The 88,702-nt window shown below is 62.9% G+C and carries 88 protein-coding genes and 2 tRNA genes; 66 read left to right on the forward strand and 24 right to left on the reverse strand.

Features of this window, described 5'->3' with window-relative positions; genetic code table 11:
• The first annotated feature begins 47 nt into the window (after positions 1 to 47).
• The 4 genes from LC083_RS13490 (at position 48) to LC083_RS13505 (ending at position 5,225) form a co-directional block, all read left to right on the forward strand.
• Positions 48 to 386, forward strand: a complete 339-nt coding sequence (locus tag LC083_RS13490) for a PilZ domain-containing protein (protein WP_160607149.1) — start codon at positions 48 to 50, stop codon at positions 384 to 386.
• Positions 387 to 462: 76 nt separating this feature from the next.
• Entirely contained in the window at positions 463 to 1,776 is a 1,314-nt protein-coding gene (locus LC083_RS13495) for an MFS transporter (RefSeq protein ID WP_226700856.1), read from the forward strand.
• Positions 1,773 to 2,693 (forward strand): cysteine synthase A, encoded by a 921-nt coding sequence (gene cysK / locus LC083_RS13500; RefSeq protein ID WP_160607151.1) that lies wholly within the window; start codon positions 1,773 to 1,775, stop codon positions 2,691 to 2,693. The genes LC083_RS13495 and cysK overlap by 4 nt, the downstream gene beginning before the upstream one ends.
• A gap of 111 nt (positions 2,694 to 2,804) precedes the next feature.
• Positions 2,805 to 5,225, forward strand: coding sequence for a S9 family peptidase (locus LC083_RS13505; RefSeq protein ID WP_226700857.1), 2,421 nt, complete (start codon positions 2,805 to 2,807; stop codon positions 5,223 to 5,225).
• Positions 5,226 to 5,294: 69 nt separating this feature from the next.
• On the opposite strand, the gene LC083_RS13510 is transcribed toward LC083_RS13505, so the two are convergent.
• The 4 genes from LC083_RS13510 to LC083_RS13525 all read right to left on the reverse strand — a co-directional run bounded on the left by LC083_RS13510 (position 5,295) and on the right by LC083_RS13525 (position 9,112).
• Positions 5,295 to 7,100 (reverse strand): acyl-CoA dehydrogenase C-terminal domain-containing protein, encoded by a 1,806-nt coding sequence (locus LC083_RS13510; protein WP_226700858.1) that lies wholly within the window; start codon positions 7,098 to 7,100, stop codon positions 5,295 to 5,297.
• Positions 7,101 to 7,161: 61 nt separating this feature from the next.
• A complete protein-coding gene (locus tag LC083_RS13515; RefSeq protein ID WP_160607154.1) occupies positions 7,162 to 7,617 on the reverse strand; it encodes a MerR family transcriptional regulator in 456 nt (151 codons plus the stop codon).
• Positions 7,618 to 7,649: 32 nt separating this feature from the next.
• Positions 7,650 to 8,024: a phosphoribosyl-AMP cyclohydrolase gene (gene hisI / locus LC083_RS13520; protein ID WP_226700859.1), complete on the reverse strand. Its 375-nt coding sequence runs from the start codon at positions 8,022 to 8,024 to the stop codon at positions 7,650 to 7,652.
• Positions 8,025 to 8,371: 347 nt separating this feature from the next.
• Positions 8,372 to 9,112 (reverse strand): ComF family protein, encoded by a 741-nt coding sequence (locus LC083_RS13525; RefSeq protein ID WP_319003444.1) that lies wholly within the window; start codon positions 9,110 to 9,112, stop codon positions 8,372 to 8,374.
• Between the two features lie 131 nt (positions 9,113 to 9,243).
• Between LC083_RS13525 and LC083_RS13530 the strand changes: the two genes are divergently transcribed.
• Complete coding sequence (locus tag LC083_RS13530) at positions 9,244 to 9,957, forward strand: methyltransferase domain-containing protein (RefSeq protein ID WP_319003445.1); 714 nt, start codon at positions 9,244 to 9,246, stop codon at positions 9,955 to 9,957.
• Here the strand turns inward: LC083_RS13530 and ppdK are convergent.
• From ppdK to LC083_RS13545, 3 genes are read right to left on the reverse strand one after another with little or no spacing between them, the layout of a single operon-like run.
• Positions 9,954 to 12,632, reverse strand: coding sequence for a pyruvate, phosphate dikinase (gene ppdK, locus LC083_RS13535; protein WP_226700862.1), 2,679 nt, complete (start codon positions 12,630 to 12,632; stop codon positions 9,954 to 9,956). The two genes, LC083_RS13530 and ppdK, sit on opposite strands and share 4 nt — an antisense overlap.
• Before the next feature lie 57 nt (positions 12,633 to 12,689).
• The gene (gene glyS / locus LC083_RS13540) at positions 12,690 to 14,891 is read right to left on the reverse strand and encodes a glycine--tRNA ligase subunit beta (RefSeq protein ID WP_226700863.1); all 2,202 of its coding nucleotides are present in this window, start codon (positions 14,889 to 14,891) and stop codon (positions 12,690 to 12,692) included.
• Complete coding sequence (locus LC083_RS13545) at positions 14,888 to 15,787, reverse strand: glycine--tRNA ligase subunit alpha (RefSeq protein ID WP_226700864.1); 900 nt, start codon at positions 15,785 to 15,787, stop codon at positions 14,888 to 14,890. Before LC083_RS13545 ends, glyS begins: the two co-directional genes overlap by 4 nt.
• Positions 15,788 to 15,981: 194 nt before the next feature.
• Between LC083_RS13545 and LC083_RS13550 the strand changes: the two genes are divergently transcribed.
• The 11 genes from LC083_RS13550 (at position 15,982) to LC083_RS13600 (ending at position 23,330) form a co-directional block, all read left to right on the forward strand.
• The gene (locus tag LC083_RS13550; RefSeq protein ID WP_226700865.1) at positions 15,982 to 16,299 is read left to right on the forward strand and encodes a UrcA family protein; all 318 of its coding nucleotides are present in this window, start codon (positions 15,982 to 15,984) and stop codon (positions 16,297 to 16,299) included.
• A 75-nt stretch (positions 16,300 to 16,374) separates the two neighbouring features.
• A complete protein-coding gene (locus LC083_RS13555; protein WP_226700866.1) occupies positions 16,375 to 16,788 on the forward strand; it encodes a hypothetical protein in 414 nt (137 codons plus the stop codon).
• A gap of 16 nt (positions 16,789 to 16,804) precedes the next feature.
• The gene (locus tag LC083_RS13560) at positions 16,805 to 17,296 is read left to right on the forward strand and encodes a hypothetical protein (protein ID WP_226700867.1); all 492 of its coding nucleotides are present in this window, start codon (positions 16,805 to 16,807) and stop codon (positions 17,294 to 17,296) included.
• A complete protein-coding gene (locus tag LC083_RS13565; protein WP_226700868.1) occupies positions 17,293 to 17,490 on the forward strand; it encodes a helix-turn-helix transcriptional regulator in 198 nt (65 codons plus the stop codon). The genes LC083_RS13560 and LC083_RS13565 overlap by 4 nt, the downstream gene beginning before the upstream one ends.
• Positions 17,474 to 18,130 (forward strand): hypothetical protein, encoded by a 657-nt coding sequence (locus LC083_RS13570; protein ID WP_226700869.1) that lies wholly within the window; start codon positions 17,474 to 17,476, stop codon positions 18,128 to 18,130. Before LC083_RS13565 ends, LC083_RS13570 begins: the two co-directional genes overlap by 17 nt.
• Positions 18,131 to 18,171: 41 nt before the next feature.
• Entirely contained in the window at positions 18,172 to 19,089 is a 918-nt protein-coding gene (locus LC083_RS13575) for a TraB/GumN family protein (protein ID WP_226700870.1), read from the forward strand.
• Positions 19,086 to 19,970, forward strand: a complete 885-nt coding sequence (locus LC083_RS13580) for a TraB/GumN family protein (protein WP_226700871.1) — start codon at positions 19,086 to 19,088, stop codon at positions 19,968 to 19,970. The genes LC083_RS13575 and LC083_RS13580 overlap by 4 nt, the downstream gene beginning before the upstream one ends.
• 115 nt (positions 19,971 to 20,085) lie before the next feature.
• Entirely contained in the window at positions 20,086 to 20,769 is a 684-nt protein-coding gene (locus LC083_RS13585) for a 50S ribosomal protein L25/general stress protein Ctc (RefSeq protein ID WP_160607167.1), read from the forward strand.
• A gap of 110 nt (positions 20,770 to 20,879) precedes the next feature.
• Positions 20,880 to 21,875 (forward strand): SDR family oxidoreductase, encoded by a 996-nt coding sequence (locus LC083_RS13590; protein ID WP_226700872.1) that lies wholly within the window; start codon positions 20,880 to 20,882, stop codon positions 21,873 to 21,875.
• A gap of 45 nt (positions 21,876 to 21,920) precedes the next feature.
• Positions 21,921 to 22,496, forward strand: a complete 576-nt coding sequence (pth, locus tag LC083_RS13595; protein WP_226700873.1) for an aminoacyl-tRNA hydrolase — start codon at positions 21,921 to 21,923, stop codon at positions 22,494 to 22,496.
• 123 nt (positions 22,497 to 22,619) lie between these two features.
• Entirely contained in the window at positions 22,620 to 23,330 is a 711-nt protein-coding gene (locus tag LC083_RS13600; RefSeq protein WP_226700874.1) for a cistern family PEP-CTERM protein, read from the forward strand.
• A gap of 87 nt (positions 23,331 to 23,417) precedes the next feature.
• Here the strand turns inward: LC083_RS13600 and LC083_RS13605 are convergent, their stop codons facing one another.
• Positions 23,418 to 24,941 (reverse strand): tetratricopeptide repeat protein, encoded by a 1,524-nt coding sequence (locus LC083_RS13605; RefSeq protein WP_226700875.1) that lies wholly within the window; start codon positions 24,939 to 24,941, stop codon positions 23,418 to 23,420.
• Between the two features lie 100 nt (positions 24,942 to 25,041).
• On the opposite strand from LC083_RS13605, the gene ychF reads away from it, so the two are divergent.
• From ychF to LC083_RS13630, 5 genes are read left to right on the forward strand one after another with little or no spacing between them, the layout of a single operon-like run.
• On the forward strand, positions 25,042 to 26,142 hold the full coding sequence (gene ychF / locus LC083_RS13610) for a redox-regulated ATPase YchF (protein WP_226700876.1): 1,101 nt from the start codon (positions 25,042 to 25,044) through the stop codon (positions 26,140 to 26,142).
• A gap of 16 nt (positions 26,143 to 26,158) precedes the next feature.
• Complete coding sequence (locus LC083_RS13615) at positions 26,159 to 27,442, forward strand: ectonucleotide pyrophosphatase/phosphodiesterase (RefSeq protein WP_226700877.1); 1,284 nt, start codon at positions 26,159 to 26,161, stop codon at positions 27,440 to 27,442.
• Between the two features lie 49 nt (positions 27,443 to 27,491).
• Positions 27,492 to 28,292, forward strand: a complete 801-nt coding sequence (locus tag LC083_RS13620; protein WP_226700878.1) for a DUF1206 domain-containing protein — start codon at positions 27,492 to 27,494, stop codon at positions 28,290 to 28,292.
• Between the two features lie 36 nt (positions 28,293 to 28,328).
• Positions 28,329 to 29,069 carry a glutaredoxin gene (locus LC083_RS13625; RefSeq protein ID WP_226700879.1) on the forward strand — a complete coding sequence of 247 codons (741 nt, stop codon included), beginning with the start codon at positions 28,329 to 28,331 and terminating at the stop codon, positions 29,067 to 29,069.
• 16 nt (positions 29,070 to 29,085) lie between these two features.
• On the forward strand, positions 29,086 to 29,544 hold the full coding sequence (locus LC083_RS13630) for a MaoC family dehydratase (protein ID WP_226700880.1): 459 nt from the start codon (positions 29,086 to 29,088) through the stop codon (positions 29,542 to 29,544).
• Between the two features lies 1 nt (position 29,545).
• On the opposite strand, the gene LC083_RS13635 is transcribed toward LC083_RS13630, so the two are convergent.
• Positions 29,546 to 30,043 carry a hypothetical protein gene (locus LC083_RS13635; protein WP_226700881.1) on the reverse strand — a complete coding sequence of 166 codons (498 nt, stop codon included), beginning with the start codon at positions 30,041 to 30,043 and terminating at the stop codon, positions 29,546 to 29,548.
• Positions 30,043 to 31,845: a DNA mismatch repair endonuclease MutL gene (gene mutL / locus LC083_RS13640; RefSeq protein ID WP_226700882.1), complete on the reverse strand. Its 1,803-nt coding sequence runs from the start codon at positions 31,843 to 31,845 to the stop codon at positions 30,043 to 30,045. Before mutL ends, LC083_RS13635 begins: the two co-directional genes overlap by 1 nt.
• Before the next feature lie 195 nt (positions 31,846 to 32,040).
• On the opposite strand from mutL, the gene LC083_RS13645 reads away from it, so the two are divergent.
• From LC083_RS13645 to ribH, 8 genes are all read left to right on the forward strand, one after another.
• Positions 32,041 to 33,084, forward strand: coding sequence for a rod shape-determining protein (locus tag LC083_RS13645; RefSeq protein WP_160607178.1), 1,044 nt, complete (start codon positions 32,041 to 32,043; stop codon positions 33,082 to 33,084).
• A gap of 14 nt (positions 33,085 to 33,098) precedes the next feature.
• Positions 33,099 to 33,989 carry a rod shape-determining protein MreC gene (mreC, locus tag LC083_RS13650; RefSeq protein WP_226700883.1) on the forward strand — a complete coding sequence of 297 codons (891 nt, stop codon included), beginning with the start codon at positions 33,099 to 33,101 and terminating at the stop codon, positions 33,987 to 33,989.
• Positions 33,989 to 34,540, forward strand: a complete 552-nt coding sequence (locus LC083_RS13655) for a rod shape-determining protein MreD (RefSeq protein WP_226700884.1) — start codon at positions 33,989 to 33,991, stop codon at positions 34,538 to 34,540. Before mreC ends, LC083_RS13655 begins: the two co-directional genes overlap by 1 nt.
• Positions 34,540 to 36,681, forward strand: a complete 2,142-nt coding sequence (gene mrdA, locus LC083_RS13660) for a penicillin-binding protein 2 (RefSeq protein ID WP_226700885.1) — start codon at positions 34,540 to 34,542, stop codon at positions 36,679 to 36,681. The genes LC083_RS13655 and mrdA overlap by 1 nt, the downstream gene beginning before the upstream one ends.
• Positions 36,678 to 37,796 carry a rod shape-determining protein RodA gene (gene rodA / locus LC083_RS13665; protein WP_226700886.1) on the forward strand — a complete coding sequence of 373 codons (1,119 nt, stop codon included), beginning with the start codon at positions 36,678 to 36,680 and terminating at the stop codon, positions 37,794 to 37,796. Before mrdA ends, rodA begins: the two co-directional genes overlap by 4 nt.
• Before the next feature lie 107 nt (positions 37,797 to 37,903).
• Positions 37,904 to 37,979: transfer RNA gene (locus LC083_RS13670), tRNA-Lys, on the forward strand.
• Positions 37,980 to 38,084: 105 nt separating this feature from the next.
• Complete coding sequence (gene ribB / locus LC083_RS13675) at positions 38,085 to 39,323, forward strand: 3,4-dihydroxy-2-butanone-4-phosphate synthase (protein ID WP_226700887.1); 1,239 nt, start codon at positions 38,085 to 38,087, stop codon at positions 39,321 to 39,323.
• Positions 39,324 to 39,329: 6 nt separating this feature from the next.
• The gene (gene ribH / locus LC083_RS13680; RefSeq protein WP_226700888.1) at positions 39,330 to 39,752 is read left to right on the forward strand and encodes a 6,7-dimethyl-8-ribityllumazine synthase; all 423 of its coding nucleotides are present in this window, start codon (positions 39,330 to 39,332) and stop codon (positions 39,750 to 39,752) included.
• Here ribH and LC083_RS13685 read toward each other — a convergent pair.
• Together LC083_RS13685 and LC083_RS13690 are read right to left on the reverse strand one after the other, a co-directional pair.
• A complete protein-coding gene (locus tag LC083_RS13685; protein WP_226700889.1) occupies positions 39,749 to 40,840 on the reverse strand; it encodes a hypothetical protein in 1,092 nt (363 codons plus the stop codon). The two genes, ribH and LC083_RS13685, sit on opposite strands and share 4 nt — an antisense overlap.
• Positions 40,840 to 41,898: an aminoglycoside phosphotransferase family protein gene (locus LC083_RS13690; RefSeq protein ID WP_226700890.1), complete on the reverse strand. Its 1,059-nt coding sequence runs from the start codon at positions 41,896 to 41,898 to the stop codon at positions 40,840 to 40,842. Before LC083_RS13690 ends, LC083_RS13685 begins: the two co-directional genes overlap by 1 nt.
• 86 nt (positions 41,899 to 41,984) lie before the next feature.
• Here LC083_RS13690 and LC083_RS13695 point away from each other — a divergent pair, with 86 nt between their 5' ends.
• Positions 41,985 to 42,170: a hypothetical protein gene (locus tag LC083_RS13695; protein ID WP_226700891.1), complete on the forward strand. Its 186-nt coding sequence runs from the start codon at positions 41,985 to 41,987 to the stop codon at positions 42,168 to 42,170.
• Here LC083_RS13695 and eno read toward each other — a convergent pair.
• Positions 42,143 to 43,420, reverse strand: coding sequence for a phosphopyruvate hydratase (gene eno / locus LC083_RS13700; RefSeq protein WP_226700892.1), 1,278 nt, complete (start codon positions 43,418 to 43,420; stop codon positions 42,143 to 42,145). The two genes, LC083_RS13695 and eno, sit on opposite strands and share 28 nt — an antisense overlap.
• Positions 43,421 to 43,593: 173 nt before the next feature.
• On the opposite strand from eno, the gene LC083_RS13705 reads away from it, so the two are divergent.
• From LC083_RS13705 to LC083_RS13730, 6 genes are all read left to right on the forward strand, one after another.
• Entirely contained in the window at positions 43,594 to 44,235 is a 642-nt protein-coding gene (locus LC083_RS13705) for a hypothetical protein (RefSeq protein WP_226700893.1), read from the forward strand.
• Between the two features lie 21 nt (positions 44,236 to 44,256).
• Positions 44,257 to 44,688, forward strand: coding sequence for a phage holin family protein (locus LC083_RS13710; RefSeq protein WP_226700894.1), 432 nt, complete (start codon positions 44,257 to 44,259; stop codon positions 44,686 to 44,688).
• Positions 44,681 to 44,995, forward strand: a complete 315-nt coding sequence (locus tag LC083_RS13715; RefSeq protein WP_226700895.1) for a hypothetical protein — start codon at positions 44,681 to 44,683, stop codon at positions 44,993 to 44,995. Before LC083_RS13710 ends, LC083_RS13715 begins: the two co-directional genes overlap by 8 nt.
• A gap of 61 nt (positions 44,996 to 45,056) precedes the next feature.
• Complete coding sequence (locus LC083_RS13720; protein WP_226700896.1) at positions 45,057 to 45,566, forward strand: hypothetical protein; 510 nt, start codon at positions 45,057 to 45,059, stop codon at positions 45,564 to 45,566.
• Between the two features lie 109 nt (positions 45,567 to 45,675).
• The gene (locus LC083_RS13725; protein ID WP_160607191.1) at positions 45,676 to 45,906 is read left to right on the forward strand and encodes a DUF4170 domain-containing protein; all 231 of its coding nucleotides are present in this window, start codon (positions 45,676 to 45,678) and stop codon (positions 45,904 to 45,906) included.
• A gap of 8 nt (positions 45,907 to 45,914) precedes the next feature.
• A complete protein-coding gene (locus LC083_RS13730) occupies positions 45,915 to 46,391 on the forward strand; it encodes a GNAT family N-acetyltransferase (protein ID WP_226700897.1) in 477 nt (158 codons plus the stop codon).
• A 28-nt stretch (positions 46,392 to 46,419) separates the two neighbouring features.
• Here LC083_RS13730 and greA read toward each other — a convergent pair whose 3' ends face one another.
• The 3 genes from greA to carA form a co-directional block, all read right to left on the reverse strand.
• Positions 46,420 to 46,887, reverse strand: coding sequence for a transcription elongation factor GreA (gene greA, locus LC083_RS13735; RefSeq protein WP_160607193.1), 468 nt, complete (start codon positions 46,885 to 46,887; stop codon positions 46,420 to 46,422).
• A gap of 114 nt (positions 46,888 to 47,001) precedes the next feature.
• Complete coding sequence (carB, locus tag LC083_RS13740) at positions 47,002 to 50,325, reverse strand: carbamoyl-phosphate synthase large subunit (protein ID WP_226700898.1); 3,324 nt, start codon at positions 50,323 to 50,325, stop codon at positions 47,002 to 47,004.
• Positions 50,325 to 51,503 carry a glutamine-hydrolyzing carbamoyl-phosphate synthase small subunit gene (gene carA / locus LC083_RS13745; RefSeq protein WP_226700899.1) on the reverse strand — a complete coding sequence of 393 codons (1,179 nt, stop codon included), beginning with the start codon at positions 51,501 to 51,503 and terminating at the stop codon, positions 50,325 to 50,327. The genes carB and carA overlap by 1 nt, the downstream gene beginning before the upstream one ends.
• A 152-nt stretch (positions 51,504 to 51,655) precedes the next feature.
• On the opposite strand from carA, the gene LC083_RS13750 reads away from it, so the two are divergent.
• From LC083_RS13750 to LC083_RS13810, 13 genes are all read left to right on the forward strand, one after another.
• Positions 51,656 to 52,108, forward strand: a complete 453-nt coding sequence (locus LC083_RS13750) for a GatB/YqeY domain-containing protein (protein WP_226700900.1) — start codon at positions 51,656 to 51,658, stop codon at positions 52,106 to 52,108.
• Entirely contained in the window at positions 52,105 to 52,800 is a 696-nt protein-coding gene (locus LC083_RS13755) for a hypothetical protein (protein ID WP_226700901.1), read from the forward strand. The genes LC083_RS13750 and LC083_RS13755 overlap by 4 nt, the downstream gene beginning before the upstream one ends.
• 32 nt (positions 52,801 to 52,832) lie before the next feature.
• The gene (gene dnaG / locus LC083_RS13760; protein WP_226700902.1) at positions 52,833 to 54,734 is read left to right on the forward strand and encodes a DNA primase; all 1,902 of its coding nucleotides are present in this window, start codon (positions 52,833 to 52,835) and stop codon (positions 54,732 to 54,734) included.
• A 9-nt stretch (positions 54,735 to 54,743) separates the two neighbouring features.
• On the forward strand, positions 54,744 to 56,768 hold the full coding sequence (gene rpoD, locus LC083_RS13765) for an RNA polymerase sigma factor RpoD (RefSeq protein WP_226700903.1): 2,025 nt from the start codon (positions 54,744 to 54,746) through the stop codon (positions 56,766 to 56,768).
• 33 nt (positions 56,769 to 56,801) lie between these two features.
• Complete coding sequence (locus LC083_RS13770) at positions 56,802 to 57,467, forward strand: class I SAM-dependent methyltransferase (RefSeq protein WP_226700904.1); 666 nt, start codon at positions 56,802 to 56,804, stop codon at positions 57,465 to 57,467.
• A 318-nt stretch (positions 57,468 to 57,785) separates the two neighbouring features.
• The gene (locus LC083_RS13775; RefSeq protein ID WP_413469467.1) at positions 57,786 to 59,195 is read left to right on the forward strand and encodes a sensor histidine kinase; all 1,410 of its coding nucleotides are present in this window, start codon (positions 57,786 to 57,788) and stop codon (positions 59,193 to 59,195) included.
• Entirely contained in the window at positions 59,192 to 59,542 is a 351-nt protein-coding gene (locus LC083_RS13780) for a response regulator (RefSeq protein ID WP_226700906.1), read from the forward strand. The genes LC083_RS13775 and LC083_RS13780 overlap by 4 nt, the downstream gene beginning before the upstream one ends.
• A 74-nt stretch (positions 59,543 to 59,616) precedes the next feature.
• Positions 59,617 to 60,054, forward strand: coding sequence for a ribose 5-phosphate isomerase B (rpiB, locus tag LC083_RS13785; RefSeq protein ID WP_224830551.1), 438 nt, complete (start codon positions 59,617 to 59,619; stop codon positions 60,052 to 60,054).
• A 1-nt stretch (position 60,055) separates the two neighbouring features.
• Positions 60,056 to 61,369, forward strand: a complete 1,314-nt coding sequence (glyA, locus tag LC083_RS13790) for a serine hydroxymethyltransferase (RefSeq protein ID WP_319003446.1) — start codon at positions 60,056 to 60,058, stop codon at positions 61,367 to 61,369.
• Between the two features lie 11 nt (positions 61,370 to 61,380).
• On the forward strand, positions 61,381 to 61,605 hold the full coding sequence (locus LC083_RS13795) for a hypothetical protein (RefSeq protein ID WP_160607203.1): 225 nt from the start codon (positions 61,381 to 61,383) through the stop codon (positions 61,603 to 61,605).
• Positions 61,606 to 62,076, forward strand: a complete 471-nt coding sequence (gene nrdR, locus LC083_RS13800; protein WP_222553194.1) for a transcriptional regulator NrdR — start codon at positions 61,606 to 61,608, stop codon at positions 62,074 to 62,076. It begins immediately after the preceding gene.
• A complete protein-coding gene (locus tag LC083_RS13805) occupies positions 62,063 to 62,794 on the forward strand; it encodes an RNA methyltransferase (protein ID WP_226700907.1) in 732 nt (243 codons plus the stop codon). Before nrdR ends, LC083_RS13805 begins: the two co-directional genes overlap by 14 nt.
• Positions 62,795 to 62,861: 67 nt before the next feature.
• Complete coding sequence (locus LC083_RS13810; RefSeq protein WP_224830553.1) at positions 62,862 to 63,122, forward strand: hypothetical protein; 261 nt, start codon at positions 62,862 to 62,864, stop codon at positions 63,120 to 63,122.
• A 16-nt stretch (positions 63,123 to 63,138) separates the two neighbouring features.
• Here LC083_RS13810 and LC083_RS13815 read toward each other — a convergent pair whose 3' ends face one another.
• Positions 63,139 to 63,462, reverse strand: coding sequence for a chorismate mutase (locus tag LC083_RS13815; RefSeq protein ID WP_160607207.1), 324 nt, complete (start codon positions 63,460 to 63,462; stop codon positions 63,139 to 63,141).
• 91 nt (positions 63,463 to 63,553) lie between these two features.
• Here LC083_RS13815 and trpB point away from each other — a divergent pair, with 91 nt between their 5' ends.
• The 5 genes from trpB to LC083_RS13840 all read left to right on the forward strand — a co-directional run bounded on the left by trpB (position 63,554) and on the right by LC083_RS13840 (position 68,219).
• A complete protein-coding gene (trpB, locus tag LC083_RS13820) occupies positions 63,554 to 64,768 on the forward strand; it encodes a tryptophan synthase subunit beta (protein WP_224830554.1) in 1,215 nt (404 codons plus the stop codon).
• An 82-nt stretch (positions 64,769 to 64,850) separates the two neighbouring features.
• Positions 64,851 to 65,294: a hypothetical protein gene (locus tag LC083_RS13825; protein ID WP_226700908.1), complete on the forward strand. Its 444-nt coding sequence runs from the start codon at positions 64,851 to 64,853 to the stop codon at positions 65,292 to 65,294.
• Entirely contained in the window at positions 65,291 to 66,082 is a 792-nt protein-coding gene (gene trpA, locus LC083_RS13830) for a tryptophan synthase subunit alpha (RefSeq protein ID WP_226700909.1), read from the forward strand. Before LC083_RS13825 ends, trpA begins: the two co-directional genes overlap by 4 nt.
• Positions 66,079 to 66,930: an acetyl-CoA carboxylase, carboxyltransferase subunit beta gene (accD, locus tag LC083_RS13835; protein WP_226700910.1), complete on the forward strand. Its 852-nt coding sequence runs from the start codon at positions 66,079 to 66,081 to the stop codon at positions 66,928 to 66,930. Before trpA ends, accD begins: the two co-directional genes overlap by 4 nt.
• Positions 66,931 to 66,938: 8 nt before the next feature.
• A complete protein-coding gene (locus LC083_RS13840) occupies positions 66,939 to 68,219 on the forward strand; it encodes a bifunctional folylpolyglutamate synthase/dihydrofolate synthase (RefSeq protein ID WP_226700911.1) in 1,281 nt (426 codons plus the stop codon).
• Here the strand turns inward: LC083_RS13840 and LC083_RS13845 are convergent, their stop codons facing one another.
• A complete protein-coding gene (locus LC083_RS13845) occupies positions 68,220 to 69,959 on the reverse strand; it encodes an AmpG family muropeptide MFS transporter (protein WP_226700912.1) in 1,740 nt (579 codons plus the stop codon). It abuts the gene before it with no gap.
• Positions 69,960 to 70,030: 71 nt separating this feature from the next.
• Between LC083_RS13845 and LC083_RS13850 the strand changes: the two genes are divergently transcribed.
• Genes LC083_RS13850 through rsmD form a run of 3 tightly spaced genes read left to right on the forward strand, consistent with a single transcriptional unit; the run spans position 70,031 to position 72,519 of the window.
• The gene (locus LC083_RS13850) at positions 70,031 to 71,194 is read left to right on the forward strand and encodes an aromatic ring-hydroxylating oxygenase subunit alpha (RefSeq protein WP_226700913.1); all 1,164 of its coding nucleotides are present in this window, start codon (positions 70,031 to 70,033) and stop codon (positions 71,192 to 71,194) included.
• An 18-nt stretch (positions 71,195 to 71,212) separates the two neighbouring features.
• Positions 71,213 to 71,977: a pseudouridine synthase gene (locus LC083_RS13855; RefSeq protein WP_226700914.1), complete on the forward strand. Its 765-nt coding sequence runs from the start codon at positions 71,213 to 71,215 to the stop codon at positions 71,975 to 71,977.
• A complete protein-coding gene (gene rsmD / locus LC083_RS13860) occupies positions 71,974 to 72,519 on the forward strand; it encodes a 16S rRNA (guanine(966)-N(2))-methyltransferase RsmD (RefSeq protein ID WP_226700915.1) in 546 nt (181 codons plus the stop codon). The genes LC083_RS13855 and rsmD overlap by 4 nt, the downstream gene beginning before the upstream one ends.
• Before the next feature lie 92 nt (positions 72,520 to 72,611).
• On the opposite strand, the gene LC083_RS13865 is transcribed toward rsmD, so the two are convergent.
• Positions 72,612 to 73,211 (reverse strand): hypothetical protein, encoded by a 600-nt coding sequence (locus LC083_RS13865; protein ID WP_226700916.1) that lies wholly within the window; start codon positions 73,209 to 73,211, stop codon positions 72,612 to 72,614.
• A gap of 115 nt (positions 73,212 to 73,326) precedes the next feature.
• Between LC083_RS13865 and LC083_RS13870 the strand changes: the two genes are divergently transcribed.
• Positions 73,327 to 75,639 carry an ATP-dependent helicase gene (locus tag LC083_RS13870; RefSeq protein WP_413469466.1) on the forward strand — a complete coding sequence of 771 codons (2,313 nt, stop codon included), beginning with the start codon at positions 73,327 to 73,329 and terminating at the stop codon, positions 75,637 to 75,639.
• On the opposite strand, the gene LC083_RS13875 is transcribed toward LC083_RS13870, so the two are convergent.
• The 3 genes from LC083_RS13875 to LC083_RS13885 form a co-directional block, all read right to left on the reverse strand.
• Complete coding sequence (locus LC083_RS13875) at positions 75,636 to 76,463, reverse strand: sterol desaturase family protein (protein ID WP_226700917.1); 828 nt, start codon at positions 76,461 to 76,463, stop codon at positions 75,636 to 75,638. The two genes, LC083_RS13870 and LC083_RS13875, sit on opposite strands and share 4 nt — an antisense overlap.
• Before the next feature lie 43 nt (positions 76,464 to 76,506).
• Positions 76,507 to 77,877, reverse strand: a complete 1,371-nt coding sequence (locus LC083_RS13880) for a DEAD/DEAH box helicase (protein ID WP_226700918.1) — start codon at positions 77,875 to 77,877, stop codon at positions 76,507 to 76,509.
• Positions 77,878 to 77,987: 110 nt separating this feature from the next.
• Entirely contained in the window at positions 77,988 to 78,608 is a 621-nt protein-coding gene (locus LC083_RS13885) for a hypothetical protein (protein ID WP_226700919.1), read from the reverse strand.
• Positions 78,609 to 78,731: 123 nt separating this feature from the next.
• Between LC083_RS13885 and LC083_RS13890 the strand changes: the two genes are divergently transcribed.
• The 3 genes from LC083_RS13890 to LC083_RS13900 all read left to right on the forward strand — a co-directional run bounded on the left by LC083_RS13890 (position 78,732) and on the right by LC083_RS13900 (position 82,075).
• Positions 78,732 to 80,183: an FAD-binding oxidoreductase gene (locus LC083_RS13890; protein ID WP_226700920.1), complete on the forward strand. Its 1,452-nt coding sequence runs from the start codon at positions 78,732 to 78,734 to the stop codon at positions 80,181 to 80,183.
• A gap of 81 nt (positions 80,184 to 80,264) precedes the next feature.
• Positions 80,265 to 81,038, forward strand: coding sequence for a SapC family protein (locus LC083_RS13895; RefSeq protein ID WP_224830568.1), 774 nt, complete (start codon positions 80,265 to 80,267; stop codon positions 81,036 to 81,038).
• 65 nt (positions 81,039 to 81,103) lie between these two features.
• On the forward strand, positions 81,104 to 82,075 hold the full coding sequence (locus tag LC083_RS13900; RefSeq protein WP_226700921.1) for a M48 family metallopeptidase: 972 nt from the start codon (positions 81,104 to 81,106) through the stop codon (positions 82,073 to 82,075).
• Positions 82,076 to 82,085: 10 nt separating this feature from the next.
• Here LC083_RS13900 and LC083_RS13905 read toward each other — a convergent pair whose 3' ends face one another.
• Entirely contained in the window at positions 82,086 to 83,009 is a 924-nt protein-coding gene (locus LC083_RS13905) for an N-formylglutamate amidohydrolase (RefSeq protein ID WP_226700922.1), read from the reverse strand.
• A gap of 112 nt (positions 83,010 to 83,121) precedes the next feature.
• Here LC083_RS13905 and cpdR point away from each other — a divergent pair, with 112 nt between their 5' ends.
• From cpdR to LC083_RS14100, 5 genes are all read left to right on the forward strand, one after another.
• Positions 83,122 to 83,514: a cell cycle two-component system response regulator CpdR gene (gene cpdR, locus LC083_RS13910; protein ID WP_226700923.1), complete on the forward strand. Its 393-nt coding sequence runs from the start codon at positions 83,122 to 83,124 to the stop codon at positions 83,512 to 83,514.
• Between the two features lie 84 nt (positions 83,515 to 83,598).
• Positions 83,599 to 83,673: transfer RNA gene (locus tag LC083_RS13915), tRNA-Val, on the forward strand.
• A gap of 202 nt (positions 83,674 to 83,875) precedes the next feature.
• Positions 83,876 to 84,928 (forward strand): GDP-mannose 4,6-dehydratase, encoded by a 1,053-nt coding sequence (gene gmd / locus LC083_RS13920; RefSeq protein WP_226700924.1) that lies wholly within the window; start codon positions 83,876 to 83,878, stop codon positions 84,926 to 84,928.
• Between the two features lie 5 nt (positions 84,929 to 84,933).
• Entirely contained in the window at positions 84,934 to 85,878 is a 945-nt protein-coding gene (locus tag LC083_RS13925) for a GDP-L-fucose synthase family protein (RefSeq protein WP_226700925.1), read from the forward strand.
• 158 nt (positions 85,879 to 86,036) lie between these two features.
• On the forward strand, positions 86,037 to 86,687 hold the full coding sequence (locus tag LC083_RS14100) for a sugar transferase (protein ID WP_226700926.1): 651 nt from the start codon (positions 86,037 to 86,039) through the stop codon (positions 86,685 to 86,687).
• A 1,290-nt stretch (positions 86,688 to 87,977) separates the two neighbouring features.
• Here LC083_RS14100 and LC083_RS13935 read toward each other — a convergent pair.
• Positions 87,978 to 88,196, reverse strand: a complete 219-nt coding sequence (locus LC083_RS13935) for a hypothetical protein (RefSeq protein WP_226700927.1) — start codon at positions 88,194 to 88,196, stop codon at positions 87,978 to 87,980.
• Between the last annotated feature and the right edge of the window lie 506 nt (positions 88,197 to 88,702).

Raw genomic sequence — 88,702 nt, forward strand, 5'->3', positions numbered from 1 at the left:
GGCAAGTTGCAGGGATAAGGTTTGTCAAAAGCAAGGGATCGTCTCGCATGAGTGCCGGAGCACAACTCAGCGTCACCGACCAGCGCCGCCTGGCGCGCCACCCGGTCGACCACCCGGTTATCGCCGAACACCACAGCCGTGGCGACATGCGCATGCATATCGCGAATATTTCGGCCAACGGGTTCATGATCGACGATGCGCAGGACGTTGCGCGCGGCGACCGCGTCGTGGTTCGTCTGCCCGTCATCGGCCGCATAGAAGCCTATTGCATCTGGAGCCGCGACAATCGCGCCGGCTTCCAGTTCGAACGCATCATCCGCGTCGACGACTTCCTGTCGCTGATCGACACGCTGCAGCCGAACCCGCGCCTGCGCCGCCTGCGCTAAGGCGGTCAACATTCATTTCTGAACGCGCAAGCAGGCGTCTCTTCACAAGCGAAGGGGCGCCTGCCATGCGTTGGGCGTGAGAGAGACCGACACGCCCCCTTCCCCCGACAGATCGCCGCTCCGCATCGCGAATTTCCGCGCCTACTGGATTTCGCGCCTGTCGATGACGCTGGCCCAGTATGCGATGATGCTGATCATCGGGTGGCAGACCTACAATATCGCGCGCGATGGCGGGATGGGCGTGGCAGAGGCTTCTGGCCAGCTGGCGTTGATCGGCCTGCTCCAGTTCGTCCCCCTGTTTCTGCTGACCCCGTTTTCGGGGTGGGCAGCGGACCATTTCGACCGGCGCAACCTCGCCCGCCTGACCGTAGCGCTGCAATTCGTGTGTGCGGTACTGCTCGCTTGGCTGACAGCGAGCGATACGCTTTCGCTCGCCTGGATATTCGCTGTCGCGGTGCTGCTCGGGATAGCGCGAGCCTTCTCCGGACCTGCGCTTTCTGCCCTTGCTCCCAACCTCGTGCCCAAGGCCATCCTTCCCAATGCCATCGCCCTGTCGAGCATTTCCTGGCAGGTCGGGATGATCGTGGGGCCCGCACTGGGTGGTTATTTTTACGCTATCGAGCCCTTCTCTCCCTATGCGGCAGCAGGGGTCCTGTTCCTCGTCTCCATGATCGCGCTGTCGCTCATCGGGAAGGTTCCGCAGCCCCCGCGCGAGGCGAACAAGCGGCCTATCCACCAGATGGTCGAAGGCCTGCGTTACGTGGTGCGCAACAAGATGGTGCTCGGCGCCATTACGCTGGACCTCTTCGCAGTATTCCTGGCCGGAGCGACGGCGCTCTTCCCGGTGTACGCCCGCGATATCCTCGAGGTCGGCGAAACCGGCCTCGCCCAGCTTGCCATGGCGCCTGCCGTGGGTGCGGCGCTGACCGCGCTGTGGTTCTCTTTCCGGCCGCTGCAGAACAATGTCGGGCCCAAGATGCTGTGGGCCGTCGCCATCTTCGGTGCAGCGACGATCGTTTTCGGCCTGTCCACGTCCATGCCGCTCAGCCTTGCCATGCTGTTCATCGTGGGCGCGGCGGACATGTTCAGCGTCTATATCCGGCAGTCGCTTATCCAGCTCCATACGCCTGACGACAAGCGCGGCCGCGTCTCGTCGGTCAGCCTGCTGACGATCAGCGCCTCGAATGAGTTCGGCGATTTTTTCTCGGGCAGCCTCGCCTACGCCATCGGGCCAGTTGCGGCTGTGGTCGGTGGCGGCGGCGGTGCGATCCTCACGGTCGCGCTGTGGTCGAAAATTTTCCCAGTCCTGCGAACGACGCGGACCTTTGACCCGCCCGAGGAATTGCAGGAAGATACCCCCACCGGAAAGCTGCAGGAGCAGACCCCATGAAAGCCCAGTCCGTCCTCGAAACCATCGGCGGCACGCCCCACATCCGCCTCGCGCGCCTGTTCCCCGACCACGAGGTCTGGGTGAAGAACGAACGCGCCAATCCCGGCGGTTCGATCAAGGATCGCATCGGCCTTGCCATGATCGAGGATGCCGAGAAATCCGGCCGGCTCAAGCCGGGCGGCACTATTATCGAGCCGACCAGCGGAAACACCGGTATCGGCCTTGCCATCGCGGCAGCGGTGAAGGGCTACACCCTCGTGCTGGTCATGCCTGAGAGCATGAGCATCGAGCGTCGCCGCCTGATGCTCGCCTACGGCGCTAAGTTCGACCTCACGCCCAAGGAAGGCGGCATGAAGGGCGCGATTGCCCGCGCACAGGAGCTGGTCGAGCAGACCGAAGGTGCCTGGATGCCGAGCCAGTTCGACAACCCTTCCAATTTCGAAGTCCACAAGCGCACGACCGCGAAGGAAATCCTCGCCGACTTCGCGGATACGCCGGTCGATGTGATGATTACCGGCGTCGGCACCGGCGGGCACCTGACCGGCTGCGCCGAGGTGCTCAAGGAAAGCTGGCCCGCAATGAAGGCCTTTGCCGTCGAACCGACGCTTTCGCCCGTCATTAACGGCGGTCAGCCCGGACCTCACCCGATCCAGGGCATCGGCGCTGGTTTTATTCCCGAAAACCTGCACACCCAGTCAATCGACGGTGCCATCCAGGTCGACCCGGAAGACGCCAAGGAATGGGCGCGTCGATGCGCCGTGACCGAAGGCCTGCTGGTCGGCATTTCGAGCGGCGCAACGCTCGCCGCCATCGCGCAGAAGCTCCCCGATCTTCCTGCTGGCAGCCGCGTGCTCGGCTTCAATTACGACACGGGCGAGCGGTACCTGTCGGTGCCCGATTTCCTCCCGACCGAGTGACCTGAGCCAGGGGCGCTTTTCGACGAAAGGCGCCCCCGTCCCTGCCAATTGCATTGGCGTTTCGAGACAAGGCTTTAGGCTGGTTCCGCCAAATTTTTTTGGGGGACTGAAATGTATCGCTTTTCCAGCCTGGTCGCGATTGCGATCGCAACCGCTGCCACGCCGCTCGCCGCGCAATCGACTTATGACACCCCGCCGCCGGCCATCGCCGATATCGTGACGAGGGCGCCCTCGCCCTCGGTCTCCATCTCGCCTGACGGTTCGACCATGCTGCTGATGGAGCGCGAAGCCCTTCCCCCGGTTTCGGAAATCGCCAAGCCGATGGAGCGCCTCGCCGGCCTCAGGCTCGATGTCTCGATCAACGACGTGCACAATCCGCGCAATGTCGTTGGCCTCTCCATCCAGGACATTGCCACAGGTGAGACACGCAAGGTAGCCCTGCCGCCCGAAGCGGACATTTCGGAGGTGGGCTGGTCCAAGGACGGCGACAAGGTCGTCTTCAGCAATACCTATGCGGACGGCATGTCGCTACACGTGATGGACGTGAAGAGCGCCAAGGTCTCCACGCTGCTCGATCGCGGTCTCAATGCCATTTTCGCAGAGCCGCGCTTCCTTGCCGATGGCCGGGTACTCGCACTGACCATTCCCGAAAAGCGTGGGCCCATGCCCGTGGAATCGCTCACGCCCAGCGGCCCTGCAATCCAGGATGCGGCGGGCGGCGAGGAAGCGCAGACCCGCACCTACCAGGACATGCTCGAAAATCCCTATGACGAGGCGCTGTTCGAATGGCTGACCACCAGCCAGCCCGTCATCATCGACCCGGCTACCGGTAAATCGAAGAAATTGCTCGAACCGAAAATCTACCTCGGCGCGGCCCCCTCGCCCGATGGCAAGTACCTGATGGCGACGTGGATCGAGAAGCCCTTCTCCTACCAGGTTCCCTACAGCAGTTTCCCGATGAAGACCGCCATCTACACGATGGATGGCAAGTTGGTCAGCATGATCCGCGAACGTCCGCTAATCGACAATTTGCCCGTGCAGGGCGTGGAAACCGGTCGCCGCTCGATCGGCTGGCATCCCAATGAAGATGCACTGGTGATCTGGGCGGAAGCGCTCGACGGCGGCGACCCGCGGGTCAAGACCGACGAACGCGACGCGGTCTTCGCACTCGGCGCACCCTTCACCGGAGAAGGCCGCCGCATCGCAACGATGGAAGACCGTTACGTCGGCAGCCTCGGCCTCGAGGACACCGACGACATGATCCTCGTCGAGTACGACCGCGACACGCGCGAAGTGCGCCAGACGCTGGTCGATGTAACCGGAACGGCCGAACCGCGCGTCCTCAACCTGCGCAATGTGCAGGATGCCTACAACGACCCGGGCAGCCCGCTGACCAAGCGCAACGATGCAGGTTACGGTGTAGCCATCGTCGACAATGGCGCGCTGCTCTTGTCGGGTCAGGGTGCCAGCCCCGACGGCAATCGCCCCTTCCTGCGTCGCTGGGATCTTGCCACTCTCGAAACCGCGGAACTTTGGCGCAATTCGGGCGAAAGCTACGAAAGCGTGCTCGATGTGATCGCTGACGATGGCAGCCGCTTCATCACCTATTACGAAAGCCCATCAAATCCCGGCAACATTCGCCTCCACAGCGGAGGTGAAGCGCGCTTCCTGACGGATTTCCCCGATCCGCACCCCGAACTGAGCGGCGTGGAACGCAAGCTCATCACCTACAAGCGCGACGACGGCGTGGACCTGACCGCGACGCTGTATCTCCCGCCGAACTATAAGGAAGGCGACAAGCTGCCGGTGGTCGTCTGGGCCTATCCGCAGGAATTCAACGATGCCTCCACCGCAGGCCAGGTGCGCGATTCCAATTATCGCTTCACGCGCGTCGGCAGCTATTCGCACCTGTTCTTCCTCATGCAGGGCTATGCCATCATGGACCGCGCGGCGATGCCGGTCGTGGGTAGCGACCCGGAGACTGTCAACGACACTTTCATCGAACAGATCGTCGCCTCGGCCCAGGCTGCCGTGGACGAAACGGTCCGGCTCGGCTTCGGTGACGGCTACCGTGTCGGCGTAGGCGGCCACAGCTACGGCGCGTTCATGACCGCGCACCTGCTGGCCCAGAGCGACATCTTCCGCGCAGGCATTGCCCGGTCGGGTGCCTACAACCGCACGCTCACCCCGTTCGGCTTCCAGTCGGAACGCCGCGTGTTCTGGGATGCGCAGGAAACCTATTACAAACTGTCGCCCTTCATGGCGGCGAACAAGATCAACGAGCCGATGCTGCTGATCCACGGCGAGAAGGACAACAATTCCGGTACCTTCCCGGAACAGTCGGAACGCATGTTCGCTGCGATCAAGGGCACGGGCGGCACTGCTCGCCTCGTCATGCTGCCGCATGAAAGCCACGGCTATCGCGGGCGAGAAAATATCCTCCACACGCTGGCCGAAATGATCGGTTGGTTCGACCGCTATGTGAAGAATGCCAAGCTCGGATCGGACAGCGCCGACGCGGCAGCCGAGTAAGCCGGAAGGGCAAGAAGAAAGGGCGCCTCCCTCGCGGGGGGCGCCCTTAGCCTTTGATGTGAGGCCCGATCAGGCGGCGGTGGCGAATGCCTCTTCGCCCAGTGCCATCAGGCTGTCCGAGCCCGCTTCCAGCTTGCGGCGCAGTGCGCCGGCATCCGGCAGGCAGCGGTCCATGTAATAGCGCGCGGTGGCCAGCTTCTGTTCGTAGAATGCCTTGTCGTCACCGGCAGTGCCGAGCTTGGCGTGAGCCACCTTGGACATCTTCAGCCACATCAGGCCCAGCGTCACGATGCCCATGATGTGCATGTAGTGATGGGCACCCGCACCGAGGTGGTTCGGGTTCTGCATCGCATTCTGCATGAACCACATAGTCGCGGCCTGCTGCTGGCCGAGGGCCTTTTCCAGCTGCTCGGCCATGTCCTTGAGCTCGTCGATTTCCTTCGCCGCGGCGATTTCCTCGCCGACATGCTTGAAGAAGGCCTGGACCGCGGCGCCGCCCTTCTGGGCCAGCTTGCGGCCGCACAGGTCCATCGCCTGCACGCCGTTGGTGCCTTCGTATATCTGGGCGATGCGGGCATCACGCACGAACTGGCTCATGCCCCATTCCTCGATGTAGCCGTGGCCGCCGAAGACCTGCTGCATGTTGGTGGCGACTTCATAGCCCTTGTCGGTGCCATACCCCTTGATGACCGGGGTCATCAGGCCGAGCAGGAGATCGGCCTGCTCGCGCTCTTCCTCGGTCTGCGCCTTGTGGGTCAGGTCGACCAGCAGGCCGCCCCACAGGGCGAGCGCGCGCATGCCCTCGGTGAAGGCCTTTGCATCCATGAGCATCCGGCGAACGTCGGGGTGGACGAAGATCGGGTCGGCCTGCGCCTCGGGCTCTGCCGGACCGGTCAGGGCACGGCCCTGGCGGCGGTCGAGCGCGTAGGCCACAGCGTTCTGGTAGGCGACTTCGGCCTGGCTGAGGCCCTGGATGCCGACGCCGAGGCGCGCGGCATTCATCATGATGAACATGGCAGCGAGGCCCTTGTTCTCTTCGCCGACCATCCAGCCCGTCGCGCCGTCATAGTTGAGCACGCAGGTCGAGTTGCCGTGGATGCCCATCTTGTGTTCGATCGAGCCGCACATCACGCCGTTGCGCTCGCCCGGCGTGCCGTCTTCGTTCACGATGAACTTCGGCACCACGAAGAGCGAGATGCCCTTGGTGCTGTCCGGGGCGCCCGGCGTCTTGGCCAGCACGAGGTGGATGATGTTTTCGGACATGTCGTGTTCGCCGGCCGAGATGAAGATCTTCGTGCCAGTGATCGAATAGGAACCGTCACCGTTCGGAACGGCCTTGGTACGGATCATGCCAAGGTCGGTGCCGCAGTGCGGCTCGGTAAGGTTCATCGTGCCGGTCCACTCGCCCGAGACCATCTTGGGCAGGTACATCGCCTTCTGCTCTTCGGACCCCTTGGCGACCAACGCGGAAATCGCACCGTTGGTGAGGCCCGGATACATTCCGAAGGCCTGGTTGGCGCTGGAGATGAATTCTTCCATCACGAAGCCGAGGACATGGGGCATGCCCTGGCCGCCGAATTCCTCCGAATGCGCCAGCGTGCCCCAGCCCGCTTCACGGAACTGGTCGAAAGCCTCCTTGAACCCCGGAGGCGTCGTGACCGAACCGTCGTCGTTACGCACGCAGCCATGCTCGTCACCGATGCGATTGAGCGGCGCGAGGACTTCCGCACAGAATTTGCCGCCTTCGTTGATCACGGCATCGGTGACATCGTCGGTCGCCATTTCGAAGCCCGGAAGGTTTCCGTAGCTGGCGAGGTCGAGCACTTCGTTAATGATGAAGCGCGTGTCGCGGGTGGGTGCGGTGTAAACGGGCATGTTGGGTCCTTGGAGAGAGGTTATCTTTAGCTTTGGCTTCTCGCCGGGGAGGAAAGCGAATTCAGTCCAGCTGTTCTTCGACAAGGGTGATGAACTCGGTCAGTTCCTTGATCGAGCTGTCGATGTCGGCTCGCTGCGCCTTGAGTTTCGCGACGTGCTTGCGACACTTTTCAAGCGTCACACGGCGCTGCTCGGCGCGCCCGTCGTCAAGGTCGTAAAGGTCGATCATCTCGCGGATTTCGGTGAGCGAGAAGCCCACGTTCTTCGCCCGCATGATCCAGGCCAGGCGCGCGCGGTCGCGCTTCGAGTAGATGCGGGTAAGACCGACGCGCGAGGGGGCGATCAGCCCTTCGTCTTCGTAGAAGCGCAGGGCTCGGGCAGTACACTCGAACTCGCTGGTGAGATCCGAAATCGAGAACTGTTCCCGCTCGAGCTTGTCCGGACGCTCCAGATGGGCGCCGGCATGGCGACGGTCGGTTTCGTCATTCGACGGCGTGTTTTGAAGCGGTTGGGCCATGAGGTCTCTCTACCGCAACGTTTACGTAAGCGTCAAGTCTTGACGGGTTGGAGAACACCGTCTTCCAGCCTGCGATAGAAACAGCTGGTCGCACCCGTGTGGCACGTCGGACCGGCAGGCTCACACATCAGCACCAGCGCGTCCTGGTCGCAGTCGACGAGAATTTCGCGCACCTTGAGCACGTTCCCCGAGCTCTCGCCCTTCTGCCAAAGCTTTCCGCGAGAACGCGAATGGAAGTGGGCAAGGCCAGTACTCCGCGTTGCCGCCATCGCCTCCTCGTCCATGAAGGCGACCATCAGGATTTCGTGATTCGCAGCGTTCACCACCACCGCGCTGAGCAGGCCGTTGGCATCGAACCTGGGCATGAATGCCTGCCCCGTTTCGCGCTCGATCGTGTCTTCAGCCATGTTTCGTGTTCCGTTTTGTAAAAATACGACAGCTTGTTGCAGGATAACCACAAGCGGGTTTCAAAATCGACAATCCCGGCAGATCGCTATTCAATGATCGACCTGTTTGAGGAATGTTCTCTCCTGCAGGCAATGTGAGGCCTGTCAACCGGATCGTGGGCTTTCGCAGAATGCTCGGGTTTTGGGGGTCCCGGATTCGCGGCCGCGCGGGGGTATTGGCGCGGCGCATCCGGTAACGATGAGGGATAGGACCCGATGCATGCTGGGGGGCTGCATCTTGGCCGCAAGGCCGGTCCGGTGTATTTCGTCACGTGGCGCCCGGGATCGCAAGGTCCCGGGCGTTTCGTTTAGGCAGCATGGTCAAGCGCTTCGTCGAGCACCCGCGAAAAACAGGCGATGACGACCGACCGCGCGCCGGCTTTCTTCAGCACCTTCACGCAGGTTGAAGACGTCGCACCACTGGTGAGAACATCGTCGACCAGAAGCACATCGCGTCCTCGCACCTGACGCTCGCCCTTTCCCGACAGTGTAATCGCACCCGATAGAACCTTTTCGCGCTCCCTGCGCCCCTTCCCGCCGAGGCTCTCGGTAGCCTTGCGCCGCTCCAGCGAATCCAAAGAAAGGGTACCGCAACCCAGCTTCTCCAGCTCGCGAGCCAACAGGGCGGCCTGGTTGAAACCGCGCCGCCACAACCGCCACCGGTGTAGCGGCACCGGTACGATAAGCCTCTCGGGCGAACCGGGAGGGACCCGGGCCGCAATGAGCCGGGCCAGCATCGGCGCCATGGCGATCCGTCCGCCATGCTTGAAAGCGAGCACCAGCTTGCGGGAGGTATCCGTGTAGAGCGTTCCGGCGGCGATGCCGTCATGCAAAGGCGGCTTCACCATACATGGCAGGCACACCCCGCCTTCCGACACTCCAGACGCACCGAATGGCCGCTGGCAGGTCGCGCAGGAAGGATCGGTCGGAATGGCAAGGTCTTCCCAGCAGGAGACGCATAGCCCGCCTTGCTCGCCGACTCCCTCGCCGCAGGCCGGGCAGCGCGGCGGGTAGACCAGATCGACGATCGGCGCGGCACCTTCGCGCAATATCTTCCTGAAATGTCGCGCTTTCCCCATTCTTGCCGAGATGACGCGCTTGCATCGCGCTGGCAAGGGCGGCAGGGGCCTGCGCAATGGAAACACGGTCGCCTCCCCGCATTTTCTCGCGTCCTCGTCGCATGGCCGGACTGCGCCGCGCGCTGGTGCGCCAGTCGCAGCGCGATGCGGCACGCTACATCATGGACGACATGGTGGAAGACGTGCTCGAACGGCTCGAATTCATGCGCCTGTCGCCGGCACGCGTCCTCGTCATCGGCGACTGGACGGGGACGCTGGCACTGTCCCTGCGCGGGAATGGTGCGAGGGTCGAAGAGACCGATGTGCGGACGCTGGACGAGGAAGCGCCTCTTTCCTCCGGCCCTTATGATCTCATCGTCAGCCTCGCCTCGCTCGAACGGGTGAACGACCTGCCTGGAGCACTTCTGCACCTGCGCGCCGCGCTGGCAAAAGACGGCATCCTGATCGCCAGCCTGATCGGGGCCGGGTCGCTTCCAAACCTGCGCCGTGCCATGATTGCGGCAGAGCCCGATCGGGCGGCACCGCGTATGCATCCGCTGGTCGACAATGCCGCTGCATCTGCTCTGATGCAGCGGGCGCTGTTCCGGCGGCAAGTGGTCGACAGCCGGACGCTGGAGGTGGCCTTCTCCTCGCTCGACCGCCTCGTTTCCGACCTTCGTGATCAGAGCCTCACCTCCAGCCTTGCGACGCAGGCCCCGCCGCTGTCGCGCACAGCACTCGAGCGGGCCCGGACTGCCTTTCTCGAAGGAGCTGGCAAGCAGGGCCGCGTTACCGAGGCCTTCGAAATCCTGACCCTGACGGGCTGGAAGGACTAGGCCGACGCCCTGCGCAAGCTGGCCTGTGCCGCCGCGAGCCGGGCAATCGGCACGCGGTAGGGCGAGGCGCTGACGTAATCGAGGCCGGTCTCTTCGCAGAAGGCGATGCTGGCCGGGTCCCCCCCATGTTCGCCGCAGATGCCGAGCTTCAGGTCCTGACGCGTCGCCCTGCCCCGTTCGGCTGCCAGTTCGACCAGCTGCCCGACCCCGTCAACATCGAGGCTGACGAAGGGATCGCGGGCGAAGATGCCCTTGTCCACATAGGTCGTGAGGAACCGGCCCGCATCGTCGCGGCTGACACCGAGCGTCGTCTGGGTCAGGTCGTTCGTGCCGAAGCTGAAGAACTCGCCCACTTCCGCGATCTCGCCCGCCATCAGCGCGGCGCGGGGCAGTTCGATCATCGTGCCGACGAGATAGTCGACCGCGCAGCCCGAAGCCTCGAACACCGATTTCGCTGCGCGATCGACGACATCCTTAAGCAGTTCCAGTTCGCGCTTGGTGGCGACCAACGGGATCATGATCTCCGGCACCGGAGCCTCGCCGCTGGCCTTGGCGACTTCGCACGCGGCTTCGAAGATGGCGCGAGCCTGCATTTCGTAGATTTCAGGATAGGTGATCCCGAGGCGGCAGCCGCGATGGCCGAGCATGGGGTTGAATTCGTGCAGTTCGCCTGCGCGGCGGCGGAGTTGATCGACGCTCTTGCCGGTGGCCTTTGCCAGTTCCTCGAACTCGGCATCGCCATGCGGCAGGAATTCGTGCAGCGGCGGGTCGAGCAGGCGGATGGTGCACGGCAGGCCGGCCATGACCTCGAAAATCTTGACGAAGTCGGCGCGCTGTTCGGGCAGCAACTGGTCGAGCGCAGCGCGGCGGCCAGCCTCGTTCTCCGCCAGGATCATCTGGCGCACGAGGCTGATGCGATCTGCGTCGAAGAACATGTGCTCTGTCCGGCACAGGCCGATGCCTTCCGCACCGAACTGGCGCGCCATTCGGCATTCGGTCTCGGTTTCCGCATTGGTGCGCACGCGCATCCGGCGGTGCCGGTCGGCCCATTCCATCAGCACGCCGAAGTCGCCGGCCAGTTCCGGTTCGATCGTCGCGACCTCGCCCGCCATGACCTGGCCGTTGGCGCCGTCGATGGTGATCGTGTCACCTTCCTTCAGTTCGCGGTTACCGATGGTGAGCGTGCGGCCTTCGCGGGCAATGGCGACCTGCGATGCGCCGGAAACGCACGGACGCCCCATGCCGCGCGCAACCACTGCCGCGTGACTGGTCATGCCGCCGCGGGCGGTCAGGATGCCGGTCGCGGCGTGCATGCCGTGGATATCTTCCGGGCTGGTTTCGACGCGCACGAGGATCACCTTCTCGCCGCGATTGGCCCAGACTTCCGCCGTGTCGGCATCGAGCACGATCTTGCCGCTTGCCGCGCCGGGTGATGCAGGCAGGCCCGTGGTCAGCACGTCGCGCGGCGCGTTAGGATCGAGCGTCGGGTGCAGCAGCTGGTCGAGCGCCATGGGATCGACCCGCAGGATCGCGGTCTTCTCGTCGATCAGCCCTTCGCCCACCATGTCGACCGCCAGCTTGAGCGCGGCCTTGGCGGTGCGCTTGCCGTTGCGGGTCTGGAGCAGCCAGAGCTTGCCCTGCTGCACGGTGAACTCGATGTCCTGCATGTCGCGATAGTGGCGCTCCAGCAGGTCGAACAGACGGGCGAGCTCGGCATAGGCTTCGGGCATCGCCTCTTCCATGCTCAGCGGCTTTGCACCGGCGGCCTCGCGCGCGGCCTTGGTGAGGTATTGCGGCGTGCGGATACCGGCGACCACGTCCTCGCCCTGCGCATTGACCAGCCATTCTCCGTAATAGGCACGTTCGCCGGTCGAGGGATCGCGCGTGAAGGCAACGCCGGTGGCGCTGGTATCGCCCATGTTGCCGAACACCATCGCCTGCACGTTCACGGCGGTGCCCATGTCGTGCGGGATGTCGTTGAGGCGGCGGTAGACCTTGGCGCGTTCGCTGTCCCAGCTGTCGAACACGGCACGGATCGCGCCCCAGAGCTGCTCTGTCGGGTCCTGCGGGAACGGGACGTCATGCTCCTCGTCCACGATACGCATGTACTCGGCGACCAGCGACTTCCAGTCGTCGGCGGTCATCTCCGTATCGGCGTAATAGCCTGCGTCTTCCTTGGCGATTTCGAGCGCTTCCTCGAACAGGCCGTGGTCGAGGCCGAGCACCACGTCGGAGTACATCTGCACGAAGCGGCGATAGCTGTCCCAGGCGAAGCGTTCATCGCCCGAGGCGGAGGCAAGCCCCTTCACCGTCTCGTCGTTGAGGCCAAGGTTGAGGACGGTGTCCATCATGCCCGGCATCGACACGGCCGCACCCGAACGGACCGACACCAGCAGCGGGTCCGACGCATCGCCGAAGCCCTTGCCGACCGTGCGTTCGATGTGGGCGAGCGCTTCTGCCACGTCGGCGCGCAGCTTGGCGGAGAAGTCGCCGCCTTCGGCGAGGTACTTCAGGCATTCCTCGGTCGCGATGGTGAAGCCCGGCGGGACCGGCAGGCCGATGCTGGCCATCTCGGCAAGGTTCGCGCCCTTGCCGCCGGTGACGGTCTTGTCCTTCTGCCTTGCATTCGTATGCGGTGCATTGCCGCCGAAGGTGAAGACCGTGTCGTTACTCATCAAGGCAGTTCCTACAGCTTGGAACACATGGAACACAGTCCATGCAGATAAACCGGATCAGCCTTCGATCCGGCTGAAGTCAGCGACTTTGTGCACTGCAGCACGGAAGGCTGCAAGCAGGTCGAGACGATGTGCCCGCTTGTTTTCTTCATCCGCGTTTACCGTCACTTCGTCGAAGAAGCGGTCGATCGGTGCGCGAAGGCTGGCGAGAGCCGCCATTGCGCCGGAGAAGTCCTCCGCCTCGATCGCCTGCGCTGCCGCCGGTTCAGAAGTCGCCAATGCATCCATCAGCGCCTTTTCGGCAGGCTCGGGATCGTAGGAAAGCTCTTTCGCGTGGCGCTCGGCCATTTTGGCTTCGACTACGGCGCGCATATCGGGATCGTCGACCAGCGCCAGCGGGTCTTCCTCGCCGGTGCGGGCGATTTCGCCCTCGATCCCGTGCCAGTCTTCCTTCTTGAGGATATTGGCCGCGCGCTTGTAGCCGGCGAGCAGGTTCGCGCCGTCCTCGGTCTCCATAAAGGACTGGAGCGCCTTCACGCGTGCAAGCAGGCGGACGAGATCGTCTTCGCCGCCTAGCGCAAAGACCGCGTCGATGAGGTCGTGGCGGACCCCTGCCTCACGCTGCTGGACCTTCAGGCGGTCCGCGAAGAAGTCGAGCAGATCGCCCTGCGCAACGCCGAACCGAAGCCCGTTGTCCTGAAGGATGCGGATGACACCGAGGGCCGCACGGCGAAGCGCGAAGGGGTCCTTCGATCCCGTCGGCTTCTCGTCGATGGAGAAGAAACTGCGCAGCGTATCGAGCTTGTCCGCCAGGCTCACCGCCACCGTTGCCGGCGCAGTAGGCACATCATCGCCCTGCCCAACCGGCTTGTAGTGGTCGCGGATCGCGTCGGCGACGGCATCGGGCAGGCCTTCGGCGCGGGCGTAGTAGCCGCCCATCAGGCCCTGCAGTTCTGGAAACTCGCCGACCATTTCGGTGACGAGGTCGGCCTTGGCGAGGCGCGCGGCCTGTTCGGCCATGTCCGCATCGGCGCCCTTGACCACGCCTTCCTCGACCAGCCAGCGCGCCAGCTTAGCTACGCGCTCGACTTTGTCGGCCACGGTGCCCAGCTTCTCGTGGAAGGTGATGCGCTTGAGGCCCTCGGCGTGCTGTGCGAGCGTCTTCTTGCGATCGACATCCCAGAAGAAGCGTGCGTCGGACAGGCGCGCGGCGAGGACCTTGCGGTTGCCGTCGACCACGCGCGCGCCCCCGTCGGCCGCCTCGATATTGGCGGTGCAGATGAAGGCGTTGGCGAGATTGCCTGCGTCGTCCTCGCACACGAAATACTTCTGGTTCACGCGCGCGGTGAGCTGGATCGTCTCGGGCGGGACTTCGAGGAAGTCTTCCTCGAACCGGCCTAGCAGCGGGACCGGCCATTCGGTCAGGCCGGCGTTCTCGATGACGAGTCCTTCATCCTCGACCAGCTTGAGGCCTGCACTCTTCGCGGCGGCCATTGCGCCAATCCTGATTTCTTCCTCGCGAAGCCTGTGGTCGACAATCACATGAGCATCAAAGAGCTTACGCTGATAGTCGTCGGGATTACCGATTTCGATCATGCCGTTACTGTTCAAAGCAGTCGGGTTCTTGTCTTTGAAAAACTCGACCGGCAGCCCGGAATTGCGCGACTTGGGATCAGATTTCCTAATACCATGGAAGCGATGGCCCGCAGTTTCACGACCGCTCTTGACGCCATGCACCTCGCATTCGATCACGTCGTCACCCAGCAGCGCGACGATGCCCGAGAGCGGGCGAACCCAGCGAAGGCTTTCGGTGCTCATCGAAGCAGCGCCCCAGCGCATCGACTTGGGCCAGCTGAATTCGCGGATGATCGCGGGAATCGCTTCGGCGAGGAGGTCCTTGGTCGCCTTGCCCGGCTTCTCGATGACCGCAAAATAGGTGCTGCGTCCCTTCACGTCGCGCAGTTCCAGCTGGTCGCGGGTCACGCCGTTCTTGCGGCAGAAGCCTTCGATCGCCTGGTCGGGTGCGCCTTCGGGCGGGCCCTTGGCTTCCTCGCTCACTGCTTCGGTTGCTTCAGGCAGACCGCGCGCGATAAGCGCGAGACGACGCGGGGTCGACCAGACGGTGATATCGCCGACCCTGACGCCGGCGGCTTCCATTTCGCGCCGGAACAGCTTTTCGAGTTCGTCGCGCGCACCCGCCTGCATGCGGGCAGGGATTTCTTCGCTGCGCAGTTCGAGGAGGAAGTCGGAGCCACTCATTTCGACCACTCCGGATATTTCTCGGCCCACACGGGCGCTTCCTTTTCCATGTGCGCTTCGCAGGCCCCGCGCGCGAGATCGCGGACGCGGCCCATGTAGCTGGCGCGTTCCTGCACGCTGATCACGCCGCGCGCCTGCAGCAGGTTGAAGATGTGGCTGGCCTCCACAGCCTGCTCGTATGCCGCGATGGGGACGTTGTGCGCGAGCGCGTTCTTGCACTCGGTCTCGGCCTTGTTGAACAGGTCGAACAGCGCATCCGTTTCGGCGACCTCGAAGTTCCACTTCGACATCTGCTTCTCGTTTTCGAGGAAGACGTCGCCATAGGTCACGCCCTGCCCGTTGAAGTCGAGATCGTACACGTTGTCGACGCCCTGAATATACATCGCAAGGCGTTCGAGACCGTAGGTTAGCTCGCCCGCGACCGGCTTGCAGTCGAAGCCGCCCATCTGCTGGAAATAGGTGAACTGGGTCACTTCCATCCCGTCGCACCAGACTTCCCAGCCAAGGCCCCACGCGCCCAGCGTCGGGCTTTCCCAGTCGTCTTCCACGAAGCGGATATCGTGCTTGAGCGGATCGATGCCGATCACCTCGAGGCTCTTCAAGTAAAGGTCCTGGATGTCCGGCGGGCTCGGCTTCAGGATCACCTGGTACTGGTAATAGTGCTGCAACCGGTTCGGGTTCTCGCCATAGCGGCCGTCGGTCGGACGGCGGCAGGGCTGCACGAACGCCGCATTCCACGGCTCGGGCCCCAGCGCACGAAGCGTGGTCGCCGTGTGGAAGGTCCCTGCCCCCATGCGCATGTCATAGGGCTGGAGGATGAGACAGCCGTGCGCGCTCCAGAAATCGTGGAGCGCGAGGATCATGTCCTGGAAGGATTTGCGCGGATTACGGTCCATGGCGCGGCGCAATGGAGGAAGCGCGAAAAAGGGTCAATGGCCGCCTGCAAAACACGCGCTGAAGACAGGTAATCACGACATCATGTCAGGTAGTGTTGACATTGTCAGCGAATCAGGACATATAGTCAACACAACCTGACACAAAGGAAGGTTGACCTAACCACTGGACCCAACATCCAAGCTGGAGACCTGACATGAGAAAGAGCCTCGTTATCGCCGCCGCCCTGTTCACCATTCCCTCGGCCGCCATGGCCCAGGACGCACCGTCTGCGACCGTGAACATCACCGACCTCGATCTTTCCACCAAGGCCGGCCAGGACAAGCTCGACAAGCGCATGGACCAGGCGATCCGCCGCATGTGCCGCGTCGACGGCTACGATGCCGAACTCCGCCGCCAGGAAACCGCCTGCCGCCTCGCCGCCAAGGCCGATGCCGCGCCCAAGGTAGCCTACGTCATCGAGGCCGCCCGCAGCCAGCGTTTCGCCGCCATCGAACTCGATGTGCAGGGCTGACCCGCTTTCGCCGGGGCGTCACGCGACAACGGCGCCCCGGCGGATCATCGATTTACTCAACAGGGACTGACAGACATGACCGCCAAACCGCTGACGAAACGCGAAAAATCGGTTCGTCGACACAATATCGCGACCCTGCTCGCATTGACGGCCTTCATCGCGCTGCTCGTACGATCGACGGAACTCGTGACCCTGCCAGAAACGGTGAACTTCGTGGCCATCATGACCCTGTTCTTCGCCGTCATCACCATGTTCATGACGCGCAATGCCGACGAGTACGTGGCAGCCATATGGCGGGCCGGCACCAGCACCGCTTTCGTGTTTACTGCTGCCGTCCTCATCTTCCTGCCCTTCACCGAGGGGTTCATCGACGGACTGATGGGCTACGAGAACGGGCAGGATATCGACGCCAGCGACGCCAGCGAAATGGTGATCATCGCGTCCTTCTTCGTCGCCAATGCGTGGGCCCGCCTGCGCGGAACCTATTGAGCAGGGGAGGATGATCGTGCCCGACAATACCAGCTCGCAGAAGGCAGACTCGCCGCTGAGGTTCCGCCTCTACTTCCGGCTGATGGACCTCTGCCTCATCGCAAGTGTCCTGCTGCTGCTCCCTCTGATACCCGGCGCAACCCCGGCACCCGGGCCCGGCGGTGAATATCCGACATGGTTCCTGCTGTATGGCAACATCCTGATATTCATCGGCTTCTTTCTCACACCGGTGCTTATCCTGGCCCGGTTCATGCGGGACGAATATGCCGAACAGCTGTTTCGCCGCACGACCGATGTGCTCGTCTATCTTGCCGTCGCACTGCCGACCCTTCTCTTCTGGGCTGCAGCGCTCGTGTTCATCATTTCGAGAACCGAGCAGGCTCCCTACCCGTTCAGCCTGTTCATGGTTGAAGTGACCTGGTGGTCCGCTACAGCACAGGTGTACAAGATCTTCTGCATCGCCTTCGTGGTGATTTTCCAATTCCTTCGCTGGAGGGATTCGCGATGAACAACCGCCTCAAGGTGCTTCGCGCGATGAACGACTGGAGCCAGGCCGAACTGGCCGCCCAGCTCGACGTCTCGCGCCAGGCCGTAAACGCCATCGAGACAGGCAAGCACGATCCTTCCCTGCCCCTCGCCTTTCGCATTTCTCGCCTTTTCAACCTTCCAATCGAGGAGATCTTCGATGACGGACACGAATGATATCGACATGCCCGCCACCGGCGGTTTTCTCTCCAAGATCGGCCGTGTGCTGGTTCTGATCCTGCTGGGGATCGCCGCGATCTTCGCGCTTGGCTTCGTAGTGGGTGTCTCGGGAGCCGCCATCGAGCATGGCCATCTCAGCCTGAAGGCAGCGGGGCTACTTGCCGGCGGTCTGGCGGCCTGCGCCCTGTGTGCATACCTCGTCTACCGCCTGCGCCCGGACATGCGCTTCGGCGAACCCATGTCGCCCAAGACCAAGCGCGCGAACTGGGCGCTGATCGCCTCGGGCGTGCTGGGCGGCGTGATCGGGCTCGTCCTAGCCTTGACCGAGCTGCAGACCGGGGAAGGCCGCGTGTTCAGCAATGGACCGATTCCGCTAGGCCCGGCCCTGTTCGTGGTCGGCGCCTATGTCCTCCTGCTCCCGCTGCTCGCCTACCATTGGTTTCGCAATGCCGACGAGTTCGAGCGAGGAGCTTCGGGCAAAGGTGCAGTAGCCGCGATCTACGCTTACGGCTTCATTGCGCCGACCTGGTGGATCCTTACCCGCGCAGGGCTGCTCCCGCCGCAGGATCCGATGATCGTCTACCTGATCGTTATTTCCGTCTGGGGCGTGGTCTGGCAAATCCGCCGGGCAGACTGAGCCGGAATGCAGCAACACCGATTCGCCAAGGAATTACAACGATGAAACTTCGCACTGCCGCCCTTGCTGCCTCTTCGGCCCTGGCGCTCCTCGCCCTTCCGGCTTGCGCCACGACCGAGGTCGAGCCTGCAACCGCCACGGCTGCAAAGGCCGAACCCAATGGTCCGGCCATGTGGAAAGTCGCCGACGAAGATACGACGATCTATCTCTTCGGCACCGTCCATGCCCTGCCCGACGATGTGAACTGGCTGCGCCCGGACATCGCCAGTGCGCTGAACGACTCCGACACGCTTGTGACCGAGATCACTGCCGGCGAGATGGAGGATCCGTCCAGCCAGATGGCCATCGCCGCCAAGGCCATGTTGCCGCAGGACCAGTCCCTGCGCGATACCCTCAGCGACGAAGACCGCGCCGTTTACGAGGCCGCTCTGGTCAAGCTCGGCCTGCCGCCCGGTGCTTTCGACCGGTTCGAACCGTGGTTTGCTGGCATGACGCTGGCAGTGCTTCCGCTCATGCAGCAGGGCTACAACCCTGAAAGCGGTGTGGAGAAGGTCATCGACACCGAGGCAGGACCGGATCGCACCCGCGCCGCGCTGGAGACGCTGCAGAGCCAGATCGATATTTTCGATACACTGCCCGCCGATGCGCAGGTCGAATTCCTGATGTCGTCCGCGCGCGATCCCATGGCCATCGTCAACATGATGGACCAGATGGTCGCGGAGTGGATGGAAGGCGATGCCGACGATCTGGCGAAGATCATGAACATGGGCCTGTCCGACCCCGCGCTCGCCGATGCCCTGCTCTACAAGCGCAACGAACGCTGGGCGCAGTGGATCGACGAGCGGCTCGACAAGCCCGGCGCGGTCTTCATCGCCGTGGGCGCGGGTCACCTTGCCGGCCAGAAGAGCGTCCAGGATTACCTGTCCGCGCGCGGCATCGAGGTCAGCCGGGTAAGGTGAAAACCAGGCATTTCGTCCTGCCGCTCATGGTCCTGCTGGCCGCGTGCCGGCAGGAGCCGCAGGACGTTGCCGAAGCCGGCGAAGCCTATCCGGCCCTGTGGGAAATAACCGACGAGACCGGCGCGCTGGAAGGCTGGCTGTTCGGCACGGTCCATGCCCTGCCCGAAGAGCTCGACTGGCGATCGGACCGGTTCGACCGGATCGAAGACGATGCGGACCTCCTGGTCGTGGAGGTATCGGGCCTCGACGACCGGTCCGCCCTGGAGGCACAGTTCCAGGCCCTGGCAACCGACCGCCGCCCTTTGCCACCCGTCACAGATCGGCTGGGTCCGGTCGAGCGCGAGCGGCTGCGCCGCCTGCTCAAGCGCAACGACATGGCTGCAAACGCGCTCGACGGGCTGGAAACCTGGGCAGCGGCGCTTGCGCTGGCGCAGTTCGGGCGCATCCATCCTGCCGAATACGGGGCCGACAAGGTCCTGTTGGGCGATTTCGCGAGCCGCGAGATCTTCGAGCTCGAAGGCGCCGGACCGCAGCTGGCCATCTTCGACCGCCTGCCCGAGGAAGACCAGCGCGACTTGCTGGTTTCGGTCCTCGAGGAAGTCGACCGTGCCCCATCCGAGCGTCCCGACCTTGCGCTGATCTGGTCGAGGGGCGACCTGGACAGGCTGGAGGAGATCACCGGCGAAGGCATGCTCGCCGATCCGGAATTGCGGGATGCCCTGCTGGTCGAACGTAACCGGACCTGGGCCGCCCAGATCGAGAACCTTCTCACCGCAGCGCCCAAGCCCCTGATCGCCGTTGGCGCCGGCCACCTGCTCGGCCCCGACGGGGTACCCGCCCTGCTCGAGGCGCGCGGATACAGGGTGCGCCGCATCCAGTAACCCTTCGCGCTTGCTTTTGCCCGCGATCCCGCTATAGGCGCGCCCTTCGGCGTCATGGTCATCCCTGGAGGCGTGGCGGACCGAATTACTCAAACGCATTCGAAAGGTAAGCGACATGAGCGATGCTCTGACCCTTCCGGCCGAGGCGCGCGAACGGGCTGGCAAGGGAGCCTCCCGTCAACTGCGCCGCGAAGGCCGGGTCCCCGCCGTAATCTACGGCGGCAAGGAAGAACCCACCCTGATCCACGTCGAGGCCAAGGAACTGGTGCGCCAGCTCAACACCGGCCACTTCATGAACTCGATCGTCGAGATCGAACTGGGCGGCAAGAAGCTGAAGACCCTTCCCAAGGACGTGTCGCTTCACCCGGTCAATGACCGTCCCGAGCACGTCGACTTCCTCCGCCTGACCAAGGGCGCGAAGGTCGAAGTCAACGTTCCGGTTGTTTTCGCCAACGAAGAGAAGAGCCCCGGCCTGAAGAAGGGCGGCGTGCTGAACATCGTCCGTCACGAGCTGGACCTGATCTGCGACGCGGACAAGATCCCGAGCGAAATCGAAATCGACGTCACCGGCAAGGATGTCGGCGATTCGATCCACATCAGCGAAGTCACCCTGCCGGCCGGCGCCGAAAGCGCCATCACCGACCGCGACTTCACCATTGCGACGCTGGTCGCTCCCTCGGCGCTCAAGCGTAGCGAAAGCGAAGGCGAAGAAGCCGCCGCTGCCGACGTTCCGGCCACCGAGCAGGATGCCGGCGACGACGCAGGCGAAGAGGAAGAAGCAGCAGAAGGCGGCGAATAAGCCCTTCTCACGCTTTTCCAGCGAAACACGAAGCGCCGGCCTCGCAAGAGGTCGGCGTTTTCGATTCCGGCATCATGCGCTATCGACCTCCTGCCAGAGAGGAGACGCACATGCCTGCCATCGACCGCCGCACCCTGCTCGCCGGAGCCGCCGCCACGGGCGCACTCGCTGCCGCTGCTACCAAGGCAAAAGGCGAGACAGTCCCCAGCCCGCCCGACCTGTCGGGCAAGGCCATCCTCATTACCGGCTGTTCGAGCGGCTTCGGCAAGCTCAGCGCCATCCATTTCGCCGAACTCGGTGCAAAGGTGTTTGCCACCATGCGCAACCTGCCCCGCCCCGAAGGCGCGGAGCTGGAAAAGCTGGCGGCCGACAAGAACCTCGACCTGCACGTCCTCGAACTCGACGTGCTCGACGATGCCATGGTGCGCGATGCCGTCGCGAAAGCGGAAGAAATCGCCGGCGGCGCGATGGACGTTCTCGTGAACAATGCAGGGGTGGGTATCACCGGCCCGGTCGAAGTGCAGGACATGGAAGCGACCATGCTGGCCTTCGATACCAATGTTTTCGGCTACCACCGCCTGACCCGCGCCGTGCTGCCCGGCATGCGGGCGAAGAAGAGCGGCCATATCTTTGCCATTTCCAGCCAGCTGGGCCGCGTCATGGTGCCGTTCTCGGGCCATTACTCCGCCACCAAGTTCGCGGTCGAGGCGATGTACGAGCAGCTCGCCTACGAGCTCGTCCCGCACAATATCGAGGTGACGGTGATCGAGCCTGGAGGTTACCCGACGAAGGTCTGGGTCAACCGCAACGTCTATTCGGGCGAACTGAAGGCACGCGCGGATGAGCGTCACACCTCCGGTTATCCGCAAGTGGTCGCGCGAATGGGCGAGGAAGACGGCTCGGGCCGCAGTGCCGAACCGATGGACATCCCGCATGCCATGGCCCGCATCCTCGCCATGCCCCCCGGCACCCGCCCGGTCCGGATGCCGGTCAGCGGTGGCAGCATCCCGCAGGCGGCCATCAACGAGGTTTGCGCGAAAACGCAGGTCGAATGGCTGGGTGGCTCGCCGGTGCTCGGCCCACTAGTGCGCGCGGTCCACGACTGACGCGACACCTTGCCCTTGGCGACGCAGGCTTTATGGCCTGCCGCCATGCAGATCTGGACAGGCCTCGGAAATCCCGGACCGCAATATGCGATGCACCGGCACAATGTCGGTTTCATGGCATGTGACGTCATTGCCGACATGCACGGCTTCGGGCCGGTGCAGAAGAAGTTCTCCGGCTGGGTGCAGGAAGGCCGCATCGGCAGCGATAAAGTGCTTCTGCTGAAGCCCGCGACCTTCATGAACGAGAGCGGCCGCGCCGTTGGCGAGGCGCTGCGCTTCTACAAGCTGGGCGTCGAGGATCTGACCGTCTTCCATGACGAGCTCGACCTTGCGCCGTTCAAGATCAAGGTCCGGCGCGGCGGCGGATTGGCGGGCCACAACGGCCTGCGCTCGATCAACCAGCATCTCGGCCCCGAATTCCGCCGCGTGCGGATCGGCATCGGGCATCCCGGCAGCAAGGAACGGGTGACCGGCCACGTGCTCGGCAATTACGCCAAGGCGGAAATGGACGACCTGGCCGACATGCTGGGCGCAATCTCGGCAGAGGCGGAATGGCTCGCCCGCGGGGACGATGCCCGCTTCATGAGCGAGATCGCCCTGCGGCAGCAGGACCGGGAATAAGGCTCGCGGTAAATCCTGTGCCTAGTTGAGACAGTTTGGATTCCGGCATTCGCTTGGGCGTCGAAACGTGTAATGGCGAACGAACTTGGATAAATGGCTATTCACCTTTTAGGGGCAGGTAACATGAATATGCGTCACGCTTTCGTTTCGGTCGCCGCGGGCCTCGGCCTGCTTGCAGCCACTCCGGCTGCTGCCGAACCGATCCTGCTCGATGACAGCAATGTCGGCGACAGCTACACGATCGACTTCGACGGCTTTGTCGACGGCAACGTTACGGTCGACGGCCTCGGCGCGAAGCTGACGCTCACGCTCAGCTCGATTGTCGGCAACGTCTACAACTTCGCATATTCGCTGACCAACACGACCGATTCGGGCGTCACCTCGCGCGTTTCGGGCTTCGCCTTCGACACCGACCCGGCGATCTCCAGCGCTTCGAGCACCGGCACGTACGATAATGCCATCGTCGGCGGCACCTATCCGAACCAGGTCGGTTCGGTCGACGTCTGCTTCCAGGGCAGCAATTCGAAGTCCTGCTCGGGCGGCGGCAGCGGCGGCGTCTTCAACGGCGACACCGGCACCGGCACGCTTTCGCTGAATTTCGGCAGCGCGCTCAGCAGCCTGACCCTCGACGACTTCTTCGTGCGTTACCAGTCGATCACCGGCGCCGGCGATATCGGTTCGGCCTCGGGCCGCCAGATCACCAGCACCAGCTCGGGCAGCGATGTTCCCGAACCGAACATGATGATCCTCTTCGGCCTTGCTGCGCTGATGATCTTCGCTGGTACCCGTCGTCGCCGCTCGGCGCGTCCGATGGAAGAACCGGCTTACGCCTGATCAGATTTACCCTTCAGGGGGGCTGGGCGGCGCGCAATCAATCGATTGTGCGCCGCTTTTCTGTCTGACGCCCTCAGGCGCCTTTCCTCAGGATTTCTTGGCCCGCGCGAGGCGATTGGCAATCGCGGCATTGTCAGGATCGAGCTTCGCAGCCTTTTCCAGCATGGCGACACCGCGATCGCGCGAACCGTTCTGCACCAGCAGCCAGCCCGCCGTATCGAGGATCGAGGCATTCTGCGGGTCGAGTTCGACTGCCTGCAGGGCCAGCTTGAGCGCTTCGTCCTTCTTGCCCAACTGCGCTTTCGTAAAAGCCAGGTTGTTCAGCACCAGCGCGTTCTTCGATGCGCCCTTGGCCATGATCGCCTCATAGCTGCGCTCGGCACTTTCCCATTGGCGGTTACGTAGAGCGCGGTCGGCCTTGGCAAGTTCGCCGCCAACCCATTCGGGTGTCACCTCGCGCGAGCGTTTCTGGAATTCCGTTGCCTTGCTGCTGCCCGCCGCCTTTGCAGCCTTTGCCGCCACCGCCAGCTCTTCCGGCTGCGCATCAGGGCGCATCGCCAGCAGTTCGATCGTGTCGAGCGCACCTTGCGCGTCCCCGACTGCAAGCTGGGTCCGCGCGATAAGCGCCCGAAGATCGCGGGCACCCGGATTGGCGCGGAGCATGGGCTGAAGCAGGGTGAGGGCCTGCGCCCCGTTGCCGAGTTCCAGCAAGGCTTCGCCATAGACGAGCCGCATCTGGGGAATGTCGCGCATATCGGCTTCGTAAGCCTGCAGGATGTCGCGCACCTGTTTCCATTCTCCGTCCCGCGCGGCCAGCTTGGCGCGCAGCAGCGCGATATCGCGGTTCTCAGGCGCTTCCTCGAAGAGGCCTGAGACGAGCGGGCGGGCGTCGTCATATTTCTCCATGACCACCAGCAGGTCGGCCTTGCCGAGACGCGCCTCGAAATTGGCCGGGTGCTCTTTCAGTGCCGCATCGTAATATGCGAGCGAAGCGGGCAGGCGGTCACGAACGCGCGCGACCAGCGCCTGCGCCAACCGCGCCTCGATCGAGGCAGCGTCCACGTCGGCGGCACGATCAGCCAGCATGCGCGCACGTTCGATATCGCCGCGGGCGAGCTCGAAACGGGCTGAAGAGGCCAGCAGGCGCGGATCAGCGGGATCGCGACCTTCGCCCACGGCAAACGCCTTGGCTGCATCGTCGACCTTGCCTTCCGCCAGCAGGGCGAGCGCGCGCACGCGGTCCGCACCGGCGGTCTCGATACCCTCCACGGCAGCTGCCGCTTCGGCGTAGCGTCCGCGCAGCACTTCTGCCTCGCCCATCAGGGTGGCGAATTCGGGCGCGCCCATCTCGCCTGCAGGAAGCCGCTCCAGCGTTGCAGCCGCGCCCTCCCCGTCACCCAGCGCGATCTGCGTGCGCGCCAGCAGGGCCCGCATTTCCAGATTGCCGGGTTTTTCGCGCAGGCCAGCGATCAGCGCCACGCGCGCGGCGCGGAAATCATGCTCTGCAAACGCCTCCTGGCCCCGTGCGAAACTCGATTCGGGGTCGGGCGAACAGGCCGCCAGCGAAAGGGCGAGCGCGACGCCCGCGAGAAGTGAAGTCTTCCTGATCATGCCCCATGCCTACCAGACAAGGTTAAAGCGTTCGTGAAGCTGGCAATGATTGCCCTGCCCGTCTAAGGGCCACGGCATATCACTATTTCCGGAGTTTTCGATGGGTTTCCGTTGCGGGATCGTCGGCCTGCCCAATGTCGGCAAGTCCACCCTTTTCAATGCACTGACCGAAACGCAGGCCGCACAGGCCGCGAACTATCCTTTCTGCACGATCGAGCCGAACGTGGGCCAGGTCGCCGTGCCGGACGAACGGCTCGACAAGATTGCGGCGATTGCGGGTTCGGCGAAGATCATTCCGACCCAACTCGCTTTCGTCGACATCGCCGGCCTGGTGAAGGGCGCGAGCAAGGGCGAAGGTCTTGGCAACCAGTTCCTCGGCAACATTCGCGAGGTGGACGCGATCGTTCACGTCCTTCGCTGCTTCGAGGATGACGACATCCAGCACGTCGCCAACAAGGTCGACCCCATTGCCGATGCCGAAGTGGTCGAGACGGAACTCATGCTTTCCGACCTCGAGAGCCTCGAAAAGCGCGTACCCAATGCGGAAAAGCGCGCCACGGCCGGTGACAAGGAAGCCAAGCTCATCGTCAGCGTGCTGGGACAGGCACTCGCCCTGCTGCGGGACGGCAAGCCCGCGCGACTGACCGAACCGAAGGATATCGAGGAAGCGCGCGTGCTCGAGCAGGCGCAACTGCTGACCGCAAAGCCGGTCCTTTATGTCTGCAATGTCGCTGAAGAAGACGCTGCGACCGGCAATGCCCTGTCCGAACTCGTCTTCGAGAAAGCCAAGGCCGAAGGCGCGGAAGCTGTGGTGGTTTCCGCCGCCATCGAAAGCGAGCTGGTCGCGATGCCGGCTGAAGACCGCGCCGAATACCTTGCCGAACTCGGCCTCGAGGAAAGCGGCCTCAGCCGCGTGATCCGCGCAGGTTACAAGCTGCTTGGCCTCAAGACCTTCTTCACCGCAGGCCCCAAGGAAGCGCGCGCCTGGACCTTCCCCGATGGCGCCAAGGCCCCGCAGGCTGCAGGCGAGATCCACACCGACTTCGAACGCGGCTTCATCCGCGCCGAAACCATCGCCTATGAAGACTACGTCGCGCTCGGCGGTGAAAACGGCGCCAAGGAAGCGGGCAAGCTGCGCCAGGAAGGCAAGGAATACCTCGTCAAGGACGGCGATGTGATGCTGTTCAAGTTCAACGTCTGACGAACAGGATTGCGGGATGAATAACGGGTTCGCGAAACTTTTCGCCCTTGGCGCAGCAGGCGTTCTTTCCGCCTGCGCATCCGTTGCAGGCGGCGTGCAGAGCACGCCTGCCGCGCAGGCAGAGGTTCGCGAGCCGGTTACCATCCTCGTCTCCATTGACGGGTTCCGGCCCGATTATCTCGACCGCGGTCTGACACCGACCCTGTCTGCGCTAGCGGCGGGTGGCGTGAAGGCCTCCATGCGGCCGTCCTTCCCGAGCAAGACGTTCCCCAACCACTGGACGACCGTCACCGGCTTCGTCCCCGATCGCAACGGCATCGTCGCCAATGGCTTCACCGACCCGAGCCGGGCGGACGAGAAGTTCACCATGGCAACGACCGATCCGTTCTACTGGAACGGGCGTGAGCCGGTCTGGGTGACTGCCGAAAACGCCGGCATCCGCACGGCCGCCATGTTCTGGCCCGGCTCTGCCGTGGCGTGGGGCGGCACGCCGATCCCCGGCGGATACGGCCGGATCGAGGGCGGCGTTCGCCCGCAGGACTGGACGGCGTTCGACCAGAACGTCTCACCGACGCAGCGCGTGAACACGATCATCGACTGGTTGCGCCGACCTTCTGATATCCGCCCTGACCTGCTGTTCCTCTATTTCGACGAGGTGGACACGGCAGGCCATGCCGGCGGGCCCGATGGCGAAATCGTCAACGAGGCCATTGCCAATGTCGACGAGGACATCACCGCGCTTGTCGCCGGCCTGCGCTCGCTGGGGCAGAGTGCCAATCTCGTCATCGTGTCCGATCACGGCATGGCGGAAACGCGAAACAGCCGCACGGTCGAACTCGATCCGCTGATCGCGCGCGAGCATTACATCCTCGTCGAGACCGGCCCTTATGCCACCTTCAATGCCATCCCGGGCAAGGAAGCCGTGCTGGAAAACGCCTTGCTCAGGGACCACGAGCACATGGAGTGCTGGCGCAAGGGCGACATTCCTGCGCGCCTGCAATACGGCACCTCTGAGCGTATTCCCGCCTATCTCTGCCTTGCCGAAACCGGCTGGCAGATCTTCCCCGAACGCCGTGATGGCGAGCGGATCGGCGGCAATCACGGCTATGACAATCATGCGCCGGAAATGGCCGCCCTGTTCATCGCCAACGGCCCGGCATTCCGGCAGGGAATGACCCTCCCCACATTCCAGAACGTGTCGGTAAACCCGCTCCTTCGCGCCCTTCTCGGCCTGCCGCAGGATAGCGCAATGGATGGCGACCTGGCGCCGGTCGCCCCGGCTCTGAAGGCTGCCGACTAGGAACGCTTGCGCCCTGCTACCGTTAGGCCATGCAAACAGGAGCAAGTGCATGGTCGACAAGTCCGAGAAGTTCAGCTGGCTGGTGCGCGTAGGCTTTTTCAGCCGCGCGATCCTCTATTTCGTTCTCGGACTTATCGCGCTCACCAGCGCCGGGAAAATTGCGGAGGGGACTAATGGCATCTTCCGCGCCATCCAGGAATTTCCCGCCGGGACGCTGGTGCTCTGGGTCATGGTCGTCGGCCTGATCGCCTATGCGGCCTTCCGGTTCTGCTCGCTCCTCTTCGATATCGAGAACAACGGGTCCGACGCCAAGGGATGGGGCAAGCGCATCGGCCATGCCGGTAGCGGCGTGGCCCACCTCGCCCTTGCCTATTCCGCGTTCAAGTTCGCCACCAGCGGGACCGGCGGCTCGGGCGACGGCGCACAGGAAGCAGCGTCCGGCGTCCTCTCCTTCGAGTTCGGTGGTATGGTGCTCGGCCTGCTGGGCGTGGCCTTGCTCGTCGCCGCGGCCCACCAGGCAAAGAAGGGCTGGACCGGCGATTTCATGCACCGCATCGCAGGCGGCGCACCCAGCTATACGCGCCAGATCGGTGCGGCAGGCTTCTTGGCCCGCGCAGTGGTTTACGTCGTCATCGGCTGGTCGCTGATCAAGGCGGGTTTCACCTCCGCCGGAACCGAGCAGATCAAGACCCTCGGCGACGCGGTCGCGAGCCTGGCTGGGCAGGGATTCATCTTCAGCCTGACGGCGCTCGGCCTCATGCTTTTCGGCCTCTTCAGCCTCATTCTTGCGCGCTACCGGATCATCCCCGAAGTCGATGCAAGCAGCGGCCTGCCGAAATTCAGGGCGTGACTTGAATTATACCCCCCTGGGGTATATCTGGCGGCCATGAGCAAGAAGGCCGAACTCTATCGCATGGTGATGGACAAGCATGTCTGTCCCTATGGTATCAAGTCCAAGTGGCTGCTGGAGAAGCAGGGGTATGAGGTGGTCGATCACCACCTCACCACCCGCAAGGAAACCGATGCGTTCAAGGCGAAGCACGGGGTAGCGACCACGCCCCAGACCTTCATCGATGGCAAGCGCATCGGCGGCTACACCGACCTTCGCGCCCATTTCGGCAAGCCGCTGCCGGAAGCCGGAACGACAAGTTACATTCCGGTCCTCGCAGTGTTTGCGGCAGCAGGCGCCCTCGCCCTGGCAGTGAGCCAGTTCATCTATTCAACCCCCTTCACCGTCCGCGCGGCCGAATGGTTCGTTGCCTTCGCCATGGTAATTCTCGCCATGCTGAAGCTGCAGGACGTGGAGAAGTTCTCTTCCATGTTCTTGGGCTACGACCTGCTAGCGCGACGGTGGGTGCCATATTCCTACGCCTACCCGTTCCTCGAATTCGGTGCCGGCGCATTGATGGCGGCCCATGCGCTCAACTGGCTGTCGATCCCTGTCGCCCTGACCATCGGTACGATCGGGGCCGTGAGCGTTTTCCACGCGGTCTACATCCAGAAACGGGACATCAAATGCGCATGCGTGGGCGGCAGCAGCAACGTCCCGCTGGGCTTCGTTTCGCTGACGGAAAACCTCGCCATGATCTTCATGGCGCTTTGGATGTTGCTTCGCCCCGTCGTCTGATCCAGAGCTCGCGGCGATGAAGTATTACGAAGACATCGCAGTCGGAGATGCCCGCAGCTTTGGGCATTACGTGGTCACGCGCGAAGAGGTGATGGAGTTTGCTGGGAAGTACGATCCCCAGCCCTTCCACCTTGATGACGATGCGGCAGCCGCCACCCATTTCGGGCGGCTTTCGGCCAGTGGCTGGCACACCTGCAGCATGACCATGGCGATGATGGTCGAGAACATGAAATCCGAACGTTCGGCCGGTCTGGGCTCACCGGGCGTCGACCAGCTACGCTGGAAGAAACCGGTCTACCCGGGCGACACGCTACGCTGCGAGACCGAGGTCATCGAGAAGCGCCGCAGCGCCTCGCGGCCGGAAATGGGCATCTTCAAGAGCCACATCCGGACCTACAACCAACATGACGAACTCGTGCTGGAAATGGTCTCGAACGGCCTGATTGCCACCCGCGAACCGGGCGGCTCCGACTAGGTCAGGCGCCGCACTGGGTTGTGCCGTTCTCGGTGAAGACCGGTCGGCCCTGCGCATCGCGGATGGTCAGCGTCGAGGGGTAATCGATCGTTTCGTCTCCCGACTGCTTGCCCGCTTCCTCGTCCAGTTCGAGCGAGATGGAGTGCGTCAGTCCGTCGTATTTGGCGTGGGCGAGATAAGGCAGTTCCTTACTGCCAGCGTCCGATGCCAGACGGACGATTTCACCGTCCCGCTTGAAATAGGCTTCGTCCGCCTGCGCGATAACCAGCGCAATACCGCCTTTGTCGAGCGAACGCGGGAGGAAATTGCACCCCGCCCCGAACAGGTCGGCCTTTTCGACGTCGGCGAAGGTAATCGGCTCCGGCACGAGGATTTCGGGCGGGGGTTCCTGGTTGGCCTTCACTTCGGCCACGGCCTTCTTGTCGGCCTCGGCCTTCTCTCGCGGCGAAGGTCCGCAGGCGGCCAGCAGGGCCACCAATCCAAGGGCAATCCAGCGCATCAATGTCTCCCGAAAAGCTTTTCGACGTCTTCCATCGAGAGCTTAACCCACGTGGGCCGCCCATGGTTGCATTGGCCCGAGCGCGGCGTGCGCTCCATTTCGCGCAGAAGCGCATTCATCTCGTCCACGCGGAGGGTGCGTCCGGCCCTGACCGAGCCGTGGCAGGCCATGGTGGCGAGCACGAGGTCGAGCTTTTCGCCGAGTAACAGCGCCTCGCCATTGAGGGCCAGATCATCGTCGATGTCGCGCAGCAGCTTTTCCGGATCGGTCCGCGCAATCGCGTGCGGAAGGCTGCGCACCAGCATGGCCGAGGGGCCGAAGCGTTCGATCACCAGCCCGTGCTGGGCCAGCGTGTCCGCCGCTTCCTCGAGCCGGTCGCAGGAGGTTTCTTCCATCTCGACCACTTCAGGGATGAGCAGCGCCTGGCTGCGTTTGACCGCCTCTTCCGCCCCCGCCGCTTTCAATCGTTCGAGGACAAGGCGTTCGTGCGCCGCGTGCTGGTCGACGAGCACCAGTCCGTCCTTGGCCTCTGCCACGATATAGGTGTTGGCGACCTGCCCGCGCGCGATGCCGAGCGGATACTCGCGCGCTTCCGCAGCAACCGGTGCGGCCTCTTCCGCACGCCCGAGCGGAGCAGCCATCGCGTCTCCATCCGCCGCGCGCCAAGCCGTAGTGGGTTCCGACACGCGCTGCTGCGGAGCGGACCAGTCGCGACCTTCGAAGATCGACCGTAGTACAGGCGAAGGCTCCGGCTGGACTGGCTCGGCCTGCCAGCGCGCCATGGCGCCGGCATCGGGTGTCTGCGCACTGCGCTTGTCTCCCGTGGCTAGCGCCTGCCGCAGCCCGGAAACGATGAACCCGCGAACACCCTGCGCATCGCGGAAACGGACCTCGGTCTTGGCCGGGTGCACGTTCACGTCGACCTCTTCCGGCGGCATGTCGAGAAACAGCGCCAGCACCGCATGGCGATCGCGCGCCAGCATGTCGGCATAGGCACCGCGCACCGCGCCGGTCAGCAGGCGATCCTTCACCGGGCGGCCATTCACGAACAGATACTGGTGATCGGCAATGCCGCGATTGTAGGTCGGCAGGCCCGCGATACCGGTCAGGCGCATCGTGCCGCGTTCCAGATCGATCGCAACGCCATTGTCCTTGAGTTCACGCGCCACGACCTGCGCAACGCGGTTGGCCAGCCCTTCCCCGCCTCGCAGGCCGAGAATGCGCCGCTCACCGTGATCGAGCGTGATCGCCACATCGGGACGGGCCATGGCGAGCCGCTTCACCACGTCGAGGCACGCGGCATATTCGCTTCGCGGCGTGCGCAGGAATTTCCGGCGGGCGGGGATTTTCGCAAACAGGTTTTCGACCCTGACGCGGGTGCCAGGCGGCAGGGCAGCCGGTCCTTCTGCGACCAGTTCACCGTGATCGACCACGCGTTTCCAGCCTTGTTCGGCGCCCTGCGGCCGGCTCTCGAGCGTGAAGCGCGCGACGCTGGCGATGCTCGGCAAGGCCTCTCCCCTGAACCCCAGGGTCGACACCTGCTCGATCGCCTCGTCCGGCAATTTCGATGTGGCATGACGTTCGAGGGCTAGCGCCATTTCATCTGGCGTCATTCCGCACCCGTCGTCCGTCACTTCGAGGCTGGTGAGGCCGCCCTCCACCAGCTTGACCGCGATGCGCGTCGCGCCCGCATCGATGGCGTTTTCGACCAGTTCCTTGAGCGCGGAAGACGGCCGCTCCACCACCTCGCCGGCGGCGATGCGGTTGACCAGATTGTCGGGCAGGCGGCGGATAGTCGGCATGGAAAACCGACTCTAACGACGAATCGCCGGAAATCCGAGACGGCACGTGTGGGTAATCCCCGTCCGGACCACTGAAATTTTTGGCATTCGCCGCATAATCTCGCTAAGGAGCGCGCACCATTTCCCCCCGGAACAGGTGCGAGCGGCTTCGACCGCCCCTCGCCTCGTCAAATTCTAATGGAAAATCGCGTCAAAATGGGCTTCTGGAACAACATCTTCAAATTCGGCGTGCAGAACATGGCGATCGACCTCGGGACCGCCAATACGCTGGTCTATGTCCAGGATCAGGGCATCGTCCTGAACGAGCCGAGCGTGGTCGCACTCGAGACGATCAACGGCATGAAGCGCGTGAAGGCCGTTGGCGACGATGCGAAGATGATGATGGGCAAGACGCCCGACTCCATCGAGGCCATCCGCCCGCTGCGTGACGGCGTGATCGCCGACCTCGACGTGGCCGAGGAAATGATCAAGCACTTCATCCGCAAGGTGAACGGCCGCAAGAGCCTGATGCGCTATCCGGAAATCACCATCTGCGTTCCCTCGGGTTCGACCTCGGTCGAACGCCGCGCGATCCGTGACGCGGCATCGAACGCCGGTGCCTCGCAGGTCTATCTGATCCTCGAACCCATGGCTGCCGCAATCGGCGCCGACATGCCCGTGACCGAGCCGGTCGGCAGCATGGTCGTCGACATTGGCGGCGGCACCACCGAAGTCGCCGTCCTGTCGCTCCGCGGCCTGGCGTACACCACCTCGGTCCGCACCGGCGGCGACAAGATGGACGAAGCCATCGTCAGCTACGTGCGACGACACCACAATCTGCTGATTGGTGACGCAACGGCCGAACGCATCAAGAAGGACTACGGCATCGCCCGCGCTCCGGAAGACGGCATCGGCGAACAGATCACCATCAAGGGCCGCGACCTCGTCAACGGCGTGCCGAAGGAAATCACGATCAACCAGGGCCACATCGCCGAAGCCCTGAGCGAACCGATCGGCGCCATCGTCGAAGGCGTTCGTATCGCGCTGGAAAACACCGCGCCCGAACTCGCTGCCGACATCGTCGACCAGGGTATCGTGCTGACCGGTGGCGGCGCGCTGATCCAGGGCCTCGACGAATATCTTCGCGACGAAACCGGCCTGCCGGTGACCATCGCCGAAGATCCGCTCTCCTGCGTCGCAATCGGCACGGGCCGCGCCATGGAAGACCCGATCTACCGCGGCGTGCTGATGACCGCTTGAGGAAGGCTTAGGATATGGCGCCGGGCGGGACACGGCGCTCGGGCTATTCGCGGCGGGCGCAATACAATCTTTTTACCGGCTACATCATCGCCGGGGTCGGCGCGCTTATTGGTGCGGTGCTGCTTGCGCTGTCGTTCTTCCAGCCCACTTTCTTCGGCGGCCCACGCAGTGCGGCACAGGACGCCGCCACTCCTGCAACGGAAACAGTTGCCACGGTCCGCACCGGCAGCAAGTCGCTGTGGGATTCGGTCCGCGGCTATTACCGTGCAGGCTCCAAGAACGCGGAACTCAAGCGCGAAATGGAGCTTGCCCGCATCCGGCTGAAGGAGGCCGAGGCGGTCCGGCAGGAAAACAAGCGTCTCAAGGGGCTGCTCGACCTGCAGGACCAAGAGCGCAAGCCCGTTGCCGTGGCACGTCTTATCGGCTCGACATCTGCCAGCACGCGACGCTTCGCCTATCTCGGTGCCGGCGAGCGTGACGGTGTGCGCGTCGGCATGCCTGTCCGGTCCCCGCGCGGCGTCGTCGGACGCATCCTCGAAACCGGGCGCGATTCCTCGCGTGTCCTGCTGCTGACCGACAGCGAAAGCGTTCTGCCCGTGCGCCGTGCCGGCGATGAAGTCGTCGCCTTCGCGGAAGGCCGCGGCGACAGCCTGCTGCGGATCAAGCTCATCAACCTCGGCATCAATCCCCTGAAGCCGGGCGACATGTTCGTGACCTCCGGCGCGGGCGGCTACTATCCGCCCGGCATTGCCGTGGCGATCGTGACCGAACTGACCGACGATGGCGGCCTTGCCCGCATCGTGTCGGATCCCGCGGCGACCGACTTCGTCGCCATCGAACCGATCTTCGAACCGGACGGCGCACAGGGTGCGACCACTCCCATCGAAGAGGAGCTCGGCGACTGATGGAGCGGATGGAACCGCGCGCCCGCAGCGACGCCTACGGCAGCCGCATCAACCGTTCGCATTCGCCGCTGGTCGCCAACATAGTACCCTGGTTGTCGATCCTGCTGGGATCGCTGCTGCCGGTGTTCCCGATTGCCGCGGCGCTGCCGATGGTTCCGCCATTGGGCTTCCTCATGCTACTCGGCTGGCGACTGGTGAGGCCGGGGCTCCTCCCCGTCTGGGCCGGTTTTCCGCTGGGCTTGTTCGACGACCTGTTCAGCGGCCAGCCCTTCGGGTTCGCGATCCTGTTCTGGTCGGCCACGCTGCTCGCGATCGAGTTCGTCGAGATGCGCCTGCCGTGGCGTGCATTCTGGCAGGACTGGTTCACGGCAGGTATACTGGTCGCCGCCTATATCCTGGGTGGGTGGATGCTTTCGGGCGCCACGCCGACCCTGCCGTCTTTCGTTGCCCTGGTGCCGCAGCTCGTGTTCTCGATCCTCGTCTTCCCGATCATCGCCCGCTTCATCGCCCGGCTCGACCGCCTGCGGTTGCGGCGCTGGAAGCGCGTCTGATGGGCCTGTTTTCGAAACGACGCGGGATTTCAGGACGTCCGAAAGACCTCGTCAGCCAGACCACGCTCGACAATGCCTTTGACCGGCGCACCTTTGTCGTCGCTGCCGGAATGGGCGGGCTCGGCACGATCCTTGCCGGCCGTATGGCCTATATCGCCATTGCCGAGAACGAGCGCTGGGTGCTGGAATCGGAAAGCAACAGGGTCAACTTGTCGCTCATCCCGCCGCGGCGCGGCTGGATCCTCGATCGCAACGGCGCGCCGCTCGCATCCAACCGTGCCGACTTCCGCGTGGACGTCATCCCCGACCGGATGAAGGATGCGCAGAAGACCATCGATGCGCTGGCCGATATCCTCGACCTCGAAGCGACCACCGTCGCCGACATCACCAAGCGGATCGACGATGCGCGCGGCTTCCAGCCCGTGGAGGTCGCAACCGGGCTCGATTACGACCAGTTCGCTGCGATCAGCGTGCGCCTGCCGGACCTGCCGGGCGTGGTCCCGCAGCGCGGTTTCTCCCGTTTCTATCCGACCGGCCCGAGCGTCGGGCATCTCATCGGCTATGTTGGCCCCGCCTCTGCCGAGGAATACGAAGAGAACCCCGACCCCATCCTGATCACGCCCGGCTACAAGATCGGCAAGGACGGGCTGGAAAAGCAGTTCGAACAGGAATTGCGCGGACAGCCCGGCGCCCGCCGCGTCGAAGTGACCGCATCGGGCCGCATCGTGCGTGACCTGGAAACCCGCGAGGACGTACAGGGAGATCCCATTCGCCTGACGATCGACGGTCCGTTGCAGGACTATGCCGCGCGCCGGATCGGCCTTGAAAGCGGCTCTGTCGTCGTAATGGATTGCGAGACTGGCGACCTGCTTTGCATGGCCTCCATGCCCAGCTTCGATCCGAACAGTTTTTCCGCCGGTATCGGCCGCGTCGAATATTCGATGCTGCGCGATGATGAACGCGTGCCGCTGCGCAACAAGGTATTGAAGGGACTCTATCCGCCCGGATCGACCGTCAAGCCGATGGTCTCGATGGCGTTCCTCAAGGAAGGCCTCGACCCGGACGAGACCGTGTTCTGCGGCGGCGGCCTCAGGGTCGGCAACCGCGTGTTCCGCTGCTGGAAACGCGGCGGCCACGGCACGGTCAACATGGCCAAGGGCATCTACCAGTCCTGCGACGTCTATTATTACCACTTCGCCCAGCGCATCGGCATGGACCCGATCGCCGCGATGGCGAAGCGGTGCGGCATGGGCCAGCAATTCGAGCTACCCGTAACCAGCCAGTTCTATGGCACGGTGCCGGACCCGGCTTGGAAAATGCAGAAATACGGGCGCGAATGGGCAGCCTTCGATACCGTGAACGCGACCATCGGCCAGGGGTACATGCTGTCGAACCCGCTGCAGCTGGCAGTGATGAGCGCGCGCCTTGCGACGGGTCGCCATGTCGAGCCAAGGCTCGTTTCGACCACGCCGGTAAAGGGTTTCGAGCAGGTCGATTTCCCTGAAGAGCATGTGAAATACGTACGTCAGGCGATGAGCGACGTGGTCAACGGCCCCGGCACTGCGGGGCGAGGTCGCCTGCCCTTCGACGACATCCTGATGGCCGGCAAGACCGGGACTGCGCAAGTCGTCGGCCTCAACCTGTCGGACGGCAAGAGCGGCCCGTGGAAGTACCGTGACCACGGCCTTTTTATTTTCTTCGCCCCCTTCGACAAGCCGAAGTACGCCGGCGCTGTCGTGATCGAGCACGGCGGCGGCTCGGGTGCCGCCTACCCGATCGCACGCGACGTGATGACCTTCCTGTTCGATCCAGCGAAGGGCATGGACGCCCTTCGCGCGCTCGAAAGCCAGTGGGGCGGCACAGCGCAGCAGCGTCTTGATGCGAAATACCGCGCCTATGCGATGGCAGCGGGCGAGGCAGTCGAGCCGGTCCCCGCCCGCGACGAGGAAATCTTCGACAAGGTCGAGGCCGAGGCCCGCGTCGCCGCACGTCAGCCCGAAACGATCGCCAACGAATCTGTCCAGCCCCGTGTCGACACGTCCGAAAGCGAACGGAGCCCGCCTCCCAGCGCGGTGCCCTCCCCGGTGCCCAGTCCCACGGCGTCACCAGCGGCTGCGCCCGCAACTGGCCCGACACAATGACGAGTATCGTCCCCGCCCCCGTCGCGCGGCAGCCGTGGATGATGCTGTTCCCGCTGGTCGGCCTCATCGCATTCGGCGCACTGGTGCTGACCTCGGCAGCAGCGGGCGATTTTTCGCGCTACGCGGAATCACACCTCATCCGCTTTGCCATCTTCCTGACCATGGCGATCGTGATCTCGCGGTTCTCCAAGGACCTCGTCACCTTCTTCGCCTACCCCGGCTATATCGTGATCCTGCTGCTACTGATGGCGGTAGAGATCATGGGTACACTCGGTGGGGGAAGCCAGCGATGGCTCGAAGTCGGACCGATCCGCATCCAGCCCTCGGAACTCATGAAACCGGCTGTCGTCGTGGCACTCGCCCGCTTCTACGACACGCTTCCGGTGGGCATGGTGCCGACGTGGCGCGCGTTGATACCGGCAGGCGCGCTTATCATTTTCCCCATGGCCTTCGTGCTCCTGCAGCCCGACCTCGGTACGTCACTTGCGATCGGATTTGGCGGTGGACTCGTGATGTTTTTCGCAGGGCTGCCACTGCGCTGGTTCCTGATGGCGGGGGCTGCGGGCCTGGCCGCCATCCCGTTCGCGTTCTTCTTCGCGCTGAAGCCCTACCAGCAGGACCGCGTCACGACCTTCCTCGATCCGGAAAGCGACCCGCTGGGCGAAGGGTACCAGATCACCCAGTCAAAGATCGCCATCGGTTCCGGGGGCCTCACCGGAAAGGGCTTCAACGAAGGTTCGCAGAGCCACCTCAATTACCTGCCGGAACCGCATACCGATTTCGTATTCGCGACCATGGCCGAAGAATGGGGGCTCATGGGCGGGCTTTTCGTCATGGGTTGCTTTGCGCTCATCCTGGGCTGGGGCTTCAAGGTGGCGCGGGAAAGTACGGACAGGTTGGGCAAATTGCTCGCAGCCGGCATGACCGCCACAATCTTCTTCTTCGTCGCCATCAATCTCATGATGGTTATGGGCTTTGCGCCGGTGGTCGGTATTCCGCTGCCTTTCGTGAGCCATGGCGGCAGTTCGATGATGACCAACATGATCTGCATCGGAGTGCTGATGATGGTCAATCGGTGGAACCGGAACGCCCCTCGCCGCGGCCTTTTGTCGTGAGTGCGTTTTAGCCCTTTCAATCCGCGAAGCACCCGCTATATGAGCGCCTCCCCCGAGTCGGGGACCACCCGCACCACCGGGTCGGAACGCGGCAAGATCGCGAGAGTGGACGCATAGCTCAGTTGGTAGAGCAGCTGACTCTTAATCAGCGGGTCCTAGGTTCGAGCCCTAGTGCGTCCACCATTTCCTCACAATTTGAAAGCGTTACCCCTTCCTGGGGGCATCCTGTCATGTCGTGATGTGACATCGTGCTTGGCTATCACATTTTGATGTGATACCTGGCCGCCTATGAACACAATCGAAAAAGTTCGCACGCTCGTCTCGCAAGGCCTCATGACCCGCGCCGGGCTTGCCCGCGCTGCCGGGCTCCATGCCAACACCTTGCGCGATTGCGCTGAGGACAGCTGGAACCCCACTGCCGACACGCTCAGCAAGCTCGAAGCGTTCCTCGAAGCGAATGACGAAACGCCGGTGATTGTCGGGGCCGAAGAGATCATCGACGAGGCCCGCAACGGCCGGATGTTCATCCTGGTCGACGACGAGGACCGCGAAAACGAAGGCGACCTCATCATTCCCGCCCAGATGGCGACCCCCAACGCCATCAACTTCATGGCCACCCACGGCCGGGGCCTGATCTGCCTCGCACTCGACCGCAAGCGGGTCGATGCGCTTGGCCTCCAGCCCATGAGCCGCGACAATCGCGAGAGCATGCAAACGGCCTTCACCACCTCGATCGAGGCCAAGGAAGGCGTCACCACCGGCATCAGCGCCGCCGACCGTTCGCGCACGGTCTCCGTCGCCATCGACAGCACCAAGGGGCCCGAGGACATCGTCACCCCGGGCCATGTCTTCCCCCTCGCCGCGCGCGACGGCGGCGTGCTGGTGCGCGCCGGCCATACCGAGGCTGCAGTCGATATCTCGCGCCTTGCCGGCCTCAATCCTTCGGGCGTCATCTGCGAGATCATGAACGAGGACGGGACCATGTCGCGCCTCGATGACCTCGTCGTTTTCGCGCGCAAGCACGACATGAAGATCGGCACCATCCGCGACCTGATCGAATACCGCATGCGTCACGATCACCTGGTCGAGCGGATTACCGAAGACAGCTTCGAATCCGACTACGGCGGCACCTGGCGGATGATGACCTACCGCAACAAGGTCGACGGCAGCGAAAGCTACGTCCTCCAGAAGGGCGAGGTGAAGGAAGGCCAGCCCACCCTCACCCGCGTCCACCCGATCTCCATCTTCGACGATGTGCTGGGCAAGCCCGGCCCCCGCAAGCGCACCCTCCAGCGCGCGATGCAGGCGGTGGGTGAACACGGTTCGGGCGTGATCGTCATCATCACCGGCCGCCCGGCCACCGGCTATGGCGAGAGCGAGGCCCAGCGTAACGTCGGCATCGGTTCGCAGATCCTTGCCGACCTGGGTGTCGAGGACATGATCCTGCTCAGCAATTCACAGCCCAATGTCGTCGCGATCGAAGGCTACGGCCTCAACATCGTCGATCACCTTCCCATTCCGGAGTAACCACGCATGGCAAACTTCCTCATCGTCGAAGCGCGCTTCTACGACCACTTGAACGACATGCTGGTTGCCGGCGCCCGCGCCGCACTGGAAGCCGAAGGCCATAGCGTCGATGTACTGACCGTGCCCGGCGCGCTCGAAGTGCCCGGTGCGATTGCCATGGCAGCAGAACGCGGCCGCTACGACGGCTTCGTTGCCATCGGCGTCGTCATTCGCGGCGAAACCTATCACTTCGAGATCGTCGCCGGCGAAAGCGCGCGCGGCATCATGGCGCTGACCATGGACGGCATCGCCATCGGCAATGGCATCCTGACTGTCGAGAATGAGGAACAGGCCATCGTCCGCGCCGATCCGAAGCAGAAGGACAAGGGCGGCGAAGCGGCCAAGGCTGCGCTAGCCCTGCTCGACCTCCAGTCCCGCTTCGGGGCCTAGTCCGCCCCGTCGAGAAAACTGCTGAGCCCCAGGGGCGCGAAAGGCCCCAGGATAAGCTGTTCGAAGACACCGATCCCTTCACGCCCGTCGCTGCCGGTCACGCGCACCGGTATCTGGACGTGGAGGTTTTCCGGCGAAAGCGGATCGAGGGCAGCAAGGTCGATGTCCTCCCGCTCCACACGCAGCGGCCCGTGGTGCATACCGTGTCCCCATACCGGATGGGTGTAGCCGAGGCCGCGCATCTGGAACCGGCCCAGCGGTTCGAAGCTCACCTGCTCCGGCGCGCCCTTCAGCGCGAGCGACAGGGTCCCGCCCGATGGCCAACGCGTGCCCGCCGTCAGGCGCGTGCGCATGCTGCCGTGTCCTTCCGCGATATCCTGCGCATCTGCCCCGTCTGGCGCCCAGGCAGCGCGCGTGTTCCAGGCGTCGCCCATCTCGTCGTTGTTGACGTGGAAGAACAGGCTGCCGTCACCGAAGTTGACCGGCGTCCATTGCCAGAAGAACCCCGACAGGTCGTGCCCGGGGATGGCCTGTGGGTCACGCTGGCCAACTGGACGGATGCCCCAGCTGCGGTCGCGCGTTCCGGCGGTTCCTTCCGCAATCGCGTGGCGTTCTCCATCGAGGGATATCCAGCCCCGGCAGTGACCGTTCTGGGTCATGCGCGTGTAATCCATGAAAGCACGCGGGCCGAGGCGGCGGATGAAACGCGGCTCCTCGATCGGGAAGGCGCGACCGGTGAAAGTGAATTCTGCGGAGATTCCGTCGGTTTCCTCGACCGTGACCTTCAACGCGTGGAGCGGCTCGACCACCTCGATCGAAATGGGGCCGCAGCGCAGCGCCATGCGTTCCATCTGCATCTCGGCACTGGCATGGATGCAGTACTGCACGTCGCCGCGGATGAAGCTGAAATGGGCATCCACGATATCGAGGTGCGGATAGATGCCGAAGGCGCAGGCGAAGAAGCCGCTGCCGTCGGGCGCATAGCCGTTGAAGAAATAGCGGTCGTAGAAATTCCGGTCGGTGCCGGAATAGGCGATCGGTTCCGGTGTCTGGTGGACCGGAAACTCGTCCCCGCGTGAAAGGACCATCAGTGTGCCTCCTTCATAGCGCCGATACTGTCATGCTTCAGGGCCAGCGCACAGGCCCCGCGGGCCATCGACAGGAAATTTGCGTCGCCGCGCTCGGTCCGTTCGACGAAAGCGGCGCTGAAAACAGCGGTCGACAGGCCGTGCAGAATGCCTCTGCGGTAATCGCCGTGGATACCTGCACGGGTAAGCGACACCCCGCGCCTCTCCATTTCCGCCAGATAGAGATCGAGCAGTTCGTCCTCATGGGCGAGCCCGAGAGGACCGATACCGCAGCCCAGGAAATAGCCGATGTCCGTCATGGCCATGCCGGGTGCTACGGTTTGCCAGTCGAGAATGGCTACGGGTTCAGCCCCACCGCGGATATCGAAAAGCATGTTATCGAGGCGGAAGTCACCGTGGATCAGGCACTGGTGCCGATGCTCCTGGTGTATTTGCGAGCCGTAAACCTCGGCGAACTCCTCGCACACGGTCATGAACTCGGGCTCCAGGGTGTCCTTGTACCTCTCGCGGAAGATGGCTTGTGCATGCGGGTACATCAAAGCCACGCGCTCGGCGACGGCGGGCGAAGGGACGATCCATTCGGCCTCGATTATCGAAGCCTTGCCCCAACTGGGCGCGTGGATTGCTGCGGCCTGGCGAATTGCCGCGCGTGCATCGTCAAGCGTGCAACCGGCGATCTGGTCTCCTTGCCGCGCAGGACCGAGATCCTCGAAAATCAGGCAGAACCGGTGGCCTTCCTCGCAGGTGGCGGCAAAGTGGACTTGCGGCACGCGGACATCGAGCTGGGGTGCGACATCGCGGTAGAACAGCACTTCCTTGCGATAGAGCCCGAACATCGCGGCGGTTTCGCGGCTGGTGGCATCGGCTGCGGGGAACTTGCCCGCCAGTGTCGCAGGGGTCGACGCACCAACCTCGGGCCCTTGCAGCGTGAAGCGAACGCTGTCGCCTACCTGTCCAGTGCCGATGGGCTTCCACGAGACACCGGTTATCTCCGAACCGAGCATCGCGGACAGCCATGGCGCCGTCACTTCATCCGGATGGACCGGGAATTCTCCCATGCAATTCCTTCCTCTCCCCTAGGTAGAGAAGGCTAGCCACCGGAAAAGAACATGGCAATCGAAGCGCGTTATCGGTTGCGGACAGAATGAGCCGCGCCGATCGCCAAGACGAAATTGCCGACGTTATCGCGAAGCTGGAAGATTGCCTGGTGCGGCTCGACGCGCTCGGCTGCCAGCAGGCAGCGAGGCGCGTCGATCACGCGATAGAGGACTTGCGCAGCGCCAGCGCGCCGCGCCGGTCCGGTCAGCCGAAGCAGCCGCGCCCTGCGTAGACTGCGCTGTCGCCCAGTTCTTCCTCGATACGGATGAGCTGGTTGTACTTGGCAAGCCGGTCCGAACGCGCGAGCGAGCCGGTCTTGATCTGCCCGCAATTGGTCGCAACGGCGAGATCGGCGATGGTCGCGTCTTCGGTCTCGCCCGAACGGTGCGACATGACCGCGGTGTAGCCGGCACGGTTCGCAATGCTCACGGCATCGAGCGTTTCGGTCAGCGTGCCGATCTGGTTGACCTTCACCAGCAGCGAATTGGCAAGGCCCTGCTCGATGCCGTCGACAAGGCGGCGGGGGTTGGTGACGAAGAGATCGTCGCCAACCAGCTGGACCTTGTCGCCGATCAGGTCGGTCAGCGCCTTCCAGCCCGCGAAGTCGTCTTCGCCCATGCCGTCCTCGATCGAGCGGATCGGGTAGTCAGCACACAGCTTGGCGAGATAGGCGGCCATTTCGTCACCCGAAAGCGACAGGTTCTCGCCCGAGATCAGGTATTTGCCGTCCTTGAAGAATTCGGTCGAGGCACAGTCCAGCGCCAGCACGACATCGTCACCGGGCGTGAAACCGGCCTGCTCGATCGAACCCATGATGAAGTCGAGCGCATCGCGCGTGCTGGCAAGATCGGGCGCGAAACCGCCCTCGTCGCCGACTGCCGTGGCGAGACCCTTCTGCGACAGGTTCTTTTTCAGCGTGTGGAAGATCTCGGCACCCCAGCGCACAGCCTCGGCAAGGCTGTCGGCGCCCACCGGCATGACCATGAATTCCTGGATGTCGATCGGGTTGTCGGCATGCTCGCCGCCGTTGATGATGTTCATCATCGGCACCGGCAGGACATGGGCCGAAACACCGCCGATATAAGAATAAAGCGGCAGGCCGCGGGCATTGGCCGCCGCCTTGGCAACTGCCATGCTCGTGCCGAGGATTGCGTTTGCGCCAAGGCGGCCCTTGTTCGCCGTATCGTCGAGCGCGATCATGGCAAGGTCGATGTCGCGCTGGTCCTCGGCATCGAAGTTGCCGATCAGCAGGTCGCGGATTTCGCCATTGGTCGCATCGACCGCCTTCAGCACGCCCTTGCCGAGATAGCGGGACTTGTCGCCGTCGCGCAGTTCGACCGCCTCGTGCGCACCGGTCGAGGCACCCGACGGCACTGCGGCGCGGCCGAAGCTGCCGTCTTCGAGGAGCACGTCGACTTCGACAGTCGGATTGCCACGGCTGTCGAGAATTTCGCGGGCGTGGATGTCGATGATCGCGGTCATTTGGAACGAACTCCTCGGCAGGGTGTTGTAATAGCGTAGGACACCACTAGATTGGGTCTGCGGGCAGCGCTCTATGCGCCGGAACATGTCGGTGCAAGCCGCGTTGCAAAAAGGAAAGCCGGGTCATGCCTGATACCCGGGATGAATAGGTATTTGACGGGAAGGACAGGCTGATGGCCGCAGACAAGAAGACGACCGGTTCGAAGAAACGAACCACCACCGCACAGCAGAAATCAACCACCCGGAAGAAGCCCGTGAAAACGGTAGCCAAGAAGGGTGCAGCAAAGGAGAAGGCGCCCGTGACCAACACCGCCACCGATAACAACGACACCACCTCCGGTACCGCGCACCGCGCCGAAGCGAAGAGCCGGTTCAACGCCGCTCTCGAAGAAGCCAAGGCCGGTGCCGCCGCACTTCGCGCCGAAGGCAAGGAACGCGCCGCCGCCTACCGCGGCCAGGCCAAGGGCAAGGGCGAAGACTGGGTCGCCGAAGCCAAGACCTACGGCACCGAAGCCCGCGTCAAGGGCAAGGAACTCGCCACCGAAGGCAAGGTGAAGACCAGCGAGGGCCTGCGTGCCCTCAGCCGCACGATTAGCGACAATGCCTACCAGGTCGATGAGAAGCTTGGCTCGAAGTACGGCGAGTACGCCCGCACCGCGTCCAAGTCGCTCGACGACTACGCCGGCAAGCTCGACGACAAGAGCGTCGACGACCTCGTCGAGGACGGCCGCCAATTCGTCCGCAAGAGCCCGGGACTGGCCATCGGTATTGCAGCCGCTGCCGGTTTCATGCTTTCTCGCCTCTTCCGTCGCTGATCAGTGACAAGAGGGGGCTCGATGCTGGAAGAACAAGAGCGCGATGAAGCGCCGTACAACGGGCCGGTCGACCTGCCCGACAGTTACGAGCCTGATGAGGACGACCAGGAACCGCACGGTCCGTCGCTGACGGACGACATCATGGCCCTGCTCGAAGACGGCAGGACCTATGCCGAGGCCGAAATGGCCTACCAGAAGAGCCGTGCGGGCTTTGCCGCAAACCGTTTCAAGGGCGCCATTGCTTTCGGGCTTGGCGCCTTTGGCGTCTTGCACCTCGCACTGATTGCCATGACGGTAGGTCTCGTTATCGCGCTGGTACCGCTGGTCGGGCCGTGGATTGCCACCGCTATCGTGACCGCCGCGCTGATCGGACTCGGGCTGTTGTTCCTCAGCCTGCTGAAGACCCGCCTTGATGAAATCCGCGATGCATTTTCGGACAATGGCGATGAGTGATCGCAAGACCCGGATGTTGGCCGACCGCCACCTGCGCGATTCCGCGCGCGCGCTCGTTGAAGCCGATATCGAGAACCTGAAGGTCGGCTTCAACCAGAAGTCGCTGGGAGAACGCGCCTTCGACCGCGTTCGTGAAGGGGCGATCGACGTCTACGAAGAAGCGGTCGATGTCGCTGAAAACAACAAGGGCGCCCTCGCCGCCCTGCTCGCTGCCGTCATCGTGTGGTTCGCGCGCAACCCGCTGCTGTCCTTGCTCGGGCTTGGCGAGGAAGAAGAGGACGAAGAGTCCCTCGAAGACGACGAATAGACGGAACGGCCCCGCAGGCTGAACCGTTGGTTCGATGCACACCAGATTTCGGAGAAACCCCATGGCAGACAAGGCCACCAACAACGTCACCCCCATCAGCGCCGACAGCCAGCTCAGCGATGCCGAAAAGCGCGAACAGCTTCGCGCCCGCATCGCTGCAGGTGAACGTCGCAACAGCGAGCGTTCGTTCGCCGACCAGGCGAAGGATGTTGCGGACAGCGCAGTCGACTTCGCGAAGAAGCACCCGATAGCTACCGTGGCAGGTGCCGTCGCCGTCGGCCTCGCCATTGGCGCTATGACGCGCCGCGGTCGCGCGCTCGGTCGCCGCGGCGGCTCGCTGGCAGCCTACGCCGCCGAAGCTGCGATCGCATATGGCCTCTCGATGATCGAAGGTGCTGGCGACAAGTTCGAGGATTATTCCGACGCTGCCGGAACGCAGGCCCGGCGGTTGAAACGCGATGCCGGTTATCGCCTCGACACCATCGGCGATGCCATCGCCTCGGGCAGCCGCAAGGTAAGCCGCAAGTCCTCGCGTACGGCGCGTGACCTGAAGGCACGCATCAGCCGCTAACTCATACGTAATAGCTAGGCTCTAGAGCGGCGCGACGGGTTTGCCTGTCGCGCCGCTTTCGCTATGGGCAGGGCAAATCTCCTCCCCAATTCGGAAAAAAGAACGAACCATGGAAGAAAAAGAGAGCAAGCAGACGCTCTATCTGGTGATGGGCGGCCGCGTGACCGACCCGCGCAGCATGACCTTTGCCGACCCCGAAAGCATCCACGTCGCCGGCGTCTATTCCAGCTACGACGATGCCGAAAGCGCCTGGCGCGGCAATGCCCAGCGCACGGTCGACGATGCGGAAATGAAATACGTCATTGTCCACCTGCACAAGCTGCTCGATCCCGAAGCCTGATACCGGCCTTGGCCTACTCCATCCGCCCCTATCAGGATTCCGATGCCGAGGGGCTGGCGGACGTTTGCCGGGCGGCGATCCGCGGGATCGGGCCGGAAGCCTATTCGAACGACCAGGTAGAAGCGTGGCTTGCCCGTCACCCGGGCGCCGCGCTCTACCGCGAACGGGTCGCCAATGGCGCGACCATCTTCGTTGCTGCCGGAGAGGACGACGAGCCGGTCGCTTATGCCCTGCTCGAGCCGGACGGCCATCTCGACCACCTCTACAACCACCCCGCGCACACGCGCAAAGGTCTGGCACTGAACCTGCTGGCGACTGCCTCGCTCTATGCGCGGCACCACGGGATCAAACGGCTGTACACCGAGGCGAGCGACCTCGCCCGCCCCTCGTTCGAGGAAGCCGGTTACGTCGCCACCGAAAAGCGCGAGTTCGAGATCGACGGCGTGCCGATCCACAACTGGGCGATGGAAAAGACCGTCGATTGACGTTCGGGCCTATGGCCCGGCGCTGCAATCAGATGAATTCGATCTTTTCGACGAGGTAGAACTTGTCGCCCGAAGGGACGGTCACTTCGACTTCGTCATCGACCTGCTTGCCGATCAGCGCGCGTGCGATCGGCGAGGTGTAGGAAATCCGCCCCTTCGAAGCGTCCGCTTCGGTCTGGCCGACGATCTGGTACTTCACCGGCTTGTCGTTTTCGTCGAGCAGCGTGACTGTCGCACCGAAGACGACCTTGTCGCCCGAAAGCGTGGTCGGATCGATGATCTGCGCACGGCTGATCTTGTCTTCCAGATCGCCGATCATGGCCTCTACCTGGCCCTGGCGTTCCTTGGCGGCGTGGTATTCGGCGTTTTCCGAAAGGTCGCCATGCGCACGCGCTTCCTCGATCGCATCGACGATCTTCGGACGCTCCGCCCGCAGCACCTTCAGGTCGGCAGTGAGCTTTTCATAGCCCTCGGCCAGCATCGGCACCTTGTCCATCGAACCCCAATTCCTTCCTGCTCGCGCAATCTCCCGGGACAATTCGAGCCCGGTCCGCAAGGTTAGCGGAGCCTCGGTCGCTCGGATGTGTGGGAGATACGCCGTGTGTTCTGGTCAGCTATAATAGTCTTGCAATGAACGCACTTCAAGCTGCTCGGTAGAAACCTCGGCAATCGCGCGTGCGGCGGCAAGGCTGGCGGCCGCGGTGGTATAGTACGGCAGCTTCTTTTCCAGCGCGGCCACACGGATCGACTGGCTGTCGAGCAGCGACTGCCACCCCTCGGTCGTATTGAAGATCAGGTGCACATCGCCGTCGATAATGGCATCGACGATGTGGGGGCGGCCTTCAGCAACCTTGTTGACCAGCTCGACCGCCAAGCCCTTGCCCGACAGGAAGCGCTGCGTGCCGCCGGTGGCGATGACGCGGAAGCCCTTCGCCAGCAGCGTTTCGACTGCAGGCAGTATGACCTCCTTGTCGCTGTCCTTGACCGAGACGAACAGCGTACCACCCTGCGGCAGCTTCATGCCCGCGCCCAACTGGGACTTGAGGAAAGCGGCGGGAAAATCGCGGTCGATACCCATGACTTCGCCGGTGCTCTTCATTTCGGGCGAAAGCACAGGGTCGGACCCCGGGAAACGGCTAAACGGGAACACGGCTTCCTTCACCGCCATGTGGTTCGGCTTCAGGTTGAACGGCTCGAAATGCGACAGCTTCTCGCCCGCCATAACGCGCGCGGCGACCTTGGCGACGGGACGACCGATCGCCTTCGCCACGAAAGGCACGGTGCGACTGGCGCGCGGGTTGACCTCGATCAGGTAGACCTCGCCATCCTTCACCGCGAACTGCACGTTCATCAGGCCGCGCACGTCGAGCGCACGGGCAAGCTCGGTCGCCTGGCGTTCCATCTCGTCGATGATGTCCTGCGGCAGGCTGTAGGGCGGCAGGGTACAGGCGCTGTCGCCCGAGTGGACGCCGGCTTCCTCGATGTGCTGCATGACACCGGCGATGCGGACTTCCTCGCCATCGGAAATCACGTCGACGTCGCACTCGACCGCATCGCGCAGGTACTGGTCGACCAGCACCGGGCTGTCGCCCGACACGTTCACCGCGGTGTTGATGTAGTCGTCGAGCTGCGCGAGGCTGTCGACGATCTCCATCGCACGCCCGCCCAGCACGTAGCTGGGGCGCAGCAGCACCGGATAGCCGATCCGCGCGGCGACGGCGGCCGCTTCGTCACGGCTCTTGGCGATGCCGTTTTCCGGCTGCATGAGGTCGAGCTTGTTGACCAGCTTGGCAAAGCGTTCACGGTCTTCGGCAAGGTCGATCGCATCGGGCGAAGTGCCGAGGATCGGAATGCCTTCACGCTCCAGCGCGGCGGCAAGCTTGAGCGGGGTCTGCCCGCCGAACTGCACGATGACGCCGACAAGGTCGCCCTTCGACATCTCGACGCGCAGGATTTCCAGCACGTCCTCTTCGGTCAGCGGCTCGAAATAGAGACGGTCCGAAGTGTCGTAGTCGGTCGAAACCGTCTCCGGGTTGCAGTTGACCATGATGGTCTCATAGCCGGCCTCGGCCAGCGCGAAGCAGGCGTGGACACAGCAATAGTCGAACTCGATGCCCTGCCCGATGCGGTTCGGGCCGCCGCCGAGAATGACGATCTTCTTGCGGTCGGACGGATCGGCCTCGTCCTCGGGCTCGCCGAAGCTGGGCGCTTCGTAGGTCGAGTACATGTAGGGCGTGATCGCCTCGAACTCGGCAGCGCAGCTGTCGATGCGCTTGAAGACCGGATAAACGCCCAGCTTGTGGCGCAGCTTGCGCACTTCCTGTTCGCTGGTCGCACCGGCCATGGCGCGCAGCGCGTCGTGCAGCAGGCCCGAACGCTTGGCCTGCGTTTCGGCAAGACCGCCGGCCACACCGACCGAACGGACCGCCAGCGTGGCGAGGCGCTTGTCGGAAAAGCCCATGGCTTTCAGGCGGCGCATTTCGGCGGCATCGCGCGGCAGGCCGTTGTGGCCAAGCATCTTTTCTTCGTAGATGATGGCTTCGATCTGGCGCAGGAACCACGGGTCGAAACCGGTGACCTGGGCGACTTCCTCGACCGTGAAATCCTCGCGGAAAGCCTGCGCGATCTTGAGGATGCGGTCAGGCGTACGCTGGCTGAGCGCCGCGGTGATCGTCTCGCGGCTGACGCCTTCGAGTTCCTGTACGCGGTTGAACCCGTCGAGGCCCGTTTCGAGGCCGCGCAAAGCCTTCTGCATGCTTTCCTGGAAGCATCGGCCGATGGCCATGACCTCGCCCACCGACTTCATCGCGGTGGACAGCTCGTTCTTCGAACCCTTGAACTTCTCGAAGGCGAAGCGCGGGATCTTGGTCACGACATAGTCGATCGTCGGCTCGAAACTGGCAGGCGTTGCACCCGTGATCTCGTTCTGGATCTCGTCGAGCGTGTAACCCACGGCCAGCTTCGCCGCGACGCGCGCAATCGGAAAGCCGGTGGCCTTCGATGCAAGTGCCGACGAACGCGAGACGCGCGGGTTCATCTCGATCACGATCAGGCGGCCATCCTTCGGATTGACTGCGAACTGTACGTTCGAACCACCTGTTTCTACACCGATTTCGCGCAGCACCTCGATGCTGGCGGTGCGCATGATCTGGTATTCCTTGTCGGTCAGCGTCAGCGCCGGCGCGACAGTAATGGAATCGCCCGTGTGGACGCCCATCGGATCGACATTCTCGATCGAGCAGATGATGATCGCGTTGTCCTTGCGATCGCGCACCACCTCCATCTCGAATTCCTTCCAGCCGAGGAGCGATTCCTCGATCAGGACTTCGGTTGTGGGCGATGCGTCGAGACCTTCGCGCACGATGCGCTCGAACTCGGCCTTGTTGTAGGCGATACCGCCGCCCGTGCCGCCAAGCGTGAAGCTGGGACGGATGATCGCGGGCAAGCCGGTGCGCTCCAGCACCGCATAGGCCTGGTCCACCGTGTTCGCGACGCCGCTGCGCGCGCTTTCGAGGCCGATCTTGTCCATCGCCTCGCGGAAACGCTGGCGGTTCTCGGCCTTGTCGATGGCATCGGCATTGGCGCCGATCATCTGGACGCCGAACTTCTCGAGCACGCCCATGTTCGCAAGGTCGAGCGCGCAGTTAAGCGCCGTCTGCCCGCCCATCGTCGGCAGCACCGCGTCGGGACGTTCCTTCTCGATGATCTTGGCGACGATTTCCGGCGTGATCGGCTCGACATAGGTGGCGTCGGCCATTTCCGGGTCGGTCATGATCGTGGCGGGATTGGAGTTCACCAGGATGACCCGGTAGCCCTCTTCCTTCAGCGCCTTGATCGCCTGCGTGCCGGAATAATCGAACTCGCACGCCTGGCCGATGATGATCGGACCGGCGCCAATGACGAGGATCGAGGAGATGTCGGTTCTTTTGGGCATTACGCGAGCATTCCCACGAATTTTTCAAAGAGGTAGAAACTGTCCTGCGGGCCGGGGCTTGCCTCGGGGTGGTATTGCACACCGAAAGCCTTCTTGCCCTTGATCGAAATCCCGCAATTGGTGCCGTCGAACAGCGAGACGTGCGTCTGCTCCACCGTGTCGGGCAGCGTATCGGCATCGACCGCGAAGCCGTGGTTCATGCTGGTGATCTCGACGAGGCCTTCGCTCGCTCCCCACTCGCTGCCGACACGCTGGACGGGGTGGTTGGCGCCGCGGTGGCCCTGGAACATCTTGGCGGTCTTCGCGCCGGCGGCGAGGCCGAGCATCTGGTGGCCGAGGCAGATGCCGAACAGCGGGATGTCCGCATCCAGCAGCCCCTTGATCACGGGCACGGCATACTGGCCGGTCGCCGCCGGATCGCCCGGACCGTTGGACAGGAACACGCCATCGGGCTTCAGCGAGAGAACCTGCTCCAGCGTGGTGCGCGCAGGGACCACAGTCACCTTGGCGCCGGCCTTAACGAGGTTGCGGAAGATATTGTCCTTCGCGCCATAGTCGATCGCCACGACATGGGGCTTGTCTGCCCTACCCTCGGTATAACCGAAGCCGAGCTGCCAGTGGCCGCCGCGCCAGTCTTCCTGTTCGGCGCGCGTCACGGCGGGCACGAGGTCCAGCCCTTCGAGGCCCGACCATTCGGCCGCCTGCTGCTTCAGCGCTTTCATGTCGAACTGGCCGCGCGGATTGTGCGCGATGACCGCATTGGGAGCGCCCAGCAGGCGGATACGGCGGGTCAGCGCGCGGGTGTCGACACCCGACAGGCCGATCTTGCCGTGTTCGCGCATCCAGTCGACGAATTCGCTTTGCGCGCGGAAATTCGAATGCGGGGTCACTTCCTGCCGCACGATGCAGCCGACCGCGCCGAGCCCGCGGCTCTCGTGATCTTCCTCGTTCGCGCCGACATTGCCGATATGCGGGAAGGTGAAGGTGACGAACTGGCTGTCGTAGGAGGGATCGGTCATCACCTCCTGGTAGCCGGTCATTGCGGTGTTGAAGCAGACTTCGCCCACCGCAGAACCGGTGGAACCGAAGCCTTTGCCCCAGATGCAGGTACCGTCCGCGAGGACGAGGACTCCCGTCGCGCCTTTGGGTTGCGCGTGCGAGAATGCGGACAGGGCCATTGGGCTCTCCGAGTCAGGGGTTTCCGGCGATGTGTGCTAAGTCCCAGCCGCTAGGGACGTGAGCGAGTCCCGTCAAGCACAAGACTTGGCTTTGTGGCAGCTTGCCTTACATGGGGCCCGAACCATCCACACATTTAGAGCGAAGAGGCCTCATGCTCCGCGAGAAGATCCAGTCCGAAACCGTCACCGCCATGAAGGCCAAGGACAAGGACCGCACCGCCGCGCTGCGCCTGATCGCGGCGAAGATCAAGGATCGCGACATCGAACTGCGCACTTCGGACAAGAAGCCGGAAGACGATGACCTCGTCACCGACGTGCTGATGAAGATGGCCAAGCAGCGCCGCGAATCGATCGAAATGTACGAAAGCGGCGGCCGGCAGGAACTGGCCGACAAGGAAAAGGCCGAACTGGCCGTGATCGAGGAATTCCTGCCGAAGCAGCTGAGCGAGGACGAAACCCGCGCCGCGATCGCGCAGATCAAGGCCGACCTCGGTGCCGACGGCATGAAAGACATGGGCCGCGTGATGGGGGAACTGAAGGCCCGCCACGGCGCGACGCTCGACATGACCAAGGCCAGCGGCCTGGTGAAGGAAGCGCTTTCGTGAAGCGCCTTCTGCTCCTCGCCGCGCCTTTCGCGCTGGCGGCCTGCGGGACGAGCGAACCGGAACCCGCCCCCTCCCCCACGCCGACGCCTGCGCAGCCGCGCACGCTGGTTGGCGCCGATCTCGATCTCTCGTTGCTCGGCGCGAAGATCGTCGGGCCACAGGGTCCGGAGGTCGAAACGGTCCTGAGTGCCGGAAACCGCCAGATCGGCACGATGGTCAGCTTCGTCGCCTGCCCCGAAGGCACGACGGAATGCATTCCGGGCAAGATGCCGGAAGGGACCGTCTACACCTACGTCCACAGCGTGACGCTGGCCGAAGCGACTGCTGACGAGCCGGAAGCCGCCCCCAGCGAAGGTCCGGAAGTCGTCGAAAGCCCGCCGACCCTGTTCCGCACCACGGCCAAGGCCCACGGCTTCAACGCGGCGGTCGGCTATGCCAAGGCGCAGGCTCAGGCGACGCTCGGCAGCGAGGATGCCATCTCGATCACCAGCGACGACGGCCAGCTGATCTGGCGCGTGGTCGACGGCAGTGGCTGGAAGCCCGGCACGACGCTCACCTTTTGGTGGCAGTCGACGCTGGCGCCCGACGGTCCTGCCGATGCCTACCTGCTGGAAGTGGAAGGCAACCAGGCGGTCGCGCGCGGCCCCTTCCCGGCCGAGAAAAAAGCGGCAAGCGCCAAGCCCGCCAACTAGCGGTCCGCCCCCTCACGCGATAGGGAGAGGCCATGGCCCTCTCACCCCAATGGCTGGACGAATTGCGCATGCGGACTACCCTGTCCGCAGTAATCGGTCGCACCATCCGGCTGACCAAGGCGGGGCGCGAGTTCAAGGCCTGTTGCCCGTTCCACAACGAGAAGACGCCGAGCTTCTACGTCAATGACGAGAAGGGCTTCTACCATTGCTTCGGCTGCGAGGCGCATGGCGATGCCATCCGCTGGCTGACCGACCAGCGCGGCATGCCGTTCATGGATGCGGTGAAGGAACTGGCGGCAGAGGCAGGCATGGAAGTGCCCGCCCCTGACCCGCAGGCCGCCCGCCGCGCGGAAAAGCGCGCCAGCCTCCATGACGTGACCGCTGCTGCGCAGGAATGGTTCGAAGGCAATTTGAGGGGCGCGGACGGTGCGCGTGCACGCTCCTACCTCTCGCGTCGTGGTTTCTCGGACGCAACGGTGCGCGAATTCGGCTTCGGCTACGCGCCGGAAGATCGTCAGGCGCTGAAATCCGCCCTGTCGCGCTTCGAAGAACCGATGCTGATCGAGGCCGGAATGCGCATCACGGTCGAGGACAAGGAACCTTACGACAGGTTCCGCGGCCGCCTGATGCTCCCCATCCACGATGCGCGCGGGCGCGTAATCGCATTCGGCGGACGCATCCTCGATGGCGACAGCAATCCCAACGCACCGAAATACTTGAACTCGCCCGACACCCCGCTCTTCGACAAAGGGCGCACGCTCTACAATCTCCACCGCGCCGCGCCTGCCGCGCGGCAATCGGGCCGGATAATCGTCGTCGAAGGATACATGGACGCGATCGCGCTTGCCAATGCCGGCATCCGCGAAGCCGTGGCTCCGCTCGGGACCGCGCTGACCGAGAACCAAATCGAACTGCTCTGGCGACAGGTCGAACGTCCCATTCTGTGCTTCGACGGCGACAATGCCGGGCAGCGGGCTGCCATGCGCGCCATCGAACGGGCACTCCCGATGCTGCGCCCCGGCCACTCGCTGTCCATCGTGCGCCTGCCCGCAGGCATGGATCCCGACGACCTCATCCGGGAAAGCGGCGTCGGTGCGATCGAGGAGCTACTGGCCCGACCTGCCAGCCTGCTCGACACGCTGTGGGAGTTCGAGAAAGCCGCCGCCCCGCTTACCTCGCCCGAAGAAAAGGCCGGACTGAAGGCGCGGCTGATGCACAATGTCGAGGCGATCCAGCACCCCGACATCAGGGCGCTCTACAAGCGAGAGTTGACCCAGCGGTTTTCCGATTTCGCCTTCCCGCCGCGCCCCCAGCGCGAGTTCAAGCCGCGCGGCGAATGGAAGAAGGGCGGGTTTCCGGCCGTTTCTCCCCAGCTTTCACGCGAGGCGGAACAGCGCCTCAAGCGGGCCATCGAAGGCGGCTCGCGCGACCGGCTGGCTAGTGCCGTCATCCACGGCCTGCTGCGCCATCCCGGCGAAATTGCGCGGCATGAAGCTGCCCTTGCCCGCGTTGCCCAGAGTGACCGAAATGTCGGACCGGCGATAGATTCGCTGCTAGCTGCTGCCGAAACGCTTGATTCGCGGGCCGGATCGCCCATATCGCTACCAGACGGCCTACCTGCCCCACCGGAAACCCGATTATTCGCCTTTCTCGATGAAGGCACCGACCCAGGTGATGCGCGCGAGGACTTGGCCGAAGCCGTGTCACTGCTGGTCGAAAGGCCGGCACTCGAAGCCGCGCTCGCTGCTGCGACCGCACGATTCGAGAGCGATCCCGAAGGGGCTTTCGCCGAGCAGCAGCGCCTGCTGAAGCGAAAGCTGGAATTCGAGGCGCGACTCGGGCAAATGGCAAGCCGCAAGGCCGCTTCGGCGGTTACGAAAGATTCAGAAGCCGCGCAGGATACCGGGCCTGCAAGCGGCGATAGTACGGACTGATTGCTCTTTATGGCCACCAAGACCAAGTCGGGCGACAAGGATGACGCTCCGCTGATCGATCTCAACGAAGCTTCGGTGAAGAAGCTGCTCTCGAAAGCGAAGAAGAAGGGTTACGTCACTTACGACGAGCTCAACGACGCGCTGCCGCAGGGCGAGATGAGTTCCGACCAGATCGAGGACATCCAGTCGGCCCTGTCCGAAATGGGCGTGCAGATCGTCGAGAACGACGAAGATGCCGAACAGGACGACGAGGTCGAGGAAATCGCACCCGCCCCGTCTTCCGGCGAAGAGAAGGAAGCGGCCAAGAAGCCGGCCGGCCCCAAGAAGCTGGCTGCAGGCGAACGTACCGACGACCCGGTGCGCATGTACCTGCGCGAAATGGGCGCGGTGGAGCTCCTCAGCCGCGAAGGCGAAATCGCGATTGCCAAGCGCATCGAGGCCGGCCGCGACATGATGATCATGGGCCTGTGCCAGAGCCCGATCACCTTCCACGCCATTATCCAGTGGTCCGAAGCCCTCAACAACGAGGAAATGCAGCTTCGCGAGATTCTCGATCTCGATGCGATGCTGTCTAAGGAACCGCCGGCCGACAAGCTCAATGACGACGCCGAAGACGATGATGACGACGGCGAAATCTCGGAAGAAACCGCAGGCCCGACCATCCGCGACGACGACGAGGATGACGACGAGGACGAAAGCGGCGACGAGGACGACGAGGACGGCGAAGGTTCGTCCAAGCGCCGCGACGACGACGACGAGGAAGACAACACCATGTCCCTCGCCCAGATGGAAGCCGCGCTGAAGCCGGATGCCATCGAGCGTTTCGCACGTATCACCGACCTCTTCGGCAAGTTCGAAAAGCTGCAAGCCGAACGCGTCGAGGTCATGGGCCGCGGCGAGAACTTCCCGCCCGCCAAGGAAAAGAAGTACGAAGCGCTGTCGGAACAGCTCACCGCCGAGGTGGAAAGCGTCCAGTTCCACGCGACCAAGATCGAATTCCTGGTCGACAACCTCTATGCCTTCAACCGTCGCCTGACCGCCCTTGGCGGCCAGATGCTGCGCCTTGCGGAACGCCACAAGGTCAAGCGGTCGGACTTCCTCGATGCCTATATCGGCAACGAGCTCGACGACACGTGGATGGAAGAGAAGGTCAAAAAGGACAAGAAGTGGGCCGCCTTCGCCGAGAAGGAAGCCGACGCGATCGACCGCATCCGCGCCGAAATCACCGACATCGCCAGCCAGACCGGCATGGCGCTGCCCGAATTCCGCCGCATCGTGAACATGGTCCAGAAGGGCGAGCGCGAAGCGCGTATCGCCAAGAAGGAAATGGTCGAGGCGAACCTGCGCCTCGTGATCTCGATTGCAAAGAAGTACACCAACCGCGGCCTGCAGTTCCTCGACCTGATCCAGGAAGGAAACATCGGCCTGATGAAGGCGGTCGACAAGTTCGAATACCGCCGCGGTTACAAGTTCAGCACCTACGCCACCTGGTGGATCAGGCAGGCGATCACCCGCTCGATCGCCGACCAGGCACGCACGATCCGTATCCCGGTCCACATGATCGAGACGATCAACAAGCTGGTCCGCTGTTCGCGCCAGTTCCTGCACGATCAGGGCCGCGAACCGACCCCGGAAGAGATGGCGGAAAAGCTTTCCATGCCGCTCGAGAAGGTGCGCAAGGTGATGAAGATCGCCAAGGAACCGATCAGCCTCGAAACGCCGATCGGCGACGAGGAAGATTCGCACCTCGGCGATTTCATTGAGGACAAGAACGCGATCATCCCGGTCGATGCGGCGATCCAGGCGAACCTCAAGGAAACGGTTACCCGCGTTCTTGCCAGCCTCACCCCGCGCGAGGAACGCGTGCTGCGCATGCGCTTCGGCATCGGCATGAACACCGATCACACGCTCGAAGAAGTCGGCCAGCAGTTCTCGGTGACGCGCGAACGCATCCGCCAGATCGAGGCCAAGGCGCTGCGCAAGCTCAAGCACCCGAGCCGCAGTCGCAAAATGCGCAGCTTCCTCGACCAGTAGCGCACAGGGAATTCTGAGCCGCTCGATCGAACGATGGACAGTCTCGAAACAGCGGGTCCCTACTCCTACGCCGATTACGACGAGGCCCCCGACCCGAGCCATCGACCGATGTATCTCGCATCGGTGCTCGAACTGCTGCGCGAACTGCCGGCAGGGTCGCGTTTGCTGGATGCGGGCTGCGGCGGCGGCGATTTTGCGGTCGGGCTCCACGAGGCGGGCTACGAAGTGCTGGGCAGTGACGGCTCGCAAAGCGCCATTCGCGCAGCAAGAGCACGCGGGTTCGGAAGGTTCGAACAGGCGTCGCTCTATGACAATTTGCTCGAACCCTTCGGCAATCCCGATATCGCGGCGATCGTTTCGGTCGAGGTCATCGAACATCTTTACAGCCCGCTCACCTTCGTACGGCGCGCGCATGAAGCCCTGCCGGATGGCGGCCTGTTCATCGTCACCACGCCCTATTGGGGCTGGCTGAAGAATATCGCGCTAGCCGTCACGAACCGCATGGACCGCTCGCTCACCGCATTGTGGGAGGGGGGCCATATTAAGCATTTCTCGCGCGCCACACTGAGCCAGCTGATGGAAGAGAACGGCTTCGAGACGATCGCGTTCAAGGGTGCAGGTGAAACAGCGCGGCAGCGGCACATCCCCTATTTGTGGAGCGGCATGATGATGGCTTTTCGCAAGTCTGCCCGCACGTGATCGGCACGCCGTTGTAGCTGACACGCCCGATAGAAAGACAGGCGAGCTGACGCTTGTCACCAAGCAGATCGTGGAAGAGGAGCCCGTTTTTTCGGGGACGGGGAACCTCGAATCGCCTGTCATAGCCATTACCAGTCGGGGCTATCTCACTGATAAGCCCCGACTGTCGGCACCCCCGGGTCAATCACTCGAAAACATTCGCGTTTTTGCGGGAACCACGCGCTTCCATGACGATTGCGTGCGGTAAGAGGTCGATACGCCGGACGCACGATCCGGAACGCCTTCGGGGGTAAGCGCATACCGCAACACGTATCAGAAATCGACTTCCGGGAGCTCCTCGCTAGCTCGCCCAACCCCTATGTCCTGTTGAACCGCGACCTCGAAATCGCCTGGATGAATGACGCCTACCTGCGCGTCACCATGCGGGATCGGGATTCGATCGAGGGTCGCAACATTTTTGAAGCATTCCCGAGCGAGGGCGAAAGCTACCGCCAGTTGGCGGAATCCCTCGATCGGGTGCTCCGGACAGGGGAACCGGACGAAATCGCGCATATCCGCTACGACATCGCCAATCCCGACGGCACTTTCGACACGCATTTCTGGAGCGCGACCCACACGCCGCTAAAAGGTGACGACGGACAAGTCCGGTACATTCTCCAGCATACGGTCAACATTACCGAACTAGAAACACTGCGCCGGACCATCGACGAGGCCGGCGTCGTCGAGCGGGCAAAGAAGGTAGAGGAACGCTACCGAACCGCGTCGGAAGAGCTGGAACGCGCGCGGATGCTACTGGAACAGGCCCCGGGATTTGTCGCGGTCCTGTCTGGCCCCGAACATAATTTCGTGCTCGCAAATGCCGCATACCGGCGCCTTCTCGGCGGCCGCAGGCTAATCGGGCGTACGATCGCAGAAGCCCTGCCCGAAGTCGTGGAACAGGGCTTCCTGCGCATCCTCGACGAGGTGCGGGCCACCGGAAAACCCTATTTCGGCAATCGCGAACTGGTGACCCTCGTCGACCCGGAAACGGGCAAGGCGGAGGAATCCCACCTCGAGTTTATCTTCCAGCCCATCAGCGAGAAATCGGGCGATGTCACCGGCATCCTGATCCAGGGATACGACGTCAGCGAAGAGGTGGAGGCGGAAGAGCGCCAGAAACTGCTCATCAACGAACTCAACCACCGGGTGAAGAACACGCTCGCCATCGTGCAAGGCCTCGCCCAGCAGTCGTTCAAGACCGACCGGATGGATCATGGCCTTGATGTATTCGCCGCGCGACTTGCCGCGCTCGCCAGCGCGCACAATCTGCTCACCGAATACAACTGGAAAAAGGCTGACGTCGAAAAGATCGTCCGCCGTTCTCTCGAAGCAACCGCAGGAACCCAGTCGGAACGGTACTCGCTGACTGGCCCCAAGGTCACGCTCGACCCGCAATCCGCTGTCGCCCTCGCCATGGTGGTCCACGAACTGGCCACCAATGCCCTCAAATACGGGGCCTTGTCGGACGACAAGGGCTGCATCGCAATCACCTGGGACCGCCGGTTCGAGGAAGACGGATCACGTTTGATCTTCGATTGGCGCGAAAGCGGCGGGCCTGCCATCGAAGCGCCGACCCATCGCGGCTTCGGGTCCCGGCTCATTTCCCGCGCCTTCGGCAATCGCGGCGACTGTGCCGACCTCACTTACCACGAAGACGGCATGCATTGCCGCCTGGAGACGAAACTGTGAAACTCGACGGTGCCCGGCTTTTGATACTGGAAGACGAACCGATCATCGCTTTCGGCCTCGAGGACATGCTGGTGGACGAAGGCGCGCATGTTTCTCTCGCCACGGCACTCGACGAAGCACACGATCACTTGGCCGGAGGTACGTTCGATTGCGCGATCCTCGACGTGAACGTGCGCGGGCAAAAGAGCTACGATTTCGCAGAGGCGCTGAGGGGCCGTGGCATCCGCTTCATTTTCGCCACCGGCTACGGCGAAAGCGCCCATCCGGACGAATTCATGGACGTGCCGACGATCACCAAACCCTATTCGATCGAGCAGATCAGGGACACGCTGGCACGCCTCGGCTGACAAGAGGCAGGATCAGCCGTGGATGACGACACAAGACGGTGGATTGCCATTCCGTAAGTGCGTATGGCCGCCCCATGCGTATCGCCATTGCTTCCGACCATGCCGCTATCGACCTGAAGGCCGAACTGCGCGACTGGCTCATCGAACAGGGCCACGAGGTTGCAGATCTCGGTCCTGAGACCACCGACAGCGTCGATTACCCCGATTTCGGCTACCGCCTCGCAGGCGTGGTAGCAGACGGCACCGCTGAACGCGGCGTGGCGCTGTGCGGATCGGGCATCGGCATCTCGATCTCGGTCAACCGCAATCCCGCCGTTCGCTGTGCCCTCGTCTCGGAACCGCTTTCGGCAAGCCTGGCGCGCGAGCACAACGACGCCAATTGCATCGCCATGGGCGCGCGTCTGACCGGCAGCGACATGGCCAAGGCGTGCCTTACCGCTTTCCTCGAAACCGACTTCGCAGGCGGCCGCCACCAGCGCCGCGTCGACAAGCTCTCCAACCCGGAATTCTGACATGGCTACCCAGGCAAAAGATACCTCGCGCGACCCGATGGACCGTTTCTGGCACGACACGCTGGCCGAAGCCGATCCGGAAATCCACGAGGCTATCCGCAAGGAACTCAAGCGGCAGCAGGACAAGATCGAGCTGATCGCGTCCGAGAACATCGCGTCCTCCGCAGTGCTGGAAGCAACCGGTTCGGTCTTCACCAACAAGTATGCCGAAGGCTATCCGGGTAAGCGCTATTACGGCGGCTGCGACTATGCCGATGTCGTGGAAACGCTGGCAATTGAACGGGCCAAGCAATTGTTCGGATGCGGTTTTGCCAATGTGCAGCCCAACTCAGGCAGCCAGATGAACCAGGCCGTGTTCCTCGCTCTGCTGCAGCCGGGCGATACGTTCATGGGGCTCGACCTCAATTCCGGCGGCCACCTTACGCACGGCTCGCCCGTCAACATGAGCGGGAAGTGGTTCAACCCGGTCAGCTACGGCGTTCGCAAGGACGACGAACTGATCGACATGGACGAGGTCATGGCCACGGCGAAGGAGCACAAGCCCAAGCTGATCATCGCTGGCGGCACCGCCTATTCTCGCGTCTGGGACTGGGCCGCCTTCCGCAAGGTCGCTGACGAGGTCGGCGCCTACCTCATGGTCGACATGAGCCACATCTCTGGCCTGGTGGCCGGCGGAGCCCATCCCTCGCCCTTCCCGCACGCACATGTCGTGACCACGACGACCCACAAGTCGCTGCGCGGTCCGCGCTCGGGCGTGATCCTGTGGGACGACGAGGAACTGACCAAGCCGATCAACATGGCGGTCTTCCCCGGCATGCAGGGCGGCCCGCTGATGCATGTCGTCGCGGCCAAGGCGGTTGCATTCGGCGAAGCGCTCCGCCCCGACTTCAAGGATTACGCGCACCGCGTGGTCGAAAACGCCCGCGCGCTGGCCAAGAGCATCGAGGCGAATGGCCTGCGCGTCGTGTCCGGCGGCACGGACAACCATTCCATGCTGGTCGACCTCACCGCAAAGGACGTGACGGGCAAGGCGGCCGAAGCCGGGCTCGACCGGGCATGGCTGACCTGCAACAAGAACGGCATCCCCTACGACACGCGCAGCCCCTTCGTGACCAGCGGCATCCGCCTCGGCACACCGGCGGGCACGACGCGCGGCTTCGGGCCCGCCGAATTCGAGCAGGTAGGCAAGCTCATCTGCGAAGTGGTAGAAGGCCTCTCCCGCAATGGCCCTGAAGGTGACGGCCAGGTGGAAGAGCAGGTTCGCGGCAAGGTCGCCGAACTCTGCGCCGCCTTCCCTGTCTATCCGGGCCGCTAAGGAGACACCCGATGGAAGACCGCGAACCCGGACACCAGGATCACGACCTCATTCCCGATGCGACGGAAGAGGTGAAGAGCATGGCCAAGCAGGGTCTCGACCATCCGTCGACCAAGCCGGTCCTCGTCGGTGCGGCCATCGGGGCGGTGGCCGGTGGGATCCTTCCCGTGGTGACTTGGCCCATCGGCCTCGTGGCCGGAGCCGGCATAGCTCTCTACAAACGACTAAGGCCCTAAATGCGCTGTCCTTTTTGTGCCAATGACGACAGCCAAGTAAAGGATAGTCGTCCGACCGAGGATTCAACCTCGATCCGCCGCCGCCGCCAGTGCTCGAGCTGCGGCGCGCGCTTCACGACGTTCGAACGCGTCCAGCTGCGCGAAGTCACGGTGGTGAAATCCGGCGACCGGCGCGAAGCCTTCGACCGCAGCAAGCTGGAACAGTCCATCTCCCTAGCCTGCCGCAAACGCGATGTTTCGGCGGACCGTATCGACCGGCTCGTGTCGGGCATCCAGCGCCAGGTCGAAACCGCTGGCGAAGCCGAGGTAGCATCGCAGCGCATCGGCGAAATGGTGATGGACGGCCTGCGCCAGCTCGACAGCGTCGCCTATATACGGTTCGCCTCGGTCTATCGCGATTTCAGCGAAGCCCGCGATTTCGAGGAGTTCGCCAGTACCGTGCAGGAAGCCGCCGCCAATGAGCGAAGCTGACCAGCGCAAACCGGTAATCGTCCTCGTCCGGCCCCAACTGGGCGAGAATATCGGCAAGGCGGTCCGCGCCATGCTCAATTTCGGGCTGGTGGAACTGCGCCTCGTGGAACCGCGCGACGGCTGGCCCAACCCCTCGGCAGGCCCGGCCGCAGCAGGCGCCGACGTGGTGCTCGACAAGGCGGAAGTGTTCGCTTCGACAGCCGAAGCCGTGGCCGATTGCGCGCACGTCTATGCGACGACCGTTCGCAAGCGCGGCGTGACCAAGCCCGTCTACACGCCCGAAGAGGCCGCCCGCGAAATGGCCGGAGCGGTGGGGCGCAGCGCGATCCTGTTCGGCCCTGAACGGTCAGGCCTCGAAACCGAGGACGTGGCCCTTGCCCGCGCCATCCTGACTGTCCCGATCAATCCCGACTTCGGCTCGCTCAACCTCGCGCAGGCCGTGATCCTGTGCGCCTACGAGTGGTCGAAACACGAAAGCCTCGTGCAGCCGACGCAGGAAGACCTCCTGCCCCCTGCGCCGCAGGACGAACTCGAAGGACTGATCGGCCATCTCGAAGGTATGCTGGAGCCCAAGGGCTACTTTCTTCCCGCCACACGCGCCGACGCCACGCGGCGCACGCTTCGCGGCGTACTTACCAAGCCGGGCTGGAACCATCTCGAGGTGCGGACCCTGCGCGGCGTTTTGTCGAGCCTGGAACGTCGTTCAAAGAAAGACTGATCGTTTTCGGGAAAATGGGCGCCATCGCTGACACCGCTCGAATCCCCTGTATTTTAAGGACTTCCCCATGCGTATCGCCCTGACTGCACTTTCCGTCCTCGCGCTTTCGGCTCCGCTGGCCGCGCAGGATCACTCGCACCACGGCGACCACGCGACGACCGAAGCCAAGCAGGAAGCTGCAAAGGCCGAGAAGAAGAAGCAGAAGAAGATCTGCAAGAACGTCGGCAACATGGGCACGCGCTTCTCGGAAAAGGTCTGCCTGACCGAAGCCGAATGGGAAGCCGAACGCCGCGCGACGCAGGACGGCATCCGCGACGCCAAGCGCTGAGGAGGCGGCCTGCGCCTCAGCTGCGCAGGCGGTCCCACTCCTCGAGTTCGTAGGCGATCGAGGTTTCGACCAGCTCTTCCCAGATCTGCGCGATCTTTCCGGCGGGAAGGTCGCGCTTTTCCGCATCGAGACGGGCATTGGCGATCACTTCCGCCTTGCGCGCCTCGTCCCGCACGACATTGCGGTCCTGCTTGATGCGCGCAGCTGCACGCATGTAGCCGAACCGCCGGTCGAGCAGGGCCATCAGTTCGCGGTCCGTGCTGTCCACTCCTGCGCGCACTTCGCGCATGTCGGTGCAGTCTTCGGGCAGCGTGATTTCAACGGGCTTGGTCGTGTCCATGGGGGCGGCGCATGGCGAAGCCAGACGCGCTTGTCGAGGGCAAACCAAACCCTCTCTCGACATAGCCCTTTTGCATCGTCATGGAGACCGCATGGTTAGCCAGGCAAATACCTTTCGCAACATGCCGGACGAGCGCGGCCATTTCGGCGATTACGGTGGCCGTTATGTCGCCGAAACGCTGATGCCGCTCGTCCTCGATCTCGAACGCGAATACCGGGCGGCGCAGGCCGATCCGGAATTCCAGCGCCAATTCGACGATCTGCTCGAACATTACGTGGGCCGCCCCTCCCCGCTCTATTTCGCAGAGCGGCTGACAGAGGCGCTCGGCGGCGCGCAGGTCTGGTTCAAGCGAGACGAGCTGAACCACACGGGCGCGCACAAGATCAACAATTGCATCGGGCAGATCCTGCTCGCGATCCGCATGGGCAAGACGCGCATCATCGCGGAAACCGGCGCCGGCCAGCACGGCGTGGCAACCGCCACGGTTTGCGCGCGCTTCGGCCTGCCCTGCGTGGTCTACATGGGCGCAGAAGACGTGCGGCGGCAGTCGCCCAACGTCTTCCGCATGAAGCTGCTCGGCGCAGAAGTCGTGCCCGTCACCAGTGGCCGGGGCACGCTGAAGGATGCGATGAACGAAGGGCTGCGCGACTGGGTCGCGAACGTCCACGACACTTTCTACATCATCGGCACCGCAGCCGGCCCGCACCCCTATCCCGAGCTTGTCCGCGACTTCCAGAGCGTGATCGGCAAGGAAGCGCGCGCGCAGATGCTGGACCGCATCGGCCGCCTTCCCGACCTGCTGGTGGCAGCGATCGGCGGCGGGTCCAACGCGCTCGGCCTGTTCCACCCCTTCCTCGACGATCCGGACGTGAAGATGCTGGGCGTGGAAGCGGCAGGTTACGGCCTCGACGGCGACCAGCACGCGGCCAGCCTCCTCGGCGGCTTTCCCGGCGTGCTTCACGGCAACAAGACCTATCTGCTGCAGGACGACGACGGCCAAATCACTGAGGGCCACTCGATCAGCGCAGGCCTCGATTATCCGGGCATCGGGCCGGAACACGCCTGGCTCAAGGACATGGGCCGCGTGGAATACACCGCCATCACCGATGAAGAGGCGCTCGACGCGTTCCAGCTGCTCTGCCGCACGGAAGGCATCATTCCGGCGCTCGAACCTAGCCACGCCATCGCGGCGGTCGCCAAGCGCGCCAAGGAAATGCCGAAGGACAGCGTGATCCTCGCCAATTTGTGCGGACGCGGAGACAAGGACATCTTCACCGTCGCCGAGAGGCTTGGAGTGGAAATGTGATTGGACAGCTTCGGAAATGAATCCTTGGGGAAGACGGGCTTCCGAGACAGCACTAATTCTGCTGGTGGCCTATGGCGTCTTCGTGCTGATCCACGATGTTGCGACTCCTCCATTGGGTGGTCTCAGTGATCAGGAATTAGCTCAAATCGAGGATAGCAATTTCTGGAGTAATCTTATCGCCATAGCGCTCTTCAGCGCACCCGCTGTTTTCTGGCATATCACAGATTTTTGGCCTCACTCGCGTGCGCGACCCATGATTGTGTCTATCGTTCTTTCTTACAGAACGTTTGTTGGTGTTCTGATCCTCGGTCTAGTCGGTACCGCAGTCGTATTCTCCGGCTGGACTGAAAATTTCTACTGCCGCGATGCTGGGCCAAGCGCTGACGGGAAGTATTTCACTCTTTGCCATCCGCCACTTGCCTATGGGATTGAATTGCTCACCTTCTTGCCGATCCTCACGCTTGTCGGACTGGCAGTGGTTAAGGCTATTGTCGCAGTTTTCGATAAATTCATGAGTAAAAAATGACCCGCCTCTCCAACGCCTTCAACAAGCCCAACCCCGCCCTCGTCTGCTTCATCACTGCAGGCGATGGCGATACAGCGGCCAATCTCGACGCGCTGGTCGAGGGCGGCGCGGACGTAATCGAGCTCGGCATGCCATTCACCGATCCGATGGCGGACGGGCCGGCCATCCAGGCGGCGAACATCCGCTCGCTCAACGCGGGGACGACCACGGCCGACGTGCTGCGGATCGCGCGCAAGTTCCGCGACCGGCACCCCGAGGTTCCGCTCGTGCTCATGGGCTATGCCAACCCGATGATCCGGCGCGGTTCGGACTGGTTCGCCAAGGCGGCCAAGGATGCGGGTATCGACGGCGTGATCTGTGTCGACATCCCGCCCGAAGAAGACGATGCGCTGGGACCGTTCCTTCGCGATGCGGGCATCTCCCCCATCCGCCTCGCCACGCCGACCACCGATGCGAAGCGCCTGCCTCAGGTCCTCGAAGGGTCGTCGGGCTTCCTTTACTACGTGGCCGTGGCCGGCATCACCGGCATGCAGCAAGCAGCAATCGAATCGATCGAAGCCAATGTGAGCCGCATCAAGCGATCCACCGACATCCCCGTGGCTGTCGGTTTCGGCGTCCGCACACCCGAACAGGCGGGTGACATCGCGCGTGTGGCAGACGGTGTGGTCGTGGGTTCCGCTTTGGTCGAACTCGTCGCGGAACACGAGGCGCAGGCACCGGCAAAGCTGCGCGAACTCACCGCAGGGCTTGCCAAGGCGGTCCATTCGGCGGCAAGGGCCAGCGCATGAACTGGTTCACCCGCGTCCGCAATTCGCTCACCTCGCTGTCTAAGCGCAGCACCGACAAGGATCTCTGGGTCAAATGCCCGAGCTGCCAGCAGATGGTGTTCGCTCAGGAATACCAGGAAAACGCCTTCGTCTGCCCCCGCTGCGACCACCACGGCCGCATCGGCGCTGACGAGCGGCTGGCACAGATCCTCGACGAAGGATTCGAGGTGCTTCCGATCCCCGACGTGAAGGAAGACCCGCTCAAGTTCCGCGATACGTCGAAGTATACAGACCGCCTCAAGAAGGCCCGCGCGAAGAGCCCGCACAAGGATGCCTTCCTTGTCGGTTCGGGCGCGATCGAGGGCAAGCCCGCGGTCGTCGGCGTGCAGGACTTCGGCTTCATGGGCGGATCGATGGGCATGGCCGTCGGCACTGCCTTCTGCCAGGGCGCCGAACGCGCGCTGACCCGTCATTGCCCCTACATCGTGGTGACCGCCGCAGGCGGTGCGCGCATGCAGGAAGGCATTCTCAGCCTGATGCAGATGCCCAAGGCGACCGTGATGACCCGCCGCCTCAAGGAAGCGGGCCTGCCCTATATCGTCGTGCTGACCGACCCGACCACGGGCGGTGTGACGGCAAGCTACGCCATGCTCGGCGACGTGCACCTGGCGGAACCGGGCGCGCTGATCGGCTTTGCGGGCCAACGCGTGATCCAGGACACCATCCGCGAGCAATTGCCCGACGGTTTCCAGCGCGCCGAGTACCTGCACAAGCACGGCATGGTCGACATGGTGGTTCACCGCCACGACCTGCGCGATACGCTGGCGACGCTGATCGACTACCTCGCCCCTTCGGCTGAGGCAGCCTGACCCCTTCGATGCGGGATTTCGCCCGCTCCGAAAGCCCGGCGGTGCAGGCCCAGCTCGACCGGCTGGGGCGGTTGAGCGTGCCCGACGGGCGCCTCGGCCTCGACACGATCCGCGCGCTGCTGGACCGCCTCGGCAATCCGCACCGCCGGTTGCCGCCGGTTTTCCACGTCGCCGGGACCAACGGCAAGGGTTCGACCTGCGCCTTCCTGCGCGCCATGCTGGAAGCGGAGGGCTATAAGGTCCACGTCACCACCAGCCCGCATCTGGTGCGCTACAACGAGCGCATCCGCGTGGCGGGCGAACTGATCTCCGACGAGCGGCTCGCGGATCTACTGGCCGAGGTGCTGGATGCGGGCGAAGACCTCAGCCCCAGCTTTTTCGAAGTCACCATCGCCGCAGCCTTCCTGGAATTCGCGCGGGTTCCGGCGGATGCCTGCGTGGTCGAAGTCGGCCTAGGCGGACGCTTCGATGCGACCAATGTGCTCGAACCGGAGGTGCTCGCCGCTTGCGGCATCGCAGCGCTGGGCATCGACCACGAACGCTTCCTGCTCGCACCGGAGGACGGCGTTCCGACCGTGCCTATCGCGCGTATCGCCTTCGAGAAGGCCGGGATTGCCAAACCTGGCGTTCCGCTGGTCACGCTGGATGACAGTCACGTCGCGGCAGCCGAGCAGGCAATCAGGGATGTGGCAGAAGGCGTCGGAGCCCCGCTCCACATGGTCCGTTCCTTCGGCAATGGCAGCATTGGCAGTGATGCATCCGGCTATCCCGAACCCGGCCTTGGCGGCGCGCATCAGGAACGGAACGCAGCCCTCGCCAATGGCATGTTGCGCGCGCAAACGAGGCTGGCGATCGGCGAAGAGGCGATCAGAACCGGCATCGAGACGGCCAGATGGCCCGCACGGATGCAGCGCCTGGGTACAGGCCCGCTGACCGCGCTTGTAGCGGGTCGAAAGGTCTGGCTGGATGGAGGCCACAACCCCAGCGCCGGACTTGCTATTGCGGATGCCTTCTCCGGCCCGCTCCATCTCGTTTTGGGTATGCTGGACAACAAGGACCCGCGCTCGCTGCTAGATGCCCTGGGCGACCGGATCCGCTCGCTTGCGGTGGTCCCGATCCCGGGGCACGCGGCGCACGGGGTGGAGGCCTTCGGCAATGATGCGAAGAGGGCCGACGATGTGGTGGAGGCGCTCTCCGCCCTGCCGGCAGACGGCCATCCCGTGCTCATTGCAGGCTCGCTCTACCTCGCTGGCGAGGTCCTGCGCCTCAATGACGAATTGCCCGACTGATCACTCGGCCGGCAAGCGCTCCCCCGCTTCCGGCGCCACGATGCCCGCAGCCGCCTTGCCGCGGCTCTCGCGGTACCATTCGAAGCACACCAGCACGGCTGCCGCGAGGCCTATCCACGTCGTGAGGATAAAGACGTCGTAATAGCCCTGGTTCTCGATCATCTCGCCCAGCGCGCCGCGGCCAAGCGTGCCCACCAGCAGCGTCAGCGAGGACAGCAGCGCATATTGCACCGCGCTGAACTGCTTCGACACGATCGAGGATAGCCAGGCGATATAGGCCGCACCGGCGATCCCGATGGCGAGGTTCTCAAACCCGATGGTGATGGTCAGCTTGGCAAGCTCCGCATCGCCGATCTCGGGTATCTGCATGATCATGTAGGTGAAGCCGATGGCATCGCTGAAGGCCTGCATGTTCGCACCGCCCACCGCCATGTCGGCGTAAAGCAGGTTGGTCAGCGCGGCGAGGACACCGCCGATCAGCAGGGTCGCCATGCGCCCGATTGTCGTCAGCATGAAGCCGCCCAGTGCAAGGCCGAGGATGATCGCGCCAACGCCGAAGAACTTCGAGGCGAAGGCCACGTCGTCATTCGTGTACTCGAGTTCGCCGAGATAGAACGGATAGGCGAAGGTGCCCCAGATCGCGTCGCAGATGCGATAGGTGAGCACCACGGCGAGGATCAGCACAAGCGACCAGCCCATCCGGCCCACGAACTCCACCAAAGGCAGCACCAGCGCGCGATAGAGATGGTCCATCGCATAGCCGCCGCCCGCCGCAGGTTCCTCGTCTTCGGTCAGCAAATGCCTGCCCCGCCGCTTCTGCGATGCCAGCCAGCCGGCAATGAGCGCAGGAAGGATAATCGTCGCAACGATGATCCACGGGCCGTAAGTCAGCGTGAATTCCGTGGGGTTCGGCCGGTCTTCCGGCGCGAAGGTCATCGACATGATCATGAAGGCCAGCACCGCGCCGATGGCGACCGCCCAGAGCAGTCCGACGAGTGCCAGCGCCCGGCCACGCACGGCTGGCGATAGTTCGCCGGCCTTGCGCAGCGCGCGAACCTGCAACTCGCTTTCGGAAACGACGTCTTCCGCTTCCTCGGCGGCGTTCGGGGCCCACAGGCCGACAAACCCGACTGCCAGCAGGATTGCGCCCATCATCATATAGGTTTCGGGCCAGCCGATACGCGCGGCGATGATCAGGCCGAAAGCCCCGCCGACGAGCGAGGAAAGCCGGTAGCCCATCTGGTAGACGGTGGATAGAATATCGATCGTCGCTTCCTCGTCAGCCACGTCGATACGCCAGGCATTGATCGCAATGTCCTGCGTAGCGCTGGCGAATGCGCCGATACCGGCAAGGAGGCTGAACCAGCCGAGTTGGGTCTTGGGTTCGAGCAGCGCCATGGTGACGAGGATCGTCCCCAGAAGCACTTGTGCCGGTACGATCCATTGCTTGCGCCGGCCAAGCCTGCGCAGGACGGGAATATTGACCTTGTCGATCAGCGGCGACCAGAGGAACTGGAAGGCATAGGCAAGCCCGATGAGCGAGAAGACGCCCATCGTCTCGAGGTCCACCTCGGCTTCCGTAAGCCAGGCGAACAAGGTGCCCAGGAACAGGGCAAAGGGCAGGCCGCTGGCAAAGCCGAACAGCACCATGAAACCCGTTTTCCTGTTCGAGAGCGCCAGCCCCAAGGCACGCCAGGCGGAAATCTTCTTTTTCTTCGCGTCCGCGACCGCTTCGGCCATTCCCTAGCGTCCTTCCTAAATGCGCTATTTTTTGCGACACTAGCGCCCGGAGAGAGAAAGGAACAGAACAGATGGGCGTTCCGACCACAGTGGCGACAGGTCGTCGACCGACCGAGGGAATGCTGCGACTGGCGCAGGATATCGCGAACGATGTGAAGCGCGATACGATCGGCCAGACCACGGTTCCGGCGCACGTCTATACCGACCCCGATTACTGGCACCGCGAGAAGGCCGCGATCTTCGATCGCTTGCCGCAAATCATCTGCCCCAGCGCGCTCGTCCCCGATGCCGGGATGGCAGTGCCGCATGATGCGACTGGTCGCCCGCTGCTGGTCACGCGCGATGCGCAAGGGACCGCCCATGTCTTCCTCAACGTCTGCCGGCACCGCGGGACGCGGCTGGTCGAAGGCAGTGAGGTGCAATGCACGAAGAAGCTCGTCTGCCCATATCACGCCTGGACCTACAGCGTGGACGGCCGCCTCCTCGCCCTGCCCCGCCCCGACACCTTCCCCGATCTCGACAAAGGCTCGATGGGGCTGGTCGAGCTCCCCTCGCTGGAAACCGGCGGCCTGATCTGGTTCTGCCCCAAGGAGGAAACCGCTGACTTCACTTTCGCCCGCAAGCTGGGCGAGGATTTCGATGCACTCGGCATGGGCGAACATGTCCTATTCCGCCGCAAGACCCACGAGGTGAAGGGCAATTGGAAGCTCATCATGGATGCCTTCCTCGAAAGCTATCATGTCACCCGCCTGCACGCGCAAACCATCGGTCCGTTCTTCAAGGACGGCGTGACATCGGGCGACATGGTTGGCCCCCACACCCGCAGCGCTGTCGGGCGGCTGGAGGAGATGGACGGGGTCGACCTCACCGACATGGCCCAGCTTCGCCGGGTGGTGACTTTCGCCTACCAGATGCTGCCGGGCGCGCTCATCATTCCCAGCCCCGACTACATCAATCTCATGGTGATGATGCCGCAGTCGCACGAGCTTACGCTGGTCGAAGACTTCATGCTGATCCCCGAACATCCCAGCACCGACAAGGCGCGCGACCATTGGGAACGCAGCTGGGCGCTGCTCGATGGCGGCGTATTCGCTAGCGAGGATTTCCGTGCCGCCGAACTCGGCCAGCAGGGCCTTGCGACCGGCGTGGTGCCCGAATTGACCCTCGGCACGATGGAAGGCGGCATCCGTCGCTACCACGAGACCGTCGAGGAAGCCTTGCGCGCCGCCAACTGAGCGCCTAACCGCGCGGCTATGTCCGACAACCGACTTCCTGAAGATGGCGACCGCATCGCCAAGCTGCTCGCGCGTGCGGGTGTGGCCAGCCGCCGCGAGGTGGAGCGCATGATTGCCGAGGGGCGCGTGGCGCTCGATGGCAAGGTGCTCGACACGCCGGCAGTGAAGCTCGGCTCGCTCCGCGGTGTGACCGTCGACGGCAAGCCGGTCGAACAGGCAGAGGAAACGCGCCTCTTCGCCTTCCACAAGCCGTCCGGCCTGATCACGGCGGAACGCGACCCCAAGGGGCGCCCGACGATTTACGCCGCCCTGCGCAACGCGCTGCCCCGCAATGCCGGGCGCGTGATGCCGGTCGGCCGCCTCGACTTCAACACCGAGGGGCTCCTGCTGCTCACCAATGACGGCGAGCTTAAGCGGGCGATGGAACTGCCGTCTTCGGGCGTTCCGCGCACCTATCGCGCCCGGGCCTTCGGCGACGTCACGCAGGCGATGCTGGACGAGCTGATCGAAGGCGTGGAGATCGACGGCGTGCGCTACGGCCGGATCGAGGCAGACCTGGAGCGCGGCTCTGGCAAGAACCGCTGGATCGAAATGACGCTGACAGAAGGCAAGAACCGCGAAGTTCGCCGCGTGCTCGAACACCTTGGCCTCAAGGTGAACCGCCTCCTGCGCATTTCGTACGGCCCGTTCGAACTGGCGGACCTGCCGCGCGGCCAGGCCGTGGAAATCCGGCCAGCCGACGTGGAACGTTTCGCCCGCCAGCTCGGCAAGGGTGGCAAATGAGAGTCATCGCTGGCGAATGGCGCGGCCGCAAGCTGGTGGCGCCCAAGGGCGATCTCACCCGCCCGACCGCGGACCGCACCCGCGAAACGTTTTTCAACATGCTCGCCAGCAGGCTCGGAACCTTTGAGGGCCTGTCGGTGCTCGATCTGTTCGCCGGATCGGGCGCGCTCGGTATCGAGGCACTTTCGCGCGGTGCCGCCCATTGCCTGTTCGTCGAGCAGGAAGCCGAGGCGGTGAAGGCTATCCGCACGAATATCGAGGCGCTTGGCGCGCGCAGCCGTACCACCGTCCAGCAAGGCTCGGTGATGAGCCTCGCCCCCGCCAAGGCGGCGCATGATCTCATCCTGCTCGACCCGCCTTACGACACGGGTGCAGGCCAGGTCGCGCTTGACCGGATGCTGCGGCTGGGATGGATCGGTCCGGCAAGCTGGATCGCCCTCGAAACGCACAAGAGCGAGGATATCGAGATCCGCACGCTCGCCATCGAGGCGGAACGCGTCGTGGGCAAGGCCAAGCTTACCCTCCTGCGTCTGGAAGCCTGAACCGCGCAAAAGAAAAGGACGGAACCGCATGTGCGGCCCCGCCCCTTCCAAGCGTCTCCGCCGGATAACCGGCAGGAGCATCTCAATTGGCGTCAGCTTTCCGGACGCGTCGCCGGAAGCGGCTCGTCGATCTCGCTGGCCGGGCGGCCCGGCCAGTATTCGAGCGGGCGGCTCACACCCGGGCCGCGCTTGCCGGCCTCCCAGGCATTGATGCAGTTGTCCTGCGCCTTGTCGGCACAGATGGGCAATTCGCCATCGGGAGCCCGATCGCTTGCCGGCGTGGTCTGGATAACCTCGGTGCGCACGAAACGCGGACCGGTGGTCGCAGCCGAAGCAGAAGTGCGCGCGGCGACAGCAGTGTCGCTCGCGTTGCTCATCTGCGCGGCAACGGCAGTCCATGCCTGTGCGCGCTGTTCCGGGGTCATCTCGTAAATGCGTACCCGCTGGCTATCGTTGAGCACCCACCAGCCGGCGTTCTGCTCAGGCGTAAGCGTCCAGTAGTATTCCTGCACGCCATAGGGCCATGCGTCGTAGGCGACGCGGCGGACTTCGGGCCAACCATCGTACATCACCTGCTGCGCATCGGTCATGACATAGACATTGCCTTCGGCATCGACTGCGACGTCCTGGGCGATCGAAGGCGAAGCGGCCAGCGCAAGCGCGGCGGCTCCGGCGAAAATCAGCTTATTCAAAGCACTTCTCCTGTTTTCTCATTGCACAGACTACGCGAAACAGGCCGCGAATGTTCCGAAAGGCGGCTTTGCAGGCTTGTGTTGCCGCTCTTCGTTCCCTAGCTGTTCCATGACCATGCCGGATTTGCCTGCCCTTCCCAAAACCGAAGAAAACGGCGGAATTCCGCCCTATGCAGCGATGCTGAATGCGCCGCAGCGCGAAGGCGTGCTGACAACGGAAGGCCCCGTGCTGATGCTGGCGGGCGCAGGTACGGGCAAGACCGCGGCGCTTACCGCAAGATTGGCCCATCTAATCGCAACGCGGCGCGCTTGGCCCAGCGAAATCCTCTGCGTCACCTTCACCAACAAGGCGGCGCGCGAAATGCGCGATCGTGTCGGGCGGCATATCGGTGACGCGGTGGAAGGAATGCCGTGGCTCGGCACGTTCCATTCGATCGGTGCCAAGATGCTTCGCCGCCACGCGGAACTGGTGGGGCTCGAAAGCAATTACACCATCCTCGACACGGACGACCAGCTGCGCCTCCTCAAGCAGTTGATCCAGGAACAGGAACTGGACGAAAAGCGCTGGCCCGCCCGTCAGCTGGCCGGCCTGATCGACCGGTGGAAGAACCGCGGCCTCAACCCCGGCGATCTCGATGCGGTCGAGAATGAAGCCTACGCGAATGGCCGCGGGGCGCAGTTCTACAAGCTTTATCAGGAACGGCTGAAGGCACTGAACGCCTGCGATTTCGGCGATTTGCTGCTGCACATGCTCAACATCTACCGCCAGCACCGCGACGTGCTGGCGCAGTACCAGCAGCGGTTCAAATACATCCTCGTGGACGAGTACCAGGACACCAACCAGGTCCAGTACCTGTGGCTGCGTCTGCTGGCACAGGAACGCAAGAATATCTGCGTTGTCGGGGACGACGATCAGTCGATCTATTCCTGGCGCGGTGCCGAGGTGGCCAACATCCTGCGCTTCGAGAAGGATTTTCCGGGCGCTGCCGTGGTCAAGCTGGAGCAGAATTACCGCTCGACCCCGCAAATCCTTGCCGCCGCATCGGGCCTGATCGACGCCAACAGCGAAAGGCTGGGCAAGACGCTCTGGACCGAGCTTCCTGCGGGCGAGAAAGTGCGCGTGGTCGGCGTATGGGATGGCCCGGAAGAAGCACGCCGTGTCGGCGAAGCGATCGAACGGCTGGAGGCTGAGGGCGCACCGCTGGACGAGGTCGCCATCCTCGTGCGCGCTCAGTACCAGACCCGCGAATTCGAAGACCGCTTTATCCAGATCGGCCTCAACTACCGGATCGTCGGCGGTTTCCGGTTCTACGAGCGCGCGGAAATCCGCGACATGCTCGCCTACCTGCGCGTCATTGCCCAGCCGGCCGACGATCTCGCGTTCGAGCGTATCTATAACCAGCCCAAGCGCGGCCTTGGCGCCAAGACACTGGAATCGATGAGACGGCATGCGCGGCGGATACAGGCTCCGCTGGCGGCAGCCTCACTCGACCTTGCCGATAGCGACGAGCTGCCGCCACGGGCGCGCAACACTCTCGTCGGCCTCCTCGGGCAATTCGTACACTGGCGTGAAGAAGCCGAGCGGGTAACGCCGTCTGAACTCCTGCGCCGCGTCGTGACCGAAAGCGGTTACGAGGAAATGCTCCAGAAGGATCGCAGCGCCGAAAGTGCCGGCAGGCTCGAAAACCTGACGGAACTCGCCCGCGCGATGGAAGACTACGAGACGCTGACCGATTTCCTCGAACACGTCGGGCTGGTGATGGACAATGACCGGGCAGACGATGGCGAGAAGGTCACCATCATGACCATGCACGCGGCCAAGGGGCTCGAATTCGACCATGTCTTCCTGCCTGGGTGGGAAGAAGGCGTGTTCCCCAGCCAGCGGGCCATCGACGAAGGCGGTCTCGCCAGTCTCGAGGAAGAACGCCGCCTCGCCTATGTCGCGATCACCCGCGCGAAGCGGCGCTGCACGATTTATCACGCGGCCAACCGGCGCATTTACGGCCAGTGGACCAGTTCCATACCAAGCAGGTTCATCGAGGAACTGCCGCAGGAGCACATCGAAAGCGAAACCACAATGAGCGGCGGCGCCTCGCTCTGGCGAGCGAACTGGTCGGAGCATGAGGATCCCTTCGCCCATGTATCCACCAGCCGACCCGAACGCTCTACCGCGCGGGGTCCCGGATGGCAGCGGGCGATCTCCACGGGATATGACACCGCGCCCAAGCGGCTCGCCGAACCGGGACGGAGCGCGGCCAGTTTCGCCGCCAAGCCGCGCACGGATATCGCGATCGGTGCGCGCGTGTTCCACGACAAGTTCGGCTATGGCTTCGTGACCGACCAGGAAGGCAACAAGCTGACGATCGAGTTCGAGAAAGCAGGCGAAAAGCGCGTCCTCGACAGCTTCGTGAAGCCGGTTTCCGATTAGGCGGCGGCTTCGGTTTCCTCTGCCGCTGGGTCCTTGCGGCGCGTCCAGTAACGCTTTTCGAACGGGCGTAGCAATTCGCCACCCAGGTTCCGCGTACCTTCCGCAATGCCGGTCTCACAATTGAGGTAGGGCGTCGGGTCGCAATAGGATCCGAACATCTTGTCCCAGAGCGCCAACGTGTTGCCGTAATTGGTGCCCATCAGCTCCTCATCACGGATGTGATGCAGGCGATGGGCTGCCGGCGACAGCAGAACCTTGCCGAAGATGCCCAGCGTCCATGGCACATCGCAATGTACGAAGAAGCCCCAGAACGCGATGACGAGACCTGCAAGACCGATCGACCATTCCGGAAGACCGAGGAGCAGCAGGAGCGAGATGTCGACGCATACGCTCAGCAGCTTGCTCAGCGGGTGTTTGCGCTGGACGGACAACCACGACAGCGCCGTATCGGCATGGTGCGTCGCATGAATGCGCCAGAGCAGCGGCGAATGCTCGAAACGGTGGCGCCAATAGACGACGAAATCATACAGCAGGAAGGCGGCCAGGACCGTAAGCGGGGCCGGAAGGGATTCCCAGAAAGGCGCAAAAGTTTCGCCCATTCCCAGTGCTTCGCGGATTGCGCCGCTCGGGAGGGCGAGCAGCGGTGCAAGCAGGACCATATTGATCAGCGCGAGACTGAGGTTGGTCGTGAATTCCTTGCGCGTGCGAACCATGGCATCGAGCAGGCCAATTCGCTTAACAGCAATCGCCAGAGTGCCGAAGAAAAACCCCGCCAGAAGCAGGATATTCAGCGTCGATCGCAAGGGTTCGTAAAAGATTTCCATCACGCCATCCCTGCTACAAGATTGTAGTTAGAGAGACGTTAAGTCAACCGGCAGAAACCTCGAGGAAGCCGGGGACCGGGCCGTTCCATTCGCCGGGCTTGCCACGCTCATCTTCTCGCGCATCGTCACGACGCGGCTTGCGGGCCTTGGCGGGCTTGTCCTCCGCCTTGCGCTCGGGCTTGGGGCGCGCAGGACGTTCCGACCGTTCCGACCGTTCCGGACGATCCTCACGCGCCTTGCGCTCTTCGCGGCGCGGCCGGTCTTCCTCTTTCGAAGGCTCGACCAGTTCGACGCGGACGTCCTTCTTCCCGAAAACGGGGATTTCCTTGCCCGTCAGCTTCTCGACATTGGCAATCGCTTCACCGTCCTCTTCGGCAACGAAAGTGAAGGCGCGCCCCTTTGCCCCTGCACGGCCCGTTCGGCCGATGCGGTGGACATAGTCGTCAGGGTGCCAGGGCGTGTCGAAGTTGAAGACGTGGCTCACGCCCTTGATGTCAAGGCCGCGCGCGGCAACGTCGCTGGCGACGAGGATATTCACCTCGCCCTTCTTGAAGCGGTCCAATTCCTTCAGGCGGCTGGACTGGTCCATGTCGCCATGGATCTCGCTGCTGGCAAAGCCATGGCTCTGCAGGCTTTTGTTGAGCTCGCGCACCGTGGTCTTGCGGTTGGCGAAAATGATCGCGGTTTCGACATGGTCGTGGCGCAGCAGCCAGCGCAGGGTTTCGCGCTTCTGGCGGGACTTCACCGGCACCTTGAAGGCGGTGATGTCCTTGTTGGTGGTTGCCGCACGGCTGACTTCGATGCGCTTCGGGGACTTGAGGAATTTCTTCGCCAGCTTCTCGATCGGCGGCGGCATCGTTGCCGAGAACAGCATCGTCTGGCGGTTTTCCGGCAGCTTGTCGCAAATGAACTCGATGTCGGGGATGAAGCCCATGTCGAGCATGCGGTCGGCTTCGTCGATGACGAGCAGTTCGCAGCCGTTGAGCAGGATCTTGCCGCGCTCGAACAGGTCCATCAGGCGGCCGGGGGTCGCGATGAGGACATCGACGCCCTCGTTCAGTGCCTTGACCTGGTCACCCATCTGAACGCCGCCGATCAGCAGCGCGAGCTTCAGGTCATGGTTCTTGCCGTATTTCTCGAAATTCTCGGCGACCTGCGCCGCCAGCTCGCGCGTCGGCGCAAGGATCAGCGAACGCGGCATCAGCGCGCGGCGGCGGCCGCTTGCCATGATGTCGATCATGGGCAGCACGAAGCTGGCGGTCTTGCCGGTTCCCGTCTGCGCGATACCGATGATGTCCTTCATCATCAGCACGGGCGGAATGGCCTGCGCCTGGATCGGCGTCGGCTCGGTATAGCCTGCGTCGGCTACCGCAGCGAGCAGGTCGGGTGAAAGGCCGAGATCGGCAAAGTTCATGCGCTTGTGAATGCCCCAGTGATTTGGATAGGCAAAAGGGGCCGCCAAAGGCAGCCTCTCTCGGCCGCGCCCTTCGCCGTTTTAGGTCTTCCAGTCAAGGAAAACCCCGATCAATCGTCGGTCTGGATGACCATTTCGCGCAGACGCGAGACTTGGCATTTTGCGCCGGACCGGCTCATCAGGCGATCCCGGTCGACACACAGCATGCCGTCGTCCGACGGTTCCATGTAGAAACCCTGATAGAATTCACGCGGGCTACAGCCCTTTTCCAGCTGGGCGGACAGCGTCCGGCGGTCGCGCAGGAACAGCATCAGCCGGTCGCCGCGCTCGGCAACGCCGCCGATGCGCTTTGCCTCGATGCACTTGGCGAAAGGCCGTTCCACCAGGCGTGGACGCGACGCGGGGGTCGTTTCGGCCATCAGGTTCTGGCGCATCGGGGCCGGTGCCGGCGAAATGCGCAGGATAACCCTGCCCTCGATCCGGACTTGGTTGGCGCCTGCCGGGCGTGGTGCTTCAAGCAGAGGCGACCAGCCCGGTGCAGCGCTCGAAAGCGGCAAAGGACTGATGCTGCGGTCTGCAGTCCGCGATTGCGACCAGGTCTGACCGCTACATATCGGCGCCTCACCCGTTTTCTCCACGACCCGGTCCCCGCCATTCGACAGGGCAAGCGCTATGGGCGCAATCAGGGTGAAGAGATTGGGCATCGGGGCGTCGATAATCCTCGTGACCACGCGAGCGGAATTTCCGGCGTGTGATCACGCCCTGCCCCTCGCCATTTGAATATCGGCTTAATTCCATTGCCGCAGAAGGCAAGTGGTGGCTTTTTCCCCGCCCCCTGTGGCATGGGCGCATCGATGAGCGACAGATACGAAGCCTTCGTCGAAGAAGCGGCCGCATTGCTCGGTCCGCGCGGGTTTACCCGGGATCCGGAACTGGTCGACCCCTGGCTGACCGACTGGCGCGGTCGCTATACCGGTAGAGCTATCGGCCTCGCTTCGCCCGAAAGCACGATCCAGGTGTCCGAATTCGTGCAGCTTTGTGTCCGCCACCGGGTGCCTATCGTCCCGCAAGGGGGCAACAGCGGAATGTCGGGCGGCGCTACGCCGGACGAGAGCGGGAATGCAGTCGTCCTATCGCTGCGCCGGATGAACCGGTTCAGGCATTTCGATCCTTCATCGGCCCAGATTACCTGCGATGCCGGTGTCGTGCTGCAGACCCTCCACGAGGAAGCGGAGAAGAACGGCCTGCGCTTCCCGCTCACGCTCGGAGGAAAAGGCTCTGCCACCATCGGGGGGCTGATTTCCACCAATGCAGGCGGCACGCAGGTGCTGCGCCACGGAACGATGCGCCACCAGGTGCTTGGCCTCGAGGCAGTCCTTGCCGATGGCACCATCCTCGACACGCTGACCCCGCTCAAGAAGGACAATCGCGGCTTCGACCTCAAGCAGTTGCTGATCGGATCGGAAGGGACGCTGGGGATCGTTACTGGCGCGACCCTGCGGCTGCTCCCGCAAACCGGGGGCAGGATCGTCGCTTGGACCGGCCTGCCAAGCTTGCAGCACGCAAGGAAGCTCCTGCTTCGTGTCGAGGCGGAGACCGGTGACACGCTGGAAGGCTTCGAGGTACTACCGGACCATAGCCTGCGCGCTGTGCTCGATCACCTTCCCGATGCACGTGCGCCCCTGGCTGGCGCCCATTCCTGGAACGCGCTGTTCGAACTGGTGGGCAAACCGGGCGAAGAGGCTCAGCTGCGAGAACTCGCCGAAGATGTTCTGGCTGATGCCATGGAACGCGACCTGCTCGAGGATGCAACGATCGCGGCAAACGAAACGCAGGCGGAGGCCTTCTGGCTCATCCGCGACTCCATCGCTCCGGCGGAGCGAGCGATCGGGCCGGCCATGCAACACGACATCTCGGTTCCCGTGGCGCGGATGGCCGATTTCGTCGAGCACGCTTCGCCCGCTGTCGAGCAGAAGTTTCCGGGGACAAGGGCCGTTGCCTTCGGACATCTCGGGGACGGCAATGTCCATTTTCACGTTCTGGCACCGACCGGGGCCGTTCGCGGAGAGTGGGAATCGGGGGATGGGAAAGAGATCAGCGCCTTCGTCCACGATCTCGTCACCGAATGGGGCGGATCGATAAGCGCGGAACACGGCATCGGGCAGATGAAACGCGACGAACTCGGGAGGCTGGGCGACCCGGCCGCGCTGTCGGTCATGCGCGCGGTCAAGCAGGCGCTGGACCCGAACGGATTGCTCAATCCCGGTAAACTCGTACCGCTTGCGAAAGAAGGCGGGACCGCCTAAGCCCCTCGCCGAGGGCGCATGCAGGCCGTTTCGGCCTGTGTTCCACACCCAAAATCATCAACCTGTTTTCGGAGAATTTCCATGGCGAGCGCGCCGCAGCAGCCTCAACTGCCCCTTTTCTTCAACGATCTCATGCCGCTGAACAGCCGCGATCACGCGAACTACAAGTCGCGCACGCTGGACTCGGCTCCGTGGCTGTCCAAGGCGCACGCCATTCCGCTGACCGTCGACGAATTCGTGCAGGCGCAGCGTCACTTCCCGATCGTCTTCTCGACCGGCGACAACCCGCTTCCGCTCGCCCTTATGGGCCTCAATGAAGGCGTAAACACCTTCGTCGATGCCGAAGGCAAGGTGAAGGACCCAGTTTACATACCCGCCTACATCCGTCGCTATCCGTTCATGCTGGCTCGCCTGACCAAGGACAACGACCAGCTGTCGCTGTGCTTCGACCCGACCAGCGAGGCTGTCGGCGAGTTCGAAGAAGGTCGTCCGCTGTTCGAGAACGGCGAATCGACCGATGCGACGAAGCAGATCCTCGATTTCTGCCAGAATTTCGAAGCTGCCGCACAGCGTACGCAGGCCTTCCTGCAGCAGATCAAGGACGCCGACCTCCTCATGGACGGCGAAGTGTCGATCCAGGTCGAAAACAACGACCAGCCGTTCGTTTATCGCGGCTTCAAGATGGTCAACCAGGAAAAGCTCCAGGAACTTCCGGGCGCCAAGCTCGAGGAATTCAACAAGAGCGGCCTGATGATGCTCCTGCACGCACACATGTTCTCGCTCGACAACATGCGCGTCATCTTCGCGCGTCAGGCCGAGCAGGGCTGGAAGCCGACGCCGCTCGCCAACGCCTGAGCCGGCGGCAGGGCAGGAAGTTGCTTCCCGACCTGAATTGGAAGAAATCGTGGCCGGGAACCCTGGTGGTTCTCGGCCACCTTTCGTTGGGGCTGGGTGCCTGTGCGCCTGCAGCGTCTGCCGAACCCGTCTTCGCCCCATCACCGGCGCAAAACCCGCTGGAAATCTTCCAATCCAAGGAGGACGTCCTGTTTCTGACCGGCTACCGGCTCGCAGCGGCAAATGCCGCATATTGCGATGCCGTGAGGCCGAGCGTCGGTATCCTCATCCATGACGCGAAGGCCTATTCGCAGCCCGATGCGGTGCGGACCGCTTTCGGGCTTACCGGGGACATCGGTATCCAGTCGGTAGCGCCGGGCTCGTCGGCAGCCATGGCCGATATCGCCAGGAACGACACCCTTTTGACGATCGACGACCTCGACGTCTCGCAGATCGAGGTGGGCGAAAGGAAGGATTGGGAGCGCGCCAGCGTAATCGCCGATCTGATTGAACAGTCCGCAAAGGACGGCACAGTCACTCTCGGCTGGCGCAAACCCGATGGCCGTGTTTTCGATGCGCAGCTTGCTGCCGAGACCATCTGTGCCAGCCGCTTCGAGTTGCTAAGTGGCAAGGACGGGGCCAGCGCCGATGGAGAGCGTGTTCTGATCGGCGAGGACTTTCCGGGCCTGTCCTATTCGGAATCCGAGTTCGCAGCCCTTCTCGCCCATGAGATGGCGCATAACCTGCTCGGTCACATTCCCTACCTCACGGAAAACGGAAACGGTGGCGGGAGGCTTCGCACGACCGAACGCGATGCCGATCGCCTGATGCCGTGGCTTCTCGTCAATGCCGGCTATGATCCAGCAGCTGCCGCCGACTTCATGCGCCGCTGGGGACCACGCCATGGCGGGTGGATATTCCGCAACCGCTCGCACGATGGCTGGGACGAACGCGTTGAACTGATCGAGGCCGAGTTGCCCGCAATTGCGGCTGTAACCCGCGATGGCCGCGCCGATTGGCGGACACATTTCAGGCCGCTCCTCGACAATAACAAATAGTCTTGACGTCCTACTCGGCAGCCTGCCGGAGGGCGTCGCCGGGACCCATGCCCGCAACCTCTCCCGCAAGCGCATTGACCAGCCCTGCAATGATGCGTGCCATGCGAGGAAGCCTGGCGCTCGGCTGATCCAGGCGCGCATCGAGATAGGTCGAACGGCAGACTTCGAGCTGCAAGGCGTGAATTCCGCGGCGCGGCGCCCCATGCCGATCCAGGACATATCCGCCCGAGTAAGGCCTATTGTGGGTTGCCGCCCTCCCCGCCGACGCGAAGTAGTTGAGCGCCCGCGCAGACAGCGCGCCGTCGCAGCTGGTGCCGAACCGGTCTCCGATCACGAATTCAGGCTGGGCACCCCCATGCAGCCTGCGCGGCAGGGGCGGCATCGAATGTAGGTCGACAAGTACGGCCGCGCCCCACCTGTCCCGCAGCCTCTCCAGAGTGCGGCCTAGCGCCGCATGGTATGGGCGGTGAACCGTCTCGATCCTACGATCGAGTTCGCTTCTCTCGAGTGGCTGCTTCCAGATTTCCCCGAGCCCGGGCAGCCTGCGCGGAACAAGGCCGAGCCCGCTGCGTGCACGGCGATTGGCGAGCGAATGCACATTCTTGCGTGGTTTGGCCCCCATGATCATCGACCAGTCGACATCGTCGGGAGCGCGGTTGAGATCGATAATCGCGCGCGGCGTGTGCGCGACAAGCAGCGCAGCCCCCGTCAGTTCCGCAACCTGGCGCGCAAGTTCGTCCGCGAACCTGTCCTCCAGACGGATTATGCAATCGGGATCCCGGAGAGTGTCCCGCAATCCATCCGGATAGGCACGACCACCATGAGGGGCTGACAACAGTATCGGTACCGGGAACTCTTCGCCGGCCGTCAGCGTAAAAGGTGCCTTCGGGCCGTTCGAATCGATACCTGCCTGGCCATTGTCGCTCGACGTCATGACGTCAGGAATGGCGCGTTGTCTTAGGCAAGTCAAAACCGGCTGCGTCATTGAGGGACACCGCCTCAACCGGCACAAGATTTGTTAAGCGATTTGGGTTAGGAAGCGCAGCATGAGTGAGCCGAACCACAAGCGAATCCTGCTCGCCGAGGATGACGATGCCATGCGCACCTACCTCGAGCGCGCGCTCGACAACGCCGGGTACATCGTCGACTCGGTCGACCGCGGCACCAAGGCGGTTCCGCTACTCGAGGAAGGCGATTACGACCTTCTCCTCTCCGATATTGTCATGCCGGAAATGGACGGGATCGAACTGGCCCAGCGCTGCAACGAGATCAGCCCTGCGACGAAGGTGATGTTCATCACGGGCTTCGCGGCCGTCACGCTCAAGGCGAGCGCCGAGCAGCCGCATGCAAAGGTGCTTTCCAAGCCGTTCCACCTCCGCGACCTGGTTTTCGAGGTCGAGCGGGTACTTGGCGGACAGGTCAGCGCTCAGCTTTTGTAATTTGCACAGATTTGCCCCTTGCGCGGCCCGAGCGGCCTCGCTAATGGGCGCGCCTGCCGTCCAAAACGGCACGTTCGATAGCGTGGGCGTATAGCTCAGTGGTAGAGCACTATGTTGACATCGTAGGGGTCCCAAGTTCGAACCTTGGTACGCCCACCATCGAACCCCTCTCCGAAATGACTGATCCCGCCCGATAGGGCTCCAGGAATTTCCGCACGGCGGAAAATCCACCGATTTCGGGGAAATTCCCAACAATCCGACGCTACGAGGTTGCCTTGATGGCAATCGTTTCACATGGCACTCGTAGATGTAATCGCGGAAGCCCGAGGAACGGGATCGTGAAAACCGAAAGGGTCGGAACTTGGCGAAACGCGCTCTGATAACCGGTGTTACCGGGCAGGATGGCGCTTATCTCGCACGACTCCTGCTGGCCAAGGGTTACGAGGTGCACGGCGTCAAACGGCGTTCGTCCTCCTTCAACACGGGGCGGATCGAGGACATCTACCAGGATCCGCACGCGCCCGATCCCAAGTTGATCCTGCATTACGGCGATATGACGGATGCGACGAACCTCATCCGCATTATGCAGGAAGTCCAGCCGGACGAAATCTACAATCTTGCCGCCCAGAGCCACGTTCTGGTCAGTTTCGAGACGCCCGAATATTCCTCCAACGCGGACGCTTTGGGCACACTCCGCATGCTGGAGGCAATTCGCATTCTAGGCCTCGAGAACAAGAGCCGGTTTTTCCAAGCCTCGACCAGCGAACTATACGGTCTCGCATCGGAAAAGCCGCAAGACGAAAGTACACCGTTCCGGCCACGTAGCCCCTATGCCGTCGCGAAACTCTATGCCTACTGGATCACGGTCAATTACCGTGAAGCCTATGGCATTCACGCATCCAACGGCATTGCTTTCAATCACGAAAGCCCGCTGCGCGGAGAAACCTTCGTCACCCGCAAGATTACGCGCGCAGCAGCGGCCATCGCGCTTGGCAAGCAGGACAAGCTGTTCCTCGGCAATCTGAATGCCCGCCGCGACTGGGGTCACGCCCGCGAATATGTCGAGGGAATGTGGCGCATGCTGCAACAGGATACGCCGGACGACTATGTCCTGGCGACCGGTGTGACGACCCAGGTTCGCGATTTCGTACGCTGGGCGTTCGAGGATGCGGGCATACCGATCGAATTCGTTGGCGAAGGCCTGGACGAAAGAGGCGTTAGCATCGCGGATGGCCGGACGCTGGTCGAAATCGACCCGAGGTATTTCCGTCCCACCGAAGTCGATGTCCTCATCGGTGATGCCGGCAAGGCAAGGGAAAAGCTCTGCTGGGAGGCGACTACCACGGTTCGCGAACTGGCACGGGAGATGGTGCAGGCCGACCTCGATCTGATCCGCGGCCCAAAGGGCGGCTGACGGCCATGGCAAGTTCCAGCTTCTCGCTTGAGGGTCGCAGGGTTTTCGTGTCCGGGCATCGCGGGATGGTCGGATCGGCCCTCGTCAGGCGGCTTGAACGCGAGAAGTGCGAAATCCTCATTGCCGACAGGTCGATCGATCTCCGGGTCCAGGCATCGGTAGAGGAATGGTTTGCCGCTAACCGGCCCGAAGCGGTTTTCGTGGCGGCAGCAAAGGTCGGCGGCATTGGCGCCAACCAAAGCCAGCCGGGCCAGTTTCTCTACGACAATCTGGCGATCGCGACGAACTCGATAGAGGCTGCTCGCAAGTTCGAGGTCAGCAAGCTGCTCTTCCTTGGCTCTTCCTGCATCTATCCACGCGATGCAACGCAGCCGATCGTCGAGGAAAGCCTGCTGACAGGCCCTCTCGAACCGACGAACGAATGGTACGCCATTGCCAAGATCGCTGGCGTCAAACTTTGCCAGGCCTATCGCAGGGAGTACGGGTGCGACTTCATTAGCGTCATGCCGACCAACCTTTATGGTCCGGGCGATACCTACGATTTAGCGAAAAGCCACGTAGTCCCCGCCCTGATCATGAAAGCGCTGGCGGCAAAAGCGCAGGATGCTGAACGAATGGAAGTCTGGGGCTCCGGAGAAGCTCTGCGGGAATTCATGCATGTCGACGATCTAGCCGACGCCTGCGTATTCCTCATGAATAGCTATTCGTCCGCAGAACCCATCAACGTCGGTTCTGGAGAAGAGGTAACTATCGCAGCCCTAGCCGCAATGATAGCCGATATTGTCGGTTATGCAGGCCCTCTATTGTTCGACCACTCGATGCCAAACGGTCCAGCGCGGAAGCATCTAAATTCAGAAGCAATCCAGCGCCTGGGCTGGAGATCAAAAATTTCCCTCGAACGCGGACTTCGCACGACTGTCCAAAATTTAAACAAAAATGATATACTCTAACAATTACAAATCGGGTAATGCGTGTTCATTAATTTCAAATTATTTATACGAATATTTACTTGTTCAAAAACGTAATATCATATTAACTAGATTTATTCCCCAATTATATTCTACGTTTCCATATTACACTATAAATATGAGCGCATTGATTGATATATATGGCAAAGGAACCTTCTTACGAACCGGAAGATGGGAAAATTTTCCCTTTCCTAAGATATCGACAGAGGATTTTAAAGAGAGCCATCGATATTGTCGCCGCAACTTGCGCTATAATAATCGCCCTACCAATCATCATATTGGTAGCAATATTGATAAGGCTGGATAGCCAAGGACCGATTTTTTTCGCACAAACTCGAGTTGGTTACCTAAATCGTCCGTTCACAATTTTTAAATTTCGAACAGTTTATTCAAGGTTCTCGGATCCACTCGGAGTAATTTCGTTACAGCCAAATGACCATAGAGTGACTCGCGTAGGCAGATTGCTGCGCGGGTTGCATCTCGACGAATTACCACAATTACTCAATGTCATTCGCGGAGATATGAGCCTTGTCGGCCCCCGCCCCCACACATTGGGTTCGTCAATAAATGGGGTACCATTCTTTTTGATCGTCGAAAATTATTGGCATCGGCACACAGTGAGGCCGGGAATTGTTGGCTTAGCCCAGATGGATGGCTATCGCGGCCCCGTCCCTTCCGTTGAACATCTTAAGCGGCGCATCAACCTCGACTTAGAGTATATCCGAGATTGGTCGATCACGAGAGATTTTATGATAATATTTCGCACAATTATAAATATAATAATAGAATGATATTGCGACATTTCGACCGCCCTCTTTGCCGCAAAAATCGCGCAAACCGCCCTTATTTTGATTATTTATTTTTAATTATCGGCTTTTAATAGAAAATTATAAAAATATGCTTTCGGTAAGAATGACGTGACGCCCTGCAAAAACTCTTGGTTGCTGAAGAATTCCGAACCTAGTTGAAGGACGGAGAATAGGCCAAACGAGCTTCGTGAACAGCAGATCATCAATACGTTTAGGAGAACGTAAGTAGCGAGCGGCGAGCGATATCATCGCTGCCGATCGCAAGGGCGCGTGAGGTAAACGTGCTGGTCAGGCGTCCTCGCAAGCCGAGAAAAACCATGCCCAGCGTTTGGCATCACTGACAAGCCCCCCCCCCACGTCGAGTAGTGAGATTCGCGCGTGAAGACATTATATCCCCCATGAAGGACCGAGGCATGACCGAAATAGTTGGAGCGTCGATGGTCACATGGAAGAGGAGCGCCTCAATAGGACGCTATTCTGAACGCTCACCCATTGGGGAGCCCGAGTCACGGTCAAAGTTGGGGCTACAGCGGGAAGTACTCACATCCATTCCTTCGCCGCGCAACACCGGCAGAATACTGTAACTACCGGAACTAATCGCCCGCAACGCCACTCTCTCCGAGCTTAGCGATAAAGCCTCGCTCTTCAACAGTGACCATGCGCGACTGGATTCTCCGGATTTAGTCCCAAGTCATGGAAGACGGCGGGCGCGTAACAAAGAACCTTGTTACACACTCCGATTGGGATCATTCACCTTCGCTCCTCGCCGAGCAATCACGAAGAGCAGCGACGGCCAGAACACCGTGTTGAGAATGTCCAGCCAATGTTCGGAATATGAAATAGGAGGCCCAGGACGCAGTATATCAAGAACTTCGTTGCCGGCCGCGAAGAACCAAACTAGCCCAACGGGGATGAGTGAACGCATGCGCCTACGGAATAATAGTGCCGTCGAGACAAAAATAGCCAAACCGACATGGATGTGGAGCAAATTTTCTGGAGCACCCGAGCCTTCCAAAAGCCACTCCTTAGCCTGTCCGTACTCGACCAAGTAGTTTCTCATGATTGATGCTGGCGCTCGTGTGGTGCGAAAAGTTAAATAAAAAGCAGCCTGCTCGATGACAGAAATTATTCAAGCAGATTGGCAAAACGATCAATGAAAGACCTGCAGAAAATCATGACCGGCCCCAAAGCGATGCAGGCCTAAAAACACGCTGCCAAAAAAAAGGCCGACTTAGATTTCTCCAAGCCGGCCCAAAACTTACGACTGTTAGCTTAGATGCTTACAGGCAGATCATCTTCATCATCATCGGTAGCGACAATGATACCAGCAATCACAGCAGCGGCTGCAAGGATGGCAATGATGACCGACGACCCACCGATCTCAGCCTTAGCCTGAGTCGGCTCGGACGCCCGAACAGCTTCATTAGCGGATGCCACCACGGGAGTAGCAGCCATCGCAAGAGCTGCAACGGGAAGCAGAATTTTCTTCATTATTCAATCTCCTAGCTTCTGAATCATCAGGCACCTAACGCCGAAAGGCGCGACCTGCAATATCAAACCAACGTATATCTAACATTCTCGGATGAAGCAACTGTTAAGACGATATACTTATTGGGCGTACAAACCACAACACCTCTCAGATCTCGATTCAAGACCAATCGTGCCTGGGCCTACATCCCCCAACAGGTGAGCCCAATGAATTGTTCCAACAATGCCATGCGCAGCTGCGCAGGACCTACATCATGAAAACTACTGAAGAATCAGCCCTGCGGATAGCTGACTCACCAGACCATTCACTTGCAACGCAGTGTTCCGCAAATTCCGCAATCTCTGGGAAAACGTGAGAGCATGTCGCCTACAATCCCCATAGGTTTAAGATGACCGGCCCCCACTGAGTGGTCCGCGTTGATTGTTAGTGCAGAACCGCCTCTGACGCCATGGCTGTCCGTAGGTGGAGCGTAGCGTAGCCGGAGGGCAGCCATGGCGGTGTCGCCGTT

The organism is Qipengyuania gaetbuli, from assembly GCF_020524765.1.
GTDB lineage: Bacteria > Pseudomonadota > Alphaproteobacteria > Sphingomonadales > Sphingomonadaceae > Qipengyuania > Qipengyuania gaetbuli_A.

What these genes read in the sequence shown, in the direction of transcription:
- LC083_RS13490 (WP_160607149.1), top strand. Translation starts at nt 48, where the DNA reads ATGAGTGCCGGAGCACAACTCAGCGTCACCGACCAGCGCCGCCTGGCG.
- cysK (WP_160607151.1), top strand. Translation starts at nt 1,773, where the DNA reads ATGAAAGCCCAGTCCGTCCTCGAAACCATCGGCGGCACGCCCCACATC.
- LC083_RS13505 (WP_226700857.1), top strand. Translation starts at nt 2,805, where the DNA reads ATGTATCGCTTTTCCAGCCTGGTCGCGATTGCGATCGCAACCGCTGCC.
- LC083_RS13510 (WP_226700858.1), bottom strand. Translation starts at nt 7,100, where the DNA reads ATGCCCGTTTACACCGCACCCACCCGCGACACGCGCTTCATCATTAAC.
- LC083_RS13515 (WP_160607154.1), bottom strand. Translation starts at nt 7,617, where the DNA reads ATGGCCCAACCGCTTCAAAACACGCCGTCGAATGACGAAACCGACCGT.
- hisI (WP_226700859.1), bottom strand. Translation starts at nt 8,024, where the DNA reads ATGGCTGAAGACACGATCGAGCGCGAAACGGGGCAGGCATTCATGCCC.
- LC083_RS13530 (WP_319003445.1), top strand. Translation starts at nt 9,244, where the DNA reads ATGGCCGGACTGCGCCGCGCGCTGGTGCGCCAGTCGCAGCGCGATGCG.
- ppdK (WP_226700862.1), bottom strand. Translation starts at nt 12,632, where the DNA reads ATGAGTAACGACACGGTCTTCACCTTCGGCGGCAATGCACCGCATACG.
- glyS (WP_226700863.1), bottom strand. Translation starts at nt 14,891, where the DNA reads ATGAGTGGCTCCGACTTCCTCCTCGAACTGCGCAGCGAAGAAATCCCT.
- LC083_RS13545 (WP_226700864.1), bottom strand. Translation starts at nt 15,787, where the DNA reads ATGGACCGTAATCCGCGCAAATCCTTCCAGGACATGATCCTCGCGCTC.
- LC083_RS13550 (WP_226700865.1), top strand. Translation starts at nt 15,982, where the DNA reads ATGAGAAAGAGCCTCGTTATCGCCGCCGCCCTGTTCACCATTCCCTCG.
- LC083_RS13555 (WP_226700866.1), top strand. Translation starts at nt 16,375, where the DNA reads ATGACCGCCAAACCGCTGACGAAACGCGAAAAATCGGTTCGTCGACAC.
- LC083_RS13565 (WP_226700868.1), top strand. Translation starts at nt 17,293, where the DNA reads ATGAACAACCGCCTCAAGGTGCTTCGCGCGATGAACGACTGGAGCCAG.
- LC083_RS13570 (WP_226700869.1), top strand. Translation starts at nt 17,474, where the DNA reads ATGACGGACACGAATGATATCGACATGCCCGCCACCGGCGGTTTTCTC.
- LC083_RS13575 (WP_226700870.1), top strand. Translation starts at nt 18,172, where the DNA reads ATGAAACTTCGCACTGCCGCCCTTGCTGCCTCTTCGGCCCTGGCGCTC.
- LC083_RS13585 (WP_160607167.1), top strand. Translation starts at nt 20,086, where the DNA reads ATGAGCGATGCTCTGACCCTTCCGGCCGAGGCGCGCGAACGGGCTGGC.
- LC083_RS13590 (WP_226700872.1), top strand. Translation starts at nt 20,880, where the DNA reads ATGCCTGCCATCGACCGCCGCACCCTGCTCGCCGGAGCCGCCGCCACG.
- pth (WP_226700873.1), top strand. Translation starts at nt 21,921, where the DNA reads ATGCAGATCTGGACAGGCCTCGGAAATCCCGGACCGCAATATGCGATG.
- LC083_RS13600 (WP_226700874.1), top strand. Translation starts at nt 22,620, where the DNA reads ATGAATATGCGTCACGCTTTCGTTTCGGTCGCCGCGGGCCTCGGCCTG.
- LC083_RS13605 (WP_226700875.1), bottom strand. Translation starts at nt 24,941, where the DNA reads ATGATCAGGAAGACTTCACTTCTCGCGGGCGTCGCGCTCGCCCTTTCG.
- ychF (WP_226700876.1), top strand. Translation starts at nt 25,042, where the DNA reads ATGGGTTTCCGTTGCGGGATCGTCGGCCTGCCCAATGTCGGCAAGTCC.
- LC083_RS13615 (WP_226700877.1), top strand. Translation starts at nt 26,159, where the DNA reads ATGAATAACGGGTTCGCGAAACTTTTCGCCCTTGGCGCAGCAGGCGTT.
- LC083_RS13620 (WP_226700878.1), top strand. Translation starts at nt 27,492, where the DNA reads ATGGTCGACAAGTCCGAGAAGTTCAGCTGGCTGGTGCGCGTAGGCTTT.
- LC083_RS13625 (WP_226700879.1), top strand. Translation starts at nt 28,329, where the DNA reads ATGAGCAAGAAGGCCGAACTCTATCGCATGGTGATGGACAAGCATGTC.
- LC083_RS13630 (WP_226700880.1), top strand. Translation starts at nt 29,086, where the DNA reads ATGAAGTATTACGAAGACATCGCAGTCGGAGATGCCCGCAGCTTTGGG.
- LC083_RS13635 (WP_226700881.1), bottom strand. Translation starts at nt 30,043, where the DNA reads ATGCGCTGGATTGCCCTTGGATTGGTGGCCCTGCTGGCCGCCTGCGGA.
- mutL (WP_226700882.1), bottom strand. Translation starts at nt 31,845, where the DNA reads ATGCCGACTATCCGCCGCCTGCCCGACAATCTGGTCAACCGCATCGCC.
- LC083_RS13645 (WP_160607178.1), top strand. Translation starts at nt 32,041, where the DNA reads ATGGGCTTCTGGAACAACATCTTCAAATTCGGCGTGCAGAACATGGCG.
- mreC (WP_226700883.1), top strand. Translation starts at nt 33,099, where the DNA reads ATGGCGCCGGGCGGGACACGGCGCTCGGGCTATTCGCGGCGGGCGCAA.
- LC083_RS13655 (WP_226700884.1), top strand. Translation starts at nt 33,989, where the DNA reads ATGGAGCGGATGGAACCGCGCGCCCGCAGCGACGCCTACGGCAGCCGC.
- mrdA (WP_226700885.1), top strand. Translation starts at nt 34,540, where the DNA reads ATGGGCCTGTTTTCGAAACGACGCGGGATTTCAGGACGTCCGAAAGAC.
- rodA (WP_226700886.1), top strand. Translation starts at nt 36,678, where the DNA reads ATGACGAGTATCGTCCCCGCCCCCGTCGCGCGGCAGCCGTGGATGATG.
- ribB (WP_226700887.1), top strand. Translation starts at nt 38,085, where the DNA reads ATGAACACAATCGAAAAAGTTCGCACGCTCGTCTCGCAAGGCCTCATG.
- ribH (WP_226700888.1), top strand. Translation starts at nt 39,330, where the DNA reads ATGGCAAACTTCCTCATCGTCGAAGCGCGCTTCTACGACCACTTGAAC.
- LC083_RS13685 (WP_226700889.1), bottom strand. Translation starts at nt 40,840, where the DNA reads ATGGTCCTTTCACGCGGGGACGAGTTTCCGGTCCACCAGACACCGGAA.
- LC083_RS13690 (WP_226700890.1), bottom strand. Translation starts at nt 41,898, where the DNA reads ATGGGAGAATTCCCGGTCCATCCGGATGAAGTGACGGCGCCATGGCTG.
- LC083_RS13695 (WP_226700891.1), top strand. Translation starts at nt 41,985, where the DNA reads ATGAGCCGCGCCGATCGCCAAGACGAAATTGCCGACGTTATCGCGAAG.
- eno (WP_226700892.1), bottom strand. Translation starts at nt 43,420, where the DNA reads ATGACCGCGATCATCGACATCCACGCCCGCGAAATTCTCGACAGCCGT.
- LC083_RS13705 (WP_226700893.1), top strand. Translation starts at nt 43,594, where the DNA reads ATGGCCGCAGACAAGAAGACGACCGGTTCGAAGAAACGAACCACCACC.
- LC083_RS13710 (WP_226700894.1), top strand. Translation starts at nt 44,257, where the DNA reads ATGCTGGAAGAACAAGAGCGCGATGAAGCGCCGTACAACGGGCCGGTC.
- LC083_RS13715 (WP_226700895.1), top strand. Translation starts at nt 44,681, where the DNA reads ATGAGTGATCGCAAGACCCGGATGTTGGCCGACCGCCACCTGCGCGAT.
- LC083_RS13720 (WP_226700896.1), top strand. Translation starts at nt 45,057, where the DNA reads ATGGCAGACAAGGCCACCAACAACGTCACCCCCATCAGCGCCGACAGC.
- LC083_RS13725 (WP_160607191.1), top strand. Translation starts at nt 45,676, where the DNA reads ATGGAAGAAAAAGAGAGCAAGCAGACGCTCTATCTGGTGATGGGCGGC.
- greA (WP_160607193.1), bottom strand. Translation starts at nt 46,887, where the DNA reads ATGGACAAGGTGCCGATGCTGGCCGAGGGCTATGAAAAGCTCACTGCC.
- carB (WP_226700898.1), bottom strand. Translation starts at nt 50,325, where the DNA reads ATGCCCAAAAGAACCGACATCTCCTCGATCCTCGTCATTGGCGCCGGT.
- carA (WP_226700899.1), bottom strand. Translation starts at nt 51,503, where the DNA reads ATGGCCCTGTCCGCATTCTCGCACGCGCAACCCAAAGGCGCGACGGGA.
- LC083_RS13750 (WP_226700900.1), top strand. Translation starts at nt 51,656, where the DNA reads ATGCTCCGCGAGAAGATCCAGTCCGAAACCGTCACCGCCATGAAGGCC.
- dnaG (WP_226700902.1), top strand. Translation starts at nt 52,833, where the DNA reads ATGGCCCTCTCACCCCAATGGCTGGACGAATTGCGCATGCGGACTACC.
- rpoD (WP_226700903.1), top strand. Translation starts at nt 54,744, where the DNA reads ATGGCCACCAAGACCAAGTCGGGCGACAAGGATGACGCTCCGCTGATC.
- LC083_RS13770 (WP_226700904.1), top strand. Translation starts at nt 56,802, where the DNA reads ATGGACAGTCTCGAAACAGCGGGTCCCTACTCCTACGCCGATTACGAC.
- rpiB (WP_224830551.1), top strand. Translation starts at nt 59,617, where the DNA reads ATGCGTATCGCCATTGCTTCCGACCATGCCGCTATCGACCTGAAGGCC.
- glyA (WP_319003446.1), top strand. Translation starts at nt 60,056, where the DNA reads ATGGCTACCCAGGCAAAAGATACCTCGCGCGACCCGATGGACCGTTTC.
- LC083_RS13795 (WP_160607203.1), top strand. Translation starts at nt 61,381, where the DNA reads ATGGAAGACCGCGAACCCGGACACCAGGATCACGACCTCATTCCCGAT.
- nrdR (WP_222553194.1), top strand. Translation starts at nt 61,606, where the DNA reads ATGCGCTGTCCTTTTTGTGCCAATGACGACAGCCAAGTAAAGGATAGT.
- LC083_RS13805 (WP_226700907.1), top strand. Translation starts at nt 62,063, where the DNA reads ATGAGCGAAGCTGACCAGCGCAAACCGGTAATCGTCCTCGTCCGGCCC.
- LC083_RS13810 (WP_224830553.1), top strand. Translation starts at nt 62,862, where the DNA reads ATGCGTATCGCCCTGACTGCACTTTCCGTCCTCGCGCTTTCGGCTCCG.
- LC083_RS13815 (WP_160607207.1), bottom strand. Translation starts at nt 63,462, where the DNA reads ATGGACACGACCAAGCCCGTTGAAATCACGCTGCCCGAAGACTGCACC.
- trpB (WP_224830554.1), top strand. Translation starts at nt 63,554, where the DNA reads ATGGTTAGCCAGGCAAATACCTTTCGCAACATGCCGGACGAGCGCGGC.
- trpA (WP_226700909.1), top strand. Translation starts at nt 65,291, where the DNA reads ATGACCCGCCTCTCCAACGCCTTCAACAAGCCCAACCCCGCCCTCGTC.
- accD (WP_226700910.1), top strand. Translation starts at nt 66,079, where the DNA reads ATGAACTGGTTCACCCGCGTCCGCAATTCGCTCACCTCGCTGTCTAAG.
- LC083_RS13840 (WP_226700911.1), top strand. Translation starts at nt 66,939, where the DNA reads ATGCGGGATTTCGCCCGCTCCGAAAGCCCGGCGGTGCAGGCCCAGCTC.
- LC083_RS13845 (WP_226700912.1), bottom strand. Translation starts at nt 69,959, where the DNA reads ATGGCCGAAGCGGTCGCGGACGCGAAGAAAAAGAAGATTTCCGCCTGG.
- LC083_RS13850 (WP_226700913.1), top strand. Translation starts at nt 70,031, where the DNA reads ATGGGCGTTCCGACCACAGTGGCGACAGGTCGTCGACCGACCGAGGGA.
- LC083_RS13855 (WP_226700914.1), top strand. Translation starts at nt 71,213, where the DNA reads ATGTCCGACAACCGACTTCCTGAAGATGGCGACCGCATCGCCAAGCTG.
- rsmD (WP_226700915.1), top strand. Translation starts at nt 71,974, where the DNA reads ATGAGAGTCATCGCTGGCGAATGGCGCGGCCGCAAGCTGGTGGCGCCC.
- LC083_RS13870 (WP_413469466.1), top strand. Translation starts at nt 73,327, where the DNA reads ATGCCGGATTTGCCTGCCCTTCCCAAAACCGAAGAAAACGGCGGAATT.
- LC083_RS13875 (WP_226700917.1), bottom strand. Translation starts at nt 76,463, where the DNA reads ATGGAAATCTTTTACGAACCCTTGCGATCGACGCTGAATATCCTGCTT.
- LC083_RS13880 (WP_226700918.1), bottom strand. Translation starts at nt 77,877, where the DNA reads ATGAACTTTGCCGATCTCGGCCTTTCACCCGACCTGCTCGCTGCGGTA.
- LC083_RS13890 (WP_226700920.1), top strand. Translation starts at nt 78,732, where the DNA reads ATGAGCGACAGATACGAAGCCTTCGTCGAAGAAGCGGCCGCATTGCTC.
- LC083_RS13895 (WP_224830568.1), top strand. Translation starts at nt 80,265, where the DNA reads ATGGCGAGCGCGCCGCAGCAGCCTCAACTGCCCCTTTTCTTCAACGAT.
- LC083_RS13905 (WP_226700922.1), bottom strand. Translation starts at nt 83,009, where the DNA reads ATGACGTCGAGCGACAATGGCCAGGCAGGTATCGATTCGAACGGCCCG.
- cpdR (WP_226700923.1), top strand. Translation starts at nt 83,122, where the DNA reads ATGAGTGAGCCGAACCACAAGCGAATCCTGCTCGCCGAGGATGACGAT.
- LC083_RS13925 (WP_226700925.1), top strand. Translation starts at nt 84,934, where the DNA reads ATGGCAAGTTCCAGCTTCTCGCTTGAGGGTCGCAGGGTTTTCGTGTCC.
- LC083_RS14100 (WP_226700926.1), top strand. Translation starts at nt 86,037, where the DNA reads ATGGCAAAGGAACCTTCTTACGAACCGGAAGATGGGAAAATTTTCCCT.
- LC083_RS13935 (WP_226700927.1), bottom strand. Translation starts at nt 88,196, where the DNA reads ATGAAGAAAATTCTGCTTCCCGTTGCAGCTCTTGCGATGGCTGCTACT.